Source organism: Rhizobium sp. AG207R (assembly GCF_027109195.1).
GTDB classification, from domain to species: domain Bacteria; phylum Pseudomonadota; class Alphaproteobacteria; order Rhizobiales; family Rhizobiaceae; genus Rhizobium; species Rhizobium dioscoreae.
Genome location: NZ_JAEPVT010000002.1, coordinates 223248 through 334391, shown reverse-complemented (window position 1 = coordinate 334391; position 111144 = coordinate 223248). Strand labels below are relative to the sequence as shown.

Genomic DNA, 111144 nt, shown 5'->3' with positions numbered 1-111144 from the left:
TTTCCGGATGCAGTCGAACCGGGATATCGACGCCGTCGCGAATATCGCCGAAAACGACGGCAAGATGCTGCATCGGGTCCCAGGGCAGGGAATAGGTATGGGCGCGCGCCTTGCCGAACGGTGTTTCGATGTCGAAGCTGGTGCCGAGCTCGATGAGGGTTTCCTTGCGCTGGCGATAGGCGATGAGGTCGGCGACGGAAACGAGCTTCAGCCCGTTCTGCTCGGCGAATTCCACCACTTGCTGGCCGCGCGTCACCGTACCGTCATCATTGACGAGCTCGCTGATGACGCCGATCGGCGGCAGGCCGGCAAGCTTGCAGAGATCGACGGCGGCTTCCGTATGGCCCGAACGCATGAGCACGCCGCCTTCGCGCGCAACCAGCGGGAAGATATGGCCCGGACGAACGAAATCCGTCGGCCCGACATTCGGATTGGCGAGGTTTCGAACCGTCAGGGTCCGGTCGTCGGCGGAAATGCCTGTTGTGGTGCCATGCTTGAAATCGACGGAAACGGTGAAGGCCGTCGTATGGGCGGAATCATTCTCCGCGACCATGGCGTTGAGGTTGAGTCGCTTGGCCTCCTCGCGCGGCATCGGCGTGCAGACGATGCCGGACGTGTGCCGGACGATGAAAGCCATCTTGTCCGGCGTGCAGTGAACGGCGGCAACGATCAGATCGCCTTCGTTCTCGCGGTCATTGTCGTCCATGACGACGACGATCTCGCCGGCTTCGAAAGCCCTTATGGCATCGACAACACGCTTCTGGTCGTAAGACATCTCGAAGTTCCTACCTCTGCTGGCCCGTCTGGCCGCGATCCCTCAGATAATGATCGGCAACGGCGCAGGCGACCATCGCCTCGCCGATCGGCACGGCGCGAATGCCGACGCAAGGATCGTGGCGGCCCTTGGTGCGCACATCGACATTGTTGCCATCGGCATCGATCGACTGGCGTTCCGTCAGGATCGAGGAGGTCGGCTTGATGGCGAAGCGCGCGACGACGGGCTCGCCTGTGGAAATGCCGCCCAGGATGCCGCCGGCATGATTGGACAGGAAGATGCGCTTGCCGTCATTGCCCATGCGCATGGCATCGGCATTTTCCTCGCCTGTGAGTTCAGCGGAGGCGAACCCCTCACCGATTTCGACGCCCTTGACGGCATTGATCGACATCAGCAGCGAGGCGATATCCTGGTCGAGCTTGCCATAGATCGGAGCGCCGAGACCGGCCGGCACGCCTTCCGCCACCACTTCCACCACGGCACCGATCGAGGAGCCGGCCTTGCGGATACCGTCGAGATAGTCTTCCCAAATAGGCACGATTTCGGGATCAGGCGCAAAGAACGGGTTCTGATCCACCTGCGCCCAATCCCAGTTGGCACGGTTGATCTTGTGCTTGCCGATCTGCACCAGCGCGCCACGGATCGTCACGCCGGGCACCACGAGACGGGCGATGCCGCCGGCAGCGACGCGCGCCGCGGTTTCGCGGGCTGATGAGCGGCCGCCGCCGCGGTAGTCGCGAATGCCGTATTTGACGTCATAGGTGTAGTCTGCATGGCCGGGGCGGTAACGCCTAGCGATCTCGCCATAATCCTTCGAGCGCTGATCGGTATTCTCGATCAGCATCGAGATCGGTGTGCCGGTCGAGATCATCGTCTCGCCGTCCTCGTCCGTCATGACGCCCGACAGAACCTTGACGAGATCGTCCTCGCGCCGCTGCGTCACGAAGCGCGACTGGCCCGGCTTGCGCTTGTCGAGCCAGGTTTGAATGTCCTGGAGCTTGAAACGGAGGCCTGGAGGGCAGCCGTCGACGACGCAGCCGAGCGCTGGACCGTGGCTTTCGCCCCAGGTGGTGACGCGGAAGAGGTGACCGAATGTATTATGCGACATGTAAAACGACCGGATTAGCGCAGCCTGACCGACAGGCCGCGTCTTGTCTCTTGCAATTTCGGCCCACTCATAGGCCAAAATGCCGACAAGACAAAATCTTTCTTTCACTTGCCTCGGAAACGGCGACCGGCCCTTTTCCTCCTCAAGCACCGGCATGGTAAACAAAGATTAATCCGAATTGTGGATTGTGACGAAGCATTCACCATTTGGGCGGGCGAAGTCATTATTGGGGGCAACATCCGCCATATTCGACGTGTTTTCTAGACCGCATAAGAAATCATAATCAATTTACCTGAAGGGTGACGACGATGCGCTTCTTTGTAGCGACGCTTTTGGCCACGGCAAGCCTGCTTGCTCCTGTCGCCGGTTTTGCTGAAAGCGCCGATGTCGAAGCCGTCATCAAGAAGGTCGACGCGAAGAACTTCAACATCACGCTGGATGACGGAAAGAGCTATCAGGTGCCGGAGGATTTCGATTTCAGTGGCCTGCAGGCCGGTGTGAAGGTGGTGGTCTTCTATACGGAAGTCGACGGCAAGCGCGTTGTCAACGATCTCGATATCGTCCAGTAAATAGCGCTGCCGCCGGGCAGCCGGCGGTCTTGGACGGTTTTCCCGCCTTCAAGGTGATTATTCTTCTTCGCTCGCTCCCAAATCACGCAGCCATCCGCGCCCGAAGCGCATCGCGATCTTTCGGATTTCCTTCTTGCGCTTTAGATCTTTGATTTGGGTATGTCATTGTCGCAAAACCGCTGCACACTTTTGCGCGACATGCTTTAATCGGGAACCATCTACATCCAACCGATGATCTTCATCTGCGGATCGACCTTCAGGATCTGGTCCTGATGGATCGGGATTTCCGCCGCCTCTTCCTTTTCGACATCGCCGATCAGACGGAACAGCGTACGGATGACGCCGCCATGCGTGACGCAGACCGTCGGGCGGTCGACGGATGTCAGCCATGAGCCGACGCGCCAGGAGAGGATTTCATAGCTTTCAGCATCTTCGCCAGGCGGGATGAAGTCCCATTTATTCGCCTTGCGCTCGGCAAGCCGGTCGGGCGCTGTTGCCTTCAATTCTTTGAGGGTAAAGCCCTCCCAGGCTCCGAACGACAGTTCGACGAGCCTGTCGTCGGTCGCATAGTCCTTGGGCGGCAGGCCCATGGCATCTCTGGCGATTTCCATGGTTTCGCGCGTGCGCCGCAAGGGGCTGGCGACGAAATCGAAGGGCCGGTTTTCGAATGCGAGGATTTCGGCGAGATCGATGCCGTTCTGCCGCGCCTGTTCGCGGCCGATGGCGTTGAGATCGATGTCTTTCTGCCCCTGCAGGCGACGCTCGGCATTCCAGTCGGTCTGACCGTGACGTATCACATAGAGGATGGGCGACACGGTCAGCTTCCTGTTGGTCAGTCCTTCGCGACGGAAATGTCGGGCGCGTCCACGGCCTTCATGCCGACCGTATGATAGCCCGAATCGACGTGATGGATTTCGCCGGTCACGGCCGTCGACAGATCGGACAGCAGATAGAGGGCGGAATTGCCGACTTCGTCGATCGTGACAGTCCGCTTCAGCGGTGCGTTGTACTCATTCCACTTCAGGATGTAGCGGAAGTCGCCGATACCGGACGCAGCGAGCGTCTTGATCGGGCCTGCCGAGATCGCGTTGACGCGAATACCGCGGCTGCCGAGATCGACTGCGAGGTAGCGCACGCTGGCTTCCAAAGCAGCCTTCGCGACACCCATGACGTTGTAGTGCGGCATGACCTTTTCCGCACCGTAATAGGTGAGGGTGATCATCGAGCCGCCGTCATTCATGATTCGCTCGGCGCGCTGTGCAACCGCCGTGAAGGAATAGACGGAGATATCCATCGTCTTCGTGAAGTTGTCGCGGCTGGTATCGAGGTAACGGCCGGTCAGCTCGTCCTTGTCGGAAAACGCGATGGCATGCACGACGAAATCGATCTTGCCCCATTTCGCCTCAAGCGTGTCCATGACGGCATCGATCGTTGCCGGCTCGGTTACGTCGCAATGGCCAGCCATAAATGCGCCGAGTTCCTGAGCAAGCGGCTCGACGCGCTTCTTCAGGGCATCGCCCTGCCACGTCAATGCGATTTCGGCTCCGGCATCCGAACAGGCCTTGGCAATACCCCACGCTATCGAACGGTTGTTTGCTACGCCGAGGATGACGCCGCGTTTGCCTGCCATGAGGCCAGTGGATTGAGCCATATTCTGCTCCCTTGAACTTTCGAATGACCCTGCCTATGGCATAGGCCGTTCCCCTGTTCAAGCATCGTAAAGATCATCAACTGTTAGGGATCGTAACAAAGGGTGCTGTTGTCACCAAAATTTCACAGGAAAAGCCCCTCGCGCATACTGCGCATGAGATCCGTGACCTTATCGTCGGGTTTTTCCCACAGCATCAGCCGCAATTCAACGATGAGATCGCCTTTTCCGCCATTGCCGTCGGGCAATCCCTCGCCGGAAATGCGCACGACCTGATCCGAACCGGACCAGGCCGGCACCATGATCCTGACCGGTCCGTTCAATCCCTCGACCGTGGTTTCGCAACCGAGAACGGCATTCTCTATCGTAATGGGTAATATTGTACGCACATTGCTGCCGTCGAATGTGAAGCGTCCGTCGGTCGATAGGTGAACGGTGACGGCGACATCGCCGCGCAACATGCCCTGCAGTTTCAGTCCCTGGCCCTTGAGGTGAAGCACCTGGCCATTGGAAATATCAGTCGTCGCCTGGAAGCGCGCCTCCCGGTTGTCGGGCAGCGGAACGGCAATCCAGCGGCTCTTCAGCATGTCGTCGAGCGTTACCGTGGCTTCGGCGGCGACCTCCGGGGTTTTCTCCGGCGGCTTTTCGGGCGCACTGCCGCCCGTGATGCGTCGTACCAGAGAGCCGAGGATGCCGAAGGCGGAGCGCGAGCCGGCAGCTGCCGAAACCGTGGCAAGCTGCTCCTCTTCCACCTGCGGCTCTTCCGGCGCCGCGGTATCGGGTTGCTCCTGCGGTTTTTCCGCCTGCTTTACGCCTGTTGCCGCCGTGGCCTGTGCCTGCTGCGCCTGGCCGGTCTTCACTCCGAAAATGCGTTCGACCATGTCTTCCGGAGATTCGGTGGCATTGCCCTGTTGGCCGGATGCAGCGGAGGCTGCTGCTTTGCGGGCGTTGGCCCGCGCGAGCTCTTCCATGATCTTGTCGGCATTGGCGCGCGCGGCCTTGGCCCGCTCGGCAGCCTCGCGAGCCGCCTGCCGCTGCTGCATGATCGTCTGTTCCTGGCTCTGACCCTTTGCCTCGGCCATACGTGCGATCTGGTCGTAGCGGCTGCGCTTTTGCGGATCCTTCAGCGTCTCGTAAGCCCGGCCGATTTCGGCAAACCGTTCCGACGCGGTCGGATCGCCCAGATTGTGATCGGGATGGGCGGTCTTCGCCAGACTGCGCCAGGCCGATTTGATTTCGTCCGCCCCCGCATCCTTCCTAACGCCCAGCACCTTATACGGATCGCGCATCTTTCCCGCCATCATTCATGGGTGTGCCGAGCCCCATCGCAGCACCCCAAGCAAAGAACCAATTGATAGCGCTTCGCCATCCTGCCCCCGTCATGGGAGGCAAGGCTGGTGCGCCGATGAGCCGATCCTGCGGGAGGAGTTGCTAATCAGGCGTTACGAGGGAGAGGGGCAGCAGATCCCCATTTTGAGGCATGGTTAGCCAATCGCTAACAGATGATGCCCGAAATTCGCAGCCAAATCGTGGGCGCAGATGTCAACATCATGCGTGCGGAACCAAAATGCTTTAGAGGCGCCGAAAAACAGGAGGGCGGCGATCAGCCCGCCTGCTGGAAGCTGAGCAACTGCCATTCACCAAGCCCGACGAGGCAAGTCCTGCCGGAGAAGTTGGCGACGCCCTGATAAGAGTGCCGGCTGGTGCGGAATTGGCGGCAGACCACGCCGGACGCATTGCTTTCGACAATCGTGTCGATGACACCGGCACTGCCGGTTGAGGTGTTTGCCCAGGGTATGGGCTGGCCGTTGAGTTTGTGGAGATCCGCCGAGGTAACGGCATTGCGCACCGTGGTCTCGTCGGAGATGCTGTCCGTCGTTACGGGAGCCGTCGGCACGGTGCCCGTCGATACGCTGCGATCCACTTTGGCCGAGCTCAGATAGTCCATGCCGCCGCCGACGCAGCCGCCAAGGGTGAAAAGGGAGACTAGGGCGACAGCCATCGTCACGCCTTTTGCAAGCTTGCGCTTTGTATGAACGATCGACTTTGCTATGACTTCCACCCGAACTTCTTGGCCAGCCAGAGGGGCCGGCGGTTATTAGGAATTGCGGAGCTTTTGAATTAATATGTCGGAAAACGGGTTAACAAGCGGTGACTTCACCGAGCAGAATGAACCTTTCAGTCTCTTTGCGTCCTGGCTGCGTGAGGCGGAGACCACCGAACCGAACGATCCGAATGCGGTAGCGCTGGCAACGGTGGATAAGGATGGTTTGCCAAATGTCCGCATGGTTCTTCTGAAAGGTTTCGATAGCGACGGATTCGTATTCTATACAAATTTCGAGAGCCAGAAAGGCCAAGAAATTCTTTCCCAGAAGAAAGCGGCCATGTGTTTCCACTGGAAGTCGTTGCGTCGCCAGGTGCGCCTGCGTGGCCTGGTTGAAGTGGTGAGCGATAAGGAAGCCGACGAATATTATAAGACAAGGCCTCGCGGCAGCCGCATCGGCGCTTGGGCCTCAAAGCAGTCGCGACCACTGGAAGGCCGCTTCGCGCTGGAAAAGGCCGTTGCCGAATATACCGCCCGTTACGCAATCGGCGATATTCCGCGCCCGCCTTACTGGTCCGGTTTCCGCATTCGGCCGCTGTCGATCGAATTCTGGCACGACCGCCAGTTCCGCCTGCACGACCGTATCGAATTTCGCCGTGACGTACCGGAGGGTGCCTGGCAAAAGGTGCGGATGTATCCGTAAATCCTATGCCGTTTCCCGGCGCCCCATCAGCCGCATGGGGATGCCGGATGCAAGCGCCGACGCATAGCGGGGCTTCTGGTAATGGCCGTTCAGCGATAGCCGCGGCAATAGCAGGGAGTTGCCGTTTGCTGCCGTGATCGTGCCGGGGCGGGTCGTGACGCCGACGGAGAAGCCGAGTTCAGCCGCAAGCCGTCCCTCGCGCGCCGAGACTGCCTCGTTCGTGCCATAGGGGTAGGCGATCGTGGTTGGCCGCTTTCCGGTGATGTCGGCGACATAATCGGCCGAAAGCGCCATCTCCGCGACAGCCTCCGCTTCGGGGAGCCTTGCCAAGGCCCGATGGCTCACCGTATGGGCGCCGAGCGAGGCAAGGGGATGGCGAGCGAGCTGCCGCAATTCATCTCGATCCATGATAGATGCACGGACGATATCGACCGGTTCCAGACCATGACGCCGGGCAAGCTCATCGATCCGGCCGACGGCTTCGCTTTCTTCATGACTATGGACAAAGGCGGCGAAGCGGGCAAATGCCGCATGCTTCTGGCTATCCTTGCCGAATGGCAGAAACTCTTCTCCTGACCCGAAATCGAATGTCAGGCGATCAAGCCGGCCAAGCAGTTCGCCCAGCGTCTCCCACCATAAACTATGCGTCCGCTCCGAAAGCCCCTGGGCGACGAAGACGGTGAAGGGCACATCGTGGCGTGCGAAGATTGGCAGGGCGTGTTCAAGATTGTCCCGATTGCCATCGTCGAGCGTGACGGCGACGAAGGGTGGCTTGCCGGCCTCTTTTGCCCGTGACGGAAGAGCGTCGAGTGCAATGAACTCGTAACCGTCCCGTTTTAGCCGGGCGATCGCCTGATCGAGAAAGTCGGGCGAGACCTCCAGATGCGCATTGGGTGTAAAACGGCAGGGGAGGGCAGGGCGGACGTGATGAAGGGTGAAGATCGTGCCGAGGCCGGCAACATCGCGCATCAGCCCCGCACCTTTCAAAAGTGCGGCAGCCTCAAGCCCGCTTGAGATCATCGTGCGCTTGAGGCGGACCTTGATGCCCTGTTCCATGCGGCTCGACCCGGTTGACCAATGTCAACGCTGTAGCGCATTCCCGTTAAACCTTACTGAATCTTCGTCATAATTTCCAATGCGTTAATGCTTATTTTACCAGGAAAGGCAAAATTGAAGAACTATCGAGGCTGTTGCCTCAATATCGCACCGGTATCAGGCTTTTTGTCGCAAAATCATACAGGGATTGATGCGGTGTGTTGGCATTCTTTCGGTTGGGGACAATTATGAAACGACTTCTGATGGCTTTGTCTGCGGCCGTCTTGCTGTTGAGCGCTCCTGTAGCGAGCTTCGCCGGCAGCGCCTATTTCATCATGGATGCGAAGACCGGCAAAGTGCTGGCGTCGAGCAATGCGGATGACCTCAACCATCCGGCATCGCTGACGAAGATGATGACCCTTTACATGACCTTCGAGGCGATCCATCGCGGCAAGCTGAGCTGGAACACGCGGATCCTGGTTTCGCGCTTCGCTGCCGCCAAGCCGCCAACCAAGCTGGGCCTCAAGCCCGGTGGTACGGTGACTGTCCGCGAAGCCGTCGATGGCATGATCATCAAGTCCGCCAACGATGCCGCTACCGCCATGGCGGAAGCGCTCGGCGGCAGCGAGAGCGGTTTTGCGCGGATGATGACGCAGAAAGCACGCGAACTCGGCATGCGCCGCACCACCTTCCTGAATGCATCCGGTCTTCCGAACATGCAGCAGTGGACGACGGCGCGAGATATGTCGACGCTCGCCGTCGCGCTCATCAACAACTATCCCCAGGAGTACCGGCTCTTCTCGCAGACGAGCTTCAACTACCGCGGCCACTACGTGCGCGGCCATAACAACCTGATGTATCGCTATGAGGGCATGGACGGTATCAAGACCGGCTATACGAATGCCTCCGGCTTCAACCTCGTCAGCGCCGTGCGCCAGGGCAATCGCCGCGTGATCGGCGTCGTCATGGGCGGCGCCACGGCGCGCGGTCGCGACGCGATGATGGCGTCGCTGCTGGACCGCTATGTGCCCAAGGCAGCCCCCATCGCAACATCGCGCCTGATGGCGAGCGTCGGCGGCGGCAAGATGGGCAAGCAGGTTGAAGTGGCGTCTGCATCGGACGATGTTGCCGTCGATGTCGATGCCCAAACCACTGCCACGACGACACCTGCGCCGGCGCGCAAGCGTACCGAGGTTGTCCCAATGGCATTCGCCGCCACCTCGAACGTCACCGTGCCGATGGATCGCCCGGCTGCGATGGACGAGATCCTCGTCGACAACAAGCAGGCGGCAGCCGCCAGCAAGCCGATGGTATCCGGAAGCTGGCAGGTGCAGATCGCGGCGACGCCAACCGCTCAGGCTGCCAAGGATTTGCTCTCGGAAGCGAAGTCCAAGGCCGGCAATGCGCTCGCCAATGCCTCGCCCTATACCGAAGCCGTCGGCAAGGGCGCCAGCACGGTCTATCGCGCCCGCTTCACCGGCTTTGCAAGCCGCGACGATGCAAGTTCGGCCTGCTCCGCTCTGAAGCGCAAGGACTTCGATTGCATGCTCCTGCCGAGCAAGGGCTGAACACAATCTTGATTGGATAGAAGCGAGCCGGCGGAGCAAATCTCCGCCGGCTCGACTTTTTTGCGGGAATCGTTCATTTGAATGGAACATAAAGGGAACGATTTCGATGCTGAAAGATCTGATGGAGCAATTCGAAACGGCTTCGGCACGCTACGCCGCCGACAACGGCATGGAGCGCGACGACGACTGGTTCGTGTTGAAACTCCAGGAAGAAATGGGCGAGTTGGTCCAGATCTGGAACAAGGTCACCGGCCGCGGGCGGCGCAAGGGCATGAGCGACGCGGATCTTGCGACGGCGCTTGCCGATGAAACGGCCGATGTGCTCGGCCATATTCTTCTATTCGCGCATCGCAACGGCCTCGATCTGCCGGCTGCCGTCGAGCGCAAGTGGCTCTTTCGCCCTCAGGCGTAGCAGGCCGGGGCGGTTAAGCCTTGGTGCCGCCCACCGTGATCTGGTCCATGCGCAGATGCGGCTGACCGACGCCGACGGGAACCCATTGGCCGGCTTTGCCGCAATTGCCGATGCCGGTATCGAGTTTCATGTCGTTGCCGATCATCGAAACGCGCTTCATCGCATCCGGCCCGTTGCCGATCAGCATGGCTCCCTTGATAGGAGCGCCGACCTTGCCATCCTCGATGAGGTAGGCTTCGGTGCAGCCGAAGACGAATTTGCCTGAGGTGATATCCACCTGACCACCGCCGAAGGAAACGGCGTAGATGCCCTTCTTCACCGAAGCGATGATTTCGTCCGGCGTCTTGTCGCCGCCAAGCATATAGGTGTTGGTCATGCGCGGCATCGGCGTATGGGCATAGCCCTGGCGGCGGCCGTTGCCGGTCGCCTTCATGCCCATCAGCCGGGCATTCTGTCGGTCCTGCATGTAGCCCACCAGTTTGCCATTCTCGATCAGCACGTTGTAGGCCGAAGGCGTGCCTTCATCGTCGACGGTGATTGAGCCGCGGCGGTTCTCGATCGTGCCGTCATCGACGACGGTAACGCCGGGAGTGGCGACCATCTGGCCGAGCAGCCCCGCGAAAGCCGATGTCTTCTTGCGGTTGAAATCGCCTTCCAGCCCGTGGCCGACGGCTTCGTGCAGCATGACGCCCGGCCAGCCGGAGCCGAGCACGACATCCATCGTGCCGGCGGGTGCCTCGATCGCCTCGAGATTGACGAGCGCCTGGCGAAGCGCCTCGTCGGCGCCGTGATGCCAATTGTCTTCTGTGACGAAATCGCCGAAGCCGATGCGGCCGCCAGTGCCGAAGGAGCCGGATTCCTGCCGGTCGCCGTCACCCACGATGACAGAGATATTGACGCGCGTCATCGGCCTGACATCGCGGACGCGATGACCATCGGCGCGCAGAATGTCGACCACCTGCCAGCTCGCGGCGATGGATGCCGTCACCTGGCGCACCTTGTCGTTCTTGTCGCGCAGATAGCTGTCGATCCGCTGCAGGAGCTTTGCCTTTTCCTCGAAGCTCGGCGTGCCGATCGGGTTCTCGTCGCCGTAGAGCACCTTGTTGGTACGCTGTGGCGCGGCTGCATAGGAGCCGGCATAGCCCGATGTCACCGCACGTACTGCATCGGCGGCGCGCTTCAGGGCGGCTTCGGACAGGTCGCCCGCATGGGCATAGCCCACCGCTTCGCCGGCAACGGCGCGAAGGCCGAAGCCCTGCTCGGTGTTGAAGCTGCCGCCCTTCATACGGCCATTGTCGAAGGTCAGCGATTCCGCCTGGACATGCTCGACGAAGAGTTCGCCGTCGTCGGCGCCGGACAGCGCCTCGGCCACGATGCCGCGCAGCTTGGCTTCATCGGCATCGAAAAGGGTAAGGAGATCGGTGTTCATGGGTCAGGTGCTCCGTTCAGAGCCGATGTAGGCTTCGCACCGCGCAAGAGCAAGCCCATCCGGTCAGGGAAGGGCGTCGTAGCCGTCCGCGAAGCCCTTCAAGTCCACAGGGATGCCGATCCCTTCTTCCGGCGACTGGAAGACGATGAAGGTTGCCGTTGCGCCGCTGCGCAGCGTCTTCAGCAACTGGTCCTCCAGCACGACTTCGGCGTAGCAGCCGTCGGAGAAGCAGCGCACGAAATAGGCGCGGCCGATATCCTTACCATCAATATTGAGGCCGAGACCGTTGGGCAGCAGCACGCCGAGCGGCGCCAGCACGCGCAGGATCTTGGATTTGCGGTCAGCCGTCTTCAGCACGACGACGGACAAACCGATTTCCGGGCGGTCCTCTGCAATCACGTTCTGCATCAGCGCGCATTGCTCGGTCGAGGCGCCTGCCGGCTTGTCGCAGACGACGGACCATGCGCCATGGCTGGAGCGAACCGTACCCGGCGGTTGCGGAACCTGGCTCGTTGGCACCTGCTGTGTATGCGGCTGCTGTTGGCCCGGCTGGTCAGGCTGCAATTGTTGGGTCTGCTGCGCCGGCGGCTGAGTCTGCTGTGCCTGTTGCGCCCATGCGGGTGCGGCAACTGCGGCAGCGACGCTGCCGGTAACAAGCAAAAGCCGGGCGAGGGAACGAAAACCCATGGAAACCTCTAGATTCGAATCAGTGCCGCTATTGTTGAAGCCCAGGCCGGCAAATGAAAAGCCCCGGCTGCTGGATTCCAACCGACTACGGCGGAAATACGACGTCTACTCCATTTTGTCCCGGCGGCGCCATGGACCGCGATGCAATTTTTCGTATGATGATGAAATGCTTGCCATGTCCGGGACAAGCATGGGGGATATTCGCGCAAAAATGCCGCACTAACAAATGTCTTGAGTTGTTGCGGAGTACCCCAAACTGTGGTTTGAAGCGCAATGGATTGTAGGGATACTGCGTTTGAGGAAGATCTGGGATCAAACGCTGGAGGGAGAGACATCGTGATTAAGAGAGCTTACGCGGCTCTGGCGGCTATGATCTGTCTGCTTTTTGCGACAGGTAGCTACGCCGATCAGCCGAGACCTTGGGAAACCGGTATGCAGCAGGCGGCAACCGGCAACATGCATCAAATCCGCTGGTTTGAGGCATACACGCTTTGGTTTATCATTCCGATCACGCTGCTTGTTCTGGCCCTCCTGGTGGTGGTCATGGTCAAGTTCCGGGCCTCCAAGAACCCGGTTCCGTCCAAGACGAGTCACAACACGCTGATCGAAGTCATCTGGACCATCGGACCGGTCCTTATTCTTCTCTTCCTGGCCATTCCCTCCTTCAATCTACTGACCGATCAGCTGACCTTCCCGGAGAAGACGGATGTCACCGTCAAGGCGACAGCGACGCAATGGCAGTGGAATTATGAATATGAAGGCAGTGGTGCGACGCCGGTTGCCTTCGATTCCTTCATGCTGAAGGAGCAGGACCGCACCGCCGCCGGCAAGGACGACAAGTCGAAATATCCGCGGCTGCTTGCTGTCGACAATGAAATGGTCGTACCTGTCGGCAAGAACGTTCGCCTTCTTGTCACCGCCGCACCGGCCGACGTCATCCATTCCTTCGCCATGCCCGCCTTCGGCATCAGGATCGATGCCATTCCGGGCCGTCTGAACGAAACCTGGTTCAATGCCGACCGCGAAGGCCTGTATTATGGACAGTGTTCCGAGCTCTGCGGCAAGGATCACTCTTTCATGCCGATCGCCATCCGCGTCGTCTCCGATGATCAGTACAAGCAGTGGCTTGCCACTGCTGCAACCGACGTCGGCAAGGCGAACAAGGCTCTGATGGCCGCCGTCGATCAACCGACGACCGTCAAGGTCGCGGAAAACACGGCGAAGTAAGAGGGGTAGGAACAATGGCTGGATCCAAGGCACACGACGATCACTCGAATGAGCTTCACGACGCTCACGCGCATGACGATCATCACGCACACAAGCAGACCTTCGCCGAACGTTGGCTGTTTTCGACGAATCACAAGGACATCGGCACGCTCTATCTGATCTTCGCGATCTTCGCGGGCGTGATCGGCTTCCTCCTCTCCGTTGCCATTCGCATGGAATTGCAGGAGCCCGGCATCCAGATCTTCAGCGGTCTGGCGTCGATGGTCTACGGCTTTTCGGGCGATGCCGCCATTGATGGCGGCAAGCAGATGTACAACGTCTTCGTCACCGCCCACGCGCTGATCATGATCTTCTTCATGGTCATGCCGGCGATGATCGGCGGCTTTGCCAACTGGATGGTGCCGATCATGATCGGCGCGCCCGATATGGCGTTCCCGCGCCTGAACAACATTTCGTTCTGGCTGCTCGTTCCGGCCTTCCTGCTGCTCATTCTCTCGATGTTCGTCGAAGGCCCGGCAGGCGCCTACGGCGCAGGCGGCGGCTGGACGATGTATGTGCCCTTGTCCGGCACCGTCGGCCATCCCGGCCCGGCGATCGATCTGGTCATCTTCGCGCTGCACATTGCCGGTGCCTCATCGATCCTCGGTGCGATCAACTTCATCACCACGATCCTGAACATGCGCGCTCCCGGCATGACGCTGCACAAGATGCCGCTGTTTGCCTGGTCGGTTCTGATCACCGCCTTCCTGCTGCTGCTGTCGCTCCCGGTTTTGGCTGGCGCCATCACCATGGTTCTGACGGACCGCAACTTCGGCACGACCTTCTTCGCGCCGGAAGGCGGCGGCGACCCGCTGCTCTATCAGCACCTCTTCTGGTTCTTTGGCCATCCGGAAGTCTACATCCTGATCCTGCCCGGTTTCGGCATGATCAGCCACATCATCTCGACCTTCTCGCGCAAGCCGATCTTCGGCTATCTCGGCATGGCCTACGCCATGGTCGCGATCGGCGCCGTCGGCTTCGTCGTCTGGGCCCACCACATGTACGTGACCGGCCTCTCGCTCGACACCCAGCGTTACTTCGTCTTCGCGACGATGGTCATCGCGGTTCCGACAGGCGTGAAGGTCTTCTCGTGGATCGCGACCATGTGGGGCGGTTCGATCCAGTTCCGCACGCCGATGATCTGGGCGCTCGGCTTCATCTTCCTGTTCACGCTCGGCGGCGTCACTGGCGTCCAGCTCGCCAATGCCGGCCTCGACCGCGAACTGCATGCGACCTATTACGTGGTGGCTCACTTCCACTACGTTCTGTCGCTCGGCGCCGTCTTTGCCATCTTCGCCGCCTGGTACTACTGGTTCCCGAAGATGACGGGCTACATGTACAATGAGCGGATCGGCAACTGGCACTTCTGGATCACCTTCATCGGTGTCAACATGGTGTTCTTCCCGCAGCACTTCCTGGGCCGTGCGGGCATGCCGCGCCGCTATATCGACTATCCGGATGCCTATGCCGGCTGGAACTTCGTATCCTCCATCGGCTCCTATGTCGCAGCCGTAGGCCTTTGCTTCTTCTTCTGGGGCGTTATAGATGCCTTCGTAAAGAAGCGCGTCGCAGGCGATAATCCCTGGGGCGATGGTGCGACCACGCTGGAATGGCAGCTGTCGTCGCCGCCGCCGCACCATCAGTGGGAAGAGCTGCCGCGCATCAAGTAGCTCATTTCCGGACGCCGTGATCAGCGGCGTCCGGCTCAACGGATAATTGGAAGAGAGAATGACGGTCATCGACAATCACGAAGCGCTCGCAAAGCAAGGCGAAACCGGCCTGTCGGAAGCGGGTGCGCGCGATTATTTCGAGCTTCTGAAGCCGCGCGTGATGTCGCTGGTCGTCTTTACTGCCTTCACCGGCCTGGTGCTGGCCCCCGGTCATATCAACCCCGTTCTCGGCTTCATTGCTATCCTCTGCATTGCGGTCGGTGCCGGTGCATCTGGTGCCTTGAACATGTGGTACGACGCCGATATCGACGCCGTCATGACCCGCACCAAGAGCCGGCCGATACCTTCAGGCCGTATCAATCCGTCGGAAGCCCTGGCCTTCGGCCTGGTGCTGTCAGGCTTCTCGGTGACGATCCTCGGTCTTGCAATCAATTGGCTTTCCGCCGGCATTCTTGCCTTCACCATTTTCTTCTATGCCGTCGTCTACACGATGTGGCTGAAGCGCTCGACGCCGCAAAACATCGTCATCGGCGGTGCAGCCGGCGCTTTCCCGCCCGTGATCGGCTGGGCCTGCGTGACCGGCAGCGTGCCGGTCGAGAGCATCGTGCTCTTCCTCATCATTTTCCTTTGGACGCCGGCCCATTTCTGGGCACTGGCGCTCTTCAAGATGGGTGATTACGAGGCCGTCGACGTGCCGATGCTGCCGAATGTCTCGGGTATCCAGACAACGAAGAATCAGATCGTCGTCTATGCGGTGTTGACCGCGATCGTCGGCGTCGTGCCGGCCTTCATGGGCTTTGCGAGCCTTGGCTATGGTATTGTTGCCGCGATCCTCGGCGTGATCTTCGTGCACTGTTCCATCGCCGTCTGGCGCATGGCCGATGGCGACGTGAAGATGGTGCCGGCAAAGAAGCTCTTCGGCTTCTCCATTTTCTATCTTTTCGCGATCTTTTCCGCGCTGCTGATCGACCGGCTCGTTACCGTTCTGATGTCGGGCAGCGGTGGAGGCTGGCTATGATCGAACTCGTCAAGCTGACCGAGGCGCAGAAGAAATCGCGGCGAGGGCGCAATATCGCGCTCGGGCTGGTGCTTGCCGGTCTGGTGGTGCTGTTTTACGCAATCACCATCATCAAGGTCGGTTCCGGACACGTTTGAGGAGGCGTCATGGAGGGGGAGGTCACAAAGAGCACGAGAAGCGGCGGCCGTAACAACGGCATGATCGTTGCCATGTGCCTGAGCTTCGTCGTCGGCATGAGCGCCATGTGCGCCGCTGCCGTGCCGCTCTATCGCATGTTCTGCCAGGTGACGGGCTATAACGGCACGACGCAGCGCGTCGAGCAGGTCTCGAACGTCATCCTCGACAAGCAGATCCAGGTTTCGTTCGACGCCAATGTCGCGCCGGGCCTGCCGTGGGATTTCAAGCCGCTGCAGAAGTCGGTGAACCCGAAGATCGGCGAGACGGTCGAGGTCAAGTTCCAGATCGAAAACAAGTCGGACAAGATGGAGCGCGGCCAGGCGATCTTCAATGTCACGCCGCTGGAAGCCGGGGTCTATTTCAACAAGGTCCAGTGTTTCTGCTTCAACGAGACGGATCTCGCGCCCGGCGAAAAGCGCGAGATGTCGGTGGTTTTCTATGTCGATCCTGAGATCACCAAGGCTGTGGAAACCAAGACGATCAATGCGCTGACACTGTCCTATACCTATTACCCACGGGAAGGCGTAAAGCCCGTGGCTTCCAATGACGGCAGTACGAAGCCGGTGGAAAAGAAACTTTGATGGAGAATGCTTCTCGGTTTGACCGGAAGCAATATGGGAAAAAGTTATTCGGGGATTGCTGATATGGCCGAGGCGCATCAGAGAAAACACGATTATCACATTATCGATCCCAGCCCGTGGCCGATCATTGCGGCCCTTGGGGCCTTCGTGATCACCTTCGGCGGCGTCTGCTTCATGCGCTACCTGAATGGCGGCGCGGTGCATCTGTTCGGGATCAATTTCGCGCAGCCCTGGCTGTTCTTCATCGGCCTCGCCGTGATCCTCTACGTCATGTATGGCTGGTGGGCCGACACGATCAAGGAGGCGCATGAGGGCGCGCATACCCGCGTCGTATCGCTGCATCTGCGCTACGGCATGATCATGTTCATCGCTTCCGAAGTGATGTTCTTCGTCGCCTGGTTCTGGGCCTATTTCGATGTCAGCCTGTTCCCGAACGAGGCGATCCAGGCGTCGCGCACGGCCTTCCTTGGCGGCCAGTTCCCGCCGAAAGGCGTTGAGGTTCTCGACCCCTGGCACCTGCCGATCTACAACACCATCATCCTGCTGCTGTCGGGCACGACCGTCACCTGGGCTCACCACGCGTTGCTGCATGGTGATCGCAAGGGCCTGATCCAGGGCCTGACGCTCACCGTTCTGCTCGGCGCTTTGTTCTCCTGCGTCCAGGCCTATGAATATGCCCATGCGCCGTTCGAGTTCAGAAACTCAATCTATGGCGCCACCTTCTTCATGGCGACCGGCTTCCACGGTTTCCACGTGTTGGTCGGCACGATCTTCCTGATCGTCTGCCTGGTCCGCGCCATCCGCGGCGATTTCACGCCGAAGCAGCATTTCGGCTTCGAAGCGGCCGCCTGGTACTGGCACTTCGTCGACGTGGTCTGGCTCTTCCTGTTCTTCTGCATTTATGTTTGGGGCAGCTGGGGCGCGCCGGTCGCGGCGGGCTGATCGGTATCGATCTCTGAAAACAAAAGGCGGGCGCTGGACGACCGCCTTTTATTTTTTGGCCTCAATCCCTTGAGGCAATCCTCTCGAATGCCGTCGGATGAGGCAGATCTTCAGCGAGCAATTGTCTGATTTGCTCGGCGCATGCCTTGGGGCTTTTCACCGACGTATCGACCTCCAGATCATAGATTCCGGGCCGATGTACCTGTTCCTGCCAGGCAATGACTGGCGCAGGGACAGTCATGCCAGCCTCGACCTTCACGTAAGTGCCCTGTCTTTCCGGCCCTTCGGCCAGCCGCCGCCCCATCACGACATCGAGTGGGCAGCGCACGCCGACGAACAGAACGGGCAGCCCCGTCAGCAGCCGGGCGCAATCAGCAAGAATGCCGAGCGGCTGCGAATAGCTTTCATGATGACCGAACTCGGCGACGACATTCAATCCCATGCGGCTATGTGCGGCGATGGAGGCATAGAGTGCGGCATAAAGGCGCGCAACCAGCGGCTCGAGATCAGGCCGCTCGCCGCCGGGACGCAAGCCGATGCCCGGACGGTAGCGTGGAGGCGTGATATGCCGCACATAGGCGTCGACGCCGAGATTCACCCACACGCCTTCAAAATCGGCCTGTATCGCCTCGACGATGCTGCTTTTTCCGGATCGCGGCGCACCGTTGAGAATGACGATCTGGCCAGCCGGCCGGCTTTCGCTGAATGGCATGAATTCGATCCCCTTTGCTTGTTTTGAGGCTGATGAGGAGGAGCTGAGAGCTTTTCGATTGGACGGATGCATGCTTCGCAGTTAGTTATAATGATAGGGGCGAGGTTCATGTGATCGCCCGCTATTTTAGGCTGATCGAGACAGAACTTTGAGCTCAGAGCAAGACAAGACGCCAAACGAGGCATCCCACAGCGACAGCGCCCTCTTTGCGCCCGTCGATCCCTTTAAGGTCGGCATACAGGGATGTTGCCCGCGTTGCGGCCAAGGCAAGCTCTTCGATGGATTATTGTCGCTGAAACCGCGCTGTGCGGCCTGCGATCTCGATTACGCCTTCGCGGATGCGGGCGATGGCCCGGCGGTCTTCGTCATCCTGATCGTCGGCTTTATCATTATCGGCTCGGTCCTGTGGATGCAGATCAACTATGCGCCGCCGATCTGGGTCTATATCGTGTTGTTCGCGCCGCTTACGATCATCCTTTCGCTTCTATCTTTACGCTGGTGCAAGGGCATCCTGATCGCCCTGCAATATCGCAACAACGCCGCCGAAGGGCGCGTCCATCGTGACTGAGTCCGCAGTGCCCGTGCGTCGCGCCAATCCCTTGTGGCAGATCGCCAAGGCACTGCTTCTTCTCGCGGCGCTCGTCATCCTCATCGGGCTTGGAACATGGCAGGTCGAGCGGCTACAATGGAAAGAGGGCCTGCTGGCTGACATCGCGGCCCGCAAGGACGCACCGGCTATGCCCTTGTCGGCGATCGAGACGATGGCGGCATCCGGCGGCGATATCGAATATCGCGTCGTAACCGCCACCGGCCATTACCTCAACGACAAGGAGCGGCATTTCCTCGCCACCTATGACGGCGATCCCGGCTACCACATCTATACGCCGCTGCAGCTGGGCGACGGTCGCTTTATCTTCGTCAATCGAGGCTTCGTTCCTACAGAGGCGAAGGACCCCGAAAAGCGCAAACAGGGTGAATTGACGGGCGAACAGACTGTCACCGGTCTTGCCCGCGCCAAACTTGCCGAGCGGCCAGACGGCATGCCGGACAATGATCTCGGCAAGAACATCTTCTTCTGGAAGGATCTGGATGCCATGGCTGCCAGCGTCGGCCTGCCGAAGGACAAGGTGCTGCCCTTCTTCATCGACGCCGACAAGACACCCAATCCAGGAGGGGCGCCGATCGGCGGCGTCACCATCATCGATCTGCCGAACAATCACCTGCAATATGCGGTGACCTGGTATGGCTTGGCGGTGGCGCTGGCAGCGATCGTCGCCATATCCTGGTGGCGCAAACGCCATCCGGACGCGCCCTCACAATAGAGGCCCCACAATAGAGACATGCAATAGAATAGCTTCATTTCGATGGAATATTCCGCTAGAGCATGATCCCAAAAAGTGCGCAGCGGTTTTTGGGATCATGCGGACTGAATGGAGCAGGCGGCAGGGCAGCCCTATCTATGGCTCGAGCCTCTGTCGCATTTCGGAAGAGATATGAACATAGCTGTTTCCAAACCTGACCTGACCATCCGGCTTTGCGGGCCGCGCGGCTTTTGCGCCGGCGTCGACCGCGCCATCCAGATCGTCGTTCTGGCGCTGAAGGCCTATGGCGCGCCGGTTTATGTCCGCCACGAGATCGTTCACAACCGCTATGTCGTCGAGGGGCTGGAAGCCAAGGGCGCCATCTTCGTCGAGGAGCTGGATGAAATCCCGGCCGAGCATCGCGCCCAGCCCGTCGTCTTCTCGGCGCATGGCGTGCCGAAATCTGTGCCGGCCGATGCCGATGCGCGCAATCTCTTCTATCTCGATGCCACCTGTCCGCTTGTCTCCAAGGTGCACAAGCAGGCCATGCGCCACAATCGCCTTGGCCGCCACGTCGTCCTGATCGGCCATGCCGGCCACCCGGAAGTGATCGGTACTATGGGCCAGCTGCCGGAAGGTGCCGTGTCGCTGATCGAGACGGTGGAGGATGCCGACGTCTACCAGCCTGATGATCCCGACAATCTCGGCTTCGTCACGCAGACGACGCTCTCTGTTGACGATACCGCCGGCGTCATCGCGCGGCTGCAGGAGCGTTTCCCCAATCTGACAGCACCGGCTGCCGACTCGATCTGCTATGCCACAACCAACCGCCAGGAAGTGGTAAAGGAGGCGGCGCCGGGCTGCGATCTCTTCATCGTCGTCGGTGCGCCGAATTCGTCGAATTCCAAGCGCCTCGTCGAAGTGGCGCTGAGGGCAGGGGCGAAGAAATCCGTTCTCGTCCAGCGCGCCGCCGAGATCGATTGGGACGATATCGGCGATATCAAGACCGTTGGCCTCTCGGCTGGTGCATCTGCGCCAGAAGTCATCGTCAACGAGATTATCGAAGCTTTCCGCGCCCGCTATAATGCTGTGGTGGAACTCGCTGAAACTGTGAAGGAAACCGAGAATTTCCTCGTCAATCGCGAGCTTCGCAGTATAGAGCTGACGACAGCAGACATGGCTTTCGTCAACGGCGAATAGCCGACCTAAGGCGCTCAAGTTCGGGACTGTTTCGTGGCCGTTTATACCGATATTACCGAAGACGATTTGAAGTGGTTCCTGACCGAATATGATGTCGGTGAATTGCTCTCCTACAAGGGCATTGCCGAAGGCGTCGAGAATTCGAACTTCCTGCTGCATACGAGCCGCGATCCGCTGATCCTGACGCTTTATGAGAAGCGCGTCGACAAGGGCGATCTGCCGTTCTTCCTGGGGCTGATGCAGCATCTGGCGAGCCGCGGCCTGTCCTGCCCGCTACCCCTGCCGCGCCGTGACGGTGCCTTGCTCGGTCATCTCTCCGGGCGTCCTGCCGCCCTGATCTCCTTCCTCGAGGGCATGTGGCTGCGCAAGCCCGAGGCACATCACTGCCGCGAAGTCGGCAAAGCGCTGGCCGCTATGCATATTGCCGGTGAGGGTTTCGAGATCCGCCGCCCGAACGCGCTGTCGCTTGAGGGCTGGCAAGCGCTCTGGGAAAAATCAGAGGCCCGCGCCGACGAAGTCGAGGCCGGCCTGCAGGGTGAGATCCGCGGCGAACTCGATTTCCTTGGAAAGCATTGGCCGAAGGGTCTGTCCGAAGGCGTCATCCACGCCGATCTTTTCCCGGACAATGTCTTCTTCCTCGGCGACACCCTGTCCGGCTTGATCGATTTCTATTTCGCCTGCAACGATCAGCTCGCCTACGATGTCGCGATCTGCCTGAATGCCTGGTGCTTCGAGAAAGATCACGCCTACAACATCACCAAGGGAATGGCGCTGCTTGAGGGATATCAGAGCGTGCGGCCGTTGAGCGAGGCTGAAATCGCCGCCCTGCCGACGCTGGCCCGCGGCTCGGCGTTGCGCTTCTTCCTGACACGTCTCTACGACTGGCTGACGACCCCCGCCGGCGCTCTCGTCACCAAGAAAGATCCGATCGAATATCTGCGCAAGCTGCGCTTCCACCGCCAGATTGCCGCGGCCGCCGAATATGGGCTGAAGGCATGAAGCACGTCGATATTTTTACCGACGGCGCCTGCTCCGGCAATCCCGGCCCCGGCGGCTGGGGCGCGGTGCTTCGTTACGGCGAGGTGGAAAAGGAACTCTCCGGCGGCGAGGCAGAGACGACCAACAACCGTATGGAGCTGATGGCCGCGATCTCGGCACTCGGTGCCCTGAAGAGCCCATGCGAGGTCGATCTCTATACTGACAGCGTCTACGTCAAGGACGGCATCACCAAGTGGATCTTCGGCTGGAAGAAGAACGGCTGGAAGACCGCAGACAAGAAGCCGGTGAAGAATGCCGAGCTCTGGCAGGCGCTGGATGAGGCCTATAACAGACACAAGGTGACGCTGCACTGGGTCAAGGGGCATGCGGGACACCCGGAGAATGAACGGGCCGACGAGCTGGCGCGCAACGGCATGGAGCCTTTCAAGAGGAATTAGCTCGTCGGCAATAAACTCGGACTAGCCGCGTCACATAGAGCTCGATCACGCCAAGATGTGATTGAGAGCGCTTCTCACTCTTGGCTTTTCGGCTGTGGAGAGCGGCAGGATCGGGCGCGGCGGATCGATCCGGCAAAGATCGAGCGCTTCGGCAATCGCGTACATGACGCGGAAGCTGCCGAACTCCTTGAACAGGCTCCATAGTGGCTGGAACTTTTGATCAAGCCGCTCCGTTTCGGCGATGTCGCCGGCTTGGGCAGCCCGTGTGAGCGCCAGCGCTTGGACGGGCAGAAGGCCGGCAACGACGCTGCACCAGGCGTCGCCGCCGGCCAGTAGGGCGGCCGCTGCTCCCCAATCGCCGCTATAGCCGATGGCGAAACCCTTTGACGTTTCCTGGCGCAGGCGTCCTATCTCTCCCTTGAAATCGCCATCTTGCGGCAGAGGCATCTTCACCGCCACGATGTTCGCCACCTTTGCCAGCCGTACAATCAGCCGATCGCTGAATGTGAATTTCGTTGTGCCGGGATTGTTGTAGATGCAGAGCGGCAGCTCGCCGGCCTCCGCGACGGCTGCGAAGTGCTGGTAGACCTCTTCCTCCGTGAGTGGAGTATAGGATACCGGGGCCAGCAGTAGCCCATCCGCGCCGGCCGACTTGGCATCACGCGCCAATGCCTGCGCTTCGTCGGTCCGCAGCGCTCCGACACCGACGATGACCGGGATCTTGCCGCCGACACTTGTCATCGCCGCCTGTACTGCCCGCCGGCGCTCGTCGCGTGACAGAAAGGCGTAACCGCCCGTACTGCCGAGCAACCCGATGGAATCCGCGCCCGCCCGTTGAATGCGTTCAAGCAGGTGGGTGAGAGCTGCAACATCCACGCGTCCGGAAGCGTCGGTCGGAGTAATTGGAAAGGCCGAAAGTCCTGTAAAGAGCGTCACAATTGTTTTCCTTCTCTGTCAGGCCATGAGCAGCGGTAGCGGTCGAAAAACAGAACCTGAAATCGTCCTATGCTGAGTACCGTGTAGCTGTCGATGGAATATGTTGTAAAATCATACTCCGCTCAGCAACTTTGTGGCGATCATCCACATGGTAAGCGCGATGAGCGTTTCCAGAACGCGCCAGGAGGCGGGCTTCGCGAAGATCGGCCTTAGCCATCGCGCGCCAAAGCCAAGCGAAAAGAAGAACAGGAAAGAGCCGGTCATGGCCCCCGCCGCAAATGAAGCCTCGTTTCCCGGAAATCGGGTCGAGATCGTGCCGAGCAGCGCGACGGTATCGAGATAGACGTGCGGGTTGAGCCAGGTGAGCGCCAGGCACATGGCAAGCGTCTGCCGGAAGCTCGATGATTTCGCTTCTCCGGCGGCCAGCACCGCGGAGGAACGAAAGGCGGAGTAGAGGCTCCTGGCTCCGTACCAGATGAGGAAGGCTGCCCCGGCATAGCGCATGACAGGATCGAGCCAGGGCAACAGCGCCGAGATCTGGCGGAAGCTCGTCACCCCGAGGATGATGAGCGCGGCATCGGAGAGCGCGCATGCAAGGCAGACTGCGAATACATGCTCGTTGCGAAGGCCTTGACGCAGGACGAAGGCATTTTGCGCGCCGATCGCGACAATCAGGCTGAGCCCCATCATCAGGCCCGTCATATAGATCGAAAAATTCATCCTAGCCGAAATGCTCCAAAACCAATGAGCATTTCCGGTATCGGCATAAGAAGATTTAGGCTAGTTAATGTTGCTAACCCTGATTAAGAAAAACTAATCAATGCTCGATTATTCTGCTCTCCGTGCCGTCTCTATGGTCGTCCAGACAGGCAGCTTCGAAAAGGCGGCGGCCCTTCTCAATGTCACACCTTCGGCCGTCTCGCAGCGGGTGAAGCAGCTGGAAGAACGCCTGGGCATCGTCCTGATCGTCAGGGGCAATCCCTGCACAGCAACGGAGAAGGGCGAATGGCTCTGCCGCCATATGGAGAATGTCGGCATGCTCGAAGACGAGCTTTTCGGACGTTTGCCGGCACTTATCGATCCCGAGGAGCCCAAGCAAAGGGTTACGCTTCACATTGCCACGAATGCCGACAGTCTCGGGACGTGGTTCGTGGAAGCCATATCGGGTTTTGCCAGACGCTCCCCCTATCTGCTGAATATTGCCATCGACGATCAGGATCATACCGCCGAATGGCTGCAGCGCGGCCGGGTCATCGCCGCCGTCACCGGCTTGGAGAAGCCGATCCAGGGATGCCGGCGCATGTCCCTCGGCGCCCTCCGCTACCATGCGACGGCAAGCCCGGATTTCGTTGCCCGGCATTTTGCACAGGGCGTTACCCCGCAAGCGATCCGGAATGCGCCGGCCCTGACCTTCAACCAGAAGGACAGGCTTCAAGGCCGATGGATACGTCAGACATTCGGAGAGGATTTTGCCTATCCGAGCCATTGGCTGCCGTCGACGCAGGGTTTCGTCGATGCCAGCCTTGCAGGCATGGGATGGGGCATGAATCCCATTCAGCTTGTGCGGGAGCATCTGGAGGCTGGGCGCTTGGTGGAACTGATCCCCGACACGCCGCTGGACATTCCATTATATTGGCAAGTGAATCGTCTCGCAGCCGACCGGCTTGCCGAGCTGACGCGCGAGATCACAGCGGCAGCCAAAGCTCATCTGTCAGCATGAGCAATGCTTCTAAACACCTTGCCATTCGCCTCGCTGCCGGAACGCAATGTTCGCGAATTGGTGCCTTGCCCGGCTGTCCTTTCCCTCTATGCTGCCCCCGACTTCCAGGGAGATTGTTTTATGATCCTGCATTGCGTTTTTCTTAGACTCAAATCCGCCCTGACACAGGATGAGAAGACCGCGCTCTTCGACTCTGTCGTCGCCTTGCAGAAGGTCATTCCGGGCATTGTCGATGTGAAATATGGGCCAAACGTATCGCCCGAAGGCTTGCATGGCGGCTTCGCCGATGGATTTGCCGTCACCTTCGAGAGTGTGGAGGCGCGTGATGCCTATCTCATCCATCCCGAACATGTGGCTGTCGGCGAACGCATCGTTTCCTCCACCGACGGCGGTCTGGCCGGCCTAATGGTTTTTGATTTCAATCTTTGAAATAGCCGCCAGGATCCGGCCGCAGACGGGGTAAGCCTGCGACCGGATCCGGTCGATCAGCTCGATTTCGCCATCGCAGCGGCGAGCTGGTCAACGTTATAACGGAACATTTTTTCGTAAGTCGAAGCCGGCCCGTTGGCCTTTGACAGCGATTCGACATAGAGCTCGCCGCCCGGCTCGGCGCCGGTTGCCTTGGCGACCTGCTTGACGAGGCGCGGATCGTTCGAATTCTCGAAGAAATAGGTCTTCACATGCTCGGTCTTGATCTGCTCGATCAGCTTGGCGACGTCGGCGGCCGACGCCTCCGTCTCCGTCGAAACGCCGAGCGGCGAGAGGAAGTTGACCTTGTATTCGCGGCCGAAATAGCCAAAGGCGTCGTGGCTGGTCAGCACCTTGCGGCGATCGTCCGGGATCTTGTCGAACTTGCCGTGCGCATAGGCGTCAAGCTCCGTCAGCACCTTCGTATAGCGCTCGGCATTGGCCTTGAAGTCGGCGGCGTCAGCCGGATCGGCGGCGGAAAGAGCCTTTTCGATATTGGCGACCCAGACCTTCACATTGACCGGGCTATTCCAGACATGCGGATCGGTGACGGTCTTGCCATCGTCGACCATGGTGCGGGTGTTGACGCCTTCGGAGGTGACAACGGGCGTTCCCTTGTAGCCGGACGCGGTAATCAGCCGGTCCATCCAGCCTTCCAGGCCTTCGCCGCTGACGAAGACGACCTTGGCGGCATTCAACGTCTTGGCATCGGCTGGCGAGGGCTCGAATTCATGGGGGTCGCCATTCGGGCCGACGAGGCTCGACACCTTCACATGATTGCCGCCGACCTGCTTGACGACATCGGCAAGCACGGTGAAGGACGCAACGACATTGAGTGTCTCGGCGGAGGCTGGTGCAGCGACGCCGAAGGCGACGAAGGCTGCCGCGGCGGCTGAGAGAAGCAGTCTCTGTTTGTTCATGTGGGTCTCCTTGTTCAGATTAGCCCCGGAGATGGGGACGGGGGAAGAGCCGCCGGGCAAGGCCCGAAGGTGCGAAGAGAATGGAGAAGCCGTAGATCAGGCTGGCGGTGATGATGATGGTCGGGCCTGATGCAAATTCGAGATGGTATGATGCGATGAGGCCTAGATAGCCTGCCACTATCGCCGTTCCCGTCGCAATCATCATCATGGCGGGTAGGCTGCGCGACCAGAGCTGAGCCACGGCGGCCGGCAGCATCATCAGCCCGACGGCCATCAGCGTACCGAGCGCCTGAAAGCTCGCGACGAGATTGAGCACGACCAGCAGCAGAAACAGGAAATGATAGAGCGGTCCGCGCCCGCCGACAGCACGCAGGAAACCCGGATCGAAGCATTCCATGACAAGCGGCCGGTAGATGACGGCGAGCGCCAGCAGCGTCACCGTCGTAATCGCACCGATCTGGTAGAGAGCCGGCGCATCGATCGCGAGAATAGTGCCGAAGAGCACATGCAGCAGATCGATGTTGGAGCCGCGTAGTGACACGATGAGGACGCCGAGCGCCAGCGAGGTCAGATAGAAGCTGGCAAAGCTCGCATCCTCCTGCAGCACGGTCGCGCGGCTGACGAGCCCGGAGAGCAGCGCCACCGAAAGGCCGGCCACGAGCCCGCCAAGCCCCATCGCGGTCAGCGACAGCGAGCCGGCAATGAGGTAGCCGATAGCGGCGCCAGGCAGAACGGCATGGCTCATGGCATCACCCATCAGGCTCATGCGCCTGAGCATCAGGAAGACGCCGATCGGGCCGGAGCCGAGGCCGAGGCAGACGCAGGCAATCAGCGCGCGCCGCATGAAACCATAGTCCGCAAAGGGTGCGAGGAAGGTATCGTAGACGGTCATTCGGCCGGCTCCCGCTTCACGAGGCCGCCTTCGTCGTGCTCTTCTTCGGGGAGGCATGTCGCGGCCTCCTCATCCCAGCGCTCGGCCATGGCGCGCGCTTTGATGAGGTTCGTTGGGCTCATGACATCTTCCGTCCTGCCCCATCCCACGAGTTTGCGGGCGATCAGCAGCGTTTCGGGGAAATAGCTTCGCACCTGCTCGAAATCGTGCAGTACGGCGATGACCGTGCGTCCCTCCCGGTTCCATCGCAGCACGAGGCCGAGAAGATCGCGCGTCGTACGCTGGTCGATCGCGGTGAAGGGTTCATCCAGCAGAATGACGCGGGCATCCTGCAGCAACAGCCGCGCAAACAGCACGCGCTGGAACTGTCCGGCCGAAAGCGAGCCGATATGACGCCGTTCGAAGCCCGAAAGCCCGACGATGCCGAGCGCCTCGCGCGCCCGCTCGGCGTCTTTCCGCGAGAACCGCCCAAAGGCGCCGGCATTCTTCCAAGCACCGAGCATGACGGTATCGGCAACCGAGATCGGAAAGCGTCTGGCAATATCGGCCACTTGCGGCAGATAGCCGAAATCGTTGCGCGTCAGCTTGCCACGATCGATCGACCCTTCCGCCGGACGTAACTCTCCGACGATTGCCTTGAGCAAGGTCGACTTGCCGGCACCATTCGGCCCGGCGATCGCCGTGAGGCTGCCAGCAGCAAAGCCGCCAGAGAGATGGTGTACGGCTGGATGACGTTCATAGGTAACGGTGAGATTGTTGAGGCGGATCAGATCATTCATGCCAAAGCCACCGCCCAGCCGATAGCAGCCCAAAGCACTGCAATGCCCACCGCCACATAGGCAAGGCGCATCAAAGCCGAGCGCCCCATGAGGGACGAAGCGAAGGGATCACGGTCAAAAGGCATTTTAGGGCTTTCATTATGTAATAACATTACGTGTTGTAGCCGATGAAATGCGGCGAAAAAGAGGCGGCGGTGAACTGCGGTAAACAAGGCTGGAATATTTACCGGCAATAATGTCCGCGCCTTATCGCCATGACGCTCACGACAGTTGTATTTTCACGCAGCATCGAGCGACAAAATTTACGAGACGGGTAGGAGACAAAATCATGAAGCTAAGGCTTGAGCTGTTTGTTGCCGATGTGACGGCGTCGATAGAATTCTATCAACGGGCACTGAACTTCCAGGTGGTTGGCGAAACAGGCGAGCAATACACGATGCTCTCGAATGGCGAGGCTATCATTTCCGTTAACAAGCGGGAGGCTCTTGGGCCTGATCATCCCCTTCGGGCGGTCAATGGCGAACGACCGGGCCTCGGTGTCGAAATCGTGCTGAGCGTTGGGGATGTGGAAGGTTTTTATGACGCCGCCAGAACCTGCGGCCATACAGTATCGGAGCTTGCCCTACAGCCATGGGGGTTGCGCGATTTCCGTATCGCAGATCCGGATGGCTATTATATCCGGGTAACAAGCAGGTAGAAGAAATGAGGAAGGGCTTGCGCCTTACCTTTAGTTGGAAAAGGCCGGGCTCAGGGCGCCCAGCCTTTCCAAATCCATCAAAAATCCTAAAGCTGCTCGATCATCGCAGCCGCACCCGAAACCGTGGCCTGACCGGGGCTTTCCTCGATATTGAGCGTCTTCACCACGCCGTTTTCCACCAGCATGGAATAGCGCTTGGAGCGAATGCCGAGGCCGCCGGCCGAGAGATCGACGTCGAGGCCGAGCGCCTTGGTGAAGGAGCCGTCCCAATCAGCGAGGAAGTGGATCTTGCCGAGACCACCGGACGACTGCGCCCAGGCGCCCATGACGTGCCAGTCGTTGATCGAAACGACGGCGATATCATCGACGTCCTTGGCGAGAATGGCGTCGCGGTTTTCGAGGAAGCCCGGCAGGTGATTGAGCGAGCAGGTGGGCGTAAATGCGCCGGGAACGGCGAACAGCACGACGCGCTTGCCGGCAAAGAGCTGTTCGGTGCTGATCTCGACCGGGCCGTCGGCGGTCTTTTCCTTGAAGGTGGCGGCAGGCAGCGTGTCGCCGATGGCGATAGTCATGTCTCTCTCCTTGGGTCGTTGTCTCGGGGCGCTCGAACGGCCGCCGATGGCATGAAGACGGTTCTGAGGACTATAGATCCGGCCTATTCGAGCGCAAGGGTGGTTTCCATCGCCCGATCGCCATCGACGACCAGAATGCCCCAGCTTTTGCCCTTCGTATCATAATCCTTCGGCAGTTTGCCGATCACTATATCGGCCGAGAAGGCAGTTCCCTCCCGCTTCGCATTCGCTTGCTGGAAGAACACGTAGCCCGACGGCCCGGTGACGTAGATCTCTGGCATCTTTCCGCTCGCTTCCGGCAGCGTCAGATGCAGGGAAAGGCTCTTGCCGTCGGTGGAGATCTTATGGTTCTCGACGGCGAAATCCGGAGAGGGAGGCTGTGGTAGCACGGCCTTCGCCGCATCGAGCAAAGCCAGCTCATGCGAAGTCGGCTGCACATCTACTGGCAAGGGCAGGGAATACTCGGCTTGGAAAGGAATGCAGATATCCTTGCAGAGGCCGATGAAAGCAGTCAGCTCAAGTTTTGCAGGCGCCTTGCCGGTGACGCGCAGAGCAAGCGGAAACGTGACCGGCGCATCATAGCCGATTTCCTGGATAGAGCCGAGTCGGATCGATTTTGGTATCGGGTAGTCTGCCCTTTCGAGTGTTACGCCGCTGCCGGCTGCCGGTGTTATTTGTGGCGGAATTCCGCCCTGGCCCGGCTCGCGCCAATAGGTGATCCAGCCCGGCTCCGGTTCGATCTGCAAGGCGGCGCGGATATGCCCTTCTGCGTCCGGCGCCAGTGCGATCAGACGCATTCTGCCGCCCTGATTGTCTATCCACTCGCTCGTTGCGGCATGGGCCGCCACGGTGCTGAAAAACAAAGTGGCAAGAAGTGCCGACAGGCGGGCAACGGTACTTATTTCGATCATGGAACAAGGATTTAGCGGATTGGGTCGCCGGGAGCCAGCACGACTGAAGAGGTAAATGATCATTTTCAGTTGATTGATTTATGACATTGCCCCATCTTGGTATTAGGCGGCGCAGTTGCGAACTGCGGTCAGGAGGCACGATGTCCCTATCGACGCTGAAGAATAGACGCGAAAGAGGTTTTCTCGACGGTCAGTTCCTGATCGCCATGCCCGGCATGGAGGATCGGAACTTTCATCGCACGGTTGTTTATATCTGTGCCCATTCCGATGCCGGTGCCATGGGCTTCGTCATCAACCGGGCTCAGAAGCTGACATTCACCGACGTCCTCTTGCATCTCGAAATGATCAAGGACGACGATGCTATCGTGCTTCCGCAGATGGCGCGCGATTTCCCGATCCAGACCGGCGGTCCCGTCGAAAGCGGCCGAGGTTTCGTCCTGCATTCCGACGATTACATCAGCGACAGCAGCATTCCGGTCAGTGACGATATCAGCCTGACGGCGACGCTCGATATCGTCAGGGCCATTTCCAAGGGGAGCGGTCCGAAGCGCGCGACGATGTTGCTCGGCTATGCCGGCTGGGGCGCTGGCCAGCTTGAGGCGGAGATCGGCAACAATGGCTGGCTGAACTGCCCTGCAAACGAAGAATTGATCTTCGATCGCAGCCTCGAGAACAAGTATGATCGTGCGCTGGCTCTCATGGGTATCAATCCGGTCATGCTGTCACCGCATGCCGGCCATAGCTGAGCCGATTTGCGTTGTTTTGGAACGAAGTAGCGTGCGTGACGTTTTCCCGACAGAGCGACGGCAATTCCGCTGTCGCAGCCAAGGAGGCGTCAGACATGAGCAGCACGACCGACAAGGTGTCCGGTAAGGCGAACGAAATTGCCGGCAAGGCCAAGCAGATGGCCGGCAAGGCGACGAATGACAAGGAAATGCGCGCCAAGGGCGCTGCACAGGAAGCCAAGGGTAAGGTGCAAACCGCCGTTGGCAAGGCCAAGGATAAGGTCAAGGGAGCGGTGGACCGGATGTGACCGGCTGCTTGTTTTTGTCAATCCATGGTCGCTGCTCCGTCTGAATTGACGTCGAAGCGGCGATGTTGGGAGGAGGAGCCTGTTACGGAAACGTGGCAGGCTCTTTATTGCCTGCCAATAAGTTTTCCGAGGGGAGCATGCGGCTTTTCACGTGCGATCATTGCGGACAGCCTGTTCATTTCGATAACAGGCAATGCATTCGATGTGGTCATCAGCTCGGTTTCGTCCCGGATCGCTTGGCGATATATGCCCTGGAAGCAGAAACTGAGACGAACTGGTACCCGGTCTCCGAACAGACCCGGCATGTTCGCTTCTGCGCGAATGCCGAACTCGATATCTGCAATTGGCTCATTGATGCGGACGATCCGCAGCCCTATTGCGTTGCATGTCGGCACAATCGTCTCGTGCCGAACACCGGCACGCAACAGGGTATAGATCGCTGGCGGCGCATCAGCCAGGCGCAGCGGCATTTGTTTTATTCGCTCTTGCGGTGGAACCTGCCGCATCCCGATCGGCAGCAGGACCCCGAAGGTGGGCTCGTCTTCGATTTCCTGGAGGATGAGGTGCAGGGCAATACCGTGGTCCCGGCGATGACCGGTCACGAGGAGGGACTGATCGCCATTCGGGCCGCCGAGGCCGACGATGTGACGCGCGAACAGGCGCGCACCTTGATGAACGAGCCCTATCGCACCTTGCTCGGCCACTTCCGCCACGAGACCGGTCATTTCATCTGGAACAAGCTTGTCCGCGATCGTGGACAATTCGATGCCTTTCGCGCCGTCTTCGGCGACGAGCGCGCCGATTATGGCGCCGCACTCCAGGCCCATTACGACCATGGCCCGCCTGCAAGCTGGCAGGAAAGTTTCATCAGCGCCTATGCCAGCTCCCATCCCTGGGAGGATTTCGCCGAATGCTTTGCGCATTATCTGCACATCGTCGATACGCTGGAAACGGCGCGTTCCTTCGGCCTGGCGATCGATCCCCATCGCTATCACGACATGGCGGCCGAGGTGGATTTCAATCCTTACAAGGCAGAAAGCGCCGAGCAGCTCGTCAGCGCCTGGATCCCTTTGAGCGTAGCGATCAATTCCATCCAGCGCAGCATGGGGCAGCCGGATTCCTATCCCTTCATTCTTTCGCCGCCGGTGGTCGCGAAGCTCGACTATATCAGGGAATTGATCGACAACGCCTGATGAGGCGCCGCACATCGTCGAAGGCGGTTCGCGAAGGCCTCAGGCGCGCTTCGTCAGCGGAAAGCGTTCCTTGAGCAGACGGATCACCGAATCCGAGCCCATCGGCGGACCAAAGATGAAACTCTGGCCGTAGCTGCAGCCGATCTTGGCGAGCTCCAGCGCATCCTCTTCCGATTCGATGCCCTCGGCGACGACCCGCATATTGAGTTCGCGCGCCATGGAAATGACCGAGCGCAACAGGACAGCCTTCTTGTCGCTATCGTCGCGGACCATCGCCTTGTCGAGCTTGATCGTATCGAAGGGGAAGCGGGTGAGATAGGCGAGCGAGGAATAGCCGGTGCCGAAATCATCGAGCGCCAAACCGATGCCGGCTTCGCGTAGCTTGTCGAGCACGAGCCGCGCCTGTTCCGGATTCTCCATCACCTGCGATTCCGTCAGCTCCAGCTTGATGCGGCTTGGATCGCAATGGGTCTTGGCGAGCAGGGCGCGGATATCGTCGTAAAGCTCGTTGTTGAGCAGCTGCACGCTGGAAAGGTTGATGGAGACGAACAGCGGCAAGTCGCCAGTCTGTCGTTGCCATGCCTTGAGGTCGTTCGTTGCCTGCTCCAATGCGAACATGCCGAGCGGACCGATGATGTCGGAAGCCTCCGCGATCGGGATGAATTCCGATGGCGGAATGTTACCGCGCTTCGGATGCTCCCAGCGCATCAGCGCCTCGAAACCTGCGATTTCTGCATCCTCAAGCCGAACGATCGGCTGATAGACGAGCGAAAGCTCCTTGCGTTCGACGGCGCGGCGCAGATCGGTTTCGAGCTGCAGCCGGTCGGTGCCGAAGCTGCGGAAGGCAGGTTGGAAAGGTTCGACGCGGTTGCCGCCGGCGCGCTTGGCGCGATACATGGCGAGTTCCGCATCGCTCAGCATCCCGGCCGCATTTTCCTGCTGGTCGACCCACGAGGTCAACCCGACCGATGCCGTCAAAATGATCTCGCGGTTGGCGAAATTGATCGGCACCATGATCGCCTTGCTGATCGCGTCGGCGAAGTCGGCGACCTTGGCGGGATCGCGTTCGGAAACGAGGATGAGGCCGAACTGGTCGCCCGAAAGACGCGCCAGCGTATCCTGCGGCTTCATCAGGCGGCGAAGGCGACGGGTCAATGCGATTAGGATATTGTCGCCTGCGGCAAAGCCAAGCGTATCGTTGACGAGTTTATAGCGATCGATGTCGATGACCATAACCGTCGGCCGCAATTGATTTCCATCGGAAGCCAGCGTCAGAACGGCTTGCAAGCGATCGAGGAAGACCTGACGGTTCGGGAGCCCGGTCAGATTGTCGTGCACAGCGTCGTGCAGCAATCGTTCGACTGAATTCTTTTGTTCGGTAATGTCGACGATCGTGCCGACGCAGCGAATGATCTCGCCGTTCGACCCCAGCACCGGCCGGGCGCGGATCGACAGCCAGTGGAAATGTCCATCCTCCGCGCGGATGCGGAATTCATGGTTCAATCGACCGCGCCGATGCTCCAGAAGGACGTCGAGCGTCGCTCGGAAGCGGTCGCGGTCGTCGGGATGCAGCCGCGGCAGCCAGTTGCGCGCCGCGCCATGCATGGTTCCGGGCGAGAGGCCGAGCTTCACCGAGATATCGGGCGTCGTCACTACGCGGTCGCGCGCCACGTCCCAGTCCCATACGGTATCGCCGGAGCCCGTCAGCGCCAGGGACTGCCGCTCCAGATCCGAGAACAGGCCCTGCTGGAAGGCGCCGCCGGCAAAGGCGTGCTGCATGACGGTGAAGCCGATCAGCAGGACGATGAGAACGAGGCCGCCGCCGAGTGCCGGCTGGATGATGTCATTGTCGAGCTTGCCCATGACCGTCATCCAGGCGCCGAACAGCCAGACGAGGATCAGCGCCCAGGCCGGCACGAGCAGGATGGCCCGGTCATAACGGCTGAAGCCGAGATAGATGATGAGTAGCAGGCCGGCTGTTGCCGTCAGCGCCAGCGACAGCCGCGCAATGCCCGCAGCAATCGACGGATCGTAGATCGCCACGCCGAAGAGGAGGGCAAGGCCAAGCACCCAGGCAAGTGTCACATAACCGAGATGGGCGTGCCAGCGATTGAGATTGAGATAGGTGAAGAGGAAGATCACCAGGCTCGACGCGAGTGCCACTTCCGCACAGGCGCGCCATATTCGCTGGTCGCTTGACGTGATGCTGATGAGCTTGCCGAGGAAGCCGAAGTCCACGCAGATATAGCCGAGCACCGCCCAAGCGAGCGCCGCCGTGGCCGGCAGCATCGACGTGCCCTTGACGACGAAAAGAATGGTCAGGAACACCGCTAGCAGGCCGGCAATCCCGAGCACGATGCCGCGATAGAGCGTGAAGGCGTTGACCGTATCCTTGTAGGCGTTTGGTTCCCAGAGATAGAGCTGCGGCAGGTTCGGTGACGAAAGTTCGGCAACGAAGGTGACGACGGCGCCGGGGTTCAACGTGATACGGAAGACGTCAGCCTCGTCGCTCGGCTGACGATCGAGCGCAAAACCTTCGCTCGGCGTGATCGCGACGATGCGCTGCGAGCCGAGATCGGGCCAGAAGACCTTTGAATTCACGAGACGGAAATGCGGCGCGACGATGACGCGCTCAAGCTGCTCTTCGGAAACGTTGGCGAGCGCGAAAACCGCCCAGTCGCCCTGATGATTGGGTGAAGAGGAGCGAACCTCGATGCGGCGGCGGATGCCGTCGGCGCCGGCCGCTGTCGAAACCTGGAAGGCTTCACCCTGATTGGTGTAGATTTCGGTCGTCGCTGTGAGATCGAGAGCAGTATCGTCGCGCGAGATCTTCACGGGCTCGGCTGCATCGGCCATCCCGGCGATCAACAGCAGCATGGCGGCCGCGAGCGTTGCGATCACGGCGCATAGCCGGCGGGCCGTTGGCCACGTCTGCATCATTCCGGCGATCATCGCTGGTCGAAGCTTCGGTTCGGGTTGGTGTCGGATGCCAACCTTGAAAACATCACATGGTCGCGCCACTGACCGTTGATTTTAAGATAACCGCGCAAATGACCTTCCCGCTGGAAACCGGCTTTTTCCAAAAGCCGCATGCTACGCTCGTTATCCGGAATACAGGCTGCTTCAATTCGGTGCAACTCAAGTCCGGAAAAGATATAGGGTATAACCAACTGAAGTGCGGCGAACATATGGCCCTGACCGGAGTAGCGCTCGCCCATCCAATATCCGATCATGCAGCTCTGCGCAGCACCTCGGCGAATATAGCCGATCGTGATGCCGCCAACCAGCGTCATGTTTTCCCTGAGAAAAATGAAGAGCGGTATGGCCTGGCCGGAGCTGTATTCCTGCTTTCCGCGGATGATGCGTGCCCGATAGGCGCCCTCGGTCAGCTCGTCGTGTCGCCAGGTAGGCTCCCAGGGTTCGAGAAAGCGCCGGCTTTCCGCCCGAAGCTTATGCCATTGATTGAAATCGGAGTAGCGCGGCAAACGCAGCAAATAATTGTCGTTTTCGAGTTCAACCGCGTCCGTATGACGTGAGAGAAACCGAAAGACAGATTTTTGCATGCCGCCAAGCACTCCCCCGAGAATTGCACCCATAGGCCCGCGGCGTGCCCTTAGCCGCTTGCGCTTCTGGAGGCAGGGACGGGCGCCGACAGCGAGGTTACGATGTCCTCCATCGGCGCGAGCTGCTCCAGCGGCCCGATCGCAGAAAGCGTCGGTACTGTATCGAAGAACAGGCGGCCGGCAAGATCCGTCAGGCGGTCGATCGTGATGCCTTCCAGGCGCTCCAGCATCTCCTGGTTCGGGATGGGGCGGCCATAAAGCATCATCTGTCTTGCGACCTGGCCAGCGCGGGCGGCCGGGCTTTCTTGGCCCATCAGCAGCTGTGCGCGGATCTGGGCGCGGGCGCGCTCGATTTCCTGCTGCTGAATGTCATGCGAGGATTTATGCAGCTCGTCGACAATGACGGGCAGCAGTTCCGGCAGGTTCTCGCCGCCGGTCGCCGCATGGATGCCGAAGATGCCCGTGTCGGAGAAGCCCCAATGAAAGGCATAGACCGAATAACAGAGGCCGCGGAATTCGCGCACTTCCTGGAACAGGCGCGAGGACATGCCACCTCCGAGGATATTGGCCAGGATCTGCGAGCAGTAGAAATCGCGGGTATGATAGGCGCGGCCTTCGAAGCCGAGCAGGATCTGCGCATCCATCAGGTCGCGGGTTTCGCGAATGTTGCCGCCGATATAACGCGCCGGTTCGATAACGGGCGGAGCGGACGGTTTGATCGGCAGGCTGGAGAAGCGCTCTTCGACCTGACGCACGAAGCTTTCATGATCGACTGCGCCGGCCGCCACGACAAACATGCGGTCGGTCGTGTAGTTGCGGCCGAGATAATGGCGGATCTGTTCCGGCGAGAAGGAGACGACGGTCTCCGGTGTGCCGAGAATGGCGCGCCCAAGCGTCTGGCCGCGATAGGCGACCTCGGAAAACTTGTCGAAGACGACATCGTCGGGCGTGTCGTTCGCGGCATTGATTTCTTGCAGGATGACCTGCTTTTCGCGTGCCAGCTCTTCCTCGTCGAAAGCGGATTCCGTCAGGATATCGGCAAGGATATCGACGGCGAGCGGCACATGATCCTTCAGCACGCGGGCATAATAAGACGTGGTTTCCGTCGAGGTGGCGGCGTTGACTTCTCCGCCGACATTCTCGATTTCCTCGGCGATCTGCCGGGCGGAGCGCCGCGCTGTGCCCTTGAACGCCATATGTTCGAGCAGATGCGCGATACCGTGTTCTGCCTCGGTTTCGTTACGCGAACCCGACTTGATCCAAACGCCGAGTGCCACGCTTTCGAGGTGTGGCATCGATTGGGTCGCTACTGTCAGCCCGGACGCTAGCCGGGTGCACTCCACTGTCATCGCCTGTCTTTCCGCGTCTGTTATTCGCCGGTCCGGGCATGCTTGCCGATAAAGCTTTCAACGGCTTTAAGTTCCGGATCGAGAATGTCGAAACGCTCCTCCCTGGTCATTAGACCAGCAAGCCACGTCGGAAGCGCCGGGTCAATACCGGATGCGGATTTTACTGCGGCGGGGAATTTTGCCGGGTGGGCCGTCGCAAGCGTCACCATCGGGCTGCTGGGGCGCTCGTTCTTGTCCGCAATGAAGACGCCGATCGCCGTATGCGGGTCGAGCAGATAGCCTGTGTCGGCAAGGGTTTTGCGGATCGTTTCGGCCACCTGCTTCTCGCTCGCGCGGCCGGCGCGGAAGTCCTTCTTGATAAGCTTCAGGGCTTCTTCGCTGACTGAAAATCCGTTCGACTGCTTCAGGCTTTCCATGGCAGCGCGCACCTTGGAGGCATCCCGGCCGTTGGCCTCGAACAGCAGGCGCTCGAAATTGGAGGAGATCTGGATATCCATCGACGGCGAGGTGGTGGCTTTTACCGAGCGCATCTCATAGCGGCCTGACTTCAGCATGCGCGCCAGAATATCGTTCTCGTTGGTGGCGATGACCAGCTTTTCGATCGGCAGGCCCATGCGCTTGGCGACGTAGCCGGCGAAAATGTCGCCGAAATTGCCCGTCGGCACCGTGAAGGAAATCTTTCGGTCAGGGCCGCCGAGAGCAACAGCGGTGGTGAAATAGTAGACCACCTGCGCCATGATTCGCGCCCAGTTGATGGAATTGACGCCGGAGAGCCTCACCTTGTCGCGGAAGGGGGCATCGTTGAACATGGCTTTGACGAGGTTCTGGCAATCGTCGAAATTGCCCTTGATGGCCAGCGCATGCACATTCGCTGCCGTCGACGTGGTCATCTGCCGCTGCTGTACCGGCGAGACTTTTCCATGCGGGAAGAGAATGAAGATATCGGTGCGCTCGCGTCCGGCAAAGGCGTCGATTGCCGCGCCGCCGGTATCGCCCGAGGTCGCGCCGACGATGGTCGCCCGCTGGCCGCGCTTCTCCAGCGCATAGTCCATCAGCCGCGCCAGCAGCTGCATGGCGACATCCTTGAAGGCGAGCGTGGTGCCGTGGAAAAGCTCCATGACGAAGCTGTTCGGTCCGGTCTGGACGAGCGGCGCCACGGCCGGATGCCGGAACGTAGCGTAGGCATCATCGATCATGCCGCGGAAGACATCTGCCGGGATCTCGCCATTGGTAAAGGGCGAGAGGACGGCGAAGGCGACATCCTGATAGCTCTTGCCGCGAAAGGCGCGGATTTCCTTCTTCGTCAGGACCGGCCATTCACGGGGAACATAGAGCCCGCCGTCACGAGCAAGGCCGGCCAGAAGAGCGTCGCAGAAGCCAAGGGCAGGGGCTTCTCCCCGCGTTGAAATGTAGTCCACGGTCTAGAATTCCTTTGGTCGCAAAATTGCCTGAGTGATCGATTGAGAGGGTAGAGGAACGAAGCGACGGCGGCCGGTCTTTTTGCGTCGGATCAGCCGCGTGGTTTTCGCGTTTGCGCAAGGCGCGTGGGATCGGCGCCATGTGGCGTCTGTTTGTGGCAATGTGTCGATCTCGAAAAGTGAGCCAAAACGGTGTCTACCCAATCGATTTTTCGCTGCGTCGCTGGTATAGACCATCGCCAAGTGTCATAAAAGGCCCGTTTGACAGGCTGCAGGCCGATTATATGAAATATATGGAGAGGGTGGAATTATAGTGTTTGGCAAGGTTTCGCGTCGTCTTTTCTCCGCTTCGCTTCTGGCATTCCTGACGGGTTGCAGCACTCTCGGCATCGGCGGCAACAGTGAAAAACAGCCGGCAACGGATGTAACGGTAGCGCCGCAAACCGGAGCCACGACTGCCGCACCTACGGGCGGCCAGACCTATGTTGCCGGCAAGTGCCCGCAGGCGGTCATCCGCGACGAGGATTCGGTCTATCGCACCTACGCCAAGGGCGCCAAGGACGATCCGAACCAGCTAGTCTATCAGGCTTCGCTGGCGCAGGCGACCCGCCAGTGCACCACCGATGGAACAAGCCTCGGCATTCACGTCGTGGCGCAGGGGCGCCTGGTTGCTGGTCCCATGGGCAGCTCCGGCAAGGTAACCCTGCCGATCCATGTTGCGGTCATGGACAATGACAACGCGCTCTATAGCAAGACCATCATGTATACGGCGGAAATCCCGCCGGGCGAAAGCACGGCGCAGTTCCTCTTCACGGATGACGACATCCAGGTTGCCGGCGGCTCGGGCGGCTTCACCATCGTCCAGATCGGCTTCGATCAAGGCCCGCAGAAGCCGGCAAAGGGCGAGAAGCCAGCGCGCAAGAAGCGTCACTAAGGTTGGAGCAGTAGGCAGTAGGCAGTAGGCAGTAGGAAAAGATCACCTTGTCCCTGCTGCCGCCGGCACTATAGCCGCAACATTTATTGCCTATTGCCTATTGCCTCAGAGCACGCCGTCCCATTCGGCGAGTGCCATGACGACCCCCGGTAAGTCGGCCATGCGGCTGACGACGGTTTCGGCGCCGGCATCGGTCAGCCGATCGGCGTGCGAAGGATAGGTGTGTGATGCGCCGGTGAAGCCGATGACGCGCATGCCGGCGGCACGTGCCGCCTGAACGCCGTGGACCGAATCTTCGACGACGATCGTATTGGCCGGGCTGACATTCATCTGCTTGGCGCCATGCAGGAAGATGTCCGGCTTGGGCTTTACGCGGTCGGCGCCGAGATCCTTGGCGGAAAAGATATTAGGAGCAAACAGTTTGAGGTAGCCGACCTTCGTCAGCATCATCTCGATGCGGGCGAAGCTGGAATTCGAGCAGATGCAGCGCGGTATCGGCAGGCGTGACAGCGCCAGCGGAACGCCAGGGATAGGCTGAACGTCGCTGGCAAGCGCCAGGTCGAGCAGCTTTTCCGATTTGTCGAGCAGCGAAGCGGAGAGGGGAATACTGGCCTCGCGCTCGACTTCGAACAGGATGTTGCGCCAGGTCATGCCGGCGAAGCGTTCACCCATTTCCTCGGTGCTGATCGGATAGCCCGCATCGGTCAGCAGTTTGGATTCGACTTGTGCCGCGATGATTTCCGAATCGACCAGAACGCCGTCGCAGTCGAAGATGATGAGGTCGAAGCCATTGCTCATGAAATTGCTGCCTTTGATGTGGCTGAGTTCGGCACGCTCCAGGAAACCATTGATGTTTCGGGGCATGCTCTGAAAAATGACCGCCGGGCTTTACACGATATGTCGGCAAAGCTCAACCAATTGGCGGGCATGACTGCGCTGCAGTGAGCGAAAAGGTCGAAATGCGCAAAAGAGGTGATGACGATTTCTTGTCGCTCGATATCGGCCCTCGACATCGGATTGGCCCGCCTTTAAGGATCGGCCATGGCCAAGGAGCGCGACGACACCATTGCCAGCCGCATCAGCCGGGTGCTTGCCGACCGCATCATCCGCGGCGAGATCGCGCCCGATGCCCGCCTGCGGCAGGATCACATCGCCGAGGAGTTCGGCACCAGCCATGTGCCCGTGCGCGAGGCGTTCCGGCGGCTCGAGGCGCAGGGGCTGGCGATCAGCCTTCCGCGTCGCGGCGTGCGCGTCGCCTCCTTCGATCTCAAGGAGGTCCGCGAGGTCGCGGAGATGCGCGCAGCCCTTGAAGGTCTTGCACTCAAGCATGCGGCCCCGCATCTGACGTCAGCCATTCTGGACGAGGCCGAGCAGGCGACACGCGATGGCGATGCCGCCGGTGATGTCCATGCCTGGGAGGAAGCAAACCGCCGTTTCCATCGCCTGATCCTGGCGCCTTGCGGCATGGCGCGTCTTCTTGCCGCTATCGATGATTTGCATGCGGCGAGCGCCCGCTTTCTCTTTTCTGCCTGGCAATCCGGCTGGGAAAAACGCACGGATCATGACCACCGCGCCATTCTGGCGGCGCTGCGCCAAGGGCGGGCAGACGAGGCGGCTGCTATTCTGCAGAAGCATGTGCAATGGATCGGCCGCGCGCCGGTGCGCACACCTACCGGATCGACACGCGACGCCTTTGCAATCGTCGGCTAAAAATTATAGATAATTTTGAGATGCCTTGTAGGGCGTGCCTCGCGAACTGTACTCCGCGCGGAGTTTCTTCGTTTTGCCGCTGCTGCATCTCGATCAGCATTTCAGCTGCGGTTCGCCGCGCTTTCCGGATTTATTACTCTTATTTTTCAATGGGATTTCGCGCTTACTCAAAATATCCGGAGCTTGCCACTTGCCTGATTTCGCAATCTCTCTCATAAAATAGATGAGACTCAAAAATTATCTATAATTTTGAAAGGAGAGCCTATGTCCCTGTTGCAGCATCACGATGAAGTCGCTTTCGATCCGCTTCGCCTTGGTCAGCGTTCGCTTGTTGCCAAGACTGTGTTCGTTCTCGCCGGAACACTGATCCTGGCACTCGCATCGCGAATCTCGGTGCCGATGATACCGGTGCCGATCACCATGCAGACATTCGCGATTACCATGATCGGTGCTCTTTATGGCTGGCGTCTTGGCGCAGTTACGGTTCTCGCGTGGCTGGGCGAAGCCGCGATCGGCTTTCCGGTGCTCGCCGGCGGGGCAGGCGGCATTGCGCCCTTCATGGGTCCGACGGCGGGTTATCTCGCATCCTTCCCGATCATCGCAGCCCTCGTCGGCTGGCTTGGCGAGCGAGGTTGGAGCGGCAACCGCGTCGTGCGCAGTTTTCTGGCGCATCTCTCGGCTAACATTCTCTGCCTTGCGATCGGCGGCGCATGGCTTGCAGCGCTGATCGGTGCGGAAAAAGGCTGGCTGCTTGGCGTGGCGCCCTTCATCCTCGGCGCCGTCCTTAAGTCCGCGCTTGCAGCCGCAGTGCTGAAGACCATTCAGGTCTATAGCGGCAAGGCGCGTCTGAATTGACCGTCAGGCTTCGCGCCCATCATCTGCTCTGCATGCTGACCTTCGTTGGTGAAGGCTATACCTCAGCCTTCACCGACAATTATCGCCGCATCGCCGAGCGGCTGTCGGAAGGGGAGAAGATCAAACTGGTCTCCGGCCCCGATGACATCTGCGCTCCGCTCCTGAACGGGGAGGAGCCACACTGCTTCAAGGCTTCGGTCATCGAGCGGGATGCAACTGCCCTTGCCGATGTCGCGGCCTTGCTGGGCGAAGAGATCGGCATAGGCACAGTGCTGGTGCCTGATGCCATCCTGCTTTCTAAGCTTCGCCGCAATTTCGCCGGCGGTGAAATCCGTCATGCCTGCATCGGCTGCGAATGGGGCGACCTCTGCAGCCGCATTGCTGCAAGCAATTTCAGCGGTGTCCTGATCAAGGCAGCTTAAGGCGTGTTATCCAGCTCTGGCTGTGAGGCCTCTGGCTGCCGGGCGCCATCGCTCAACTCAAGTGGAAAGAGCGCCAAAAAGCGGCGCTCGCCCTCGGGCGTGAAGAAGATCGAGCGGCTGTTTTCGGTTCGCCGCGCCCAACCCTTGTCGAGAAAATTCGAAAGCAGCGCCTTGCCGAGGCTGCCGGCGAGATGCGCGCGCCGCTCGCTCCAATCCAGGCAGGATCGGCAAAGCGGGCGGCGGCTCGAGCGCAATCCGGAGACGTCGATGCCGATCGTTCCAAGATGCCTTTCGCCATCGGCCGTCAGGCTCAGACCTTCGCCCACCGCGGAGATCGACCCGGCCTCGATCAGGCTGTCGAGCATGCGCACGCCGTAATCGCCGGCCAGGTGGTCGTAGCAGATGCGTGCCTTGCGCAAGGCCGGCTCTTTCGGGCCGGGGCGATGGCGCAGATGGCCGCGCGTTGCGGCAAAACCCATGATACCCTCGAGCAGCTTGCCGACGCGATCGTCTGCCAGCGTGAAGTAGCGATGGCGGCCCTGCTTGCGTTGTGTCAGCAGGCCTCCCGCTTCGAGCTTGGAAAGATGGGCGCTCGCGGTCTGCAACGTCACGCCTGCGGCGGCCGCAAGTTCCGTTGCGGTCAACGCCCGGCCGCCCATCAGCGCTGTCAAAATGTTCGCTCGCGCCGGATCGCCGATCAGCGAGCCGATCTGTGCTATGTCTGGACCTTCCTTCATACTTCGATCGTAACCGAACCATCTCCGTGCTGCAATGTGCGAAAACAGCGACATCAGCAAAGGAGAAAAACTCATGATCACCTGTCTCATCCGTTATCAGATCGACCCGTTCAAGCAGGACGCCTTCGCAGAGTATGGCAAAGCCTGGGGCCAGGTCATCCCACGCAATGGCGCGGACCTGATCGGCTATTTCGCTCCGCATGAAGGCTCGCTGACGACGGCCTATGGCATCTACAACATCGAAAATCTCGCCGCCTACGAGGCTTATCGCAAGAGCCTAGCCGCCGATCCGCTAGCGCGGGCCAATCTCGATTTTGCCCGCCGCGAACGCTTCATCTTGCAGGAAGATCGCATTTTCCTGAAGAATGTCTCGCTGCCGCATGCTCCGAGGGTATCGCCGTGATCGCAGTTATTTTCGAAGTCATTCCCCATCCCGACGAACGCCAGCACTATCTCGATATTGCCGCAGGGCTGCGTTCGGAACTGGAAGCGATCGACGGTTTCGTCTCCATCGAACGTTTCGAAAGCCTGACCCAGCCGGGCAAGATCCTGTCGCTGTCCTTCTGGCGCGACGAGGCCGCCATTCGCCAATGGCGAAACCGCGAGGCCCATCGCGCCGCCCAGAAAGCGGGGCGCAAGACAGTCTTTGCCGACTATCGTTTGCGTGTCGCGCAGGTGCTTCGCGATTACGGGATGACGGAACGGGCCGAAGCGCCCGACGATAGCCACGCAGTACACGACATCTAGGGCTTTCAAAGCGATAGCGCCTTTCGATGAGGCCTGCATTCCCGGCGGTTTCGTTGGGAATGCAGAAAATATGACGCCGCTTTAGCCTTTGGTAACCAAGTTAGGTAACCATAACACTCAGTTAAGAGCACCGAGTAAGTGTAACAGCGAGTATCACATGGCGTCAGTTTTCCCGCTTGCCGACCTCAGGACTTCAGCCGTTCCGGGGTCCTGGATCGACACGATCATCAAGGGCGATTGCGTGGCCGCTCTTGAGGCACTGCCCAATCAATCCGTCGACGTCATCTTCGCCGACCCACCATACAATCTCCAGCTTGGCGGCACGCTGCATCGTCCGGACCAGTCGCTTGTCGATGCAGTCGATGACGAATGGGACCAGTTCGCCTCTTTCGAAGCCTACGACGCCTTCACCCGCGCCTGGCTGCTCGCCTGCCGCCGCGTGCTGAAGCCAACGGGCACGATCTGGGTCATCGGCTCCTATCACAACATCTTCCGCGTCGGCGCGACGCTGCAGGATCTGAACTTCTGGATCCTCAACGACATCGTCTGGCGCAAGACCAACCCGATGCCGAATTTCAAGGGCCGCCGCTTCCAGAACGCGCATGAGACGATGATCTGGGCGAGCCCGAACGCCAAGGCGAAGGGCTATACCTTCAACTATGATGCGATGAAGGCCGCCAACGACGATGTGCAGATGCGCTCCGATTGGCTGTTTCCGATCTGCAGCGGCAATGAGCGGCTGAAGGGCGACGACGGCAAGAAGGTGCATCCGACGCAGAAGCCGGAAGCGCTGCTGGCCCGTGTCATCATGGCCTCGTCTAAGCCTGGCGACATCATTCTCGATCCCTTCTTTGGATCGGGAACGACGGGCGCGGTTGCCAAGCGCCTCGGCCGCCACTTTGTCGGCATCGAGCGCGAGCAGGATTATATCGATGCGGCCAGCGCCCGCATTGCAGCCGTTGAACCGCTCGGCAAGGCAGAACTGACCGTCATGACCGGCAAGAAGGCGGAAGTGCGCGTTGCGTTCAACGTTCTGATCGAGAGCGGCCTCATCAAACCCGGTCAGGTGCTGACCGATGCAAAGCGCCGCTATAGTGCCATCGTGCGGGCTGATGGCACGGTCGCTTCCGGCGGCGAGGCCGGTTCCATTCATCGCCTTGGCGCGAAAGTTCAGGGCCTTGATGCATGCAATGGGTGGATGTTCTGGCATTTCGACGACGGCCGTTCCCTGCGTCCGATCGACGAACTCAGAGCCATCATCCGCAGCGATCTGGCCAAGGTTGAATAGCCTCAGCCATTTCCGGCAAACATATCCGCCTTCTTCCGCCGTGTACCTCCAGTCAGGGAAGAAGGTGAAATGCGCAGGGCCTTGCCGGACGATCTATCCGGCAAGGCCCTGCGCGTCTTTAGTTTCAGATTTTAGAAGTCCTGGTAATCCGTGACATCCACGCGCACGACGCGGCCGTCCTCGTTAAAGGTAATCGTTTCCTCGCCTTCGCGGATCAGCGGCTTGCCCGTCTTGCTATTGGTTGCGCGGACAGACCAAACGGCACGGCCGGACAGTGGGGTCAGCGTCTCCACCAGCGAGTTGGATGCGGTCTGATCCGGATAGGTGTCGAAATAGCCGCGGAAGGCTTCCATGATCGCCGCGCGGCCGGCAAGGCTGCCGACGCCGTTGGAGACATAGGTCGCATCCTCGGCGAAGAAATTTTCGATCGCCTCATAGTCGAGGCGGTTGATCGCGTCATGGAACAGCTCAATGCGTTCTGCGGGATCGAAGGTCATCGGCTTAAACCTTTATGCCATGGGCGGCGAGATCGCTGCGCAGCTTCTCGGCGCCGGTGAAGTGAACAGCATGCCAGCCGGCAGCGCGCGCGCCTTCGACGTTCGGATAGGAATCGTCGATGAAGATCGTCGAGGCCGGGTCAAGACCGAAGCTCTTGGCGTGGGTAGCATAAATCGCGACATCCGGCTTGATCAGGCCGATATCGCCCGAAACCGTCACGCCGCGCGGCTTCTTGAGGAAGGGATAGCGCTCCTGCGCCTCGCGAAAGGTATCGGAGGCAAAATTGGTCAGCATGGTGACGTCGCGGCCTTCCGCGATAAACTGTTCCAGAATGGCGACGCTGTCGTCATAGGCATGCGGAACCATCTCATGCCAATATTTACGGAAGCTGCGGATTTGCTCTTCCCGTTCGGGGTGATCGGCGATCAGCAACGCTTCGGCATCGCTCCAGGTGCGGCCGCGATCCTGCTCAAGGTTCCATTCATGAGTGCAGACATTAGCGAAAAACCATTCACGCTCGGCATCGTCCGGAATGATCCGGCTGTAGGGAAGGTTTGGATCATAGTGGAGGAGAACCTTGCCGATATCGAAAACGATGTGCCGTATTTCCGTCGTCATGAATGAATTCCTGATTTTTGGTCTAAACGCATTTTTGCGAACGCATTGGGAATAGCCTGAGCGATTGCTTTTTTCATGACTGTCGGGAGTGCCTGCTCTTCAAGATTTGTAACCGGCGCCCACCATCCGTCATGGTTGTCACTCTGCGTCACCGACTTGGCACGCCAAATCGACAATCTCAATTCGAAATGCGTGAAGACATGCGTCACCGTGCCTGCCGGCTGCCAGTCGGCAGGGAAGGGCGCGGCCTCGATGCCGGTCTCGCCGTCGATCCGCGCCGTCCAGCCGGTCGTCGGAACCTCGGTCATGCCGCCGAGCAACCCCCTTTCCACACGCCGCCGCAGGAAGATTTCCCCCTCATCATTGACGGCGACGAAGGCCGCGCCCTGGCGTACCGGCTTTTCCTTCTTGGCTGCCTTGACCGGGAAACGTTCGGGATCATGTGCAGCCAGCGCCTGACAGGCGCCGTTGAAGGGACAGAGCGAACAGACCGGACGCTTCGGCGTACAGATCGTCGCACCGAGATCCATCATCGCCTGGGCGAAATCGCCCGGCCGGTCGGCGGGCGTCAGTAAGGCCACTCTCTGCTTCATCAACGGCTTGGCGCCAGGCAACGGTGTCGAAATCGCATAGAGCCGGGAAATGACGCGCTCCACATTGCCGTCCATCACTGCCGCCTGGCGGTTGAACGCGATGGCAGCGACGGCGGCGGATGTATAATCGCCGATACCGGGAAGCGCTCGCAGACCCTCCTCGGTATCGGGAAAGCGGCCGTCATGCTTCGCTGCAACCGCCTCGGCGCATTTCTTCAGGTTGCGGGCGCGGGCATAATAGCCGAGCCCCGCCCAGGCCGCCATGACCTCTTCATTCGCAGCCGCGGCGAGATCGTTGACGGTTGGCCAGCGCTCCAGGAATTTCGCAAAATAGGATTTGACCGCCGGCACGGTCGTCTGCTGCAGCATCACTTCCGAGAGCCAGATGCGATAGGGATCGGGCTTCACGCCGCGCGCGGCCATCGGCGGCGAGACGCGCCAGGGCAGGTCGCGGTGGTGGCGGTCGTACCAGGCAAGCAGCGATGCGGCCGTGGGGAATTCTAAAGTCGTCGTCATGATTTGCCGCGTCGAGGGGAAGTGCTCTATACTTGGCCAAGCTGTGTCGGGCGATCAAGGTGCCGGACGCATAAAGCCTGTGTAGAGACCCAGTTGAAATGAGTTATCCCCGAAAAGGCGAAAAGCAGATTTCCGAGCTGACCAACGGCATTGTCGATCCCGTGCTGGCAAAGCGCGCAGGTATCAATACAACGCTGCTCGGCTGCTGGGACGAGATCGCCGGCGAGGACTTTGCCGATTGCACACGGCCGGAGAAGATCGCGTGGGCGAAGCGAAGCGGTCCCGGCATGGACGACCGCTATCAGCCTGGCGTGCTGACGATCGCCTGCGAGGGCGCCCGCGCGCTCTTCTTGACGCATGCCCAGGGCGAACTCATCCAGCGCATCAACAGCTTCTTCGGCTTCTATGCCGTCAACCAGATCCGCATCGTGCAGAAGCCGGTCTCGGTTGCCTCCAAACGCTCCCGCACGCCGCCGCCGCTGAAGGGCGAGGCGGCGCGCAAGCTGGCCGACATGATGAACGGCATCGAGGATGAGAAGATCAGGGCCGCCGTCCAGCGCCTGGGTACGGCCATGGCGTGGAAGCGGCGGTAGGAGATAATAGCACTGAATATCGAAACCGGATTGGATATCCGTTCCCGTTTGCTATATTTGTATAGCGAACGGAGTTAGATGTGATGCTGGCCTTAAGGCTTCCGCCGGAAATTGAAGCAAGACTCGATGAGCTCGCCAAGCGTACGGGGCGCAGCAAGAGCTTCTATGCGCGCGAAGCAATTCTCGAGCATCTCGATGATCTTGAGGATATCTATTTGGCGGAAAAGCGTCTCGAAGAGCTTCGCCGTGGTGAGAGTGACACCGTTTCGCTGGCCGAACTGATGGCGCGTTATGGCGTGGCGGATTGAATTTCAACGAGCCGCCGAGCGCGAACTAGACAAACTCGGACATGAGGTTTCCCGACGAATCTTGAAGTTTCTTTACGACCGTGTTGCCAAGCTGGATGATCCGCGTGCCATCGGAGAGGCGCTGAAGGGCTCGGAACTCGGCGATTTCTGGAAATACAGAGTAGGGGATTATCGTATTATCGCGCACATAGAAGATAGAGCCGTGCGGATACTGATCGTTCGAATCGGCAACAGACGTGAAGTCTATCGAAAATAATCCGACCATGCTGTATTCGATACAGCTAATTGTCTCGTTGCGATTCCGGCAGCAATTTTAGCTTTTTGTCTTTCCCCGGTCACAATTCTTTGAAGAAAGTTGGCCAACCGTGCCTTGTTAGCGGCAAGCTGCCGTTATATCGCATGAAACATTCGAAGACCTCTTTCAACGACGGGTGACTCTATGCCGATGTCCGACATGCTCTTGACCAAACGCCACCTGCTGGGCGGTTCTGCCGTTGCAGCCCTTTCCGTGGCGTTCTCTGCCGTTGCAGGCACCGCATCCGCCGCAACTGCAGAAGACGAAGTGCCGCCGTCGGACGGCAATGTCGACATGAATGAAGTGCTGAAGCCCGGCCCGCTGCCGGAGATCGCACTCGGCAAGGAAGATGCGCCGGTCAAGATCGTGGAATACATGTCGCTGACCTGCCCGCACTGCGCGCATTTTGCCGTCACGACCTTCGACACGATCAAGCAGAAATATGTCGATACCGGCAAGGTTCGCTTCATCATCCGCGAATTCCCCTTCGATCCGCGCGCTGCCGCAGCCTTCATGCTGGCCCGCTGCGCCCCGCAGGAACAGTACATGCCGATGGTCGAAATGCTCTTCAAGCAGCAGATCGCTTGGGCTTCTCCAGATGTCGACGGCCGTGCCGCATTGCTCCAAATGTCGAAACTCGCTGGTTTTACTGAGGATAGCTTCACGAAATGCTTGACGAACCAGAAGCTTCTGGATGATGTCAATTCCGTACGGGAACGCGCAGCCAAGGATTTCGGCGTCAATGCGACGCCGACCTTCCTGATCAATGGCAAGCGCTATGCAGGGGACATGTCTGTTGCTGCCATGTCGAAGCTTATCGACAGCCTGCTCTGATCCGCGCCTTTTTACATCACAGGCGGGCGGCCGAGATCGCACGCCTGTTTTCCATTACCTCCCTCTCGAGGGGGGAGGTCGCGTGGAACGCGCGGGTGGGGGTGATTTCCGGGGTGAACGCATGATTACCCCGCCCTGGATCTTGGGTCCGACTCTGCCCTTCAAGGGGAGGGTGGAGATCAGCCGATGAAATTCAACAGGCTGAGACTTGTCGGCTTCAAATCCTTCGTCGAACCGGCGGAATTCGTCATTGAGCGTGGCCTGACCGGTGTCGTCGGCCCGAATGGCTGTGGCAAGTCCAATCTTGTCGAAGCGCTGCGCTGGGTCATGGGCGAGAATTCCTACAAGAACATGCGCGCGTCCGGCATGGATGACGTGATCTTCTCCGGATCCGGCAATCGCCCGGCCCGTAACACCGCCGAAGTCGGCCTCTACCTCGACAATAGCGATCGCACCGCGCCCGCCGCCTTCAATGACAGCGACGAAATCCAGGTCACGCGCCGCATCGAGCGCGAGCAGGGCTCGGTCTATCGTATCAACGGCAAGGAAGCGCGCGCCAAGGATGTGCAGCTGCTGTTTGCCGATGCTTCCACCGGTGCCCGTTCGCCTTCCATGGTCGGGCAGGGGCGTATTGGCGAGCTGATCCAGGCGAAGCCCCAGGCGCGTCGCCAGTTGCTGGAAGAGGCAGCGGGCATTTCCGGCCTGCACTCGCGCCGCCATGAAGCTGAGCTGCGTCTGCGCGCCGCCGAAGGCAATCTCGAGCGGCTTGACGATGTGACCTCGCAGCTCGAAAGCCAGATCGAGAGCCTGAAGCGGCAGGCGCGGCAGGCCAATCGCTTCAAGATGCTCTCGGCCGATATCCGCGCCCGCGAGGCCATGCTGCTGCATATCCACTGGGTGCAGGCCAAGGAAGCCGAAGCCGACGCCGACAGCGCGCTCAACCAGGCAACAGTGCTCGTCGCCGAAAAGGCGCAAATCCAGATGGAAGCGGCAAAGGCACAGGGCATTGCCAGCTTCAAGCTGCCGGAACTGCGCGACGAAGAGGCGAAAGCCGCCGCCGCTTTGCAGCGTCTGCAGATCGCCCGCTCCCAGCTGGAGGAAGATGTCAACCGCATCCTCCGCCGGCGGGATGAATTGATTCGTCGGCTGGCACAGCTGGCGGAGGACATCAGCCGCGAGCAGCGGCTTGTCGCCGACAACGCTGCTATTTTGGCAAAACTCGACGCGGAAGAAGCCGATCTCGCCGATATTCTTGCCGATTCCGGCAGGCTTGCCGAAGAAACGCGCTTAGCCTTCGAGGAAGCGGCCACCAAGCTCGCCGACAGCGAGCGGATATTTACGACGCTGACCGCAGAACGTGCTGAAGCTGCCGCCGCTCGCAATCAGCTGGAGCGCGCCATCCGCGATCTGGCCGATCGCAAGATGCGGCTCGAGCGACAGGCCGATGAAGCGAACCGCGAGCTTGCCGCCATCGACGAAAAGATGGCCGATCTGCCCGACCCGAGTGAAAAGCGCGACATGGTCGAGGCGGCGGAAAACGTCGTTGCGGATGCGGAAAGCGAGATCCAGCGTGTCGAAGCCGTTCTTGCCAAGGCGCGTGAAACCGAGGCGCTGTCGCGGGGCCCCGTTGAGCAGGCGCGGGCGCGTCTGAATGCGCTGGAAACCGAGGCGCGGACCATTTCCAAGATGCTGGCGGCGGGCGATACGTCCGGTGCCTTTTCCCCTGTCGCCGAAGAGCTGCGTGTCGACCGTGGCTTCGAAACGGCGCTTGGCGCAGCCCTTGGCGATGATCTGGAATCCTCGCTCAGCTCCGAGGCACCCGTCTATTGGTCGGATAATGGCAGCGGTGCGAACGACCCGGCCTTGCCGGAAGGTGCCGCGCCGTTGATTACCCATGTCGGCGCGCCGGCGGCATTGACGCGGCGTCTGCGCCAGATCGGCATTGTCTCGGTGGAAGACGCGCTGCGGCTGATGCCCGAGCTGAAGCCGGGACAGCGGCTAGTGACCAGGGATGGCGCCGTGTTTCGCTGGGACGGTCACGTGACCGGAGCGGATGCGCCGAGTGCGGCTGCCCTGCGGCTTGCCCAGAAGAACCGTCTTTCTGAGTTGGAAGCCGAAGCGGAGCTTGCGCGCGATGTGCTAGCCGAGGCCGAGGAGCGCCTGTCAGCAGCCGCCGATGCGATCCGCGCAGAAGAAGGTCATCTCACGACTGCCCGTGACGCAAGCCGTCTTGCTGCCCGTCATCTGGCCGAGGCGCGCGAAGCGCTCGCTGCCGCAGAGCGCGCTTCCGGCGATCTCATCCGCCGCCGTGACGTCATCATTGAGGCCGTCAGCCGGCTGCAGGAGCAGCTGGAAGACGTTGTCATGCAGGATGAAAATGCCCGCATCGAGCTGGAAGACGCGCCGAATCTCGACGCCATCGATCTGAAGTTGCGCGACCAGCAGGCCGAAGTCGCAACGGATCGTGGCGTGCTGGCCGAAGCACGCGCCCGCCATGAGGGCTTGAACCGCGAAAACGAGGCGCGGCAAGGTCGTATCCTGGCGATCCAGCAGGAGCGCGACACCTGGCATCAGCGCGCCGCCAGCGCCGAGGAGCACATTCAGACGCTGCGCGACCGTGAAGAGGAAGCGCGCGAAGAGGCGGCTGAGCTCGATCTGGCACCCGATGAGTTCGATGACAAGCGCCGCGCCTTGATGAACGAGCTGCAGAAGGCCGAGGATGCCCGCCGGCAGGCCGCAGACCGTCTTGCCGAAGCTGAAGGCATCCAGCGCGAAGCCGATCGCCATGCGGCGACGGCACTCTCCGAGCTCGCCGAAAGCCGGGAAAAGCGCGGCCGCGTCGAGGAGCGGCTGGTGTCGGCGCGTGAGCGTCGGCAGGAAAGCGAATTGCGCATCCGCCAAGCCCTGAACGTCGAGCCGCATGAGGCGATGCGCCTGACCGGCCTTTCAGTATCGCAAAACGTGCCTGACCTCCGCGAAGTCGAGCGCGAGCTGGAGCGGCTGAAGATCGAGCGCGAGCGTCTCGGTGCCGTCAATCTGCGCGCCGAGGAAGAGAGCAAGGAGCTGACAGAGCGGCTGCAGGCGCTGATCAAGGAACGCGATGACGTCATCGACGCCATCCGGAAGCTGCGCGGCGCGATCCAGAGCCTCAACCGCGAGGGCCGCGAACGCCTGATTGTCGCCTTCGACATCGTCAATGCGCAGTTCCAGCGGCTGTTCACCCATCTTTTCGGCGGTGGCACGGCCGAACTGCAGCTCATCGAGTCGGATGATCCACTAGAGGCAGGCCTCGAAATTCTCGCCCGGCCGCCCGGTAAGAAGCCGCAGACCATGACGCTGCTTTCCGGCGGCGAGCAGGCACTGACGGCCATGGCGCTGATCTTTGCAGTGTTCCTCACCAATCCCGCGCCGATCTGCGTTCTGGACGAAGTGGATGCGCCGCTCGATGACCACAATGTCGAGCGCTACTGCAACCTTATGGACGAGATGGCGGCCTCTACTGAGACTCGCTTCGTGGTCATCACCCACAATCCCATCACCATGGCCCGCATGGATCGTCTCTTCGGCGTCACCATGGCGGAGCAGGGCGTCTCGCAGCTCGTCTCCGTCGACCTGCAGACTGCCGAACGGCTGCGCGAAATCGCTTGAGAGCGATGATAAAACTGTTCCCGTTTCGACAAGAAATTGCTCCGTCGTCTGCCGCACAGCCCTAAAGCGTGCTAGCGTCGTCTTTAAATCAACAACATGGGCGTTGATCCGCCCGGAAGGGAAGTATGTCTGACTCGACTGGCGGTATTTTCGATATCCTCGGAATACTTGCCGTATTGCTGCTCGTCGCCGCCAACGGCTTTTTCGTTGCGGCGGAGTTTTCTCTGGTGTCCGTCCGTCGCAGCCGCGTGACGGAGCTCGTTGCCGAAGGGCGCATGAACGCCAAGGCGCTGCAGAAGGCGGTCGATAATCTCGATGCCAATCTCGCCGCCACGCAGCTCGGCATCACCATTTCCTCGCTTGCCCTCGGTTGGGTCGGCGAACCCGCTCTTGCTCATCTGCTCGAGCCGCTGCTCGATTTTCTGCCCGGAACATGGGCTGCGGCTGGGTCGCATGCGATCGCCGTCGCCATTTCCTTCATCATCATCACGGCGCTTCATATCGTCCTTGGCGAGCTTGCGCCGAAGAGCCTGGCGTTGCAGCGCAGCGAAGGTACTGCGCTTGGCGTCGTGCGTCCGCTCGGCCTGTTCCTCTTCTTGCTGCGTCCGGCCATTACCGTGCTGAACGGCCTCGGCAATCTCGTGCTCCGCCTTTTCGGCCTGCGTCCCGGTGCCGGCGAGGGCTCGCTGCATTCGCCGGCCGAGATCAAGCTCCTGATCGCCGAAAGCCAGGAGGCTGGTCTGTTGGAACAGGCGCAGCAGGATCTGGTCGAACGCGTCTTCAATATCGGCGACCGCGACGTCTCCGACATCATGACGCCGCGGCTCGAGGTCGAATGGATCGATGCCGAAGACCCACCGGAGGAAATGCAGAAAACCATCCGCGAAAGTCGGTTTGAGCAGCTTCTCGTCGGCCGCGGATCGATCGACGAGCCGATCGGCATGATCCTGAAGAAGGATTTGCTTGACCAGCTTCTGAACGGCGAGCCGCTGAACCCCATGGCCGTCATCCGCCAGCCGCTGGTCGTTCATGAATCCACGGCCGTCTTCAAGGTGCTTGAAAACTTCAAACGTGCGCCAGTCCGCCTCGCCATGGTCATCGACGAATACGGCAGTCTGGAAGGAATCGTCACTCAGACGGACCTTCTGGAAGCGATCGCCGGCGATCTGCCCGATCTGGAAAACGACACGCCCGATGTCGTCGAGCGGGCCGACGGATCCTTGCTGATGGAAGGCATGATGCCTGTCTATGATGCCTTCGCGCGGCTGGGACTGCGTTTCAGCGAGGAGGAGGTCAATTTCCATACTCTCGCGGGCTTTGCGCTCTACCAACTCGGCCATCTGCCCGAAGTGGGCGAAAGTTTCTCCTTCGGCGACTGGCATTTCGAGATTGTCGATCTCGACGGCATGCGCATCGACAAGATTCTCGCCAAGCGCGAGCCGCAACCTTAGCCGTCAAGTCGCTCTGGATGGACCCGAAGGCTCCCGATTCCGATCAACCGATTGAAATCGGGAGCCGCCGGGTCATATTTATTGTGCACTGCAACATTTTGCCATATTTGTCGATTTTCATTTGTGCTGCAGTGAATTAAGTTCAACCGGAGGAGTTGGACGGAGACGATGACGAATTGGGTCTACACATTCGGCGACGGTAAGGCCGAGGGGGGCGCCGGCGATTTTGAACGGCTCGGCGGCAAGGGCGCAAATCTTGCTGAAATGTGCAATCTCGGCCTGCCGGTTCCACCGGGACTGACGATCGTCAGCGATGTCTGCAGCTTCTATTACAAGAACGGCCGTAAAATCCCTGAAGAGCTGAAGCCGCAGGTCATGCGAGGTCTGCAGCGAATGGAGGCCATCACCGGGCGCAAGTTCGGCGATACGGAACGGCCGCTGCTGGTATCCGTGCGCTCCGGCGGCCGCGCCTCTATGCCGGGCATGATGGATACGGTTCTCAATCTCGGGCTCAATGACGCTACAGTGCAGGCGCTCGGCCACGATGCCGGCGATGCCCGTTTTGCGTGGGACAGCTATCGCCGGTTCATCCAGATGTATGCCGATGTCGTCATGGGTCTCGATAACGAGGTCTTCGAGGAGATCCTGGAGGATGAGAAGGCCCGGTTCGGCCACGAGTTCGATACCGATCTGACCGCCGTCGAATGGCAGCATGTCGTCTCGATCTATAAGGCAGTCATCGAGGAAGAATTGGGCGAGGCCTTCCCACAGGAGCCGGAAGTTCAGCTCTGGGGCGCCGTCGGTGCCGTTTTTGCCAGCTGGATGAATGCGCGCGCCGTCACCTATCGCAATCTGCATAATATTCCAGAGGCCTGGGGCACCGCCGTCAATATCCAGGCGATGGTGTTCGGCAATCTCGGCAATTCGTCCGCGACAGGCGTCGCCTTCACGCGAAATCCGTCGACGGGCGATAAGGAGCTTTACGGCGAATTCCTCGTCAATGCGCAGGGTGAGGATGTCGTTGCCGGCATCCGCACCCCACAAAGCATCACGGAAGTCGCCCGGATCGCGTCGGGCTATGACAAGCCGTCGATGGAAAAGCTGATGCCGGAAGCCTTTGCCGAGTTCCGCAGCATTTGCGCACAGCTGGAAGCGCATTACCGCGACGTGCAGGACCTGGAGTTCACCATCGAGCGCGGCAAGCTTTGGATGCTGCAGACCCGCAATGCCAAGCGAACCACCAAGGCGGCGATGAAGATCGCCGTCGACATGGTCGATGAGGGATTGATTACCGAAGACGAAGCTGTTTCCCGCATCGATCCGACGTCGCTGGACCAGCTTCTGCATCCGACGATCGACCCGCGTGTCCACCGCGAGGTCATCGGCTCCGGTCTGCCCGCATCTCCGGGGGCTGCCACGGGCGAAATCGTCTTCACCGCGGAAGAGGCGATTATTGCCGAGGAAGAAGGCCGCAAAGCCATTCTCGTACGGATCGAGACGAGCCCCGAAGATATTCACGGCATGCATGCCGCCGAGGCGATCCTGACCACGCGCGGCGGCATGACCAGTCACGCGGCCGTCGTTGCCCGAGGCATGGGCATTCCTTGCGTCGTCGGCGCCGGAACCATGCGCATCGACATGCGTAATGAGAAGCTGATCGGCATTGGCGTCACCTTGAAGAGGGGCGATATCGTCACGATAGACGGCTCTACCGGCCAGGTCCTGAAGGGCGAAGTGCCGATGATACAGCCGGAATTGTCAGGTGATTTCGGGCGCATCATGGCCTGGGCGGACCGCTCGCGCCGCATGACGGTGCGCACCAACGCCGACACACCTGCCGATGCGCGCGCGGCCCGTTCCTTCGGCGCCGAAGGCATCGGCCTTTGCCGCACTGAGCATATGTTCTTCGAAGGCGACCGTATTCATGTGATGCGCGAGATGATCCTTGCGGAGGACGAAACGGGGCGCCGTGCCGCCCTTGCCAAGCTCATGCCCATGCAGCGGCTTGATTTCACCGGCCTTTTCACCATCATGCATGGCCTGCCGGTGACGATCCGCCTGCTTGATCCGCCACTGCACGAATTCCTGCCGAAAACGGATGAGGAGATTGCCGAGGTTGCCGGCATCATGAGCATGGAGCCGGCCGCGCTACGCCAGCGGGTGGATGCGTTGCACGAGTTCAATCCCATGCTTGGCCATCGCGGTTGTCGCCTGGCGATTTCCTATCCGGAGATCGTCGAAATGCAGGCCCGCGCCATCTTCGAGGCGGCGGTCCTCGCTGCACGCGAGACGGGGGCTGCCGTTGTGCCCGAAATCATGGTGCCGCTCGTCGGTCTGCGCTCGGAGCTCGATTACGTCAAGGCCCGCATCGATGAGGTGGCGCGCGCCGTGATGACCGAAGCGAAAATGAAGATCGACTATCTCGTCGGCACGATGATCGAGCTACCGCGCGCGGCCTTGCGTGCCCATATCATCGCGGAGGCTGCCGAATTTTTCTCCTTCGGTACGAACGATCTGACGCAGACGACATTCGGCATGTCACGCGATGACGCTGCCGCCTTCATCCCGACCTATCAGCGCAAGGGCATTATCGAGCATGACCCCTTCATATCGCTCGATTTCGACGGGGTCGGCGAACTCATCCGCATCGCGTCGGAGCGCGGCCGCCGCACGCGCAACGACATGAAGCTCGGCATCTGCGGCGAGCATGGCGGCGATCCCGCGTCTATCCATTTCTGCGAGGATATCGGATTGGATTACGTATCCTGTTCGCCGTTCCGCGTGCCGATCGCGCGGCTTGCGGCGGCGCAAGCAGCGATCAAGGGGCGAGCCTGATTCTCTAATTCTGAAATATGCAGGTCAGTGGCGCCAGTAGCCGCGATGGTAGTAATATCCCGGACCGCCGACGACAATGGTCGGACCCCAGAAGAAGTCGTCATTGCTTTCCATGAAAGCCCGCTGATCCGCGCGCCGGCTAAGATCCTGATTCATCAGGCAATTGGCAAAGTTCTGGGTGCCTGGCTTAAAGCCATAGCCGCTGCATCTTGACGCATCGGCCGCCCGGATTTCTTCGGCCGTCTGGCAGGAGGAGAGTGCAAGCATAATGGCGAGAAGAGATAGTGCGGAAGCTGCGATACGCATGACATGTTATCCTGAATGCGGATTTACAGGCACAGACTATAGCGTCGCGCGTGGTGGCGCGAAAGACGTATTACCACCGCAGCCAGGTTGCTTAGGCCGCTTCCTTCGGCTTTGTCGGCATCCGCTGCAAGAGATCGACAAAGGCATCGGCGAAGCGCAGCAGGTGCGCGGTGTCTTCATCCGGCTGCAGCAGGCGGATTTCCGCACCGTCTTCGTCCAGAGCGGCAAAGAGGGTGCGCATCGTTGCATTCCCTTCGGGAATTCGCAGCACCGCCAATCTGCGGCAATCGGGTATCAGCCCTTCAGCCGGCAGATCAAACAGGAAGTCGCCCTGCACTGCCGAAGCGGCCTTGCGCACGGCTTCGCAGAAACCAGGTTCGCCACCGGAAAAACCCTCAAGCGAAAGCTCCAGTTCAAGCAGCTCCAGCGGTAGGAACGGGTCGATCGTATCGGTTCCGGCAATCGCCGCTCCCGGCATTGATTTGGCAGTGACGTCTTGAGAAAGCATCGGTTCCATCTCATCAAGTCCTTTCACAGCCTCGATAAAACGCTAAAGAATGGCCTTTTTTAGGAATTTAAGCAAGTGCTCACGTTTTTGGTCTAGGCGTTACTGGTTTGAGCTTGGACAAAACATTGGACACCGATGCCGTGACATTCGATTTATTTTCGGCATTTCTTGATCTAAACATAAGTCGCTTTCTGGGATTCGGTGCATCCGGCTTCCGATCCGACGCGCCGACGAGCCTTTGATGACCATTCGTTTCGACCGTCCTGTTTCACATGCCGCCCGCGCCGCGCGTTTGATCGCTTCGTTTGCATTGGTTCTCTGCGGAGTGACGCTGATCGGCCACCGCTTCGGGCCGCTGGAAACGCCTTACTTCGTTCTGCTGCTCCTGATTTCTGCTGGCTGCGCCATCCTGGCGGTGCTGCTCGCGCTGGTCGGTCTTGCTCAGCTCTGGCAGAGTGCCGCCATCGGTGGTGTCTCCGCCGTCAAGGCGCTCGTCTATGCCGCCCTGCCGCTGGCGATTTTCGGTTTCGGTGCCGAGCGCTACTGGACCCGGCCGCATATCTACGAGATTTCGACCGATCTCAACGATCCGCCGGAATGGCTGGCGACGCCGGATGCGCGGCAGTTGTGGCTGCCGCCGCGCCATCTGGTGACGCAGCAGGAACGCGAGGCGCAGTTCGATGCCTATCCCGCTTTGATCAGCCGCCGCTACGAGGGCGCTGCCGACCGTGTGTTGGAGGCGGTGCGCAAGGTTGCGCATGATTATCACATCACCATCGTCAAGGCCGAAGGCGCCGATGTGGCCGATCCGAATGGCAATGTGAGGCCGAAGCGGCGTGGACGCCCGCAGACCGTCAATCCAGCCCAGGATGACAGCGCCGCCGGCGATGTGCCCGCCATCATTCCCGTGCCGACCCCGCGTCCCTTCCGTGATGGAGTGGCGGAACTCATCCGTCAGAATACCGACGTCATCCTGCAGGGCGAAACGCGAACCCGCATCTTCGGCCTGCCGTGCGATATATTGATCCGCATTCGCGAGGAGGCGGAAACGACGCTCGTCGATATTCGCGTCGCTTCCCGCTACGGCCAGGATGATCTCGGCGCCAGCGCCGATCTGGCCGATGACTATCTCAAGGCACTGGATGCGGAATTGCTCGGCATCGCCGGAAGCTGAGCAGGCTCAAGCCGGGCGATAAGCGCCCAAAAGCGCCGGCGGCCCATCGGTTTCCACCTGACCCTTCTCCACCAGCTCTTCCAGATGCGCCAGCACGGAAAGGGCTGCTGCGCCATGCAAGCGTGGGTCCGTATCGCGATAAATGGCTTTCACCATGTCCGGGATCAGCCGGTCGCCGGCTTTGATGCGCTCCAGTACAGCGCGCTCGCGCATACGCCGGTGGGTCCGTAATCCTCGCATGAAGGAGGCAGGCTCCTTCACCGGCCCACCATGTCCAGGCAGGAACAGCCGGTCCTCCCGGGCGAGAAGCCGCTCCAGCGAAGCCATGTAATCCGCCATGGAGCCGTCAGGCGGTGCGACGATCGAGGTTGCCCAGGCCATGACATGATCGGCGGAAAAGACGATGCCCGTGCCCTCGAGCGCGAAGCAAGCGTGGTTGGCCGTATGGCCGGGCGTCAGCAGCGCCGTCATCGTCCAACCGTCTCCAGAGACGTTTTGACCATCGGCGAGCACGATATCCGGTTGAAACTCCATGTCGGAGCTTTCGGCAAAGGGATTGACTTCGCCCTGATGGAGCGGGCGCGCGGCCCGATGCGGCCCTTCGCCGACGGTCAGCGCCCCCGTCGCCTCCTTCAGCCTTTTCGCCAGCGGCGAGTGATCGCGGTGGGTATGGCTGACGAAGATATGCGTGACCTCGCGCCCTTTCACTGCGGCCATCAGGGCGGCGAAATGCTCTTCATTCTCCGGGCCGGGATCGATGACGGCGACGGAAGAGCCGCCGACGATGTAGCTGTTGGTGCCGTGGAATGTGAAGGCGCTGGGATTGTTGACCGTCATCCGCTCGATGCCAGGCACGACGGGGATGGCGCGGCCATAGGCGGGTTCGAAGGCGAGGTCGAAGTCAGGCGCGCTCATGATTGCTTGTATTCGATTTCGATGAACGACATCGGCTCGGAGCCGGCATTGACGACATTGTGCTCCACGCCCGCCTCCCGCCGGTAGGCAGAGCCCTTGGCGATATCGACACGCCTGATACCGCCGGGCTCCTCCAGCAGAAACTGGCAATCCGTCATCGGCACCACGACATAGCCAAGGCCATGAACATGATGCCCGGTATCAGCACCCGGCTCGAAATCCCAGCGCGTAATGCGGCAGACAGCGTCGTCGAGAAGCACGGTAGGCATGGCCGGAGGGCGGGCGCGAAACTGGCTCATCGGACCTCTTCACTTCAAATGCGGTGCAGCAAGACCTATCATAGCCGCGCAGAAAGCACACAGAAATATGCATCCGCACATCACTTAGTCATTGTAGCGCGATGCGACCTTTGCTAATCAGACGCCGATTTGGCTGGCATGACAGCTATTTCTCTGTTGGGGCGTCGCCAAGCGGTAAGGCACCGGTTTTTGGTACCGGCATTCCCAGGTTCGAATCCTGGCGCCCCAGCCACACTCCACTATCGACAAAGTAATGATTAGTTGATCTTCTTCTTCGGCTTGACGACCGTGGGCTCAACAGGTGTCGATCCTGCCCATGCAAGCTTGTTCATGAATGCGCTGCAAGCCTGCATGTCGCCAACCAAGATCGATGCGCCTACGAAGTTTCCGTTCACCCGGTCGCGAGCCTTCTTAACGTCCGCGTCCGTCGCGCCGAGTGCTTTCGCCTGGGCAAGGTTTTTCTCGGCATCGGCGCGCATTTGTACAACCGAGCTGTATCCACCGTAAGCCGGACAGTTCGTGGCAATCGTTTCCGCGCCCGCATAGCGGTTTAGGTAAGTTTCCATCGGCGATCCGGGGGTGGTTGCACAGCTTGCGAGCGCAGATATTCCGGCCAATGCCGCAAGAGATTTCAACTTCATATTAGCACCAATAAAAGTAAATTAACGTTGAAGTTGCAATCAACGATATAACTTTTAAGATGTCTATAGTGAAATAACGAAGGGTGAAGAGAAATCCCTAGGTGGGTGACTTGCACACAAAAACAGGCAGCCCTCGCAGGCCGCCCGCTGATATTGTTCGGGAGGAAGTTTTGCCTCAGTCCGCTTGTTCGGCTTTTGCAGTCTTTTCCGGCGGAGCCAGAAGCTCGGCGCAGTAGGAGGGGCCGCTGACGCCGGGCTGGTCGCCGAGGATTTTGACCGAGCGGATTTCGTAGCTCTGGTTGGTAACGATGTCGGCCTTGCAGCTGAGGGAGCGCTTGCCGGCTTTCTTGCCGTCCTTGTTGACGATGGTGACGTTCTTGTAGCCGCCACGCCAGGTGTAGACGCGATTACCGCCTTCATCGCGATCTGAGATCGGCGGGCCGTAAGCCGCGAAGAAGCGACCTGCAGACTGGCCCTGCCAGCGATCCTGAACGGGGTTCTTCGCAAGCAGCGGCAGGGCTGCTGTCGTTGTTGTCGTCGTGGTGCTGCAACCGGCCAGCGCCAGCAACAGTCCAGCCGCGGTCATCATGCGGATATTCATCGTGTCGTCCTTGAGCTTCTGTCACGCATAAGGTTGCGGAAAGGCCGCTGTCCCACGACATTTCCACCTGTCCCGCTTAGGGCTTTAGCGCCAAAGCCGGCAAAAGAAAATTCCCATCAGCGTGTACAAACGGGATTTTACTTGATCTGTTGCGTCTTTTGCACGCCGGCATTTTCGGCCGCTGTTTCCTGCCGGTTTTCTAGGCAGATGCAGTTGTAATTTTTTCGTCAAAAATCAGATGCTTTTTTTGAATTTGGTGCTTGTGCATCAAAAATGGCTGGTCTATAGAAGCGCCGCTGGTCACGGAGTGTAGCGCAGTCTGGTAGCGCACCACGTTCGGGACGTGGGGGTCGAGTGTTCGAATCACTCCACTCCGACCAGCTTAAGACACTGATCTTGTTCCCGAAAAAATCTCCCATTTAAGAGTGCTGTCTGCTCGCCTTGCAAGGCCGGGCGGGGTTTCGCCAATGCCTGATGGCGGCGTTTCGATCAGGCCGTCTCGCTCCTTGAGGACGGGCGTATGAGGCTTTGCCGCAATCCTTCTGGTGCCTGTCGCCTATTCCCCCTTTCATAAGCTCACATCCAAACCGTGCCTCGGGTACGCTTTTACAAAACCGGCTCTTTTTGTCGCCCGAAGCACCATATACAAGGAAGAGGGACGTGCATCCGACTCAGGCGAGAGTTCGGCTGGCAGGTGCTGGAGCGGAGTAACGGAATGAGTCTTGTTGACGGGGTGGCCAGATTGGCTGGGGAGACGATCATGGGGCGACGGCAGACTAACAGCGCTTTGCGCAGTAAGGCCGTTGGGAAGAGATTGGGAATTGGGAAGAGATTGGGAATCGCGACCGGCTTCAGTGTGCTGGCGTTGAGCGCCGCATTTCTTCTGGGTTCCAGCAGCAATGCCCTGCGTGCCGCCGATTGCGGCAACGTCGCCGGACCTGGGCTTGACTGGAGCGGCTGCAGCAAGACCAATATCATGCTGCAGAGCAGCGACCTTCACGGTGCCAATCTGGCCGGCGCGCATTTCGACAGCACCGATCTCAGCGATACCAATCTGACCTCGGCCAATCTCGAGAAAGCGACTCTGGTGCGTGCCTGGCTGAAGAATGCCAAGGCCGATGGCGCCAACTTCGCAAAGATCGAGGCATATCGCTCCGATTTCAGCAGTGCCTCCGCCAATGGCGCGTCCTTTGCCAATGCCGAATTGCAGCGCGCCGAATTTGCCGGCGCGCAGCTGAAGAACGCCGATTTTCAGAAGGCGGAGCTCGGCCGTGCCGATTTCGACAAGGCCGTGCTGACGGGCGCGAATTTCTCCTTCGCCAATCTCTCGCGCGCCACGTTGAATGGCGCGGTGATGGACGGGTCGACTTCCTTCAGCGGCGCCTTCATGTATCTGACGCGCATCGAGGGTCTTGATCTTTCGAAGGCAAGCGGTCTGCAGCAGGCGCAGATCAATCTAGCGTGCGGGGATAATACGACCATATTGCCGTCCTGGTTGAAAGCGCCGTCCAGCTGGCCTTGCCCGCCCGATGAGAAGGACTGACAGTCTCTTCGTGACAGAACTTCGAAAGAGCAGACACATGTTCGTAGAAAAATCGATCCAACATGGCAGCAAGCCCGAATTCTATCGAGAGCTTGCGGATCAGCTGAAGGCCTTGCTTGATGGTGAGCGCGATGGGATTGCCAATGCGGCCAATACCTCGGCGCTGATCTTCCAGATGCTGCCGGAGCTTAATTGGGCGGGCTTTTATTTCCTTCACAGGGAAGACGAGCTTGTGTTGGGGCCGTTTCAAGGCAAGCCCGCTTGTGTCCGCATTGCCGTCGGTCGCGGCGTCTGCGGAACAGCGGTCGAAAGGGCGCAGTCGGTCCTCGTCGAGGATGTGCATGCCTTTCCCGGGCATATCGCCTGCGATGCGGCCTCGCGGTCGGAGCTGGTCGTGCCGCTCTTTCGCGATGGGAAGGTCTTCGGCGTCATCGATCTCGACAGCCCGCTGCCCGGCCGCTTCGATGGTGACGATCAAGCCGGTATCGAGGCGCTCGCCGCGATTTATGCGGCCTCAAGCGAGGCGAATGGCTAAGCTGCAGGAAGGGCAGGGCGTCACGCAGTCGTGATCGATATGGCAAATCGATCGCGTGATACCTATATTGGCCCTGCAAACACTCCCTCAGCGCTGCTCGAGCTTCATCCGGCCCTCTCCGTGCCCCCAGGACCAGGCCAAGCTCGGAGGGCGTGCCGAGGGGCAAGGAGAACAACAATGGGCAAATACAGCAAGACGGCAGAGGCCATCGCCAAGCTTACCCCTGAGCAGTATCGCGTGACGCAGCAGAGCGGCACGGAACGTCCCGGCTCCGGTGAATATCTCTATAACAAGCAGCCGGGCATCTATGTCGATATCGTCTCGGGCGAGCCGCTTTTTGCTTCCGCCGACAAATTCGATTCCGGCTGCGGCTGGCCGAGCTTCACCAAGCCGATCGAACCCGCCAATGTCAGCGAATTGACCGACATGTCGCATGGCATGGTGCGCGTCGAAGTGCGCTCGGCCAATGGCGACAGCCATCTGGGCCATGTTTTCCCGGATGGTCCGATCGATCGCGGCGGCTTGCGCTATTGCATCAATTCCGCCTCGCTTCGCTTCGTGCCGCGTGACCGCATGGAGGCAGAGGGCTATGGTGCCTATATCGATCAAGTGGAGGATGTAAGATGACAACGGAACGTGCAGTTCTCGCCGGCGGTTGCTTCTGGGGCATGCAGGATCTCATCCGCCGTTACAACGGCGTCATCTCGACGCGCGTCGGCTATAGCGGCGGCGATGTCCGCAACGCCACCTACCGCAACCACGGCACCCATGCCGAGGCGATCGAAATCATTTTCGATCCGCAGAAGATCAGCTATCGCGATCTGCTGGAATTCTTCTTCCAGATCCATGATCCGACCACGCGCAACCGGCAGGGCAACGATGTCGGTTTGAGCTACCGCTCGGCGATCTTCTACACCAGCGAAGAGCAGAAGCAGGTCGCGTTGGATACGATCGCCGATGTCGACGCTTCCGGCCTTTGGCCCGGCAAGGTCGTCACTGAGGTCGCCCCCGTCGGCGATTTCTGGCAGGCAGAGCCGGAGCACCAGGATTATCTGGAGCGCTATCCGAACGGCTATACCTGCCACTTCATCCGGCCGGGCTGGAAACTGCCGCGCCGGCAGGCCGACGCAGCGCAGCGCGCGGCGTCCTGATGAAAGGATCGGCCGGCGCTGGCCGGCTGGACTCCTTCCTTGGCTCATGGGAGGTGAAGCGGCGGATCATCGATCGCTTCAATCGCTCCCTGGTCACATTCGAAGGGCAGGCGTTCGTTACGCCTGTCCAGTTCGAGGAACATGGCGATACGCGAAGCGACCATGCAACGCTGAGAAGCAGCCGCACCTATCGGCTTGACGATGCCGACGACGATCTCGTCGTGCGTTTCCCCAATCTTTCGGAATTCATTCGCATCGGTGAGGGCGCCTCGCAGCGCGTCACCCATCACTGCGGTCCCGATCTTTATCGAGGCCGTCTGTTCTTTCGCACGTCGGATGATTGGGCGGAGATGTGGCATGTGCGCGGGCCCAGAAAAAACTACCTGAGCCTCGCGCACTACCGACGCATTTGATCGGAACCGGTCTCCCGAATGGGAGGCCGCGTTAGCGAGCCTGGCGCCGTGCCCGGACGGCCTTCGCCAAATCTTCCAGCGTGCGCACCGAGGTCGGCCAGTCGATGCAGCCATCCGTGATGCTTTGGCCGTAAACCAAAGGCTTGCCCGGCACGAGATCCTGGCGGCCGGCGACGAGATTGCTCTCCATCATCATGCCTTTGATCCGCCGATCCCCGCCTGCGACCTGCTCCGCGACCGATGTGACGACGAGCGGTTGGTTTTCCGGGTTCTTGCTGCTGTTGGCATGGCTGGCGTCGATGATGATGCGCGGCTCGAGCCCGACCTTGAGGGACTGTTCTGCCGTCGACTGCACGCTCTCGGCGTCATAATTGGGCTCTCTGCCGCCTCGCAGGATGATGTGACAATCCTCGTTGCCGCGGGTCGAGGCGATCGCGGCAAGGCCTTCCTTGGTCACGGCCGGGAAGTGATGCGGTTGCGATGCCGCGACGATTGCGTCGAGCGCGATGCGCACGTCGCCATTCGTGCCGTTCTTGAAGCCGACAGGGCAGGAGAGGCCGGATGCGAGCTGCCGATGCACCTGGCTTTCGGTCGTCCTCGCGCCGATCGCGCCCCAGCTCACGAGATCGGAAATATATTGCGGCGTGATCGTATCGAGATATTCGCAGCCTGCCGGCAGACCGATCTCGTTGACGTCGAACAGCAGCTTGCGGGCGATGCGCAGGCCTTCCTCGATGCGGTAGCTGCCGTCGAGATGCGGGTCGTTGATCAGACCCTTCCAGCCAACCGTCGTACGTGGCTTCTCGAAATAGACGCGCATGATGATTTCGAGATCGTCCGCGAAGCGGTCCCGTTGTTCCCTGAGCAGGGCGGCATACTCGTGGGCAGCAGCCGGATCGTGAATGGAGCAGGGGCCGATCACAACGATCAGCCGGTCGTCTTCGTCGCGCAGGATGTTGTGGACGGCGTTGCGCGCCCCGGTGACGGTCGCTGTCACCGCCTCGTCGCGGGGGATTTCATCGATAATTCGAGATGGCGGCGTCAGCGCCGTGATCTCGACAATGCGCAAGTCGTCAGTGGAATTCAACACGGTATCGGTTCCTTTTGGGGTCATACCGTGGCGACAAAAAAGCCGCCAGGTAGAACTAGCGGCTGTTCGGGTCTTTGCTGTCGTGTCTTTTCTAACTACGCACAGGCCCGTCTCCGCTGAGAGCAGCGGTACGAATAAAATCGTGCGGAATATGCGTGAGCGAAAGACATGGGCTGTCTCTACGATAAAAAATGCCTGGTGTCGATGAGGAAGATTGAGATTTCAGACGGCATGCTGCAGAGCCAGCCTTCAGAAAAAATGACTTACCCCTGTCTCGGAAGGATCGGCCCGACTTCGCTGGAAGTAAGGCCGATCCCCATCCGATCAGGGGTCAAGTCAGATCAGATCTCAGTAAAGTGGTCTTAGAAGCTACGCTGGAAGCGGAGAACGCCAGCCCACTGGTCCTGATTGATGGAGTCCCAGTTGGTGTAGGATACTTCCGGCGTGATCTGCAGGTTCTTGACCGGGTTCCAACGGACGTTCGCGGTGGCTGCGAAAATCTTCGAGTCGGTGTAGGCAACCTGAGCGTTCGCCTGCAGCTTTTCGTTGATCGGAACGGTGAAGCCGCCCCAGACAGCCCAGTCGCCCCAGCCGATGCCCTTGGCAGAGCCAGCGCCGTTGGCGTTTGCATACTTGTTCAGCTTGTCGCCGTCCGTGTTCCAGCCGCCCATCAAGAAGGCCTTGAAGACGCCGAAGTCGGCATCGACGCGAGCCTTGATGGCGCCTTCTTCGACGATGGAGTCATAACCGCCGACGATCTTAAAGCCGAAGTTACCAGCCTTGTAACCAGCACCGGCAACAACGTCCGGAGCGTAGTGGTTGGTGCTGTTTTCGCCGTTTGCACCCGTAGCGCCCGAACCGGAGTTCGAGTCTTCAACCGAGATCACAGCCGTGAAGCCGTTGCCGGCGTCATAGTTATAGGTCAACTGGTTGAGTTCGTACGGGCCATCATTGACCACGTCGTCGTTGATGACATTGCCAGCGTAACCGATGTACGAGTTGTACTGGGAGTCAGCCTTACCGACCAGGAAGCCACCGAGGCTGATGTTTGCGAACAGCAGCTTCGTGGTGGTCGAGCCGCCATCCTGCCAGTCCCAACGGATGACCGTGTTGGTCTTCAGCGGGCCATATTCGGTGTCGGTCGCAGTGTCGAGGCTCAGATGAGCGCGCGTGTGCCAGAGCGTGCCATTGTGGCTGTTCGGGTTGTAGGCGTCGTACCACTTGCCTTCGGTACGGACATAACCGCCGATCTTGAGGCAGGTTTCCGTACCCGGGATGAAGAAGTAGCCAGCGCCATATGCGTCGCAGATGCGAACGTATTCCAGCGGTTCCGGCTCGGCAGCAACGATAGCGTCGGCTGCCTGAGCGCCAGAAACTACTGCCAGGGCAGCAGCGGAGCCGAGAAGAAGGCTCTTGATGTTCATAAAAACTCCAATCCAATATAGATTGGGCATAGGCAATCGCGCCGAAAAATCGACGTGCCTTAACCCTATCCCTGTTTAAAAACCCCGACTCGGGAGAAACGGGCCCCACCCGCTTCTGGTCGCTATTAAAGACGAATTCCTGCAAAGTTATATGATATATTTTTCTCGGGATGACTTTTTCGTGAAATTTAAGTTCGAGTTGCAAGAAAGCAACAGGCGCAAACAAAATGATAAGTTCTGCATAATATTGGCTACGCAATAGTCATTTTAAGATAGAATGTGGTACCTTATCTTATTCGAATATTATTTGATAATATTTATTGCGGCGTGCTCGGCCAAATGCAGTTGCCCATTTGGTGGCTACACCACGTCATCGCCCTCTCGCGGCAGCCAAGGGGTCTATTCAGGCCATCGCCAGCTCTTCCGGTCGGTTAGTATGAGACTGGTCGCTTCGAGGCTGAGACGATGAGTTTGCTTAATATAGAGCCGATCATGATGCCCCAGAGCCCGCTGGTCATGCCGACGATGATGTCGAGCGGCGAACCGTAATTGCCGCTTGCCAACAGATGCGAAAGGGAAAGCGCCAGCACGCTGCCGATCATCAGGAGACAAGTGAAGGAGGGAGACTGCGGGTAGGCGAGGCGGGCAAGCATGCCTGCTACGCAGAGCGCAAGGGCGCGAAAGATGTCAAACGGATTGCCGAATGTGGCCTGCCAATTGAGATGAGCAAGCGTTACGCCGATAAGCGCCGCAATATAGGTCCAGGCAATAATCTTCAAAAACCGGTCTGATATCATGGGGATATGATATAGCAGCGGCGAATATAAACGCCAGCCTGACGCCGCTGCGAAGATCGTTGGCGCACGAATCTAGCGCGCACATTTTATGTGGTTTCGAAATATTCTGTTGCGGCGCGGTAAGGTTTTCGGCCGTGTTTGGCCTTCGATTCGCCTTCTTGCTGTGCCGCCGTCAGTGAGTGGACTGGCCGCGTTACCTTTCCGGCCAGTCATCAATGCTGCTTAAGCTTTCGATACGCGAAGCGCATCTTCATCCTCGTCCAATTGCTCTTCATCGTCTGCGGCAACGGTTGATGATGAACGGCCGAGGAAGGAAAAGACGACGATCGCCGTCAGGACAGTGATGGCAGTCAGAAGCCAGAGGAGCGCGCCGAAGGCGTTGCCATAACCCAGAATAAGCGTGTCATGCCCGATTGCCGGCACAGTCGATGCCGCGGCGGTCAGATTGCCTGTTACGAGCTGCTGGGCAGCCATAGCGGCGTGCTCGCCAGCGGATACGCCGAGATTCGATTGAATGAAGGCGGAGAGGATGGCGCTGACGACGGCAAGCGCCACCCCTTCGCCGGCGACGCGGGTGGTGCTGAAGATGCCGGTCGCCATGCCGGCTCGCTCCTTGGGGACGACGCTGACGGCAAGCCCGTCCATCAGGCCCCAGGGCAAGCTGATGCCGACCCCGATCGTCAGCAGCGGGCCGATGAGAGCGGATGGGGCCGAGCCGGCGGCAAAATGGCTAAGCCAGAAAAGGCCCGTCGCCGAGATGATGAGACCGGCGCCGCAGATCGTTGCGGGGCTGAACCAGCGGGTGAGGAGCCCGGCGACGATCGGCAGGATGAGCAGCGGCGCCGAAAGCGCGACCATCATCCGCCCGGCGGCGATCTCGCTCATGCCTTCGATGCCGACGAAACGCACGGGCAGCAAGATCAGCAAAACGACAAAGGCATAGGCGGGTGCCGCCGCCAGAAGCTGCACGCCGACGAAACGCGGATAGCGAAACAGGCTGAGATCCAGCATGGGTCGCTTCACGACGCGCTCGATGATAGCGAAGGCAAGAAAGAGCAGTGCGGCGCCGACCAGCAGGGCGATGACGAGCGGATCACTCCAGCCGGTTTCCGGCGCGCGCAGAACGCCATAGGTGAAGAGCGTCAAGGCAAGTGTAAAGCTCAGGGCGCCCGGCCAATCTAGCCCCGCCGCATCGGGATCTTTGGATTCGCGCAGGAAACAGGCGCCGAGGCCAAGTGCGAGCAATGCCAGCGCAACCACGAGGATGAAGATGGAGGGCCAGCCGAAGGCATCGATCATCAGACCGGAGGCGATCGGCCCGAAGGCGAGACCTACGCCGAAGCTGGAGCCGACGATGCTGAAGGCACGCATCCTTGCCGCCCCGTCGAACTCCTGAGCCAGCGAGGCCATGCCACCGGAAAAGGCGGCCGCAGCGCCGAGGCCCTGCAGTGCCCTCAGTATATCGAACCAGACGATGTTGTTGGCCAGCGCCAATCCGGCTGAGAACAGCGCGAAGCAACCGACGCCGGTCAGAAAGATGCGCCGGCGGCCAAAGCTGTCAGCCAGCGCGCCCGAGGCCATCAGGCAACTGCCGAAGGTCAGCATGAAGGCGTTGGTGACCCAGTTGAGCGCGATCGGGCTGCCGCCGAGCATGCGGCTGATGGCCGGCAGGGCGACGGCTGGGCCGGTGAATGTTAGCGGCATCGCCGCTGCAGCGCAGCAGACGGCGACAAGGACGAAGAATTTCTCGGTCGGACTTGCGACCTTTGTCTGGGGAGAGGTCATCGGATTACCGTTGGGTTTGAGCAAGGAAGGAAGCGGCAGGCAATCCTGGGAGTGATGTTGGCCAAAGGCCCGCGCCTGCGCTTCAAATGACCGCACCAAGATATATTCGCTGCAATCACATGATAATTGCGCTATTTTTCCATATATACCGGAATAAAACTCTCGAATGGAGCGCGCCCATGGATCGTTTAAGCGGATTGACAGCCTTCGTTCGTACCGCGGATCTCGGCAGCTTTGCCGCTGCCGGACGCGTGCTCGGCCTTTCGGCCTCCGCTGTCGGCAAGGCGGTCAGCAATCTGGAGCATCAGCTTGGCGTCCGGTTGCTGCAGCGTTCCACGCGCAGCATTCGATTGACCGAGGAAGGGCGGCTCTTTCACGAGCGTTGCCGGCGCGTGCTTGACGATCTCGACGATGCGCAAGCCTCGCTTGCGCAGGCGGTCGCCGTTCCGCGCGGGCGGTTGCGCGTCAGCGTTCCCATCGTCAGCTATCACTTCCTCTTGCCCGTCGTGCCGGAATTCGTTGCTCGATATCCCGAGGTCGAGCTCGACATCGATTTCAACGACCGTATCGTCGATATGATCGAGGAGGGGGTCGATGTCGCGATCCGCAGCGGCGATCTGCCGGATTCGCGGCTGATATCGCGCACCTTGCGCCCGTTTCAGATGTTGCTCTGCGCCGCGCCCAGCTATCTCGAACGCTTCGGCATTCCCGGTTGCCCGCGTGATCTCAACGAGCATCTGGCCGTCAGGTTTCGTTTCCCGAATAGCGGCAAGCTGCAGGATTGGCCATTGAAAATGCCCGAGAGCGAGGCGGATCTTCGAATGCGAACGGCTTTCTCCTGCAACAATATGGAAGCGGTGCGCGGCGCGACCGTCGCCGGCCTTGGCATCGGCTGCATGCCGGATTTCCTCGTGCGCAGCACGCTTGCGGAAGGAAAGCTCAGAACGGTTCTCGACGATTTCATCGATGAACCCGGCCATTTCCATCTGCTCTGGCCATCCAACCGCCATATGTCGCCCAAGGTCCGCGTTTTCGTCGATTTTCTGAGCGAGAGGCTGTTCGCGAAAAGCTGCGATGTCTTGCCGGCGACCACTGCCGCTTAGGACAGAAGCTTTGGGGCCGGCTCGAATACCCTCTGTTGGTCATAATGATAATTTCCAGAATCGCCTAAGAGACAGTTGTCGCGGGAGTTCGATTTTGCGACGGTGTTGGCTTCATATGCAGACCTGCCGCAGCAATCCGCAGTTCCCAACCGCCAAAATTTGGAAACCCCAATGAGCCGCTTCTGGAGCCCGATTGTTCATTCCTTGACCCCCTATGTCGCCGGCGAGCAGCCGACGACCGGCGGAATAACCAAGCTCAATACCAATGAGAGCCCTTACGGTCCTTCGCCGCTTGCCCTGGAGGCGATCTCTAAGGCTACATCCGATACGCTTCGGCTCTATCCGGATCCGACGGCGCAGGAGCTGCGCATCGCAATTGCCGAAAGCTTCGGGCTCGACAAGGACGAGGTCTTCGTCGGCAATGGATCGGACGAGGTTTTGGCCCATACGTTCCAGGCGCTGCTGAACCATGAGGAACCGCTGCTTTTCCCCGATATTACCTATAGCTTCTACCCCACCTATTGCCGCCTCTATGGGATCGAATTCCGGCAGATTCCGGTCGATATCGAAATGCGCGTCCGCATTGACGATTATCGCCAGCCCTGCGGCGCAATCATTCTGCCCAATCCCAATGCACCCACGGGGATCGGCCTGCCTCTGGCTGATATCGAAACCCTTCTCCGGGATCATCCCGATCAGGTCGTTGTTATCGACGAAGCCTATGTCGATTTCGGCGGCGAGAGCGCGGTTCCACTCGTCCGCACATATCCAAACCTCGTGGTAATCCAGACCCTCTCGAAGTCGCGCGGGCTTGCCGGCTTGCGTGTCGGTTTCGCCGTCGGACAACGGCCGCTAATCGACGCTTTGGAAAGGGTCAAAGACAGCTTCAATTCCTTTCCTCTCGACCGGCTCGCGCAGGCAGGTGCGGTAGCGGCCTGGAAAGATCGCGACTGGTTCGAACGCCATCGCGCCATGATCATCGCCAGCCGGGAACGGCTGGCCGTTGAGCTCGGGGAGCTGGGCTTTCACGTCCTGCCGTCATCCACCAATTTTCTGTTCGCGCGACATCCGAGCCGGCCAGGTGCGGAACTGGCGGCAGAGCTGCGAAGCAGGAACATTCTGGTAAGACGGTTTTCCGGCGAGCGTATCGGCGACTTCCTGCGCATCAGCATCGGTACGGATGAGGAGTGCGACCGGCTGGTGACGGAGCTCGGCGACATTTTGCAGTGAGCTAACGGCCCCGGACGGTCACTTTGAGGCAGTATGCCAGAAGGGCCGATTACCTCAGTCAAACCGAACCGCGGTGGTGTTGGCGCCACAAAGCAGCACAGCCACCCGCTCGTCCGGGACGGGGACATATTTGCCGGCAAGTAGTGCGGCAAAGGCCGTCGCGCCGCCTGGTTCGGCGACAATCCGCAGCCGATCCCACAAAACCTGTTGCCCCAGCCGGATTTCGTCGTCGGATACGAGCACGGGGCGCTGCACATAGGCTTGTGCAATCGGAAACATGATGTCTCCGACACGCTTCGGCGCAAGTGAATCGGCGGCAATGCTGCCTGCCGGCGCATCGACAGGTTTACCGGCCTCGAAGGCCTTCCAGAGTGTCGGCGCCCCATCTGGTTCGACAGCGACGACTCGGACGCGACCCCGGAACCATGCGGCAATGCCGCCGATCAGTCCACCGCCGCCGACAGCGATCAGCAGCGTGTCGATATCGGGAATGTCAGCCTCGATCTCAAGCCCGGTGGTTCCTTGTCCCAGCAAGGTCTCCGGCTGGTCAAAGGCATGGATCGCCATCGCACCGCGTTCCTCGACCCATTGCTGGCTGGCCGCCAGTGCATCGGCATAGCGCTCGCCGCCGATTACGAGGTTGGCTCCGTAGCCGCGGATACGCTCGGCCTTGGCTGGCGACGTCACGCTCGGCACGAAGATCGTCGCCGGAATGCCCAGCCGCATGGCGGCGTAGGCGACTGCCGCGCCGTGATTGCCACCGGAGGCGGCAACGACGCCGGCTTTCGGCACCTCTCTGCCGAGCAGGCTCGAAAAGGCGCCACGTGCTTTGAACGTGCCGGAATGCTGCAGAAACTCGAGCTTGAAATCGACGGAGCCGGAAGCAAGGCCGAAGTCCGCCAAATCCGCCCGCAGAACCGGCGTGTGGCGGATATGCGGGCGGATGCGCTTTTCGGTTTGTGCGATGCGCTCGGGGGTGATCGTTGTGTCGGCAAGCATAGGCATCTCGTAGGCAGAGGTTGACAAGTATTTTGTTACTTAGCAAACTGACGAAATGCAAGAGGTCGATCTCATCAAGGCTTTGGCGAACGAACGCCGCATCAGGATTCTCAGGTGGCTGAGGGAGCCCCGGGCTCATTTCCCACCACAGATAGATGGTGATCTGGTCGAGGATGGCGTCTGCGCACTTCTCATCGCCGAGAAACTGGAGATCTCACAGGCAACGTTGAGCGAGCACATGCGCATTCTGGTGCAAGCCGGTCTCGTTCGACCTAAGCGAATCAAGCAGTGGATTTTTTACAAGCGCGATGAAGATCGTATGGCACTGCTGGCTGCGCTCGTTGCGGACCTTTAGGCGCATCACTGCGCTGCTGGCCTAACGGGCGTCTCCAAGCGAAAATGGCGTAGTGAGCTGGAACCGGCTCATGGACAAGAAATCGGGGGAAGACCTATTGCAGGATCAAACCTCGTTTTATGGCAGCCGCCAAGCCTTGAGGGTTTTCCCAAGCCATCGAGTGCCCCGCCCGATCGACCATTTCCACACCGATTCCGTGTCTTGGCAGAGCTTCCCAATCCGGATCGGGCAGCGAGTTTTCGCCGAAGATCACCGTCCTTGGCATGGGCAATTGATATAATTGTTCGCGCCAGGTCGGAGAATCGCCCAGGACCAGGGAAGATGCGGAACGATGAACGGCGTAGGGCGATGATATCGATAGAGATGCACCCCAGATGTCGTTTCCGTCCGTCATGCAGGTCCGAATGAGGTCAGCATGGCCATGTGCCAGATAGTCGGCCTCGCTCATCTCGGCAATCTTGCGGCTAAAGAAGCCGCCTCCCGAATCGAGATTGGGTTCGCTCAACACAAGATGCCGCACGCACTCACGCAGAAGATGAGCGACCTTGATGGCGACGGCGCCGCCCATGCTGTGGCCGAAAAGATCGGCGGACTCTAGCTTCGAGCCGCGGATAAATTCGACGATCGTTTGAGCGTGATCGGTAATGCCGTATCCGAAATCGGCAGGGTGGTCGCTGAAACCTGACCCCGGCAAATCGATCAGCAATAATCTCCGTCCTGACAGGGCCGGATTTGCCGCAACCGTGGGATAGTCGCACGAAGATGCGCATCCGAGACCGTGGATGAAGAGCAACGGCGGCTCATCCTCTGGTCCCGGTATGTCATGAAATCTTATGGCGCCTTGTGCCGTTCCTGATTGGAAAGTTTTCACGCTACGACCCGATAATTGTTGTTTCGCATAATCGAGTTGCGTCTCATCCAGACATGGGCGCAACCTTGCTGCCGGCACGAGCGCCCGTAGGGGTCAGTCAGCTTCTGACTGGCGGCAAATCTTTTGACAGAGCCGCCGATCAGTGAGCCGGAGGTTGAGCGATCAAATGTCGCTTGCCGCGTTCGCCCAGATTTCAGCGGCTTGTGCGGCGGTGACGCGGCGCACGTCCGTTTCATCGCGGCGGCTCGCGAAGAGTTCGCTTGCCATGATCTGCTCGGCGAGGTCGGCCGGCAGCGACAGGAGAACACGCTGTCCTTCCTTGTGGATGCCACCAACGTCCGAGCGCTTGCCGGTGATCATGCCGCCGGCGACCGTATTGTTGCTTTCGGGATCGATCAGGATGAAGGAGCCCGTCGAACGGTTCTGCTCGTAGGGGTCGAAGATGGCGCTCTCGTCGAAGGTCAGGCGAACCTTGCCGATGGCGTTCATCCACAGCGCCTGCGCCGGAGCCCAGGCGCCGGTCTTCAGCTCGAGCTGGGCGATCGGCTGCACTTGCACACGCTGACGGCGGCTGCCGCTCTTCAGCCAATAGCGCTTGCCGGGTTCGATGCCTTCCGGCTGTAGTGCTACGATCTGGGCATCGAAGGAAAGGCCCGTCTGCGGCTGGCTGTCGATGGCGACGATCATGTCGCCGCGCGATACGTCCACCTGGCGGTCAAGAACGAGGGTGATGGCATCGCCCGCAACCGCCGCGTTGCGCACGAGATCGAAGGTGACGATCTTCGAGACATTGGCGACCATGCCCGAGGGCAGGATCATGACGCTGTCACCCGGCTTCACCGAACCGCCGGCGACCGTGCCCTGATAGCCGCGGAAGCTTTCGCCGGGGCGGGAGACGCGCTGCACCGAAAGGCGGAAGCCGACCGTCTGCGCCGAGCGAACAGTCGCTAGTTCCAGCGTTTCGACCAGCGTCGGGCCGGTGTACCACGGCATGGCGGCTTGGCCGGAATAGACGACGTTTTCACCCTTCAGCGCCGACATCGGGATGGCGGTGATCTGCTTGACGCCGAGCGACAAGGCAAACTCGCGGAAGTCGTTGGAAATCTTCTCGAAGCCGGCGCGGTCGTAATTCGTCAGGTCGATCTTGTTGACGGCGAGCACGAACTGCTTGATGCCGAGCAGCGAGGCGATCGTCGCGTGGCGGCGGGTCTGTTCGAGGATGCCCATACGCGCATCGACCAGCAGGACGGCGAGATCGGCGGTCGAGGCGCCGGTTGCCATGTTGCGGGTGTACTGCTCGTGGCCGGGCGTGTCGGCAACGATGAAGGAGCGCTTGTCAGTCGAGAAATAGCGATAGGCGACATCGATGGTGATGCCCTGTTCGCGCTCAGCCTGCAGGCCGTCGAGCAGCAATGCGAAATCGGGCAGGCCGAGATCGTTCTGCTTGCCGGTGGAATCGCGCTGGAGCGTGGCGGCCTGGTCTTCCTTGACTGCCTTGGTATCCCAAAGGAGACGGCCGATCAGCGTGGACTTGCCGTCATCGACGCTGCCGCAGGTAATCAGGCGAAGCGGGCGCGAATCGCGAAGAGCCTTGGCCGGTTCGGCGGCAGACCCAACAGCAGGCCCAACAACAGGCATCGTGACGACATTGGCGTTTGCGGTCATCTCAGAAATATCCTTCACGCTTCTTCTTTTCCATGGAGCCGGACTGGTCGCGGTCGATAGCGCGGCCCTGCCGTTCGGAAACCGTGGCGATTTCCAGCTCTGCAATAATGTCTTCCAGTGTCGTCGCAGTGGAACGGATGGCCCCGGTCAGTGGGAAGCAGCCGAGGGTGCGGAAGCGGATCACTTCCTCACGCTTGGTTTCGCCCGGCAGCAGCTCGAGCCTTGGATCTGCTGCCATGATCATCATGCCGTCGCGCTCGACGATCGGGCGCTTGGCCGCGAAATAGAGCGGCACGATCGGGATTTCCTCGGCCTGGATGTAGCGCCAGATATCCACTTCGGTCCAGTTGGAGAGCGGGAAGACTCGGACGCTTTCGCCCTTGCGGATCTGGCCGTTATAGATGTTCCAGAGTTCCGGGCGCTGGTTGCGCGGATCCCAGCGATGGTCCGGCGTGCGGAAGGAATAGATGCGCTCCTTGGCGCGCGAGGCTTCCTCGTCGCGGCGAGCACCGCCGAAAGCGGCGTCGAACTGGCCGGCATCGAGCGCATGGCGCAGTGCTTCTGTCTTCATGATGTCGGTATAGCGGGCCGAGCCATAGGTGAAGGGCGTGATATTCTCAGCCTTGCCGCGCGGATTGATGTGCTCGATGAGATCGAGATCGTACTTCTTCACGATCTCGTCGCGGAAGGTGATCATCTCGGCGAATTTCCAGCCGGTGTTCACATGCAGGAGCGGGAAGGGGACGCGGCCGGGATAAAAGGCCTTGCGCGCCAGATGCAGCAGCACCGACGAATCCTTGCCGATCGAATAGAGCATGACGGGACGCTCGAACTCGGCCGCCACCTCACGGAAGATATGAATCGCTTCGTTTTCGAGCGCCTTCAGATGGGGATCGAGGGGCGGCTTGACGCTTTGCGGATGGGAGATTTCCGTATCCGGACGGCTATCGGGCATTGATGACTCCAGAACTTTCAAATGTCCCGACCGAAACTTGGTCGGAAAGAATGGATGCGTTGGTTCCCAGTTGAACAGCGGCGTAGGAAACGCGCTTCGGATCGATGCCGGGAGCCGGCGGGTGTCTTATTGTGCTGTTGCGGCAGCGCCTTCTTCGTGGACATGCAGGCCGCATTCGCGCTTCTCATCGTTTTCCCACCACCAGCGGCCGGCCCGCTCGGGCTCGCCCGGCTTGATGGCACGGGTGCAGGGCTCGCAGCCGATTGAGGGGTAGCCGCGTGCATGCAGCGGGTTCACCGGCACGCTGTTGTCGGCGACATAGGCTCGGATCGCGTCGATATCCCAGTCTGCGAGCGGGTTGATCTTGACCAGGTTGCGCTCGGGGTCGAATTCGGCGAAGGGCGTATCGGCGCGGTTGGCGGACTGGCCGCGGCGCAGGCCGGTAATCCAGATGCTGGCGCCCGAAAGTGCTCGCGCAAGCGGCTTCAACTTGCGCACGCCGCAACAGGCATGCCTGGCTTCGATGCTCTCGTAGAAACCGTTCAGACCGTATTTTTCCGCATAGGCGTCGATATCGGCCTGTTCCGGCTCGTAGCGGACGATCTTGATATCGTATTGGCTTTCCGTCTCGTCGATCAGGGCGAGCGTTTCCGGGAAGAGGCGGCCGGTCTGCAGGGTCGCCACTTCGATCGGCAGGCGGTGATTGCCGATCTCCGCTGTGATCACCTGATCTTCGATCCCGAGCGACGTCGTAAACACGGCACGGCCACCGAGGCCGGCCACGAGAGACAGACGGCCGGCAAGATCGAGCGATGCAAGCTGGCTGTTGAGCGTCGCGGCATCTTCAATAAGGGTAATGGCAGTCATGGGGATCCTGTCCTGATGTTGCCGGGAGTATCGCAGTTCGCAACGGCAGCGGACAGAAAAATAGATTTCGAAAGGGAGCGGCTGGAGAGTAAATATCTCCATGAAGCAGCGCCGATAAGGAAAAGCGACCGCCTCGGCTGTTAACCAAGGCGTTTTGCCGCGGGAAGCGGCCCTTCGGAAGCACTCGATATGGCTGACCATGTTTAAGTGCTTGCTTTAATGTCTATAGAAATAGTAGAGTTACACATAGCTTGTCAAATGGAAATCGGAAGTGATGCCCAAAATGATGCACTGCGGTGGATTTTGCGCTAAACTATGGGCATAGCGACGAAGAATGACAACAAGTCTGGGTTGCTAACGTTTCCTGGCCGTGCGCCAAGGGTGTGAGTGCTTCGAAATTGCCCCGGGGACGAGGGCTGAGGAGTTCTATAGCGGACCGGTCGAATCGCTCGACCGGACGTATCGCATGTGTGTGTGAAGCGGTTCGAAATGATTACTCAGAAAGCAAAATATGCGCTGCGGGCGCTATCTGCCTTGGCCCAATCCGAGGCGGGTGAGCCGATGATGATTTCCGACATCGCTGCCCAGCAAAAGATCCCGAAGAAATTCCTCGAACAGATCCTTCTCGACCTGAAGCATCAGGGCATTGTCATCAGCCGTCGCGGCAAGCAGGGTGGTTATCTCCTGCGCAAGCCGGCGGACGAGATCACCTTCGGCGAAATCCTGCGGGTCATCGACGGGCCGCTGGCGCCGCTACCCTGTCTCTCGCTCACCGCCTATCGTCGCTGCGACGACTGCGACGGTGAGCAGAATTGCGAGATCCGCCACGTCTTTGCCCGGGTGGCGGATGCGACCCGCAAGGTTCTCTTCTCGACGACCATAGCCGATGCCATCGCTCAGCCTGATGGCGCGGAAGTCGCCAGGTTGATGGCTTAGATAGGTCAAGGCCGGGAAAGGCCTACCATGTGCCTTTCTCCGGCATCGGCAGAGCTTCGGCATTCAGTGGGTGGCGTGTTCCTCGCCACCTTCCTTTTCCATGGCACGCCGGGCGCGGATTGCTGCTGCGATGAAGACGCGGGACAGCCCATGATACAAGGGCTCGCGCGACAGTAGCCGCGAGGTCACATAGCCGATCATCGATACAGCCATGATCGGGATGACGGCCTGGTGATCGCCCGTCATTTCCAGGATGATGACGAAGGCCGTCATCGGCGCCTGCACCACGCCGGCGAAATAGCCGGCCATGCCGAGGATCGCCGCAAGCGCCACGCCGCCGCCGACCAGTGTACCGACCGTGCTGCCGAAGCCGGCACCAACGGCAAGTGAGGGGGCGAAGATGCCGCCGGGAATGCCTGATATCATCGACAGGAAGCTTGCCAGCAGCTTCTCGACAAAGAAAAGCAGGGGCAGGGCGTGTCCTTCCACCGCGCCGCGGGCTTGCTCGTAACCGGTGCCGAAGGTTTGGCCGCCGGAAAGCACGCCGACGGCGGCAACGACAAGGCCACAGAGGCCGGCAAGGATCAGCATGCGTTTCAGCGGCTGTGGTTGTGCCCAGCGACGGATGCGAATGCCGGCATAAAGCGCCAATCCGCTGAAGGTGGCGCCGAGCGCACCACCGCCGACACCGCAGATCAGCATGACGATCCAGTCCCGAAACATCGTCGGCGCGGCGTCGGCCGTGCCGAAATAATTGTAGCTGCCGGAGAGGCCGAGTGCGGCAAGGCCGGAAAGAATAACGGCGGTCAGAACCAGACCGTTGGCGCGCGACTCATAGGTGCGGCTCATTTCCTCGATGGCAAAGACGATACCGGCAAGCGGCGTGTTGAAGGCGGCGGCGATGCCGGCGGCGGAGCCGGCAAGGATAAGCCCCTTGGCCTGCGCCATGCCGCCGAAGCGGGCAACGGCCAGCATGAAGGACGCGCCAACCTGCACCGTCGGCCCCTCGCGGCCGATCGAGGCTCCGCTTAGAAGCCCCAATATTGTCAGCACGATCTTGCCGAAAGCCAGCCTGAGCGAGAGCAGCTTTGTTCGATCCTCTTCATGATGCAGGTGTCGCGCGGCAATCGCCTGCGGAATGCCGCTCCCTTGCGAATTGGGAAACAGCGTCGCAGCCAGATACGCCGACAGGACGAAACCGAGCGGCGTCAAAATCAGCGGCAGCAGCCACATCCACTCACCCGATTGCGTCACGCCGGTAAAAGCCCGCTGCGCCACATCGGCGAGCTTGGCAAAGCCGACACTAATGACGCCGATAGCCAGAGCGCCCGTCCAGAACACCAGACGCGGTCGCCAGAGATTGAACGAGCCCCAGATGACGCGGGAACGGCGGAGCAGCTTGGACTTGCGATAGATAGGGGGCATGAGACGCTCTTCAGGGCGGGGAATTGGTGGGCACTATTCTGTCCTGGCAACCGATCTATGCACCGATTGTCGTGCCAAAGCCACGAAACGATGTTTCACTTCGTTGAAAAGACTGGGTGGCAATGGTCCGAGATAGCCGCTTTCCGTTTCCGACGGGCGAATATCCGGTCCCGGCCAGGCAAAATAGTTGCTTTCTGAAAGGATGATCCATGAAGGTATGTCGTCCAGACCAAGCCGGAATTTTACCGGTGCTGGAAGTTCGATGGCCATGGAGGCGTTGTCCGGCAGCGAATGCGTGACAGGAAGGACACGAACCCGCTTGGTTCCATCCGCATCATCGACAACAAGTGCCAACACGAGGCAGGGGCGATCCTTCACGCCTTCTTCGCGTCCCTCAAGTCGCTCCCTGTGCCAGAGATAGGAATAGCGAAAGACGAAACCGACCTTGACTTCAGCGGGCAGCATGCGGCTTTAGTTCATCATCAAGATGCTCGTGACCGGTTTCCATCTCGGCTGCTTCGACGGCGGCAATATCGGCCTCTGAAAGCTCAGCTGTCAGTTGGACCTGCCTATCTCGTCGCAGCAGGCGCTGATAATCTTCATAAGCGAGCAGCACCGTTCGCGGCCGGCCGTTCTTGGTAATGACAACCGGATCGCGCATGGCTGCATCTTGAAATGCGCCAAAATTCTTGGAAGCTTCGGCGGCAGTTACCGTCTTCATGAAAAATCTCCTTGACGAAATTATACGGACTTTCCGTAAATCCCGCAAGTTATCCCATGGAATTGGTACCGCCCCGACGGAAATCTCACCGATCGCTGGTCTCCCACCGCGGATTGATCCAGGGCTCCTGGTTCGAGCGTGCCAGCCTCGGCTTGCCGAGAATGTGATCGGCCGCCTTTTCGCCTGTCATGATCGAAGGGCCGTTCAGGTTTCCATAGGTCACATGCGGGAAGATCGAGCTGTCGGCGACACGCAGGCCGTCGACGCCTATGACGCGGGTGTCGGGATCGACCACCGCCATGGGATCGTCCTTTGAGCCCATTTTGCAGGTGCCGCAGGGATGATAGGCGCTTTCCAGATGTTCGCGCAGGAAGGCGTCGATCTCGTCGTCGGTCTGAACGTTCGGTCCGGGCTGGATTTCCGGTCCACGATATTCGTCGAAGGCCTTCTGCCCGAAGATCTCGCGGGTAAGGCGCACGCAGTGGCGGAACTTCTCCCAGTCTTCCGGATGGCTCATATAGTTGAAGCGGATAACGGGATCCGCCTTCGGGTCGGAAGAGCGCAGCGTGACGTTGCCGCGCGATTTCGAGAGGTTGTAGCCGACATGCACCTGGAAGCCATGGCTCTTGGCGGCCGCCTTGCCGTCATAGCTGATGGCGACGGGAAGGAAGTGGTACTGAATGTCGGGCTGTTTGACGCCGGGCGCGGAGCGCAGGAAGGCGCAGGCCTCGAACTGGTTGGAGGTGCCGAGGCCCTTCTTGAAGAACAGCCATTGCGCGCCGGCAATCCCCTGCATGTACCAGGGAAGCCAGGAATAGAGCGACACCGGCTTCAGACTGGTCTGCTGGAAATAGAATTCCATATGGTCCTGCAGGTTGGCGCCGACGCCCGGCCGGTCGGCCTTCACCTCGATGCCCATGTCGCGCAGATGCTGCCCAGGCCCGATGCCGGATAGCATCAGCAGCTTCGGAGAATTGAACGAGGAGGCGGAGACGATCACCTCGCGGTTTGCCTTAACGATCTCGATCTTGCCGTCCCGCTCGACTTCGACACCCGTCGCACGGCCATTTTCGATGACGATCTTGCGGGCGAAGCAGCGGATGAGCGTCACGTTCGGCCGCTTCAGCGCAGGCTTGAGATAGGCTGTCGCCGCAGACCAGCGCCGGCCCATCCAAGTCGTCTGCTCCATCAGGCCGAAGCCTTCCTGCTTGCTGCCGTTATAATCCTCCGTCGCCTCGAAGCCCGCCTGCTTGCCCGCCTCGATGAAGGCGTGAAAGAGCGGATTGCGGGCATCGCCCCGGCGCACATGCAGCGGGCCGTCCGTGCCGCGCCATCCCTCTTCGCCCCCATGCGAATGCTCCATCCGCTTGAAATAGGGCAGCACGTCGGCATAGGCCCAGCCTTGCGCGCCCAGCTCGTCCCAGCGGTTGAAGTCTTCCGCATGGCCGCGCACATAGACCATGCCGTTGATCGAGGAAGACCCGCCGATCACCTTGCCGCGCGGGGCAGTGATGCGTCGGTTGTTGAGCTGCGGTTCCGGCTCGGAAAGATAGCCCCAATTGTAGCGGTCCATGCTCATCGGCCAGGCAAGGGCTGCGGGCATCTGGATGAAAGGCCCGAAATCGCTGCCGCCGAATTCCAGAACGATGACCGAATGCTTGCCATCTTCCGACAGGCGGTAAGCCATGGCGGAGCCGGCTGAGCCTGAGCCAACGATGACGAAATCTGCTTGCTGCATATTTATCTCCCTGTGGCCGCCCCGATCCTTCGAGGCTCGCCTTTGGCGAGCACCTCAGGATGAGGCGGGTCATCGTCTGTGCTTGCGGTTGGTAGCTCTCGACCTCACCCTGAGGTGCCGCCATGGGGGCCTCGAAGGGCGAGGTCGAGCCCCGAGGTTGCATCAATAAGGCGCCTGCACCGGCCCCATGCCGACATAGACGGTCTTCAGTTCCGAATAATGCTCCAGCGCCGCCAGTGAATTCTCGCGGCCGAAGCCGGATTGCTTGGAGCCGCCGAAGGGAATTTCGACCGGGCAGAGATTGTAGGTGTTGATCCAGAGTGTGCCGGCCCCGAGCTGGTCGACGACGCGGTGGGCGCGGGTGAGGTCGGCGGTAAAGACGCCGCCGGAAAGGCCGAATTCGGTGGCATTGGCGCGGGCTATCACCTCGGCCTCGTCATCGAAATCGAGCACGCACATAACTGGCCCGAAAATTTCCTCGCGTGCGATCGTCATGTCGTCGGTGACGTCAGAAAACACGGTCGGCTGAATGTAATAGCCTTCGCCGGAGACATTGTTCGGGATGCCGCCGCCGGTCAGCAGCGTCGCGCCTTCGGCCTTGCCTTTTTCGATGTAAGACAGCACCTTCTCACGCTGCGCCCAGGAGACCATTGGGCCGATCTGTGTTGCCTCATCCATCGGGTCGCCGATGAGCATGGCCTCGGTGCGGGCCTTCAGGCGCTTCAGGAATTCGGACTTGATCTTGCTGTTGACGAAGACGCGCGTGCCGTTCGAGCAGACCTGACCCGTCGAATAGAAATTGCCGAGCATCGCGCCGCCGATGGCGCTGTCGATATCGGCATCGTCGAAGACGATCAGCGGCGACTTGCCACCGAGTTCCATGGTGACATGCTTGAGGTTGCCGGCGGCAGAAGCCGCCACCTTGCGGCCCGTCGGTACCGAGCCGGTCAGTGAGACCTTCGCCACCTCGGGATGGTTGATGAGCAGAGGTCCGGTTTCGCGGTCGCCTTGGATGACATTGTAGAGCCCCTTCGGCAGGCCTGCCTCAATAAGGATTTCGGCGATCTTCAGCGCGCCGAGCGGCGTGTTTTCCGAAGGCTTGAACACCATGGCGTTGCCGGCGACCAGCGCCGGCGCACCCTTCCAGCAGGCGATCTGCTGCGGGTAGTTCCACGCGCCGATGCCGACGCACACGCCGAGCGGCACGCGCTTGGTATAGGCGAAGTCACCGCCGAGCGGGATATAGGAGCCATTGAGGCCGGCCGCCGCGACGCCGCCGAAGAATTCGAAGCTGTCGGCGCCTGATGTTGGGTCTGCGACAATGGTTTCCTGGATCGGCTTGCCCGTATCCAGCGTCTCCAGCTCGGAAAGCTCGCGGTTACGTTCGCGCATGATCTCGGCTGCCCGCTTCAGGATGCGGCCGCGCGCTGTCGGGCTCATAGCAGCCCATTCCGGCTGCGCACGCTTGGCGCTAGCGATCGCCTTTTCGACGATGGTTGGCGTCGCTGCGTGCAGGCGGGCGATGACTTCGCCGGTCGCCGGATAGATGCTTTCGATAAGAGTGCCGTCGGTGTCCTCGACATATTCCCCGTCGATGAAATGCGAGGCTTTCGGTTGTGCGCGCATTATAGAACCCTCAATTCTTCGTAGGACACCATGACATGCTCTTGGAAAGCAGGTCGCTCGGTGAGGTTTTCATAGTAGCGCTGCAGCCGTGGATGGGCTGGGCGCTGGATGTCGATGTCGAAATAGCGATAGAGAACATGCCCGAATTGTATGTCGGCCAGCGTCAGAGTATTGCCCGCAAGGAAGCGATGCCGTCCGAACTGCGACTCGGCGATGTCTAGCTTCGCAGCGAGTGCTGCGACAGCCGCAACAATCGCCTTCTCATCACGCAGGGCAGGGGCAGTCCGCACCGCGCGCCAGAACACCGGGCCTGTGAAATTCAAGGCGATGTTGATCTTGGCCCATTCCGCCCATTTGTCGATCTGAGCGCGCCGCCGCTCGTCCTTCGGCCAGAAGGCATCCTCGCCATATCGCGCCGCGAGATAGCGTAGGATAGCGCCCGTTTCCCAAAGCGGCTCGTCGTCGCCGTCGCGCAGCACCGGAACGGTGCCGTTCGGGTTCATCGCCAGGAATTCGGGCGTGTCGTTGACGCCATAGGTAAAGCCGGCATCGATGCGCTCATAGGCAAGGCCGAGTTCGCCGATGCACCACATCAGCGCCTGCACATTGGATGACGATTTGCGGCCCCAGACGGTCAGCATGGTCTTCAGCCTTTCAAGGCGTTGAGGTGGGTCGTCAGATAATCTTCCGTCAGCGCGATCGACGCCTCAGTGCTGATCGGCGCGGATCTGAGGCCCTGGCGGATATAGAGCCCGTCGATCATGGCAGCCGCACCCTCGGCGATCCGCCCGGCATCGCCGGCCGGGCACAGAGCCTTGAGATTGGCAACGAGATTTGAGTGCAGGCGGCGTGCGTAGATGACGAGAAAGCGCCGCGTCTCTTCCGAGCGTTGCGCCTCGGCATAGAAGGCGAGCCAGGCGGCGATCGTTTCCGGTGCGAACTGATCGGCCTGGAAGCTGACGCGGATGACGGCGGAGAGCTTTTCGCGCGGCGTTTTCGCCTCGCGGAGCGCCGTCACGACGCTGTCGCGCAGCCGCTGTAGATGCACGCGGACGGTTTCGATCAGCAGCTGTTCCTTGCTGCCGAAGTAATGATGCGCAAGGGCAGGCGAAACGCCCGCCTGCTTGGCGATTTCGGACATGGTTACGGTTAGCGAGCCGTGATCGCCGATCACGCGCATCGCAGCATCCACCAGCGCCTTGCGGCGCACCGGCTCCATTCCGACTTTCGGCATTGCGTCAATCCTCAAGATTGAAGATGAGTGTATTTTTGATTGACTGATCAATCAATAAAAAAATCAGGTGGCCGGTATTCCCTGACGAAAAATCCGCAACCTCTTTCCGCAGAGCATTTCTGTGCCATACTTCCTCATAGGAGGAGGTGCAGTCATGGTTGATATTCTTGATGAAGTTCCCCCATCCGCGATGCGCGACAAATGGGGTTGGTTTGTCGGACTTGGCATATTGCTGCTGATCTGTGGTGGCATCGCCCTAGGCAATCTGTTCATCGCCACGGTGGCTTCGGTCTATTATGTCGGCATGCTGATGTTGATCGGCGGTATCGTGCATTTGGTCCATGCCTTTCAGGTGAGGGGCTGGGAGCATATCCTGTTCTGGGTGTTGAGCGGCCTGCTCTATACGGTTGCCGGTATCCTTGCCTTCGCCAATCCGCTATTGGCTTCCGAGGCATTGACGCTGTTCCTTGCCATCGCGCTCCTCATAGCCGGCACGTTCCGCGTCTGGGTCGGCCGCAAGCTGAAACCTGAGCGCGGCTGGGTTTGGATCGTCATCAGCGGTCTTGCGACTGCCGTTGCAGGCATCGCCATCGCTCTCGGCTGGCCGGTCAACAGCCTTTGGATCCTCGGCCTTTTCCTGGCCTTCGATCTGATCTTCCAGGGCTGGACGCTGGTGGTCTTCGGCCTCGTGCTCAGGCGGTAGTGCATCTCCCAAAAGGGGTAACGCACTGCTACTTTTTGACAAGAAGCGTGAGCGGCGTTACTCTTCGTGCCTCTGCCATATCAGGCAGAACGGCGTTGCGTTGATGTAACGGCAGTATCTTCATCTGGAAGTCCGCATGTCGAGGGACATGCTCGAAGAAACTGGTCGAAGCCGCGGAACATAGTTCCAGACAAATTTCCGCTAGATAACGTCAAGGGAGGAATATCATGCCAATGGTAACGGTTTCCATCTCTCCGCTTCAGGCTGCCGGCATCCGGGCAGCGGTCGACACCGGCACCTATGCCTCGAGCAGCGAAGTCGTGCGGGAAGCTCTTCGCATGTGGGATGCGGCGCGCAAGCGCGGTGACATTTGCGAGGTGCCACGTGCCGCCAACGATGGCGGCGAGACGGCAAAGAGCGGCCGTTGCGTCGCCGATATGTTTGCCGATTACGAGGCAGAGCGGCACTCGAGCAATCAGCACTGAACCCCACTCGTCACGGCAGCCCTCGGCTGCCGTGTGCCGGGTCTGCCTCCCGGCGAATGGTTAATATTGCTTTACCATTCATGAAACTTTCACATAGGGGAAAGGTTTCGTTGACGCTTTATGGCGCAATCTTGGGTCGAAAACGCGGTAAATCCAAAGTTTTACTTAAATAAATTAGATTAGAATCCGCAAGTGGAGATGGGCATGTCCCTGACTGCCGCAGTCGAACCGGGCGTATTGCGCCGATATGCCAGCGACCAGATCGTCACTCTCGCCAAACTCGTCATCGAAAATGCATTCCAGCCGATCGTGGAGGCCGGTACGGGTGCCGTTTTCGGCTATGAGTCCCTGATGCGCGGCCAGGAACGCATCGGTTTCGACAGCCCGGTTGACATTCTCGATGAGGCCGAGCGCACCGGTCAGCTTCTCGGGCTGGAGCAAATGGTCACGAGCCGCGCGCTGGCGAAGTTTGCCACCCTGCCCAATATCGCCACCACGACACTTTTCCTCAATCTGGATGTCCGGCTGATTGCGCAGGGCACGGCCTTGGTCGACAGCCTGCTGCAGCACATGAGAAAGGCCGGCATCGCGCCGTCCTCCGTCTGCTTCGAATTCTCCGAACGTTTCGACAATACCATCGTGCCGGAGTTTTCGGCGCTGGTTGCCAAGATGCGCAATGCCGGCTTCAAGCTCGCGATCGATGATTTCGGCGTCGGCCGTGGCGAGATGAAGTTGCTGTCCGATTATCCGGTCGACTATCTCAAGATCGACCGGCATTTCATCGTCGATATCGACCGCAGCGCCCGCAAGCGCCATATCCTGAGGAACCTCGTCAATATCGCCCATGTTCTCGGGACGCGCGTGATCGCCGAGGGCATCGAGACTGAGGCGGAGTTCGTGACCTGCCGCGAATTCGGCGTCGACCTCGTCCAGGGCTGGTTCATTGCCCGTCCGACGGTCCTGGTCAACGAGCTGAAGCAGAGCTTTCCGCATCTGCAGGATCTCGGCAAGACGGCGCGCAACAGCCAGTCGCTTGATGAAATCCTCATCCGCAAGCAGATCGAAGTGCTGCCGACCATCCGCGAAAGCGACAGCATCGACAGTGTCTTCGAGCTCTTTCGCCGCAATCCGCGCCGGGCCTATTTCCCGGTCGTCAATGCCAATGACGAGCCGCGCGGGATCATCCACGAGTACCAGCTGAAGGAATATATCTATCAGCCTTTCGGCCGCGACCTGTTGAAGAACAAGGTCTATAAACGGTCGATCTCGCATTTCGTCGAAATGGCGCCGATCGTCGGGCTCGATTCCGATGCCGACACGCTGATGACGATCTTCGCCAACATGGAAAGCAGCGATTGCCTGATCGTCACCGAAGGCACACATTATGCCGGCATCGTCTCCGCTGCCTCCCTCATCAAGGTCATCAACGAAAAGCAGCTGAAGATCGCCCAGGACCAGAACCCGCTGACTGGCCTTCCCGGCAACAGGGCGATCCATGATTTCATGCAGAACGCCGGCCGCGATGGCGATGAAATCAGGCATTTCTGCTATTGCGACTTCGATAATTTCAAGCCGTTCAACGATGCCTATGGCTTCCATCTCGGCGACCATGCCATCTCGCTGTTCGCTGCATTGATGCGCCGCTATTTCTTTGCGGAGCGCCATTTCCTCGGTCATGTCGGCGGCGACGATTTCTTCATCGGTGTCACCGGCTGGAATATGCAGGAGCTTCGCGAGGTTCTGGACCGGCTGCTTGCCGATTTCCACGCCGACGTCCGCGAGCTCTATTCGGTGGAGGATCGTGTCGCGGGCCGCATTCGCGGCCACGACCGCAGTGGCGCCGAGACAGAGTTCCCGCTGATGCGCTGCTCGATCGGCATCCTGCAACTGCCGGAGGGGCTGGTGATCGACAATATCAGCCGGGTCAGCACCTCCATTGCGGGTATCAAGGCGAAGGCAAAGGAAAGCGCCATGGGCGTGGCATTCCTCGGCTTGGCCGAGACGAATTGACGCCCTCCGGCACTCGGTCCTTTTCAAGCGCTTTGCGCTAAACTATCTCCACTGCTTTGCTGGGAGAGGAGATAGCGCCATGCCCTTGCCGTCTGAAATGCGTTTCGTGGATTTGCCGTCCTTTGGCGGACCAGAGGTCATGACCATCGCCCGAAAGCCTCTGCCGGTCTTGCAGCCGGGCGAGATCCTGGTCCGCGTCGAGGCCGCCGGCGTCAATCGGCCGGATGTGGCGCAACGGCAGGGCACCTATCCCCCACCGAAGGAGGCAAGTCCGATCCTCGGTCTCGAAATATCGGGCGAAGTGGTCGATGTCGCGCCCGCCGTGACGGAGTTTTCGATCGGCAACAAGGTTTGCGGCCTCGCCAATGGCGGTGGCTATGCCGAATATTGCATCCTGCCCGCCGGCCAGGCGCTCCGATTTCCGAACGGCTATGATGCGGTGCGCGCAGCGGCATTGCCTGAGACGTTCTTCACGGTCTGGGCCAATCTCTTCCAGATGGCGGGCCTCACCGAAGGCGAAAGCGTGCTGATCCACGGCGGCTCCAGCGGCATCGGCACGACGGCGATCCAGCTTGCCCGCGCTTTCGGCGCGACCGTTTATGCGACCGCCGGATCGAAAGAAAAATGCGAGGCTTGCGAGAAGCTCGGCGCCAAGCGGGCGATCAATTATAAAGAAGAGGATTTCGCCGAGGTCATCAAGGCCGAGACGGAACATGGCGTCGATATCATCCTCGACATGATCGGCGCCGCCTATCTGGAAAAGAACCTCGCTTCGCTTGCCCGCGATGGCTGCCTTTCCATCATTGCTTTCCTTGGCGGCGCGGTGGCGGATAGGGCAAACCTTGCGCCGATCATGGTCAAGCGGCTGACCGTGACCGGTTCGACCATGCGCCCGCGCACGGCTGAGGAAAAGCGGGCCATCCGCGACGACCTGCTGTCCCAAGTCTGGCCGCTGCTGGACGAGGGCACGGTTGCCCCCGTTATCTATCGGACCTTCTCTTTCGACGATGTGGTCGAGGCACATCGATTGATGGAAACCAGCGATCACATCGGTAAGATCATGCTGCAGCTGGCTTGATCGTCAGTGACAGGACGACGGCGATAAGGCCGGGTATGGCCATCAGCGCATAGAGCCATGTTGCGGCAGAGAGGCCGCCGGCAATGCCACCCGGATGGGTCAGGCCCGCTCCATTGACGATGACGCCGGCGAGCGCGGCACCGAATGCGCCGCCCAGCGACTGTGTCATCGAGATCGCCGCCGAGGCCTTGTCTTGTTCGGTCCTGCGGGCGATGCCAATGATCCTGGTTACAAGATGCGCCCAGCCGAGACCGACGCCGAATCCCATCAGGAACATGGCGATCACGGCCGGCGCGAACCTGACGATGGTGTCGAAGGGCGTATTCGTTGCCAGGAACGGGATCAGCGATGCGGTTGCGGCCGTTTCCAGAATGCAGCCACTGACGATGGCGATGGCCGCTGGCCGACCCGAGAAAGAGTTGCTGAAGAAGGCCGCGATGGTCCAGCCGAGCGCTACCAGCGCCACGAGATAGCCTGAGACCAGTGGCGTTACGCCATGGAGCGTCTGCAGGAAGTAGGGGATATAGATGTCGCTCGTCAGCACCAGCATCATCGTGAATATCGTCAAATAGAGCCGCGCGATGGGGTTGCTGAGCATGACGGCGCCATAGGGCAGGAGGCGCACTTCGCTCTTGCGCTCGATCAGCACCATCGTTGCAATAAGCACGATCGAAGCTGCGATCAGCACCATCTTGTAGGATCCATGTTCGATCGTGCCGGCAATGCTCACGAATAGAACTGCGGCAAGCAGAAGTATGATCTGGATCAGCGGCGTTCTGGTGTCGATCCGATCGTCCGCGACATCGGGCAGCAGCCAGCGCCCCGAGAGCGTCATGAGGACAGCCACCGGGACGAGGATGAGAAAGGCCTCTCGCCAGGCGCTCCCTGCGGCGAAGAGGCCGCCGAGCGTCGGCCCGAGTACGGTCGCTACACCCCAGATGGCAGCGTAGAGCGTAGAGGCCCTGCGCCACAGGGGTTCCGGATAGATGAAACGAATGAAGGCATAGGCGAGGCCGGACAGCATGCCGGAGCCGTATCCCTGAACGGCGCGACCGATCAGCAGCACGGGCATGGTCGGCGCGATGGCGCAAGCTAGGCTGCCGACGCCGAAGGTGAGCGCCGCTGCAACATAGACGGCACGCAAGCCTATTCCTTTCGGCCGGGTCGCAACCGTGATCGAGCCGAGCACGCCTGCGGCGACGAAAAGCGTCGTCATCCACGAGAACAATTCGAGGCCGCCGATATCGCGGACGATCGAGGGCGCAATCGTGGCGGTGATGTAGGATTCGACGGCATAAAGCGTGACGCCTCCGCCCAGCATCAGTGTCGCAGGCAGAAGTCTTGGCGAGAACAGCGTGAAGATGGAGGCTGATTTGAGGTGAGCTGTGGTTTCGATGCTGGACATCGGGCAATCCTCGGTATTTTCCCTAGCGGTTGATTATTTTCCAAGTTATAATTTGGAAAATTACATCCTTGTCGGATTAAAACAAGAGAAAACTTGGAAAAATGCGTCAGTCACCTGCCAATCGAATTCTGATCCTGTTGAAAACCGACGGGCCGCAGCTGGCAGCGGCTGTCGGCGATGCGCTCGGCATATCGTCGGAAGCAGCCCGTCAGCAGCTGACGAAGATGGCGGAGGAAGGGTTGGTCGAGCCTGTAGCGGAAGCTTCCGCCGGCAGAGGCAGACCGCGCCAGTTCTGGCATCTGACGGCGGCCGGCAATCGGCAGTTTCCCGATGGCCATGCAGATCTGACCGCCACCCTGCTTGCCACCATGGCCAGCCAGCTGGGGCAGGGGGCCGTCGATGCTGTCATCTCGGCACGCGAAACGGAGACGCTTCGGCGCTATCGCAGCGAAATCGATTTGACGGCCGATCTGCCCTCACGAGTCGCGAGCCTTGCTGCCATCCGCACGCAGGAAGGCTATATGGCCGATCACTGGCAGGACGATGACGGTTCGTTGGTGCTGGTGGAGAACCATTGTCCCATCTGCGCCGCCGCATCTGCCTGTGCCGGCTTCTGTCGATCCGAGCTGGAGACTTTCCGTATGGTGCTCGGCGCTGATGTCGAACGGGAGGAGCATATCCTGCTCGGCGCTCGGCGTTGCGCCTACAGGATCCGTGACGCAGCCTGAGAGATTGCTTTTTGATGCTGCTCGCTAATATCGGCGATTGGCAATTCAGGGGGCAGCGGCTACCACTGGCCGTCAAGCAAATCAAAGGCTGCGTCCCCCATGTCCAATCCTGTTTGCGTCGAAGTCACCCGTGGCTCTCTGGTTGAGGGCCGCCATCGCGGTTCCATCGTTGCGGTCGATGGCGATGGCAAGTTGGTCTTCTCGCTCGGTGATATCGAAAGCGGCGTCTTTCCGCGCTCCGCCTGCAAGGCGATGCAGGCGTTGCCATTGGTCGAAAGCGGTGCGGCAGAAGCCTATGGCTTCGGCAACAAGGAATTGGCGCTCGCCTGTTCCTCCCACAATGGCGAGGACGAGCATGTTGCACTCGCCGCCGCGATGCTGGCTCGCGCCGGCCGCGATGTCGGCACGCTCGAATGCGGCGCGCACTGGTCCTCCAACCTGAAAACAACAATCCATCAGGCCCGCACCATTGAGACGCCGACGGCGCTGCATAACAATTGCTCTGGCAAGCATGCCGGCTTCGTCTGCGCTTGCTGTCATCAGGACATCGATCCCAAGGGCTATGTCGGCTATGACCATCCGCTGCAGCAGCAGGTCCGTGATACGATGCAGAGCCTGACCGGCGCCATTCTCACGCACGACAATTGCGGCACGGATGGCTGCTCGATCCCGACCTATGCGGTTCCGCTGAAGGGACTGGCCCATGGCTTCGCCAGGATGGCGACGGGCGCAGGCCTGGGGCCGCTGCGCGCCAAGGCGTCACGCCGGCTGTTCGAGGCATGCATGGCCGAACCCTTCTACGTTGCCGGCACCGACCGCGCCTGCACTAAGCTGATGCAGATTGCCCCCGGACGCATCTTCGCCAAGACCGGCGCCGAGGGTGTATTTTGCGCGGCGATCCCCGAGCAGGGCCTTGCTATCGCGCTCAAATGCGACGATGGCAACAGCCGTGCCGCCGAAGTCATGGTGGCCGCAACATTGGCCCGCTTCTTCGAGAAGGATGGCGCTGTTCACGCCGGCCTGATGGCAATGGCTGAGCGATCCTTCAAGAACTGGAACGGTATCCATGTCGGCGATATCAGGCCAGCAGAGGCGTTGAGGGCATAAGTTACTCGTCGCCTCAGCCGCTCGTTTTCTGAGCCGGTACGTGGTGCCGGACGACCTTGTATTCCTGCCAGATGAGAACCATGACCACGAGGTCGAAGATAGTGAGGACGATGAGCCCGATACCATGCGTGTCGGTGAAGCGGTAAAGCTGATAGACGATGAAAAGCCCCAGGGCGGCAAGCGAGGCCGGATAGGCCCACATCTTGCCCCGGAGCAGGCCGATGACCAGCAGCACCTTCACCAGCCCATGGCTCAAGAGGTAATAGGCATAGAAATTCTTGGTACCGACCGAAAAATCTTGTGCCCATGTGAGCAGATGGGTCGCGATAAAATCATGCGGGTCGTTGAGCAGCTCGGGCTGTGTGATCCGGTTAGCCAGCCGAAGGATCGACTCGGTGCTGACGAGCGCCAGCACAAGGCCGCCGAGGCATTCGATCAGGGCATGCGTGCCCTTCAATAGGACGCTGATTTCGAAGAGCTGATGAATGCGTCGTTCGTTCATGGGCGATCACAACCTCTGGGGCTTATTCAGGTAAGCTTGATCGGCGGCGGCGACAAGGCATGCCGATCTCCGGCTGTCGGTCAGGCCAGGAAGATCGGCACATCCATATCGCGATAGGGGGTCAGGTTCTCCTCCGGAATATTGGACGGCACGATCATGCCGGAGACGCCTGTCAATGGAAGGATCTGGTATGGAGAGGCGGCGTCGAGCTTTTCGGCTGTCGCCAGCACATAGGTTTCGGCCGAACACTGCGCGATATGCCGCTTGATGGCCGCTTCCTCGAAATCGCCGGTCGAAAAGCCGCGGGCGGGATGAATGGCGGTGACGCCCAGAAAGAAGATGTCGGCCCTTATCGATGCGATGGCCGTCATGGCGGCAGCACCCGTCGCCACCATCGAATGCTTGTAGAGCTTGCCGCCGATCAGGATCACCTCCACCAGGGCATGATGCTCCAGCTCACCAGCAATCGTCGGGCTGTGGGTAACGATGGTGACGGGAAGGTCTTTCGGAAGTTGCCGGGCGATCTCGGCATTGGTGGTGCCGCCGTCCAGAAATACGGTCTGGCCCGGTTGGATCATCTTGGCTGCATAGGCACCAAGCCGGCGTTTCTCGTCGGAGGAGACTGCCTGCCGCGCGGTGAAATCGGGCAGCTCCGGTGACAGCGGCAATGCGCCGCCATGCACGCGCTTCAGCAGCTTCTCCGTTGCCATCTCCCGCAGATCCCGGCGGATCGTGTCTTCGGACAGATCGAGTTCGTCGGCCAGAACCTTGGCGATCACTTGGCCGTCCCGGCGCAATCTGTCGAGGATGAGGGCTTTGCGCTGGCTGGTCAGCATGTTGATCTCTGCACGATATATCACGAATAGTCATGAATTTATCAGAATCGATTCGACATTCAAGAAAATATGCGCATATTCGGGCAAATTCCTGCAGGAAGCAGGTATTCAGAATGGAGGCATGACATGTTGATCCTGATTGCGGGGCCCTATCGCTCCGGCACCGGCGATGATCCGAAGAAGATGGCCGAAAACCTCAAGCGCCTTGAGGAGCCGTCCTATGCCCTGTTCAAGGCAGGTCATCTCCCCATGATCGGCGAATGGGTCGCCCTGCCGGTCTGGCATGCCGCCGGCGGCAAGAGCATCGGCGACGATCTCTATGAAGAGATCTTCCACCCGACAGCCGGCCGCCTGCTGCAGCTTTGCGAGGGTGTTCTCAGGTTGCCGGGTGATTCCAAGGGCGCCGATAATGATGTCCGCATTGCCCGCGAGCGCGGCATTCCCGTCTGGTACAGGCTGGAAGACGTGCCAGGCTGCGCCTGAGATCAACCGCCCATCCCCATTGAGCCAGCCAACGGGGATGGGGATATCGGCTTAATCGATCAAAACCTTTTGTGGCGCCCATCAGCATCAGCCACTTCCGTATCGGCCGGGTTCGTTTTAGCTTCCTTGCAGAATTCAATTGAGGAACGGAACATGCTGACATTCTATTATGCGCCCGGAAGCTGCGCGCTCGCCAGTCTCATCGCCCTGGAAGAATCCGGCCTTGCCTACGAGCCCCGACGCCTCAACCTCGCCAACGGCGATCAGCGCCAGCCGGATTATCTGGCCATCAATCCGAAAGGTCGCGTTCCGGCCCTAGTGACTGAGCGCGGCGTCCTCACCGAGAATATCGCGATCATGGCCTATCTCGCCCAGATCGCACCGGCCGCCAAGCTGGCACCGCTCGACGACCCCTTCGAATTCGCGCAGATGCAATCCTTCAACAGTTACATCGTCTCCACCGTTCATGTGAACCATTCGCACAAGGGACGCGGCCACCGCTGGACCGACGATGCCGCCGCCATCGAGACAATGAAGGCCAAGGTGCCGCAGACCATGACCGAAAGCTTCGCCTTGATCGAGGATAAGATGCTGAAGGGTCCCTGGGTGATGGGCGAGCAATATACCGTCGCAGACGGCTATCTCTTCACCATGGAGAAGTGGCTGCCGGGAGACAATGTCGATATCAAGCAGTTCCCCAAGGTCAGCGCGCATTATCAGCGTATGCTCGAGCGCCCGGCCGTTCAGAAGGCGCTTGCCGTCGAAGAGGGCTGATCGATCAGCCGAACATTGCCAGAAGTTTTTTCGGGGCGCGGTATCGCCACGCCTCGACTAAGCGCAGCTCCAGTTCCTCGTCGCCGATCGCGGCGATGCGCAGCGGTAGTGATGGCCAGCCGACGTAGTGATCCGTCTGGAAATAGATCTCCGGCGCCATTTCCATCAGCTGTTCCTTGCGGTCGACGGGCAGCGACAGCACGATGGTCTCGTTGTTCTTGACGGTCACAAACGCCTTGCCGCCGACTTTGAAGGCCGGCAGTCCATAATGAAGGCCAGGCTCGACCTCGAGCAGCCTGGCTTGCGCCACCAACCGCTGCAATCGTTCTGCTATGGCGTCCATGCCTAGGTTCGATGTCATGCGCGTTTGACTGCTATGATTAACTCTCTTATGCGCATTCTTCCGGCTGAATGGTCCGCTTGTCCATAGGCCGCCCCAGGTTTTCCGGCATCAGCGGCAGATCGGCCAATTCTTCCAGCGACATGGCCGCAAGCATGGGGTGCTGCAACGGATCGCTGTCCGATTTGCGATCCTCTTCGAGAAGATGATTGAAGAAAAGCTTCAAGATCGACATGGCATGCCTCCTTGGATGCTCGCATCGATGCAACCATGAGGGCATCAGCCGAGCGAGCGGCGACGGTCTTCAATTTCATGGTGCAATAATCGCGCGAATATGCGCTCGATGCAATTGAGAATGCGGGGATGCTGATATAGATATTCTATAATGAGAAACCTCAACAACGTTCATTTGAATGGCTTGCGCGCGCTGGAGGCGGTCGGGCGCCTCGGTTCGCTGCAGGCAGCGGCCGATGAACTCGGCGTGACGGCCGGTGCGGTCAGCCAGCAGGTCATCAAGGCCGAGGCGCAACTCGGTCGGCCGCTGTTCGAGCGGACGCCTAAGGGGATGACGGTGACGGCATCGGGACTGGCGGTGCTGGCAAGGTTGGGCGAGGGATTTCAGGCGCTTTCGGCGGCAATTGCGCTTGTGCAGCACAAGGATGAGAATATCCTCACCATTTCGGTGGCACCGGTTTTTGCGGCCCGCTGGCTAGTCTATCGGCTGGACCGCTTCGCCGGCCGCCATCCGGATATCCGCCTGCGCATCGATGCCACGACACGGCTGATCAACCCGGCGACGTCTGATGTCGATATTGGCATTCGGGTCGGCAATGGGCAATGGCCCGGCGTCAAGGCCGAGCTGCTGCTGGCCCAGGAGGTGTTCCCGGTCGTTACGCCGCAGATTGCCGCAACGCTTCGGGAGCCTGCCGATATACTGAAAGTCCCCGCCGTCATCGACGGACATGCGATGTTCGGCTGGGAGGTGTGGCTGCGCGAGGCCGGGCTCCCGGGCCATTGCATGGAAGAGCGTCACATCTTCAACGATGCGTCGCTCTGTCTGGATGCGGCTATAGCGGGACAAGGGGTGATGCTCGCCTGGCAGACGCTGGCGGCCTATGCCCTCCAGCAGAAATGCCTCGTTGATCCCTTCGGCATCCGCGCCAAAACCGGTTTCGGCCATTATTTCGTCACCGCCGAAGGCGTGCGGGAGCCGAAGAAGGTCACCGCCTTCAAGGCCTGGATCCGTGAGGAAATGGAAGAGAGCATGCGTCTCTTCCAATAATGTCAGACCGGCTCCTTGCCGCGGGTCGCCTGCATGGCTTTGTAGGCATCGCGCGCCTGGCAGCGCTCGATCCAGGCCTTCATCTTCGGGCGAGCGTCGAACAAGTCCTGCTCGGTTTGGGCATAGCGCAGCACTTCGGCCAGGTTGAGGTCGGCGGCGGTAAAGCGATTGCCGACGAGATAGTCCTGGTTTTGCAGGTGCTTTTCGAGCACGTCGAGCGGTTTCTTCAGCGAGCGGCAGGCGACTGCGATCCCGGCCTTGCCGGCATCGCTATTTTCCTGCGCATTGTCATAGATGCGCACGAGCGCGACGCTATAGGGTTCGACTTCCGTCGCCGCCCACATCGTCCACATAGACATTAGTCCTTCTTCCTCTACCGTCTTGCCGGCCAGCGGGCCGCCATATTTGCGCGCGAGATAGAGGTTGATGGCGAGCGACTCATGCATCGCGAGATCGCCATCCTTGATGCAGGGGATCATGCCCATCGGATTGACCGCCAGAAACTCCGGCGACATCGTGTTGATTGGCGCGTCGGCAGCGAGCGGATTGGCAAGCCGGCTGGCCTGGATGACAGGCACGGATTTGAACTCAATGCCGAGCTCCTCCGCCATCCAGTAATTGCGCGAGGCGCGCGAGCGATAGACACCGTAGATCGTCAGCATATGGGTCTCCCAGATTCGAGTCGGCGCGACCTTATTGGGCAGCTTGGGCGAGTAAAAGACCCTGCCGCTGATATCTGCGATGAAAGCTCGTGATGGATGGCGGATGGCCAGCGCCGAGCAAGCACGAAAATATCCGCCAGCCCGTCTAAATCTTTGCAAATCATGCTGCCGAGGCCTAGCCTTCGTTCAGAAATTAGCGTCGCTGCATGTTACCGTTCGGTTATAGCTTTCGTCGGATGCGGTAGGAGGCATCCGGTGAAAGGTACATGGGCAATCGGTAACTGCGATCTCGGGAGGAGAGCAGATGCTTGCTACCGGCGTTTCGCTAGACGACAAATATACCGCTGAGGATGGCCGCGTTTTCATGACCGGCCTGCAGGCGCTGGTGCGGCTGCCCATGACGCAGATGCGGCGTGATCGCGCCGCAGGACTCAATACGGCAACGTTCATTTCAGGCTATCGCGGCTCGCCCCTCGGCGGCTACGACCAGCAGCTTCTGAAGGCCCGGACTTACCTCGACGCGCATGACGTCACCTTCCAGCCCGGAATCAATGAAGACCTCGCAGCCACGGCGGTCTGGGGCTCGCAGCAGGTCGGCCTTTCTCCCGGCGCCCGCAAGGACGGCGTGCTCGGCATCTGGTACGGCAAAGGCCCCGGCGTTGACCGCTCCGGTGACGTGCTGAAGCACGGCAATGCTGCCGGCACCTCCAGGCATGGTGGGGTCCTCTGTTTTGCCGGCGACGATCATTCCGCCAAATCCTCGACCATTCCGCACCAGACCGACCATGAATTCATGTCGGCGGTCATGCCGGTCATCTATCCTTCTTCGATCCACGAATTCCTCGAATACGGCCTGCTCGGCATCGCCATGTCGCGTTATTCCGGCTGCTGGGTCGGCATGAAATTCATTGCCGATACGGTCGAGACGACGGCGGCCGTCGATCTATCGGGAGAAAAGCGGCAGTTCGTCTTGCCGACGGATTTCGAGCTGCCTCCCGGCGGCCTCAACTTGCGCTGGCCCGATCCGCCGCTGGTGCAGGACGATCGCCTGCAGAATTACAAGGCCTATGCGGCCATCGCTTTCGCCCGCGCCAATCGCGTCGACGAAATCACGCATGATGTTCCCAATGCCCGCTTCGGCATAATCTCCTCCGGCAAGGCCTATGAGGATGTGCTGCAGGCGTTGCGCGAGCTGGAGATCGGCCCGCGGGAAATGGCCGATATCGGCCTGCGTATCTTGAAGGTGCGCATGCCCTGGCCGTTGGAGCCGGAGGCCGTGCGCCATTTCTCGGAAGGGCTGGACGAAGTTCTTGTCGTCGAGGAGCGTCGCGAAATCATCGAAAACCAGATCAAGCAGCAGCTCTTCAACTGGCGAGCCGATGTGCGCCCGCGCATCGTCGGCAAGTTCGACGAGCATGACAAACCCTATCTCAGCCTGTCTTCGGCGCTGACCGTCGGCGCGGTTGCGAGAGCCATCGCCGGGCGCATCGTCAAGCTCGATCTCGATCAGGGCCTGCATGATCGCATTGCCGCCAAGCTTGCCTATCTTGCCGAGCGCGGCCAGATCAGCCGCAGCCATGTGGCGCCACTGAACCGTACGCCGTTCTTCTGCTCGGGCTGTCCGCACAATACGTCCACCCGCGTTCCCGAAGGCAGCCGCGCCATCGCCGGCATCGGCTGCCATTACATGGCCACCTGGATGGACCGCAACACCGAGACCTTCACCCAGATGGGCGGTGAAGGCGTGCCGTGGACGGCGATTGCGCGTTACACCGACGAAAAGCATATGTTCGTCAATCTCGGTGACGGCACCTATTTCCACTCCGGCATTCTTGCCGTCCGCCAGTCCGTCGCCGCCAAGGTCAACGTCACCTACAAGCTGCTCTACAACGATGCCGTAGCGATGACCGGCGGGCAGCAGATCGACGGCCATCTGACGCCGCAACTGGTGACCAAGCAGTTGCATGACGAGGGTGTCCGGCCGATCTATCTGCTGTCGGACAATCCCGATGCCTATCGCGCTTCGGAGCTGGCGCCCGGCGTCAAGGTGCTGCATCGCGACCATATCGATCAGGTGATGCTGACGCTGCGCGAGACCGAAGGATGCTCGGCGATCGTCTATGTCCAGACCTGCGCCGCCGAGAAGCGCCGTCGCCGCAGCCGCGGCCTGATGGAAGATCCGGCCAAGCGCGTCTTCATCAACAAGGCTGTCTGCGAGGGATGCGGTGATTGCTCGGTACAGTCGAACTGCATCTCCGTCGAGCCGCTGGAAACGGAATTCGGCCGCAAGCGCCAGATCAACCAATCGAGCTGCAACAAGGATTTCTCCTGCGTCAAAGGCTTTTGTCCGTCCTTCGTCACGGTTCATGGCGGCAAGCGCCGCAAGCGGAAGGCACTGGGCCACGCCGACATCGACGTGCCGATGCCGGAAATCCCTGCCATCGCCGATCGTCCCTGGAACATCGCGATAGCCGGCGTCGGCGGCACGGGCATCCTGACCATCGGGGCCATCCTTGGCATGGCCGCGCATCTGGATGGCAAGGTGCCGATGATCCTTGACATGGCAGGCCTCGCCCAGAAGGGCGGCGCCGTCATGAGCCATCTGCGCATCGGTCTCAACCAGGCAGACGTCACCTCCTCGCGCATCGTCAATGGCGGCGCGGACTTGCTGTTGTCGGCGGACGAAGTGGTTGGGGCCTCCAAGGATGCGGTCACGCTCTGCTCAACGACGCGTACGACCGCCATCGTCAACACCGGGCTCATGCCGGTTGCCGATTTCGTTCGCAACCGCGATTTCGACTTCAGGACCGGTTCGATCCAGCATACAATTGCAAAGACCGTCAGCGATAAGTCCGTCTTCCTCGATTTCGGTCATGTCGCGACCGAGGTCACCGGCGATGCGATCTCAACCAATATCCTGCTGACCGGCTTTGCCTGGCAGCGCGGTCTGCTGCCGTTGTCGTTGGAGGCGATCGAAAAGGCGATCGAGCTCAACGGCGTCGCCGTCAAGGCGAGCCTCTTCGCGTTTCATTGGGGCCGGCTTCTCGCGCATGATCCGCAGGCCGTGCATGCCCTGATGGTCGCGCCCGATGTCGGCAAGACGCTGGCTGACATGAGTCTCGATGATCTCATCAGGCATCGCAAGGCGCATCTGACCGCCTATCAGGATGCGGCCCTTGCCGAGCGCTATGGTGCTTTCGTCGCCCACGCCAATGCTCTGGCGACGAAAGAGCGGCTTTCGGACAAGGTGCCCTTTGCCGTCGCCGTCACTTATGCGCGGGTCCTGGCCTACAAGGATGAATATGAGGTTGCCCGGCTACTCACCGATCCTGCTTTCGAAGCGCAATTGCGTGAGGAGATGGAGGGAGATTTCAAGCTGGCCCTCAATCTTGCCCCACCCGTCCTCGGCGGCAAGGATCCGAACGGCCGACCAAGGAAGCGCGAGTTCGGCGCCTGGATCCTGCCGCTGCTGCGGATGCTTGCACCAATGAAACGGCTACGAGGCACCGCTTTCGATCCCTTCGGCTATATGGCGGAGCGGCAAATGGAACGCCGCCTGATTGCCGAATACGAAGAGATCGCCGGGCGTGTGCTTTCCAGTCTGCGCCACGACAACGAGACAGAAGCCCTTGCCATTCTCTCGCTGTTTGATGAGATAAGAGGCTTCGGCCCGGTCAAGGAGGAGGCTCGCCGGAAGATCATGGTGAGGATAGCGGACAGACTGAAAGCCTATGAGATGCCGCGGGAGGCGCAGCATGTACCCGCAGATGCGGCATGACGCCGGCGGCGGAAACTTGAAGCAGGCATAACGAGACATACGTTCAAAGAGATTGGACGTTCGGGAGGTCGGGAGGAGAAGCCGGATGTTTTCTGGGGGATTGAACTTCGCGCTGGGCGAGGACATCGATGCGCTGCGCGAGCAGGTGCGCCGCTTTGCCAGCAATCGCATTGCACCCTTTGCAGACGAGATCGATCGCAACAACAGCTTCCCGATGCATCTGTGGCGGGAGATGGGCGATCTCGGCGTACTCGGGATCACGGTTGACGAAGCCTATGGCGGCGCCGGCCTCGGCTATCTCGCCCACACGGTTGCCATGGAAGAGATCAGCCGTGCTTCGGCTTCCGTGGGTCTGAGCTACGGCGCTCATTCCAACCTCTGCGTCAACCAGATCTACCGCAACGGCACGGCGGCACAGAAGGAGCGCTACCTGCCGAAGCTGATATCCGGCGAGCATGTGGGGGCTCTCGCCATGTCGGAGCCGAGTGCAGGCTCCGATGTCGTCTCCATGAAGCTGCATGCCGAAAAGCGCGGCCATCGCTATGTGCTGAACGGCAGCAAGATGTGGATCACCAATGGCCCGGATGCCGATGTCCTCGTCGTCTACGCCAAGACCTCTCCGGATGCCGGCCCGCGCGGGATTACCGCCTTCCTCGTCGAAAAAGGCTTTCCCGGCTTCTCCGTCGGCCAGAAGCTCGACAAGCTCGGTATGCGCGGCTCGAACACCTCGGAGCTGATCTTCCTCGATTGCGAGGTTCCGGAGGAGAATGTTCTCGGTCACATCGATGGCGGCGTGCGCGTACTGATGTCGGGTCTCGATTACGAGCGCGTGGTCCTTTCCGGTGGCCCCGTCGGCATCATGGCGGCCTGCATGGATGTGGTGCTGCCTTACATGCATGAGCGCAAGCAGTTCGGCCAGTCGATCGGCGAGTTCCAGCTGATGCAGGGCAAGCTGGCCGATATGTATGTCACCATGAATGCCTGCCGCGCCTATGTCTATGCCGTGGCCGCCGCCTGCGATCGCGGCGAGACGTCGCGCAAGGATGCGGCCGGCTGCATTCTCTATTCCGCCGAGAAGGCGACGGCGCTGGCGCTCGAATGCATCCAGGCGCTCGGTGGCAACGGCTACACCAATGATTATCCCGCTGGACGGCTGCTGCGCGACGCCAAGCTCTATGAGATCGGTGCCGGCACATCCGAAATCCGGCGCATGCTGATCGGCCGCGAGCTGTTTGGCGAAACGGCCTGACTGCGAAATTCCATTCCCATCAACCGGTGAAGCGCATGACCGTCCTGAAATCAGAGATATCGACGCATACGGATCGCTTCCGCGACAATCGCGCCGCCATGCTGGAGGCGATCGGCGTCGCTGAGGCTGCGGCGTCGCAGGCGGCGGAAGGCGGCGGCGCGCAGGCGCGTGAGCGCCATGTCGGCCGCGGCAAGATGCTGCCGCGCGATCGTGTCGCCGGGCTGATCGATCCCGCCACGCCGTTTCTGGAGATCGGGACGACGGCAGCCCACGGTCTCTATGGCGGCGAGGCACCGGGCGCCGGGTTGATCGCCGGCATCGGCCGCGTTTCCGGCCGCGATTGCATGATCGTCTGCAATGATGCCACCGTCAAAGGTGGCACTTATTATCCGATCACGGTGAAGAAGCATCTGCGCGCGCAGGAGATTGCGGCGGAAAACAATCTCCCCTGCATCTACCTCGTCGATTCCGGTGGTGCCAACTTGCCGAACCAGGACGAGGTATTTCCCGACCGCGATCATTTCGGGCGCATCTTCTACAATCAAGCCAATATGTCGGCGGCCGGCATTCCGCAGATCGCCGTCGTCATGGGGTCCTGCACGGCGGGTGGCGCCTATGTGCCGGCCATGTCGGACGAAACCATCATCGTCGAGAAACAGGGAACGATCTTTCTCGCCGGTCCGCCGCTCGTCAAGGCGGCGACGGGGGAGGTTGTCTCTGCCGAAGATCTAGGCGGCGGCGATGTCCATACGCGCCTTTCCGGTGTTGCCGATCATCTGGCGCGCGACGATGCCCATGCGCTCGCACTCGGCCGGCAAGCGGTCGCCAATCTCAATCGCCGCAAGCCCGAGAGTGTCGAGCGTCGCACGCCCGAGGCGCCGCTCTACGATCCCGAGGATATTCTCGGCATCGTCCCCTCGGATCTGCGCACGCCCTATGACGTGCGCGAGGTCATCGCCCGCATGGTAGACGGCTCCCGGCTGGATGAGTTCAAGGCGCGCTACGGCACGACGCTAGTCTGCGGCTTTGCCCACATCCACGGCATCCCAGTCGGCATCATCGCCAACAACGGCGTTCTCTTCTCGGAGTCGGCGCTGAAGGGCGCGCATTTCGTCGAGCTTTGTTCGCAACGCAAGATCCCGCTCGTTTTCCTGCAGAATATCACCGGCTTCATGGTCGGCCGCAAATACGAGACGGAGGGCATCGCCAAGAATGGCGCCAAGCTGGTGACGGCTGTGGCGACGACCAAGGTCCCGAAGATCACCATGCTGATCGGCGGTTCCTTCGGCGCCGGCAATTACGGCATGGGCGGCCGGGCCTATTCGCCGCGTTTTCTCTGGACCTGGCCCAACAGCCGCATATCCGTCATGGGCGGAGAGCAGGCGGCAGGCGTGCTCGCCACCGTACGCGGCGAGGCGCTGGCGCGTGCCGGCAAGCCTTGGACGCAGGAAGAAGAGGCCGCCTTCAAGGCGCCGACACTTAAGATGTTCGAAACCCAGAGCCACCCGCTCTACGCCTCGGCCCGCCTATGGGACGATGGCATCATCGATCCGCGCAAGAGCCGCGACGTGCTGGCTCTGTCGCTTTCAGCAGCACTCAACGCACCGATCGAAGACACACGCTTCGGTCTGTTCAGGATGTGAGGAGACGGAGATGAAACGCGATGCCATCAATGCCAAGAATGCGCCGCAGCCCCGCGGCGGTTATGCTCAAGCCGTAAAGCTCGAGAATTTCGAACGATTGCTTTTTATCAGCGGACAGATACCGACCGACGTCGACGATGCCTTGCCGGAGGGTTTTAAGGCGCAGGCTCGCCAGGTCTGGCACAACATCGATGCGCAGCTGAAGGCGGCCGGCATGACGAAGGACGATATCGTCAAGGTCACCACCTTTCTCGCCGATCGACATCATACGATCGAGAACCGCGAGATCCGTAGCGAATATCTAGGCTCGCTCACGCCGGCCATGACTGTCGTGATCGCCGGTATTTTCGATACGGCCTGGCTGCTCGAAGTCGAAGTCATTGCCGCGCAATAGGGTCTGCCGATGTTTTCGAAGATACTGATCGCCAATCGCGGCGAAATCGCCTGCCGGGTCATCTACACCGCAAGGCGCCTCGGCATCCGCACGGTCGCCGTCTATTCCGACGCCGATCGGAATGCCCTGCATGTGACCCTGGCCGACGAAGCCGCCCATATCGGCCCGGCGGCGGCGAGCGAAAGCTATCTTTCGAAGGAAAAGATTATCGCAGCCGCAAAGCGAACCGGCGCGGAGGCCATCCATCCGGGCTACGGCTTTCTCTCGGAAAATGCAGCTTTTGCCGAGGCCGTCGAAGCTGCCGGCCTGGTTTTCATCGGCCCGTCGCCGGCCTCCATTCGAGCGATGGGGCTCAAGGATGCGGCCAAGGCGCTGATGGAGCGGGCCGGCGTGCCCGTTGTTCCCGGCTATCATGGCGATAGGCAAGAGCCCGGCTTTCTTGCCGAGCAGGCCGACGGCATCGGCTTTCCCGTTCTTATCAAGGCGAGGGCCGGCGGCGGCGGCAAGGGCATGCGCCGCGTCGACCGTCCGGAGGATTTCGAGGCTTCGCTGGAGGCGGCGAAGCGCGAGGCGAAATCCGCTTTCGGCGACGATGCCGTGCTCATCGAAAAATATCTCATCAAGCCGCGCCATATCGAGATTCAGGTGTTCGGTGACAGCCAGGGCAATGCCGTGCACCTCTTCGAGCGCGATTGCTCCCTGCAGCGCCGGCACCAGAAGGTGATCGAGGAGGCCCCGGCGCCCGGCATGACGGAGGAGATGCGCAGCGCCATGGGCGAAGCGGCGGTTCGCGCCGCCCGCGCCATCGATTATCGCGGCGCCGGCACCGTTGAGTTCATCGCCGATGTCTCCGACGGCCTGTCGCCGGATCGCTTCTTCTTCATGGAGATGAACACCCGCCTGCAGGTCGAGCATCCCGTCACAGAGGCAATCGCCGGCGTCGATCTTGTCGAATGGCAATTGCGCGTTGCGAGCGGCGAGGCGCTGCCGAAAACGCAAGCTGAGCTCACCATAAACGGCTGGGCCTTCGAAGCCCGCATCTATGCCGAAGACCCATCGCGCGGCTTCCTGCCGGCAACCGGCACGCTTTCCCGCCTACGCTTTCCCGAAGGCGATGTCCGCATCGATGCCGGCGTGCGCGAGGGCGACAGCATCACCCCGCATTACGACCCGCTGATCGCCAAGCTGACCGTGCATGCGCCCGATCGGGCGGCGGCGCTTGCCAAGCTCACGCACGGTCTCGAGCAGACACAGGTTGCCGGAACCACCACCAACCTCGATTTCCTTATCCGGTTGAGCCGCCAGCCGGATTTCGCCGCCGGCCATCCGGATACGGGATTGATCGATCGTGACGTGGAGGCGCTGACCTCGGCGCAACCGCCAGACGATGCTGCCCTCGCCATTGCTGCCATTGTGGAGGCGGGTGGGTTCGCAGAAGCCACTGGCAGTGATCCTTGGCTGTCGCTCGGTCCTTGGCAGCTCTGGGGTGAAGCAAGCCGTCCCCTCACGCTGCATTTTGCCGGTGGTTATCAGAATTGCCGCGTGGCTGCAAAGAGTCGGTCGCTGTTTAGCGTCACCTTTGACGATCGCATCATTCTCGTTCGCTTGCTCGCAGGCGAGGGCCTTTCCCACCACGTCGAGATCGACGGCCGGCAGTCCCATGTCGATATCTTCGAGACATCGTCAGGCGTGACTTTATTCCTCGATGGACAGACGCATCATTTCCATCGACTCGATCTGCTCGACGGTGGAGAAGAGGCGGCCGGCGGTGGCGATCGCGTCATCGCGCCGATGCCGGGCCTCGTCAAGATCGTACGTGTGCGCGAGGGTGACGCGGTGGCGAGGGGCCAGGCGCTGATCGTCATGGAGGCCATGAAGATGGAGCTGACGCTGACGGCGGCACGCGACGGCATCGTCGAAGGTCTGTATGTCGGCGAGGGGGATCAGACCAGCGAAAGCGCCGTGCTTCTGTCACTCCGTCCGGAGGATGCGGCATGAACGACAAGCCTTCCAACCACGTCACCATCGTCGAGATGGCACCGCGTGACGGGCTGCAGAACGAGAAGCGGCAGGTTGATACCGAACACAAGATCGAGCTGGTCAATCTGCTTTCGGATTGCGGTTTCGAGCGAATTGAAGTCACCAGCTTCGTCAGCCCGAAATGGGTGCCGCAGCTTGGGGATGCCGCTTCGGTCATGGCCGGCATAGAGCGGCGTCCAGGCGTTCGTTACGCAGCGCTGGCGCCCAACATGCAGGGCTTCGAGGCCGCCCTTGCGGCTGGCGCCGATGAAGTGGCGATCTTCGCTTCCGCCTCGGAAACCTTCTCCATGCGCAACATCAACTGCTCGATCGCCGAGAGCATCGAGCGCTTTCGGCCGGTGGCGGCCGCCAGTCGGGATCGCGGCGTTCCGTTGCGCGGCTATGTCAGCTGCGTCGTCGAGTGCCCTTATGAGGGCGCGGTGCCGCCGCAAAATGTTGTCAGCGTCGCGTGGCAGTTGCGTGCGCTTGGTTGCTATGAGATCAGCCTTGGCGACACGATCGGCAAAGGCACGCCCGAGGCCGTCGACCGGATGCTTGGCGCAGTGCTCGGAGAACTCCCCGCGGCAGTCCTTGCCGGCCATTTTCATGACACGTCCGGCCGTGCGCTTGACAATATCGGCGTCGCGTTGGAGCGCGGCCTGCGGGTATTCGATGCGTCAGCCGGCGGCCTTGGCGGTTGTCCCTTCGCTCCCGGCGCCAAGGGCAATGTCGATACCGTTTCTGTTCAAGATTATCTATCGGCGCGGGGCTTCGAGACCGGTCTCGACGAGGACAAGCTTGCCCGCGCCGCCGCCTTTGCCCGCAGCCTCAGGAGTGCCTCATGATATCGCAGACGATCCGCATCGCCACCGACGAGCGCGGTGTTGCCCATGTGACGCTGGCGCGCCCGGAAAAGCACAATGCCCTTTCGGCGGAGATGATCGATGACTTGACAGCGGCAACGGACGACCTTGCTCACGACAGCGCAGTCCGGGTCATCGTGCTGACCGGCGAGGGCGCCAGTTTCTGTGCCGGCGGCGATCTCGGTTGGATGCGTGCCCAGTTCGATGCTACGCGGGATGGGCGTATGGCCGAGGCGCGGCGACTTGCCATGCTGTTCAAGGCGTTGAACGAATTGCCGAAGCCGCTGATCGCCCGCGTCCAGGGCAATGCTTTCGGCGGCGGTATCGGCATCCTCAGCGTCTGCGACATGGTGATATCGGCATCGACGGCCCGTTTCGGCCTGACGGAGGTGCGCCTCGGCATCATTCCGGCCACGATCAGTCCCTATGTCGTCGCGCGTATCGGCGAAGCGAATGCGCGCCCGTTGTTTCTCTCCGGCAAAATCATCGATGCCTGGCAGGCGCATGCCACGGGCCTCCTGTCACGGGTCGTGGCGGAGGAGGCGTTGGATGAAGCCGTAGAAGCCGAAGTCCGCCATTTCCTGGGAGCGTCACCGCAGGCAGCGGCCCGCGCAAAGGCTCTGGCGCGTTCCGTCGGCAGGCCGATTACTGATGGCATGATCGATCACGTCGTCAAACAATTGGCAGATGCCTGGGAGACCGACGAGGCGAAGGAAGGCATCACCGCCTTCTTCGAAAAGCGGCAGCCGAACTGGCGATCGGCCTAAACGAGTCTGTTGTTTTCGATGGTCAGCTGCGGAAACTGCATGCTTCCCCTGACCAGCTCTCCCGATGCCGGCTTGTCCCAGCGGAAGCCCATGATCGCGGCTTGCTGCATTTCCTGGAAGAGATTGCCTGCAATCACCGCCGAGCCGGCGCCATCGGCGACGGAGACGACGCAGCCGATGCCGGCATGTCTGACGATATTGCCGGTCGCAACGACATTACGGAGATATTGCCCCCAGCCGAGCCGCAGGCCCCAGAGCGGCGCATTCTCGATAACATTATCGGCAACAAGCGTATCGGCTTCCGCCGAGATGCCGATGCCGAAGCCGCCATCCTGCGCATAGGGTGCGATAAGCGACAGGTTGCGGATGACGTTGCCCGTCACCGAAGCGAGCCTTCCGCCCTTGTCGAAATTGGTAACTGAAATGCCGTTGGCGGCGCCATCGACCAGATTGTTGCTGATCGTGGCGCCGACGAATTCGAATTCGCAATAGATGGCCGTTTCGCCCGAACGCACGCATTGATTATTCGAGATCTGTATATTCGAGGCCGAATTGGCGCGGATGGCGGTGAAGGCACAATCGGCGATCTGATTGCCCGAAACCGTCACGCCATCGGCGCGGAAGACGTTGATGCCGTTGCCGTTCTGGCCGGTGCCGCCGCCATTGGCACGGATGCGGGTAACGCGGTTGTTGACGACGCTGCTGACATCCTCGGCCTTGTCCCAGCGATGGATGAGGATGCCGCCATTGCCGCAATCCTCGACGCGATTGCCGGTCACCGCCACGCCGGTGGACTGGACGGAATAGATGCCGGCCTCGGCGGCCCCGGAGATTCGGCTGCGCTCGATCCGGCCGCCGCAGCGCTCCAGCTGCAGTCCGTGTTTGCGGCTGCCGGCGACCTCGCAATTGTCGATCAGCACCTCGTCGACGCCGGTAAATTGCAGCAGACCGCCGGCATAATCGGCAAGCCAGCGATTGCCGCCATCGAAAACCAGGCCGGAAAGCTCGATACGCCTGGCTTTATCTGCATTCATCAGATGGCCGTCGCCGCTATAGATGAGCCGTGAGGCGCCAGGAACGCCTGTGATGCGCGTATTATTGGGGAGTGTCAGGTTTGAGATGTTGTAGGTGCCCGGTGGTAGGAAAAGCGGCATGTTGCTTCGCGCCGCATTGTCGATCATCGCCTGCAGCTTGCCGCTCTTGAAATCGCTGGCGCCCGGTGTCGTCTTCAGCGCAATGGCGTCGATCGGACCGCGCAGCTCGGCACCGGCCATCTTGGCAAGTGGTGCCGCGAAACCGCGCCGTGCAAGCACGCCAGCCGCTGCCGAGGCGGCGAGGGAAGCGATAAAGGCGCGGCGTTGCATCATTATGAACTCCTGGAACGTCACTTACGAAGCAGAAATCGTGCCAGGCCCATCTGTGCCGTTTTGATACAGAAGCTGTTCTTCAAACGCTTTCGATCGGCCAAGAGCCTCGACCTCTTTCTATTTCATTTACCAGTCCGGTAGAGGCGAT

General features: G+C 60.3%; 117 protein-coding genes and 2 tRNA genes (1 of these 119 cut by a window edge). 63 read left to right on the top strand and 56 right to left on the bottom strand.

Annotated features, from left to right (window positions below; translation table 11 throughout):
* Positions 1-775, bottom strand: partial view of a 3,4-dihydroxy-2-butanone-4-phosphate synthase gene (gene ribB, locus JJQ51_RS05630; protein WP_069613738.1) — the 5' portion only. 329 nt of this gene lie to the left of the window's left edge; the window shows 775 of its 1104 coding nt (coding positions 1-775); its start codon is at positions 773-775; the stop codon falls past the left edge of the window.
* A gap of 10 nt (positions 776-785) precedes the next feature.
* Entirely contained in the window at positions 786-1883 is a 1098-nt protein-coding gene (gene aroC / locus JJQ51_RS05625) for a chorismate synthase (RefSeq protein WP_152093608.1), read from the bottom strand.
* 308 nt (positions 1884-2191) lie between these two features.
* On the opposite strand from aroC, the gene JJQ51_RS05620 reads away from it, so the two are divergent.
* Positions 2192-2452, top strand: a complete 261-nt coding sequence (locus tag JJQ51_RS05620) for a DUF1344 domain-containing protein (protein ID WP_015339036.1) — start codon at positions 2192-2194, stop codon at positions 2450-2452.
* Positions 2453-2670: 218 nt separating this feature from the next.
* Here the strand turns inward: JJQ51_RS05620 and JJQ51_RS05615 are convergent, their stop codons facing one another.
* The 4 genes from JJQ51_RS05615 to JJQ51_RS05600 all read right to left on the bottom strand — a co-directional run bounded on the left by JJQ51_RS05615 (position 2671) and on the right by JJQ51_RS05600 (position 6162).
* Positions 2671-3267: a histidine phosphatase family protein gene (locus JJQ51_RS05615; RefSeq protein ID WP_152093607.1), complete on the bottom strand. Its 597-nt coding sequence runs from the start codon at positions 3265-3267 to the stop codon at positions 2671-2673.
* A 17-nt stretch (positions 3268-3284) separates the two neighbouring features.
* Positions 3285-4103, bottom strand: a complete 819-nt coding sequence (gene fabI, locus JJQ51_RS05610; protein ID WP_069613741.1) for an enoyl-ACP reductase FabI — start codon at positions 4101-4103, stop codon at positions 3285-3287.
* Positions 4104-4225: 122 nt separating this feature from the next.
* Positions 4226-5389, bottom strand: a complete 1164-nt coding sequence (locus JJQ51_RS05605; protein ID WP_269244407.1) for a DnaJ domain-containing protein — start codon at positions 5387-5389, stop codon at positions 4226-4228.
* 314 nt (positions 5390-5703) lie between these two features.
* A complete protein-coding gene (locus JJQ51_RS05600; RefSeq protein WP_069613743.1) occupies positions 5704-6162 on the bottom strand; it encodes an RT0821/Lpp0805 family surface protein in 459 nt (152 codons plus the stop codon).
* A 64-nt stretch (positions 6163-6226) separates the two neighbouring features.
* Here JJQ51_RS05600 and pdxH point away from each other — a divergent pair, with 64 nt between their 5' ends.
* On the top strand, positions 6227-6847 hold the full coding sequence (gene pdxH / locus JJQ51_RS05595; RefSeq protein ID WP_113331979.1) for a pyridoxamine 5'-phosphate oxidase: 621 nt from the start codon (positions 6227-6229) through the stop codon (positions 6845-6847).
* 3 nt (positions 6848-6850) lie between these two features.
* Here the strand turns inward: pdxH and JJQ51_RS05590 are convergent, their stop codons facing one another.
* Complete coding sequence (locus tag JJQ51_RS05590) at positions 6851-7903, bottom strand: polysaccharide deacetylase family protein (RefSeq protein WP_113353902.1); 1053 nt, start codon at positions 7901-7903, stop codon at positions 6851-6853.
* Between the two features lie 227 nt (positions 7904-8130).
* On the opposite strand from JJQ51_RS05590, the gene JJQ51_RS05585 reads away from it, so the two are divergent.
* Both JJQ51_RS05585 and JJQ51_RS05580 read left to right on the top strand, forming a co-directional pair.
* Positions 8131-9450 (top strand): D-alanyl-D-alanine carboxypeptidase family protein, encoded by a 1320-nt coding sequence (locus JJQ51_RS05585; protein WP_113353903.1) that lies wholly within the window; start codon positions 8131-8133, stop codon positions 9448-9450.
* A 106-nt stretch (positions 9451-9556) separates the two neighbouring features.
* The gene (locus tag JJQ51_RS05580) at positions 9557-9862 is read left to right on the top strand and encodes a pyrophosphatase (protein ID WP_113331988.1); all 306 of its coding nucleotides are present in this window, start codon (positions 9557-9559) and stop codon (positions 9860-9862) included.
* Between the two features lie 13 nt (positions 9863-9875).
* Here JJQ51_RS05580 and tldD read toward each other — a convergent pair whose 3' ends face one another.
* Together tldD and JJQ51_RS05570 are read right to left on the bottom strand one after the other, a co-directional pair.
* Positions 9876-11291 carry a metalloprotease TldD gene (gene tldD / locus JJQ51_RS05575; RefSeq protein WP_113353904.1) on the bottom strand — a complete coding sequence of 472 codons (1416 nt, stop codon included), beginning with the start codon at positions 11289-11291 and terminating at the stop codon, positions 9876-9878.
* 63 nt (positions 11292-11354) lie between these two features.
* Positions 11355-11978 carry an invasion associated locus B family protein gene (locus JJQ51_RS05570; protein WP_069613870.1) on the bottom strand — a complete coding sequence of 208 codons (624 nt, stop codon included), beginning with the start codon at positions 11976-11978 and terminating at the stop codon, positions 11355-11357.
* 336 nt (positions 11979-12314) lie between these two features.
* On the opposite strand from JJQ51_RS05570, the gene coxB reads away from it, so the two are divergent.
* From coxB to JJQ51_RS05540, 6 genes are all read left to right on the top strand, one after another.
* Positions 12315-13205: a cytochrome c oxidase subunit II gene (gene coxB, locus JJQ51_RS05565; protein ID WP_113353905.1), complete on the top strand. Its 891-nt coding sequence runs from the start codon at positions 12315-12317 to the stop codon at positions 13203-13205.
* A gap of 14 nt (positions 13206-13219) precedes the next feature.
* Positions 13220-14914, top strand: coding sequence for a cytochrome c oxidase subunit I (ctaD, locus tag JJQ51_RS05560; RefSeq protein ID WP_113353906.1), 1695 nt, complete (start codon positions 13220-13222; stop codon positions 14912-14914).
* Between the two features lie 58 nt (positions 14915-14972).
* The gene (locus tag JJQ51_RS05555) at positions 14973-15932 is read left to right on the top strand and encodes a heme o synthase (RefSeq protein WP_113353907.1); all 960 of its coding nucleotides are present in this window, start codon (positions 14973-14975) and stop codon (positions 15930-15932) included.
* The gene (locus tag JJQ51_RS05550; RefSeq protein ID WP_015339051.1) at positions 15929-16069 is read left to right on the top strand and encodes a hypothetical protein; all 141 of its coding nucleotides are present in this window, start codon (positions 15929-15931) and stop codon (positions 16067-16069) included. The genes JJQ51_RS05555 and JJQ51_RS05550 overlap by 4 nt, the downstream gene beginning before the upstream one ends.
* 9 nt (positions 16070-16078) lie before the next feature.
* The gene (locus JJQ51_RS05545; protein WP_113331972.1) at positions 16079-16690 is read left to right on the top strand and encodes a cytochrome c oxidase assembly protein; all 612 of its coding nucleotides are present in this window, start codon (positions 16079-16081) and stop codon (positions 16688-16690) included.
* Between the two features lie 63 nt (positions 16691-16753).
* Positions 16754-17632, top strand: coding sequence for a cytochrome c oxidase subunit 3 (locus JJQ51_RS05540; RefSeq protein ID WP_113331971.1), 879 nt, complete (start codon positions 16754-16756; stop codon positions 17630-17632).
* Between the two features lie 61 nt (positions 17633-17693).
* On the opposite strand, the gene JJQ51_RS05535 is transcribed toward JJQ51_RS05540, so the two are convergent.
* The gene (locus tag JJQ51_RS05535) at positions 17694-18344 is read right to left on the bottom strand and encodes a chloramphenicol phosphotransferase CPT family protein (protein WP_152093603.1); all 651 of its coding nucleotides are present in this window, start codon (positions 18342-18344) and stop codon (positions 17694-17696) included.
* Positions 18345-18492: 148 nt separating this feature from the next.
* Here JJQ51_RS05535 and JJQ51_RS05530 point away from each other — a divergent pair, with 148 nt between their 5' ends.
* From JJQ51_RS05530 to rnhA, 5 genes are all read left to right on the top strand, one after another.
* Complete coding sequence (locus JJQ51_RS05530) at positions 18493-18912, top strand: DUF983 domain-containing protein (protein WP_069613871.1); 420 nt, start codon at positions 18493-18495, stop codon at positions 18910-18912.
* The gene (locus tag JJQ51_RS05525; protein WP_173002496.1) at positions 18905-19666 is read left to right on the top strand and encodes an SURF1 family protein; all 762 of its coding nucleotides are present in this window, start codon (positions 18905-18907) and stop codon (positions 19664-19666) included. Before JJQ51_RS05530 ends, JJQ51_RS05525 begins: the two co-directional genes overlap by 8 nt.
* Before the next feature lie 171 nt (positions 19667-19837).
* Complete coding sequence (gene ispH / locus JJQ51_RS05520) at positions 19838-20845, top strand: 4-hydroxy-3-methylbut-2-enyl diphosphate reductase (protein WP_112722479.1); 1008 nt, start codon at positions 19838-19840, stop codon at positions 20843-20845.
* A 33-nt stretch (positions 20846-20878) separates the two neighbouring features.
* A complete protein-coding gene (locus JJQ51_RS05515; RefSeq protein WP_113353910.1) occupies positions 20879-21844 on the top strand; it encodes a homoserine kinase in 966 nt (321 codons plus the stop codon).
* Positions 21841-22281, top strand: coding sequence for a ribonuclease HI (rnhA, locus tag JJQ51_RS05510; RefSeq protein WP_269244406.1), 441 nt, complete (start codon positions 21841-21843; stop codon positions 22279-22281). The genes JJQ51_RS05515 and rnhA overlap by 4 nt, the downstream gene beginning before the upstream one ends.
* A gap of 45 nt (positions 22282-22326) precedes the next feature.
* Here rnhA and JJQ51_RS05505 read toward each other — a convergent pair whose 3' ends face one another.
* Positions 22327-23217, bottom strand: coding sequence for a dihydrodipicolinate synthase family protein (locus JJQ51_RS05505; RefSeq protein ID WP_152095971.1), 891 nt, complete (start codon positions 23215-23217; stop codon positions 22327-22329).
* A 111-nt stretch (positions 23218-23328) separates the two neighbouring features.
* The gene (locus JJQ51_RS05500) at positions 23329-23937 is read right to left on the bottom strand and encodes a LysE/ArgO family amino acid transporter (protein ID WP_152093601.1); all 609 of its coding nucleotides are present in this window, start codon (positions 23935-23937) and stop codon (positions 23329-23331) included.
* Between the two features lie 100 nt (positions 23938-24037).
* Here JJQ51_RS05500 and JJQ51_RS05495 point away from each other — a divergent pair, with 100 nt between their 5' ends.
* Together JJQ51_RS05495 and JJQ51_RS05490 are read left to right on the top strand one after the other, a co-directional pair.
* Complete coding sequence (locus tag JJQ51_RS05495; RefSeq protein WP_152093600.1) at positions 24038-24937, top strand: LysR family transcriptional regulator ArgP; 900 nt, start codon at positions 24038-24040, stop codon at positions 24935-24937.
* A 120-nt stretch (positions 24938-25057) separates the two neighbouring features.
* Positions 25058-25366: a Dabb family protein gene (locus JJQ51_RS05490; RefSeq protein ID WP_113331963.1), complete on the top strand. Its 309-nt coding sequence runs from the start codon at positions 25058-25060 to the stop codon at positions 25364-25366.
* A gap of 56 nt (positions 25367-25422) precedes the next feature.
* Here JJQ51_RS05490 and JJQ51_RS05485 read toward each other — a convergent pair whose 3' ends face one another.
* The 4 genes from JJQ51_RS05485 to JJQ51_RS05470 are packed head-to-tail and all read right to left on the bottom strand — an operon-like array spanning position 25423 to position 28229.
* On the bottom strand, positions 25423-26325 hold the full coding sequence (locus tag JJQ51_RS05485) for a metal ABC transporter solute-binding protein, Zn/Mn family (protein WP_113353915.1): 903 nt from the start codon (positions 26323-26325) through the stop codon (positions 25423-25425).
* Between the two features lie 19 nt (positions 26326-26344).
* The gene (locus tag JJQ51_RS05480; RefSeq protein WP_113353916.1) at positions 26345-27217 is read right to left on the bottom strand and encodes a metal ABC transporter permease; all 873 of its coding nucleotides are present in this window, start codon (positions 27215-27217) and stop codon (positions 26345-26347) included.
* On the bottom strand, positions 27214-27996 hold the full coding sequence (locus JJQ51_RS05475; protein ID WP_113353917.1) for a metal ABC transporter ATP-binding protein: 783 nt from the start codon (positions 27994-27996) through the stop codon (positions 27214-27216). Before JJQ51_RS05475 ends, JJQ51_RS05480 begins: the two co-directional genes overlap by 4 nt.
* Positions 27993-28229 carry a hypothetical protein gene (locus tag JJQ51_RS05470; RefSeq protein WP_269244405.1) on the bottom strand — a complete coding sequence of 79 codons (237 nt, stop codon included), beginning with the start codon at positions 28227-28229 and terminating at the stop codon, positions 27993-27995. The genes JJQ51_RS05475 and JJQ51_RS05470 overlap by 4 nt, the downstream gene beginning before the upstream one ends.
* Before the next feature lie 95 nt (positions 28230-28324).
* On the opposite strand from JJQ51_RS05470, the gene JJQ51_RS05465 reads away from it, so the two are divergent.
* Entirely contained in the window at positions 28325-28693 is a 369-nt protein-coding gene (locus tag JJQ51_RS05465; RefSeq protein WP_113353918.1) for a VOC family protein, read from the top strand.
* Between the two features lie 86 nt (positions 28694-28779).
* On the opposite strand, the gene JJQ51_RS05460 is transcribed toward JJQ51_RS05465, so the two are convergent.
* Positions 28780-29265: a peroxiredoxin gene (locus JJQ51_RS05460; protein WP_113353919.1), complete on the bottom strand. Its 486-nt coding sequence runs from the start codon at positions 29263-29265 to the stop codon at positions 28780-28782.
* Between the two features lie 83 nt (positions 29266-29348).
* Positions 29349-30176: a protein-disulfide reductase DsbD domain-containing protein gene (locus JJQ51_RS05455; RefSeq protein ID WP_113353920.1), complete on the bottom strand. Its 828-nt coding sequence runs from the start codon at positions 30174-30176 to the stop codon at positions 29349-29351.
* A gap of 140 nt (positions 30177-30316) precedes the next feature.
* Here JJQ51_RS05455 and JJQ51_RS05450 point away from each other — a divergent pair, with 140 nt between their 5' ends.
* From JJQ51_RS05450 to JJQ51_RS05440, 3 genes are all read left to right on the top strand, one after another.
* A complete protein-coding gene (locus JJQ51_RS05450; RefSeq protein ID WP_069613770.1) occupies positions 30317-30922 on the top strand; it encodes a YqgE/AlgH family protein in 606 nt (201 codons plus the stop codon).
* Positions 30923-31017: 95 nt separating this feature from the next.
* Entirely contained in the window at positions 31018-31209 is a 192-nt protein-coding gene (locus JJQ51_RS05445; RefSeq protein ID WP_069613771.1) for a CsbD family protein, read from the top strand.
* A gap of 137 nt (positions 31210-31346) precedes the next feature.
* Positions 31347-32402 carry a zinc-binding metallopeptidase family protein gene (locus tag JJQ51_RS05440; protein WP_145320884.1) on the top strand — a complete coding sequence of 352 codons (1056 nt, stop codon included), beginning with the start codon at positions 31347-31349 and terminating at the stop codon, positions 32400-32402.
* A gap of 39 nt (positions 32403-32441) precedes the next feature.
* Here the strand turns inward: JJQ51_RS05440 and JJQ51_RS05435 are convergent, their stop codons facing one another.
* The 4 genes from JJQ51_RS05435 to thrC are packed head-to-tail and all read right to left on the bottom strand — an operon-like array spanning position 32442 to position 38732.
* On the bottom strand, positions 32442-35354 hold the full coding sequence (locus tag JJQ51_RS05435; protein ID WP_371865500.1) for an EAL domain-containing protein: 2913 nt from the start codon (positions 35352-35354) through the stop codon (positions 32442-32444).
* On the bottom strand, positions 35351-35965 hold the full coding sequence (locus tag JJQ51_RS05430) for a GNAT family N-acetyltransferase (protein WP_113331954.1): 615 nt from the start codon (positions 35963-35965) through the stop codon (positions 35351-35353). Before JJQ51_RS05430 ends, JJQ51_RS05435 begins: the two co-directional genes overlap by 4 nt.
* Before the next feature lie 50 nt (positions 35966-36015).
* A complete protein-coding gene (locus JJQ51_RS05425) occupies positions 36016-37314 on the bottom strand; it encodes a M16 family metallopeptidase (protein WP_069613775.1) in 1299 nt (432 codons plus the stop codon).
* Positions 37315-37334: 20 nt separating this feature from the next.
* A complete protein-coding gene (gene thrC, locus JJQ51_RS05420) occupies positions 37335-38732 on the bottom strand; it encodes a threonine synthase (protein WP_113331953.1) in 1398 nt (465 codons plus the stop codon).
* A gap of 313 nt (positions 38733-39045) precedes the next feature.
* On the opposite strand from thrC, the gene JJQ51_RS05415 reads away from it, so the two are divergent.
* Positions 39046-39666, top strand: coding sequence for a hypothetical protein (locus tag JJQ51_RS05415; RefSeq protein ID WP_113331952.1), 621 nt, complete (start codon positions 39046-39048; stop codon positions 39664-39666).
* A 105-nt stretch (positions 39667-39771) separates the two neighbouring features.
* On the opposite strand, the gene JJQ51_RS05410 is transcribed toward JJQ51_RS05415, so the two are convergent.
* The gene (locus JJQ51_RS05410) at positions 39772-40464 is read right to left on the bottom strand and encodes an HAD family hydrolase (RefSeq protein ID WP_113331986.1); all 693 of its coding nucleotides are present in this window, start codon (positions 40462-40464) and stop codon (positions 39772-39774) included.
* 243 nt (positions 40465-40707) lie between these two features.
* Here JJQ51_RS05410 and JJQ51_RS05405 point away from each other — a divergent pair, with 243 nt between their 5' ends.
* The 3 genes from JJQ51_RS05405 (at position 40708) to JJQ51_RS05395 (ending at position 42653) form a co-directional block, all read left to right on the top strand.
* Complete coding sequence (locus tag JJQ51_RS05405) at positions 40708-41376, top strand: GntR family transcriptional regulator (RefSeq protein ID WP_113331951.1); 669 nt, start codon at positions 40708-40710, stop codon at positions 41374-41376.
* A 264-nt stretch (positions 41377-41640) separates the two neighbouring features.
* Positions 41641-42231, top strand: coding sequence for a biotin transporter BioY (locus JJQ51_RS05400; RefSeq protein WP_145633078.1), 591 nt, complete (start codon positions 41641-41643; stop codon positions 42229-42231).
* The gene (locus JJQ51_RS05395) at positions 42228-42653 is read left to right on the top strand and encodes a DUF1284 domain-containing protein (protein ID WP_152095975.1); all 426 of its coding nucleotides are present in this window, start codon (positions 42228-42230) and stop codon (positions 42651-42653) included. The genes JJQ51_RS05400 and JJQ51_RS05395 overlap by 4 nt, the downstream gene beginning before the upstream one ends.
* Here JJQ51_RS05395 and JJQ51_RS05390 read toward each other — a convergent pair.
* A complete protein-coding gene (locus tag JJQ51_RS05390) occupies positions 42650-43390 on the bottom strand; it encodes an ArsR/SmtB family transcription factor (protein ID WP_269244404.1) in 741 nt (246 codons plus the stop codon). The two genes, JJQ51_RS05395 and JJQ51_RS05390, sit on opposite strands and share 4 nt — an antisense overlap.
* Positions 43391-43463: 73 nt before the next feature.
* Between JJQ51_RS05390 and JJQ51_RS05385 the strand changes: the two genes are divergently transcribed.
* The 3 genes from JJQ51_RS05385 to JJQ51_RS05375 all read left to right on the top strand — a co-directional run bounded on the left by JJQ51_RS05385 (position 43464) and on the right by JJQ51_RS05375 (position 45425).
* Positions 43464-43793 (top strand): NIPSNAP family protein, encoded by a 330-nt coding sequence (locus JJQ51_RS05385; RefSeq protein WP_269244403.1) that lies wholly within the window; start codon positions 43464-43466, stop codon positions 43791-43793.
* The gene (locus JJQ51_RS05380; protein WP_269244402.1) at positions 43790-44137 is read left to right on the top strand and encodes an antibiotic biosynthesis monooxygenase family protein; all 348 of its coding nucleotides are present in this window, start codon (positions 43790-43792) and stop codon (positions 44135-44137) included. Before JJQ51_RS05385 ends, JJQ51_RS05380 begins: the two co-directional genes overlap by 4 nt.
* Before the next feature lie 157 nt (positions 44138-44294).
* Positions 44295-45425, top strand: a complete 1131-nt coding sequence (locus JJQ51_RS05375) for a site-specific DNA-methyltransferase (protein WP_095434181.1) — start codon at positions 44295-44297, stop codon at positions 45423-45425.
* A 131-nt stretch (positions 45426-45556) separates the two neighbouring features.
* Here JJQ51_RS05375 and JJQ51_RS05370 read toward each other — a convergent pair whose 3' ends face one another.
* Genes JJQ51_RS05370 through mutY form a run of 3 tightly spaced genes read right to left on the bottom strand, consistent with a single transcriptional unit; the run spans position 45557 to position 47653 of the window.
* Positions 45557-45922 (bottom strand): nuclear transport factor 2 family protein, encoded by a 366-nt coding sequence (locus JJQ51_RS05370; RefSeq protein WP_113331945.1) that lies wholly within the window; start codon positions 45920-45922, stop codon positions 45557-45559.
* 4 nt (positions 45923-45926) lie between these two features.
* Positions 45927-46541 carry an HAD family hydrolase gene (locus JJQ51_RS05365; RefSeq protein ID WP_113331944.1) on the bottom strand — a complete coding sequence of 205 codons (615 nt, stop codon included), beginning with the start codon at positions 46539-46541 and terminating at the stop codon, positions 45927-45929.
* Entirely contained in the window at positions 46538-47653 is a 1116-nt protein-coding gene (gene mutY / locus JJQ51_RS05360; protein ID WP_173004620.1) for an A/G-specific adenine glycosylase, read from the bottom strand. The genes JJQ51_RS05365 and mutY overlap by 4 nt, the downstream gene beginning before the upstream one ends.
* Before the next feature lie 95 nt (positions 47654-47748).
* On the opposite strand from mutY, the gene JJQ51_RS05355 reads away from it, so the two are divergent.
* The 7 genes from JJQ51_RS05355 to ppdK all read left to right on the top strand — a co-directional run bounded on the left by JJQ51_RS05355 (position 47749) and on the right by ppdK (position 57614).
* Positions 47749-48243, top strand: coding sequence for a DUF721 domain-containing protein (locus JJQ51_RS05355; RefSeq protein ID WP_113353934.1), 495 nt, complete (start codon positions 47749-47751; stop codon positions 48241-48243).
* Between the two features lie 83 nt (positions 48244-48326).
* Positions 48327-48551 (top strand): type II toxin-antitoxin system RelB family antitoxin, encoded by a 225-nt coding sequence (relB, locus tag JJQ51_RS05350; RefSeq protein WP_069613789.1) that lies wholly within the window; start codon positions 48327-48329, stop codon positions 48549-48551.
* A complete protein-coding gene (locus JJQ51_RS05345) occupies positions 48535-48807 on the top strand; it encodes a type II toxin-antitoxin system RelE family toxin (RefSeq protein WP_112724546.1) in 273 nt (90 codons plus the stop codon). The genes relB and JJQ51_RS05345 overlap by 17 nt, the downstream gene beginning before the upstream one ends.
* 183 nt (positions 48808-48990) lie before the next feature.
* Positions 48991-49680, top strand: a complete 690-nt coding sequence (locus JJQ51_RS05340) for a DsbA family protein (RefSeq protein ID WP_069613791.1) — start codon at positions 48991-48993, stop codon at positions 49678-49680.
* Positions 49681-49866: 186 nt separating this feature from the next.
* On the top strand, positions 49867-53328 hold the full coding sequence (smc, locus tag JJQ51_RS05335; RefSeq protein WP_113353935.1) for a chromosome segregation protein SMC: 3462 nt from the start codon (positions 49867-49869) through the stop codon (positions 53326-53328).
* Positions 53329-53453: 125 nt separating this feature from the next.
* On the top strand, positions 53454-54779 hold the full coding sequence (locus JJQ51_RS05330) for a hemolysin family protein (protein WP_113353936.1): 1326 nt from the start codon (positions 53454-53456) through the stop codon (positions 54777-54779).
* A 168-nt stretch (positions 54780-54947) separates the two neighbouring features.
* Entirely contained in the window at positions 54948-57614 is a 2667-nt protein-coding gene (gene ppdK, locus JJQ51_RS05325; RefSeq protein ID WP_113353937.1) for a pyruvate, phosphate dikinase, read from the top strand.
* A gap of 24 nt (positions 57615-57638) precedes the next feature.
* Here the strand turns inward: ppdK and JJQ51_RS05320 are convergent, their stop codons facing one another.
* Together JJQ51_RS05320 and JJQ51_RS05315 are read right to left on the bottom strand one after the other, a co-directional pair.
* Complete coding sequence (locus JJQ51_RS05320; RefSeq protein WP_113353938.1) at positions 57639-57920, bottom strand: hypothetical protein; 282 nt, start codon at positions 57918-57920, stop codon at positions 57639-57641.
* Between the two features lie 91 nt (positions 57921-58011).
* Complete coding sequence (locus tag JJQ51_RS05315; RefSeq protein WP_113354080.1) at positions 58012-58428, bottom strand: hypothetical protein; 417 nt, start codon at positions 58426-58428, stop codon at positions 58012-58014.
* A gap of 241 nt (positions 58429-58669) precedes the next feature.
* Between JJQ51_RS05315 and JJQ51_RS05310 the strand changes: the two genes are divergently transcribed.
* On the top strand, positions 58670-59602 hold the full coding sequence (locus JJQ51_RS05310; protein ID WP_113353939.1) for a DUF1499 domain-containing protein: 933 nt from the start codon (positions 58670-58672) through the stop codon (positions 59600-59602).
* Between the two features lie 6 nt (positions 59603-59608).
* On the opposite strand, the gene JJQ51_RS05305 is transcribed toward JJQ51_RS05310, so the two are convergent.
* Both JJQ51_RS05305 and JJQ51_RS05300 read right to left on the bottom strand, forming a co-directional pair.
* On the bottom strand, positions 59609-60517 hold the full coding sequence (locus tag JJQ51_RS05305; protein ID WP_113353940.1) for an MBL fold metallo-hydrolase: 909 nt from the start codon (positions 60515-60517) through the stop codon (positions 59609-59611).
* Positions 60514-60816: a cupin domain-containing protein gene (locus tag JJQ51_RS05300; RefSeq protein ID WP_113353941.1), complete on the bottom strand. Its 303-nt coding sequence runs from the start codon at positions 60814-60816 to the stop codon at positions 60514-60516. Before JJQ51_RS05300 ends, JJQ51_RS05305 begins: the two co-directional genes overlap by 4 nt.
* A gap of 157 nt (positions 60817-60973) precedes the next feature.
* Between JJQ51_RS05300 and JJQ51_RS05295 the strand changes: the two genes are divergently transcribed.
* Positions 60974-61048, top strand: a tRNA-Gln gene (locus JJQ51_RS05295).
* Positions 61049-61073: 25 nt separating this feature from the next.
* On the opposite strand, the gene JJQ51_RS05290 is transcribed toward JJQ51_RS05295, so the two are convergent.
* Together JJQ51_RS05290 and JJQ51_RS05285 are read right to left on the bottom strand one after the other, a co-directional pair.
* Positions 61074-61457 carry a hypothetical protein gene (locus tag JJQ51_RS05290; protein WP_113353942.1) on the bottom strand — a complete coding sequence of 128 codons (384 nt, stop codon included), beginning with the start codon at positions 61455-61457 and terminating at the stop codon, positions 61074-61076.
* Between the two features lie 175 nt (positions 61458-61632).
* Positions 61633-62058, bottom strand: a complete 426-nt coding sequence (locus tag JJQ51_RS05285) for a hypothetical protein (RefSeq protein ID WP_113331932.1) — start codon at positions 62056-62058, stop codon at positions 61633-61635.
* Between the two features lie 303 nt (positions 62059-62361).
* Between JJQ51_RS05285 and JJQ51_RS05280 the strand changes: the two genes are divergently transcribed.
* From JJQ51_RS05280 to JJQ51_RS05255, 6 genes are all read left to right on the top strand, one after another.
* Positions 62362-62438: transfer RNA gene (locus JJQ51_RS05280), tRNA-Pro, on the top strand.
* A 458-nt stretch (positions 62439-62896) separates the two neighbouring features.
* Positions 62897-63601, top strand: coding sequence for a pentapeptide repeat-containing protein (locus tag JJQ51_RS05275; protein ID WP_371864909.1), 705 nt, complete (start codon positions 62897-62899; stop codon positions 63599-63601).
* A 37-nt stretch (positions 63602-63638) separates the two neighbouring features.
* Positions 63639-64136 (top strand): GAF domain-containing protein, encoded by a 498-nt coding sequence (locus JJQ51_RS05270; RefSeq protein ID WP_113353944.1) that lies wholly within the window; start codon positions 63639-63641, stop codon positions 64134-64136.
* Positions 64137-64313: 177 nt separating this feature from the next.
* Positions 64314-64763: a peptide-methionine (R)-S-oxide reductase MsrB gene (gene msrB / locus JJQ51_RS05265; protein ID WP_069613810.1), complete on the top strand. Its 450-nt coding sequence runs from the start codon at positions 64314-64316 to the stop codon at positions 64761-64763.
* The gene (gene msrA / locus JJQ51_RS05260) at positions 64760-65287 is read left to right on the top strand and encodes a peptide-methionine (S)-S-oxide reductase MsrA (protein ID WP_113331928.1); all 528 of its coding nucleotides are present in this window, start codon (positions 64760-64762) and stop codon (positions 65285-65287) included. Before msrB ends, msrA begins: the two co-directional genes overlap by 4 nt.
* A complete protein-coding gene (locus JJQ51_RS05255) occupies positions 65287-65700 on the top strand; it encodes a DUF6314 family protein (RefSeq protein ID WP_113331927.1) in 414 nt (137 codons plus the stop codon). Before msrA ends, JJQ51_RS05255 begins: the two co-directional genes overlap by 1 nt.
* Positions 65701-65731: 31 nt before the next feature.
* On the opposite strand, the gene JJQ51_RS05250 is transcribed toward JJQ51_RS05255, so the two are convergent.
* The 4 genes from JJQ51_RS05250 to JJQ51_RS05235 form a co-directional block, all read right to left on the bottom strand.
* A complete protein-coding gene (locus JJQ51_RS05250; protein WP_173002495.1) occupies positions 65732-66814 on the bottom strand; it encodes a 3-deoxy-7-phosphoheptulonate synthase in 1083 nt (360 codons plus the stop codon).
* A 338-nt stretch (positions 66815-67152) separates the two neighbouring features.
* The gene (locus tag JJQ51_RS05245) at positions 67153-68214 is read right to left on the bottom strand and encodes a porin (RefSeq protein WP_113331924.1); all 1062 of its coding nucleotides are present in this window, start codon (positions 68212-68214) and stop codon (positions 67153-67155) included.
* Positions 68215-68645: 431 nt separating this feature from the next.
* Complete coding sequence (locus JJQ51_RS05240; RefSeq protein WP_113331984.1) at positions 68646-68993, bottom strand: hypothetical protein; 348 nt, start codon at positions 68991-68993, stop codon at positions 68646-68648.
* 240 nt (positions 68994-69233) lie between these two features.
* The gene (locus JJQ51_RS05235; RefSeq protein WP_152095978.1) at positions 69234-70796 is read right to left on the bottom strand and encodes an MFS transporter; all 1563 of its coding nucleotides are present in this window, start codon (positions 70794-70796) and stop codon (positions 69234-69236) included.
* Positions 70797-70975: 179 nt separating this feature from the next.
* Between JJQ51_RS05235 and JJQ51_RS05230 the strand changes: the two genes are divergently transcribed.
* Both JJQ51_RS05230 and hisC read left to right on the top strand, forming a co-directional pair.
* Positions 70976-71899, top strand: a complete 924-nt coding sequence (locus JJQ51_RS05230) for a LysR family transcriptional regulator (RefSeq protein ID WP_113331923.1) — start codon at positions 70976-70978, stop codon at positions 71897-71899.
* Positions 71900-72070: 171 nt separating this feature from the next.
* A complete protein-coding gene (gene hisC / locus JJQ51_RS05225; RefSeq protein WP_269244401.1) occupies positions 72071-73129 on the top strand; it encodes a histidinol-phosphate transaminase in 1059 nt (352 codons plus the stop codon).
* A gap of 54 nt (positions 73130-73183) precedes the next feature.
* On the opposite strand, the gene JJQ51_RS05220 is transcribed toward hisC, so the two are convergent.
* A complete protein-coding gene (locus JJQ51_RS05220; RefSeq protein ID WP_152093577.1) occupies positions 73184-74128 on the bottom strand; it encodes a threonine/serine dehydratase in 945 nt (314 codons plus the stop codon).
* A gap of 55 nt (positions 74129-74183) precedes the next feature.
* Here JJQ51_RS05220 and JJQ51_RS05215 point away from each other — a divergent pair, with 55 nt between their 5' ends.
* Positions 74184-74483: an ArsR/SmtB family transcription factor gene (locus tag JJQ51_RS05215; protein ID WP_113331920.1), complete on the top strand. Its 300-nt coding sequence runs from the start codon at positions 74184-74186 to the stop codon at positions 74481-74483.
* Positions 74484-74577: 94 nt separating this feature from the next.
* Here the strand turns inward: JJQ51_RS05215 and JJQ51_RS05210 are convergent, their stop codons facing one another.
* From JJQ51_RS05210 to JJQ51_RS05195, 4 genes are all read right to left on the bottom strand, one after another.
* Positions 74578-75354: an alpha/beta fold hydrolase gene (locus JJQ51_RS05210; RefSeq protein ID WP_113331919.1), complete on the bottom strand. Its 777-nt coding sequence runs from the start codon at positions 75352-75354 to the stop codon at positions 74578-74580.
* A 162-nt stretch (positions 75355-75516) separates the two neighbouring features.
* Complete coding sequence (cysN, locus tag JJQ51_RS05205; protein WP_113331918.1) at positions 75517-77019, bottom strand: sulfate adenylyltransferase subunit CysN; 1503 nt, start codon at positions 77017-77019, stop codon at positions 75517-75519.
* A gap of 1 nt (position 77020) precedes the next feature.
* Positions 77021-77974, bottom strand: a complete 954-nt coding sequence (gene cysD / locus JJQ51_RS05200) for a sulfate adenylyltransferase subunit CysD (RefSeq protein ID WP_113331917.1) — start codon at positions 77972-77974, stop codon at positions 77021-77023.
* A gap of 126 nt (positions 77975-78100) precedes the next feature.
* The gene (locus JJQ51_RS05195; RefSeq protein ID WP_152095980.1) at positions 78101-78841 is read right to left on the bottom strand and encodes a phosphoadenylyl-sulfate reductase; all 741 of its coding nucleotides are present in this window, start codon (positions 78839-78841) and stop codon (positions 78101-78103) included.
* 489 nt (positions 78842-79330) lie between these two features.
* Here JJQ51_RS05195 and JJQ51_RS05190 point away from each other — a divergent pair, with 489 nt between their 5' ends.
* Positions 79331-79777 carry an RrF2 family transcriptional regulator gene (locus tag JJQ51_RS05190; protein WP_069613821.1) on the top strand — a complete coding sequence of 149 codons (447 nt, stop codon included), beginning with the start codon at positions 79331-79333 and terminating at the stop codon, positions 79775-79777.
* 63 nt (positions 79778-79840) lie between these two features.
* Here JJQ51_RS05190 and JJQ51_RS05185 read toward each other — a convergent pair whose 3' ends face one another.
* From JJQ51_RS05185 to betI, 7 genes are all read right to left on the bottom strand, one after another.
* A complete protein-coding gene (locus JJQ51_RS05185) occupies positions 79841-81202 on the bottom strand; it encodes a chloride channel protein (protein ID WP_269244400.1) in 1362 nt (453 codons plus the stop codon).
* A 33-nt stretch (positions 81203-81235) separates the two neighbouring features.
* Complete coding sequence (locus JJQ51_RS05180) at positions 81236-81667, bottom strand: plasmid maintenance toxin (PemK-like) (protein WP_269244399.1); 432 nt, start codon at positions 81665-81667, stop codon at positions 81236-81238.
* Positions 81654-81923 carry a type II toxin-antitoxin system Phd/YefM family antitoxin gene (locus JJQ51_RS05175; RefSeq protein ID WP_113353951.1) on the bottom strand — a complete coding sequence of 90 codons (270 nt, stop codon included), beginning with the start codon at positions 81921-81923 and terminating at the stop codon, positions 81654-81656. Before JJQ51_RS05175 ends, JJQ51_RS05180 begins: the two co-directional genes overlap by 14 nt.
* Positions 81924-82008: 85 nt before the next feature.
* Entirely contained in the window at positions 82009-83661 is a 1653-nt protein-coding gene (gene betA, locus JJQ51_RS05170) for a choline dehydrogenase (RefSeq protein ID WP_269244398.1), read from the bottom strand.
* Positions 83662-83823: 162 nt separating this feature from the next.
* Entirely contained in the window at positions 83824-85287 is a 1464-nt protein-coding gene (gene betB, locus JJQ51_RS05165; protein WP_269244397.1) for a betaine-aldehyde dehydrogenase, read from the bottom strand.
* Positions 85287-85928, bottom strand: a complete 642-nt coding sequence (locus JJQ51_RS05160) for a glutathione S-transferase family protein (protein WP_269244396.1) — start codon at positions 85926-85928, stop codon at positions 85287-85289. Before JJQ51_RS05160 ends, betB begins: the two co-directional genes overlap by 1 nt.
* A gap of 5 nt (positions 85929-85933) precedes the next feature.
* The gene (gene betI / locus JJQ51_RS05155; RefSeq protein WP_069613827.1) at positions 85934-86521 is read right to left on the bottom strand and encodes a transcriptional regulator BetI; all 588 of its coding nucleotides are present in this window, start codon (positions 86519-86521) and stop codon (positions 85934-85936) included.
* 154 nt (positions 86522-86675) lie between these two features.
* Here betI and JJQ51_RS05150 point away from each other — a divergent pair, with 154 nt between their 5' ends.
* From JJQ51_RS05150 to JJQ51_RS05135, 4 genes are all read left to right on the top strand, one after another.
* On the top strand, positions 86676-87224 hold the full coding sequence (locus tag JJQ51_RS05150) for an HdeD family acid-resistance protein (RefSeq protein ID WP_113331909.1): 549 nt from the start codon (positions 86676-86678) through the stop codon (positions 87222-87224).
* Positions 87225-87451: 227 nt separating this feature from the next.
* A complete protein-coding gene (locus JJQ51_RS05145; protein WP_069613829.1) occupies positions 87452-87709 on the top strand; it encodes a ribbon-helix-helix domain-containing protein in 258 nt (85 codons plus the stop codon).
* 204 nt (positions 87710-87913) lie between these two features.
* Positions 87914-89719, top strand: coding sequence for a GGDEF domain-containing protein (locus JJQ51_RS05140; protein ID WP_113353956.1), 1806 nt, complete (start codon positions 87914-87916; stop codon positions 89717-89719).
* A gap of 79 nt (positions 89720-89798) precedes the next feature.
* A complete protein-coding gene (locus tag JJQ51_RS05135) occupies positions 89799-90797 on the top strand; it encodes an NAD(P)H-quinone oxidoreductase (RefSeq protein WP_113353957.1) in 999 nt (332 codons plus the stop codon).
* On the opposite strand, the gene JJQ51_RS05130 is transcribed toward JJQ51_RS05135, so the two are convergent.
* Positions 90778-92202, bottom strand: a complete 1425-nt coding sequence (locus JJQ51_RS05130) for an MFS transporter (protein WP_113353958.1) — start codon at positions 92200-92202, stop codon at positions 90778-90780. The two genes, JJQ51_RS05135 and JJQ51_RS05130, sit on opposite strands and share 20 nt — an antisense overlap.
* Before the next feature lie 101 nt (positions 92203-92303).
* Between JJQ51_RS05130 and JJQ51_RS05125 the strand changes: the two genes are divergently transcribed.
* Positions 92304-92930, top strand: a complete 627-nt coding sequence (locus JJQ51_RS05125) for a helix-turn-helix transcriptional regulator (RefSeq protein WP_113353959.1) — start codon at positions 92304-92306, stop codon at positions 92928-92930.
* A gap of 99 nt (positions 92931-93029) precedes the next feature.
* A complete protein-coding gene (locus tag JJQ51_RS05120) occupies positions 93030-94037 on the top strand; it encodes an asparaginase (RefSeq protein ID WP_113353960.1) in 1008 nt (335 codons plus the stop codon).
* 13 nt (positions 94038-94050) lie between these two features.
* Here the strand turns inward: JJQ51_RS05120 and JJQ51_RS05115 are convergent, their stop codons facing one another.
* Both JJQ51_RS05115 and JJQ51_RS05110 read right to left on the bottom strand, forming a co-directional pair.
* Positions 94051-94539 (bottom strand): DUF2127 domain-containing protein, encoded by a 489-nt coding sequence (locus JJQ51_RS05115; RefSeq protein ID WP_269244395.1) that lies wholly within the window; start codon positions 94537-94539, stop codon positions 94051-94053.
* Positions 94540-94619: 80 nt separating this feature from the next.
* Entirely contained in the window at positions 94620-95375 is a 756-nt protein-coding gene (locus JJQ51_RS05110; RefSeq protein WP_113353962.1) for a DeoR/GlpR family DNA-binding transcription regulator, read from the bottom strand.
* Positions 95376-95501: 126 nt separating this feature from the next.
* Between JJQ51_RS05110 and JJQ51_RS05105 the strand changes: the two genes are divergently transcribed.
* Both JJQ51_RS05105 and JJQ51_RS05100 read left to right on the top strand, forming a co-directional pair.
* Positions 95502-95858, top strand: a complete 357-nt coding sequence (locus tag JJQ51_RS05105) for an ADP-ribose pyrophosphatase (protein WP_015339137.1) — start codon at positions 95502-95504, stop codon at positions 95856-95858.
* Between the two features lie 153 nt (positions 95859-96011).
* A complete protein-coding gene (locus JJQ51_RS05100) occupies positions 96012-96632 on the top strand; it encodes a glutathione S-transferase family protein (protein ID WP_113353963.1) in 621 nt (206 codons plus the stop codon).
* Positions 96633-96636: 4 nt separating this feature from the next.
* Here the strand turns inward: JJQ51_RS05100 and JJQ51_RS05095 are convergent, their stop codons facing one another.
* A complete protein-coding gene (locus JJQ51_RS05095; protein WP_112724047.1) occupies positions 96637-96993 on the bottom strand; it encodes an MmcQ/YjbR family DNA-binding protein in 357 nt (118 codons plus the stop codon).
* A 28-nt stretch (positions 96994-97021) separates the two neighbouring features.
* On the bottom strand, positions 97022-97207 hold the full coding sequence (locus tag JJQ51_RS05090; RefSeq protein WP_113353964.1) for a hypothetical protein: 186 nt from the start codon (positions 97205-97207) through the stop codon (positions 97022-97024).
* Between the two features lie 150 nt (positions 97208-97357).
* Here JJQ51_RS05090 and JJQ51_RS05085 point away from each other — a divergent pair, with 150 nt between their 5' ends.
* Positions 97358-98254 (top strand): LysR substrate-binding domain-containing protein, encoded by an 897-nt coding sequence (locus JJQ51_RS05085; protein ID WP_113353965.1) that lies wholly within the window; start codon positions 97358-97360, stop codon positions 98252-98254.
* Positions 98255-98256: 2 nt separating this feature from the next.
* Here the strand turns inward: JJQ51_RS05085 and JJQ51_RS05080 are convergent, their stop codons facing one another.
* Positions 98257-98916 (bottom strand): glutathione S-transferase family protein, encoded by a 660-nt coding sequence (locus tag JJQ51_RS05080; RefSeq protein WP_113353966.1) that lies wholly within the window; start codon positions 98914-98916, stop codon positions 98257-98259.
* Between the two features lie 304 nt (positions 98917-99220).
* Between JJQ51_RS05080 and JJQ51_RS05075 the strand changes: the two genes are divergently transcribed.
* The 7 genes from JJQ51_RS05075 to JJQ51_RS05045 all read left to right on the top strand — a co-directional run bounded on the left by JJQ51_RS05075 (position 99221) and on the right by JJQ51_RS05045 (position 109629).
* A complete protein-coding gene (locus JJQ51_RS05075; RefSeq protein WP_152095985.1) occupies positions 99221-102694 on the top strand; it encodes an indolepyruvate ferredoxin oxidoreductase family protein in 3474 nt (1157 codons plus the stop codon).
* 85 nt (positions 102695-102779) lie between these two features.
* The gene (locus tag JJQ51_RS05070) at positions 102780-103943 is read left to right on the top strand and encodes an isovaleryl-CoA dehydrogenase (RefSeq protein ID WP_113390350.1); all 1164 of its coding nucleotides are present in this window, start codon (positions 102780-102782) and stop codon (positions 103941-103943) included.
* A gap of 35 nt (positions 103944-103978) precedes the next feature.
* The gene (locus tag JJQ51_RS05065; protein WP_152095986.1) at positions 103979-105586 is read left to right on the top strand and encodes a carboxyl transferase domain-containing protein; all 1608 of its coding nucleotides are present in this window, start codon (positions 103979-103981) and stop codon (positions 105584-105586) included.
* A 10-nt stretch (positions 105587-105596) separates the two neighbouring features.
* Positions 105597-105980, top strand: coding sequence for a RidA family protein (locus JJQ51_RS05060; RefSeq protein WP_113331893.1), 384 nt, complete (start codon positions 105597-105599; stop codon positions 105978-105980).
* A 9-nt stretch (positions 105981-105989) separates the two neighbouring features.
* Positions 105990-107978, top strand: coding sequence for an acetyl/propionyl/methylcrotonyl-CoA carboxylase subunit alpha (locus tag JJQ51_RS05055; protein WP_152095987.1), 1989 nt, complete (start codon positions 105990-105992; stop codon positions 107976-107978).
* Positions 107975-108844, top strand: coding sequence for a hydroxymethylglutaryl-CoA lyase (locus JJQ51_RS05050; protein ID WP_152095988.1), 870 nt, complete (start codon positions 107975-107977; stop codon positions 108842-108844). Before JJQ51_RS05055 ends, JJQ51_RS05050 begins: the two co-directional genes overlap by 4 nt.
* The gene (locus JJQ51_RS05045; protein WP_152095989.1) at positions 108841-109629 is read left to right on the top strand and encodes a crotonase/enoyl-CoA hydratase family protein; all 789 of its coding nucleotides are present in this window, start codon (positions 108841-108843) and stop codon (positions 109627-109629) included. The genes JJQ51_RS05050 and JJQ51_RS05045 overlap by 4 nt, the downstream gene beginning before the upstream one ends.
* On the opposite strand, the gene JJQ51_RS05040 is transcribed toward JJQ51_RS05045, so the two are convergent.
* Positions 109626-110996, bottom strand: coding sequence for a TIGR03808 family TAT-translocated repetitive protein (locus tag JJQ51_RS05040; RefSeq protein WP_152095990.1), 1371 nt, complete (start codon positions 110994-110996; stop codon positions 109626-109628). The genes JJQ51_RS05045 and JJQ51_RS05040 overlap by 4 nt on opposite strands.
* Positions 110997-111144 lie beyond the last annotated feature (148 nt).

Bases quoted from the DNA above. Each gene is read 5' to 3' on its own strand.
- aroC (WP_152093608.1), bottom strand. From the start codon at position 1,883: ATGTCGCATAATACATTCGGTCACCTCTTCCGCGTCACCACCTGGGGC.
- JJQ51_RS05620 (WP_015339036.1), top strand. From the start codon at position 2,192: ATGCGCTTCTTTGTAGCGACGCTTTTGGCCACGGCAAGCCTGCTTGCT.
- fabI (WP_069613741.1), bottom strand. From the start codon at position 4,103: ATGGCTCAATCCACTGGCCTCATGGCAGGCAAACGCGGCGTCATCCTC.
- JJQ51_RS05605 (WP_269244407.1), bottom strand. From the start codon at position 5,389: ATGCGCGATCCGTATAAGGTGCTGGGCGTTAGGAAGGATGCGGGGGCG.
- pdxH (WP_113331979.1), top strand. From the start codon at position 6,227: ATGTCGGAAAACGGGTTAACAAGCGGTGACTTCACCGAGCAGAATGAA.
- JJQ51_RS05590 (WP_113353902.1), bottom strand. From the start codon at position 7,903: ATGGAACAGGGCATCAAGGTCCGCCTCAAGCGCACGATGATCTCAAGC.
- JJQ51_RS05585 (WP_113353903.1), top strand. From the start codon at position 8,131: ATGAAACGACTTCTGATGGCTTTGTCTGCGGCCGTCTTGCTGTTGAGC.
- JJQ51_RS05580 (WP_113331988.1), top strand. From the start codon at position 9,557: ATGCTGAAAGATCTGATGGAGCAATTCGAAACGGCTTCGGCACGCTAC.
- tldD (WP_113353904.1), bottom strand. From the start codon at position 11,291: ATGAACACCGATCTCCTTACCCTTTTCGATGCCGATGAAGCCAAGCTG.
- JJQ51_RS05570 (WP_069613870.1), bottom strand. From the start codon at position 11,978: ATGGGTTTTCGTTCCCTCGCCCGGCTTTTGCTTGTTACCGGCAGCGTC.
- ctaD (WP_113353906.1), top strand. From the start codon at position 13,220: ATGGCTGGATCCAAGGCACACGACGATCACTCGAATGAGCTTCACGAC.
- JJQ51_RS05555 (WP_113353907.1), top strand. From the start codon at position 14,973: ATGACGGTCATCGACAATCACGAAGCGCTCGCAAAGCAAGGCGAAACC.
- JJQ51_RS05550 (WP_015339051.1), top strand. From the start codon at position 15,929: ATGATCGAACTCGTCAAGCTGACCGAGGCGCAGAAGAAATCGCGGCGA.
- JJQ51_RS05545 (WP_113331972.1), top strand. From the start codon at position 16,079: ATGGAGGGGGAGGTCACAAAGAGCACGAGAAGCGGCGGCCGTAACAAC.
- JJQ51_RS05540 (WP_113331971.1), top strand. From the start codon at position 16,754: ATGGCCGAGGCGCATCAGAGAAAACACGATTATCACATTATCGATCCC.
- JJQ51_RS05535 (WP_152093603.1), bottom strand. From the start codon at position 18,344: ATGCCATTCAGCGAAAGCCGGCCGGCTGGCCAGATCGTCATTCTCAAC.
- ispH (WP_112722479.1), top strand. From the start codon at position 19,838: ATGAACATAGCTGTTTCCAAACCTGACCTGACCATCCGGCTTTGCGGG.
- rnhA (WP_269244406.1), top strand. From the start codon at position 21,841: ATGAAGCACGTCGATATTTTTACCGACGGCGCCTGCTCCGGCAATCCC.
- JJQ51_RS05500 (WP_152093601.1), bottom strand. From the start codon at position 23,937: ATGAATTTTTCGATCTATATGACGGGCCTGATGATGGGGCTCAGCCTG.
- JJQ51_RS05495 (WP_152093600.1), top strand. From the start codon at position 24,038: ATGCTCGATTATTCTGCTCTCCGTGCCGTCTCTATGGTCGTCCAGACA.
- JJQ51_RS05490 (WP_113331963.1), top strand. From the start codon at position 25,058: ATGATCCTGCATTGCGTTTTTCTTAGACTCAAATCCGCCCTGACACAG.
- JJQ51_RS05485 (WP_113353915.1), bottom strand. From the start codon at position 26,325: ATGAACAAACAGAGACTGCTTCTCTCAGCCGCCGCGGCAGCCTTCGTC.
- JJQ51_RS05480 (WP_113353916.1), bottom strand. From the start codon at position 27,217: ATGACCGTCTACGATACCTTCCTCGCACCCTTTGCGGACTATGGTTTC.
- JJQ51_RS05475 (WP_113353917.1), bottom strand. From the start codon at position 27,996: ATGAATGATCTGATCCGCCTCAACAATCTCACCGTTACCTATGAACGT.
- JJQ51_RS05465 (WP_113353918.1), top strand. From the start codon at position 28,325: ATGAAGCTAAGGCTTGAGCTGTTTGTTGCCGATGTGACGGCGTCGATA.
- JJQ51_RS05460 (WP_113353919.1), bottom strand. From the start codon at position 29,265: ATGACTATCGCCATCGGCGACACGCTGCCTGCCGCCACCTTCAAGGAA.
- JJQ51_RS05455 (WP_113353920.1), bottom strand. From the start codon at position 30,176: ATGATCGAAATAAGTACCGTTGCCCGCCTGTCGGCACTTCTTGCCACT.
- JJQ51_RS05450 (WP_069613770.1), top strand. From the start codon at position 30,317: ATGTCCCTATCGACGCTGAAGAATAGACGCGAAAGAGGTTTTCTCGAC.
- JJQ51_RS05445 (WP_069613771.1), top strand. From the start codon at position 31,018: ATGAGCAGCACGACCGACAAGGTGTCCGGTAAGGCGAACGAAATTGCC.
- JJQ51_RS05440 (WP_145320884.1), top strand. From the start codon at position 31,347: ATGCGGCTTTTCACGTGCGATCATTGCGGACAGCCTGTTCATTTCGAT.
- JJQ51_RS05435 (WP_371865500.1), bottom strand. From the start codon at position 35,354: ATGATCGCCGGAATGATGCAGACGTGGCCAACGGCCCGCCGGCTATGC.
- JJQ51_RS05430 (WP_113331954.1), bottom strand. From the start codon at position 35,965: ATGCAAAAATCTGTCTTTCGGTTTCTCTCACGTCATACGGACGCGGTT.
- JJQ51_RS05425 (WP_069613775.1), bottom strand. From the start codon at position 37,314: ATGACAGTGGAGTGCACCCGGCTAGCGTCCGGGCTGACAGTAGCGACC.
- JJQ51_RS05410 (WP_113331986.1), bottom strand. From the start codon at position 40,464: ATGAGCAATGGCTTCGACCTCATCATCTTCGACTGCGACGGCGTTCTG.
- JJQ51_RS05405 (WP_113331951.1), top strand. From the start codon at position 40,708: ATGGCCAAGGAGCGCGACGACACCATTGCCAGCCGCATCAGCCGGGTG.
- JJQ51_RS05400 (WP_145633078.1), top strand. From the start codon at position 41,641: ATGTCCCTGTTGCAGCATCACGATGAAGTCGCTTTCGATCCGCTTCGC.
- JJQ51_RS05390 (WP_269244404.1), bottom strand. From the start codon at position 43,390: ATGAAGGAAGGTCCAGACATAGCACAGATCGGCTCGCTGATCGGCGAT.
- JJQ51_RS05385 (WP_269244403.1), top strand. From the start codon at position 43,464: ATGATCACCTGTCTCATCCGTTATCAGATCGACCCGTTCAAGCAGGAC.
- JJQ51_RS05375 (WP_095434181.1), top strand. From the start codon at position 44,295: ATGGCGTCAGTTTTCCCGCTTGCCGACCTCAGGACTTCAGCCGTTCCG.
- JJQ51_RS05370 (WP_113331945.1), bottom strand. From the start codon at position 45,922: ATGACCTTCGATCCCGCAGAACGCATTGAGCTGTTCCATGACGCGATC.
- JJQ51_RS05365 (WP_113331944.1), bottom strand. From the start codon at position 46,541: ATGACGACGGAAATACGGCACATCGTTTTCGATATCGGCAAGGTTCTC.
- JJQ51_RS05355 (WP_113353934.1), top strand. From the start codon at position 47,749: ATGAGTTATCCCCGAAAAGGCGAAAAGCAGATTTCCGAGCTGACCAAC.
- relB (WP_069613789.1), top strand. From the start codon at position 48,327: ATGCTGGCCTTAAGGCTTCCGCCGGAAATTGAAGCAAGACTCGATGAG.
- JJQ51_RS05345 (WP_112724546.1), top strand. From the start codon at position 48,535: ATGGCGTGGCGGATTGAATTTCAACGAGCCGCCGAGCGCGAACTAGAC.
- JJQ51_RS05340 (WP_069613791.1), top strand. From the start codon at position 48,991: ATGCCGATGTCCGACATGCTCTTGACCAAACGCCACCTGCTGGGCGGT.
- smc (WP_113353935.1), top strand. From the start codon at position 49,867: ATGAAATTCAACAGGCTGAGACTTGTCGGCTTCAAATCCTTCGTCGAA.
- JJQ51_RS05330 (WP_113353936.1), top strand. From the start codon at position 53,454: ATGTCTGACTCGACTGGCGGTATTTTCGATATCCTCGGAATACTTGCC.
- ppdK (WP_113353937.1), top strand. From the start codon at position 54,948: ATGACGAATTGGGTCTACACATTCGGCGACGGTAAGGCCGAGGGGGGC.
- JJQ51_RS05320 (WP_113353938.1), bottom strand. From the start codon at position 57,920: ATGCGTATCGCAGCTTCCGCACTATCTCTTCTCGCCATTATGCTTGCA.
- JJQ51_RS05315 (WP_113354080.1), bottom strand. From the start codon at position 58,428: ATGCTTTCTCAAGACGTCACTGCCAAATCAATGCCGGGAGCGGCGATT.
- JJQ51_RS05310 (WP_113353939.1), top strand. From the start codon at position 58,670: ATGACCATTCGTTTCGACCGTCCTGTTTCACATGCCGCCCGCGCCGCG.
- JJQ51_RS05305 (WP_113353940.1), bottom strand. From the start codon at position 60,517: ATGAGCGCGCCTGACTTCGACCTCGCCTTCGAACCCGCCTATGGCCGC.
- JJQ51_RS05300 (WP_113353941.1), bottom strand. From the start codon at position 60,816: ATGAGCCAGTTTCGCGCCCGCCCTCCGGCCATGCCTACCGTGCTTCTC.
- JJQ51_RS05290 (WP_113353942.1), bottom strand. From the start codon at position 61,457: ATGAAGTTGAAATCTCTTGCGGCATTGGCCGGAATATCTGCGCTCGCA.
- JJQ51_RS05285 (WP_113331932.1), bottom strand. From the start codon at position 62,058: ATGAATATCCGCATGATGACCGCGGCTGGACTGTTGCTGGCGCTGGCC.
- JJQ51_RS05270 (WP_113353944.1), top strand. From the start codon at position 63,639: ATGTTCGTAGAAAAATCGATCCAACATGGCAGCAAGCCCGAATTCTAT.
- msrB (WP_069613810.1), top strand. From the start codon at position 64,314: ATGGGCAAATACAGCAAGACGGCAGAGGCCATCGCCAAGCTTACCCCT.
- msrA (WP_113331928.1), top strand. From the start codon at position 64,760: ATGACAACGGAACGTGCAGTTCTCGCCGGCGGTTGCTTCTGGGGCATG.
- JJQ51_RS05255 (WP_113331927.1), top strand. From the start codon at position 65,287: ATGAAAGGATCGGCCGGCGCTGGCCGGCTGGACTCCTTCCTTGGCTCA.
- JJQ51_RS05250 (WP_173002495.1), bottom strand. From the start codon at position 66,814: ATGACCCCAAAAGGAACCGATACCGTGTTGAATTCCACTGACGACTTG.
- JJQ51_RS05245 (WP_113331924.1), bottom strand. From the start codon at position 68,214: ATGAACATCAAGAGCCTTCTTCTCGGCTCCGCTGCTGCCCTGGCAGTA.
- JJQ51_RS05235 (WP_152095978.1), bottom strand. From the start codon at position 70,796: ATGACCTCTCCCCAGACAAAGGTCGCAAGTCCGACCGAGAAATTCTTC.
- JJQ51_RS05230 (WP_113331923.1), top strand. From the start codon at position 70,976: ATGGATCGTTTAAGCGGATTGACAGCCTTCGTTCGTACCGCGGATCTC.
- hisC (WP_269244401.1), top strand. From the start codon at position 72,071: ATGAGCCGCTTCTGGAGCCCGATTGTTCATTCCTTGACCCCCTATGTC.
- JJQ51_RS05220 (WP_152093577.1), bottom strand. From the start codon at position 74,128: ATGCTTGCCGACACAACGATCACCCCCGAGCGCATCGCACAAACCGAA.
- JJQ51_RS05215 (WP_113331920.1), top strand. From the start codon at position 74,184: ATGCAAGAGGTCGATCTCATCAAGGCTTTGGCGAACGAACGCCGCATC.
- cysN (WP_113331918.1), bottom strand. From the start codon at position 77,019: ATGACCGCAAACGCCAATGTCGTCACGATGCCTGTTGTTGGGCCTGCT.
- cysD (WP_113331917.1), bottom strand. From the start codon at position 77,974: ATGCCCGATAGCCGTCCGGATACGGAAATCTCCCATCCGCAAAGCGTC.
- JJQ51_RS05195 (WP_152095980.1), bottom strand. From the start codon at position 78,841: ATGACTGCCATTACCCTTATTGAAGATGCCGCGACGCTCAACAGCCAG.
- JJQ51_RS05190 (WP_069613821.1), top strand. From the start codon at position 79,331: ATGATTACTCAGAAAGCAAAATATGCGCTGCGGGCGCTATCTGCCTTG.
- JJQ51_RS05185 (WP_269244400.1), bottom strand. From the start codon at position 81,202: ATGCCCCCTATCTATCGCAAGTCCAAGCTGCTCCGCCGTTCCCGCGTC.
- JJQ51_RS05180 (WP_269244399.1), bottom strand. From the start codon at position 81,667: ATGCTGCCCGCTGAAGTCAAGGTCGGTTTCGTCTTTCGCTATTCCTAT.
- JJQ51_RS05175 (WP_113353951.1), bottom strand. From the start codon at position 81,923: ATGAAGACGGTAACTGCCGCCGAAGCTTCCAAGAATTTTGGCGCATTT.
- betA (WP_269244398.1), bottom strand. From the start codon at position 83,661: ATGCAGCAAGCAGATTTCGTCATCGTTGGCTCAGGCTCAGCCGGCTCC.
- betB (WP_269244397.1), bottom strand. From the start codon at position 85,287: ATGCGCGCACAACCGAAAGCCTCGCATTTCATCGACGGGGAATATGTC.
- JJQ51_RS05160 (WP_269244396.1), bottom strand. From the start codon at position 85,928: ATGCTGACCGTCTGGGGCCGCAAATCGTCATCCAATGTGCAGGCGCTG.
- betI (WP_069613827.1), bottom strand. From the start codon at position 86,521: ATGCCGAAAGTCGGAATGGAGCCGGTGCGCCGCAAGGCGCTGGTGGAT.
- JJQ51_RS05150 (WP_113331909.1), top strand. From the start codon at position 86,676: ATGGTTGATATTCTTGATGAAGTTCCCCCATCCGCGATGCGCGACAAA.
- JJQ51_RS05145 (WP_069613829.1), top strand. From the start codon at position 87,452: ATGCCAATGGTAACGGTTTCCATCTCTCCGCTTCAGGCTGCCGGCATC.
- JJQ51_RS05140 (WP_113353956.1), top strand. From the start codon at position 87,914: ATGTCCCTGACTGCCGCAGTCGAACCGGGCGTATTGCGCCGATATGCC.
- JJQ51_RS05135 (WP_113353957.1), top strand. From the start codon at position 89,799: ATGCCCTTGCCGTCTGAAATGCGTTTCGTGGATTTGCCGTCCTTTGGC.
- JJQ51_RS05130 (WP_113353958.1), bottom strand. From the start codon at position 92,202: ATGTCCAGCATCGAAACCACAGCTCACCTCAAATCAGCCTCCATCTTC.
- JJQ51_RS05125 (WP_113353959.1), top strand. From the start codon at position 92,304: ATGCGTCAGTCACCTGCCAATCGAATTCTGATCCTGTTGAAAACCGAC.
- JJQ51_RS05120 (WP_113353960.1), top strand. From the start codon at position 93,030: ATGTCCAATCCTGTTTGCGTCGAAGTCACCCGTGGCTCTCTGGTTGAG.
- JJQ51_RS05115 (WP_269244395.1), bottom strand. From the start codon at position 94,539: ATGAACGAACGACGCATTCATCAGCTCTTCGAAATCAGCGTCCTATTG.
- JJQ51_RS05110 (WP_113353962.1), bottom strand. From the start codon at position 95,375: ATGCTGACCAGCCAGCGCAAAGCCCTCATCCTCGACAGATTGCGCCGG.
- JJQ51_RS05105 (WP_015339137.1), top strand. From the start codon at position 95,502: ATGTTGATCCTGATTGCGGGGCCCTATCGCTCCGGCACCGGCGATGAT.
- JJQ51_RS05100 (WP_113353963.1), top strand. From the start codon at position 96,012: ATGCTGACATTCTATTATGCGCCCGGAAGCTGCGCGCTCGCCAGTCTC.
- JJQ51_RS05095 (WP_112724047.1), bottom strand. From the start codon at position 96,993: ATGACATCGAACCTAGGCATGGACGCCATAGCAGAACGATTGCAGCGG.
- JJQ51_RS05090 (WP_113353964.1), bottom strand. From the start codon at position 97,207: ATGTCGATCTTGAAGCTTTTCTTCAATCATCTTCTCGAAGAGGATCGC.
- JJQ51_RS05085 (WP_113353965.1), top strand. From the start codon at position 97,358: ATGAGAAACCTCAACAACGTTCATTTGAATGGCTTGCGCGCGCTGGAG.
- JJQ51_RS05080 (WP_113353966.1), bottom strand. From the start codon at position 98,916: ATGCTGACGATCTACGGTGTCTATCGCTCGCGCGCCTCGCGCAATTAC.
- JJQ51_RS05075 (WP_152095985.1), top strand. From the start codon at position 99,221: ATGCTTGCTACCGGCGTTTCGCTAGACGACAAATATACCGCTGAGGAT.
- JJQ51_RS05070 (WP_113390350.1), top strand. From the start codon at position 102,780: ATGTTTTCTGGGGGATTGAACTTCGCGCTGGGCGAGGACATCGATGCG.
- JJQ51_RS05065 (WP_152095986.1), top strand. From the start codon at position 103,979: ATGACCGTCCTGAAATCAGAGATATCGACGCATACGGATCGCTTCCGC.
- JJQ51_RS05060 (WP_113331893.1), top strand. From the start codon at position 105,597: ATGAAACGCGATGCCATCAATGCCAAGAATGCGCCGCAGCCCCGCGGC.
- JJQ51_RS05055 (WP_152095987.1), top strand. From the start codon at position 105,990: ATGTTTTCGAAGATACTGATCGCCAATCGCGGCGAAATCGCCTGCCGG.
- JJQ51_RS05050 (WP_152095988.1), top strand. From the start codon at position 107,975: ATGAACGACAAGCCTTCCAACCACGTCACCATCGTCGAGATGGCACCG.
- JJQ51_RS05045 (WP_152095989.1), top strand. From the start codon at position 108,841: ATGATATCGCAGACGATCCGCATCGCCACCGACGAGCGCGGTGTTGCC.
- JJQ51_RS05040 (WP_152095990.1), bottom strand. From the start codon at position 110,996: ATGATGCAACGCCGCGCCTTTATCGCTTCCCTCGCCGCCTCGGCAGCG.